This is a genomic window from Achromobacter sp. HZ34, assembly GCF_002209485.1.
Lineage (GTDB): Bacteria > Pseudomonadota > Gammaproteobacteria > Burkholderiales > Burkholderiaceae_B > Bordetella_C.
The window spans coordinates 688,229-803,571 of the sequence record NZ_NJIX01000001.1; the positions used below are offsets into that span (position 1 = coordinate 688,229).

Consider the following 115,343-nt stretch of genomic DNA (forward strand, 5'->3'; position numbering starts at 1 on the left):
GTGTGTCGCTACGCGATGCCGCGGCAGGCAAAAAAAACACGCGCGACGGCTGCTACGTGCTCAGACGCCGCGGTAGACGGTTTTGACCTGCGTGAAGAAATCCAACCCCGCACGTCCCGATTCGCGGAAGGTCGAGGTGCTGGAATTCTTCAGGCCGCCGAATGGCGCATTGACCAGATTCCCTGTGGTGGTGCGGTTGATCTTGACCGTACCGGCCTCGATGTCCTGGGTGAACTGGTGCATGGTGCGCGGGTTCGTCGTGGCGATAGCCGCTGACAGTCCGTACTCGGAGTCGTTGGCAATCGCCATTGCTTCCTTGAAGTCGGCCGCCTCGATGATGGCTAGCACCGGGCCGAAAATTTCTTCCTGCGCGATGCGCATGTCTGGCCTGACGTCGGTGAACACTGCGGGAGCCACGTAGTAGCCAGCGTCGTAGACGCCACCACGAAGGCGCTCGCCACCCACCAGGTGGGTGGCCTCTTCCTTGCCAATGGCAATGTACTTGAGCACGGTCTCCAGCTGCTTGGCGGTAGCCAGCGGACCCAGGTCCATGCCGGCTTCCAAGCCGGGGCCAATCTTGAGTGTCTTGACGCGCTCGAGCAGCTTCTGGGTGAAGGCCTGCTTGACCTGTGGCACGACGATGAGGCGGCTGGTGCCTGTGCAGGCTTGTCCAGTGAGCGAGAAACCGCCCTTGACGGCCAGATCCACGGCAGCGTCGAGGTCAGCGTCCTCCATCACAATGAGCGGGTTCTTGCCGCCCAGTTCCATCTGCAGGCGAGTGGTCAGATGCACGCTACGGTGGATGTCCTCGCCTGCCTTGGTCGAGCCGGTGAACGAGATCGCGCGAACAGCCCGGGATGCCGTCATTGCCAAGCCCACATCGCCGGCCCGGCCGATCACGCAGTTGAGCACACCAGCGGGGATGCCCGCGTGCACGAGGGCCTCCACCAGGTGCACGCCGGTGAGTGGCGCGTCGGACGAGGGTTTGAACACCACGGTGTTGCCCGTGATCAGGGCTGGCGCGATCTTGCGCGCGGGGATGGAGGCGGGAAAGTTCCAGGGCGAGATGACGGTCACCACACCCAGCGGTTCGCGATGGCTGTAGACGTACTGCAAGGGATCGTCCTGCGGATACGTCTCGCCAGTAAAGGTCTGACCTTCCACGGCATAGAAACGGAAGGTCTGGGCGGTGCGCGAAATTTCGTCGCGCGCAAGGGCTAGCGACTTGCCCTCTTCCTGCGTGAGGTCGCGCGCGAACGCTTCGGCGCGGTCCTCGAGGTAATCGGCCGCGCCATTCAGGATCTTGGCGCGTTTGCTGATGGGGGTGGCGCGCCAGGCGGCGAAGGCGCGGGTGGCCGCAAGCACTGCGGCTTCGGCCTCGGCCGGGCCGGAGGCGGGGAAGCGCCCCACGACGACCGTGGTGTCGGCGGGGTTGATGTTGTCGAACAGGCGCCCGGACTGGCTGGGCTGCCACTGGCCGTCGATGTAGTTCTGGTACTGCTTGATGGAATCCGTCATGGCTATTGGCACGCTTCAGGAAGGTCGGAGAAAGGCACCGGCCGGGGCGAGGTTGTGGACGCCTGGATGCCCCGGCCTGGGTGGGTGGGTTCCGATCAGGCGGCCAGCAATTCCTCCTCAGGGATGTCGTTGGCGACATAGTCGCGATACAGGGCGGTGGTATAGAGCAGCCGCATCTGAGCGCCGACTTCGCAGATCTTCAAGCAGCGGGCCTGCAGTTCGGGCGTATTGGCATGCTCCAGCACAATCTGGTAGCCACGCTCGCCATGGATTTCATCCGAAACGATATGCAGGTCGAAGAATTCGACCTCTTCGTCCGTGAAGCCGTATTTCTCGCGCAACGTGGGTGTCTGCTTCCGGTAAATCGAGGGCACCTGCGATTCCAGGCCCACGACCAAAGCGGCGACGGCCACGACAGGGTCTTCGCGCATGGCCACGCTGTAGCACCACCCCTGCAGCCCGCGAGTTGTAGGTGACATGTTGCCGGGATCGGTCACGCGCGCACGGGTGGTGCCGCAGGCTTCGGCGAAGCGAATCAACAGGTCGGTATGACGGTCACCGCCGATTTCCTCTTCGTACATATTGGCCAGCAGGAAGTCCTTGGCCTCTGTCATGTGATCGGGAGTACGGGCATACAGGTAGCCCAGGTAATCGGCGAATGGGCCCACGTAGTGGTAGTGGTTCTCGGCCCAATGGGCCAGGTGGCTGCGGCTCAGCTTTCCTTCTGCCCAGGCAATGCTGAAGGGAGACTTGTTCGCGCTTTTACCTTTGATGGCATCTTCGAGCGCAGTGCGGAATTCGTCGCGGCTCATGAGGGAAGACATGGCATTTCCTTTGTGCGGTGAGACTGCTGTGACGGGGAAGCCGTGCGGCTTGACGAGGCTGGAGGACACGGCCAGGAAGGGATACTGTATACAAGATAAACTGCGAGCTTGTTTTTGCGCACTCCGTGAAAACCCGGATGCAGAGCAATTCAAAGCTATTTCTTAGCGCAAAAGGTGACAAATTCAGCATTGATACGGGTTAGCCCGGGATGACACGACATACGCCTATCAATCAGACTTCGGTATACAGTATCCTACTGATTATGAATTGTATGCCTACATTGATTTTTCATAAGAACGGCAAGACCTACACCGGAGAGGTCAAGCAAGGCGCCAATCCGGTCGTCTGCGCCGGCATCAAGCAGTTCCCCTTCCCCCACCTGGCCTACCAATGCGGCATGGGCAAATGCGCCACTTGTGCGTGCCAGGTGCTGGCCGGCGGCGAGCACCTGCCACCGCCCAACTGGAAGGAAAAGAAGCAACTGGCTGAGCGTCTGGATCAGGGCTGGCGGCTGACGTGCCAACTTTGGCTGGAGCACGACATCGAACTGTCGCAAGACATCGCGGACGCCGACCAAGGCGCAAGAGCCTGATAGCTCGATTGGAGCCACATAGCATGTACGTCATCTTGACCAGCAAGCCCGACCTCTACCGCACGGAAGCCAACGCCGACATCCGTCTGATCGAGGCCTGGGACTACGTGTTGGAAGGCCGCGTGCGTGCGCGCTTCCAGCTGGGTGAACTGCTGCGCGAGACCCGCGTCAACGTAATCGAGACTGGCGACACACCGACGATCAATTCGGTGCCATCCAAATTCCTCGAGCGCTTCGACACGCTGGAGGAAGGCCGCGGCGAAATCCGGCAACTCTGCAGTTTTGGCAAGCTCGACGCGAGGTTGGTTGCGGTGCCCCTTGGCGAAGTAGCCGATACCGCGTAACCGCGAGCCAAAACAGGAACCGGACATGATCCACATTACCTTCATCAGCAACGGCAACAAGCAAGTCGAAGCCCCCGACAACAGCAATCTGCTGCGCACTTCCCTGCGTGAAAAGGGGGGCATCCCCTTCAAGTGCGGGGGCGGCCTGTGCGGTACTTGCAAGTGCACCATAGAGAGCGGGTACGAATCCCTTGCGCCGCTGACGCCCAAGGAGCGCAAGATCCTGACCCAGGAACAGATCGACAATCATATGCGCCTGGCCTGCCAGGCCTTTGTCAATGGCGATATTGCGGTGTCGTGGCAACCTTTATCCGGTGGCAAGTGAGGCTGGTATGCTCCGAATGACCGATTCGCCAGTTGATGAGTTGGTCGACGTTCCAAGCACCCCGCAGGCGGCGCGAAGCGTTTCTCCATTCGAAACCTTCGACGTCCAACTGACCGAGAATCTCCCATGTTTTTCACCAAGAAATCGAACACGCCCGCGGCAAGGCATCTTCAGAAGCACGAATACCTGGACCTGCTACAGGGTGGGACGCACGACCATGCGGTCAGTGACGAAATCAAGCGCGCCGCGCTGCGGCTTGCGCAGGCACACGCTGATTCGCTTGGATTGGAAGGCACGCCCGAGCCTCCGTTGGAATCCATCTTCGCGCGCCGCAGCACGTCTGAAGACGCTCTGTTGGTTCACGTCCCGGTGAAGATGGAGGACTGCTTCATCATCACCGTTTTCGCCAGCGGCGCATCGGACGCGCATGCGTTCATTCTGTTTGACATTGGCGCGGAGTATTTGCAGCCAATGCTGGACTGTCCCGCGTTCGGACCCAGCGCACCAGCGACCGAAGAAAACATCCGCGGCTGGGTGCCTTTGCTACCAGGCCAGCAATCCCCTTTCGCCACGATCGAGCTGCGCGAAGGAACGTATATGCAGGTGTACGCGGACCATGACCGCTTCCATCTCGAACATCAGATGGTGAGCACCGGGGCGCACTACCGCTACTCCAAACCGGTCGAAGCAGCCGAAGCAACCGAGATTCTCCTGTCATACGCCCTGGGGAAATACGAGTGGGCCTACAGGGGATGGGAGAAGATGGACATCTAGCCCCGGGGAGCCGCCATAAAAGGCATCGGCCGAGAGCACGCCACTTCTGCCAATCCGACCGATCGACCTGCTTGACCCGCACTACAAACTGCTCAAAGTGCGCCGTATTCAATGCCCTGGATCGCGGCAAAAATATTCCCTCTATCGATGGCTACTTGCCACCAACGCACAGGGGAGAATTCCGTGACCTGCTTCATCGACGTACCCACCATGACCCAACTGATTCAAACAGTGGGCATCGAAACCTTCATCGGCGACCTGTCCAGCGCGATACGCGATGACTTCATACGCTGGCCGGAGTTCGACAAATCGGCCCGCGTCGCGAACCATACCGATATCGGTGTGATTGAACTCATGCCCGTTTCGAATTCCAGCCGCTACGCCTTCAAATACGTCAACGGCCACCCCCGCAACACCGCGCATGGTCTGTACACGGTCATGGCATTCGGCGTGCTGGCCGATACGGAAACGGGATATCCCGTTTTGCTGTCCGAGCTGACGCTGGCGACGGCGCTGCGCACCGCGGCCACCTCGCTGATGGCAGCGAAGGCGTTGGCGCGACCGGACTCCCGGCGCATGGCATTGATCGGCAACGGCGCCCAAAGCGAATTCCAGGCCGTGGCCTTTCATGCGCACCTGGGCATCGAAGAAATCGCCGTCTATGACACGGACCCGCTCGCGACCGACAAACTGGTGCGCAATCTGGGGCACTACCCTGACCTCAAGATCATCCGAGCGGATAGCGCGGCACAGGCGGTACGACAAGCGGACATCGTCACCACAGTGACCGCGGACAAGGCCTTGGCGACGATCATCACGCCCGACATGCTGGAGCCAGGTATGCATCTGAATGCCGTGGGAGGCGATTGCCCCGGTAAAACGGAACTGCACGCGGATGTCCTGAAACAGGCGCGCGTATTCGTCGAATACGAGCCGCAAAGCCGTATCGAGGGCGACATCCAGCAGCTGCCTGCGGACTTTCCTGTCGTGGACTTGTGGCGCGTACTGGCCGGCCAGGTCGCAGGCCGCCAATCGGCCCGCCAGGTAACCGTGTTCGATTCCGTCGGCTTTGCCCTCGAAGACTATTCGGCCCTGCGCTACGCTTACGATCTGGCGCTCCAACACGGCCTGGGCGAACGCATCGAACTGGTGCCTGCCGCGGAAGACCCCAAGGACCTGTTTTCCAAGACACGCGGCGGCCGGTCACGCCAAGCCTTGCGCAAGGCAGCTTGAGCCCCTGGTTCAGGCGTCGCCCAGAACCAGCTGCACCATCAGCTCGGCCGCGCGGTCGAGATCCGAGGCCTGTCCCAAGCGCTGGTTGATCGAGAATCCGTCGAACGCCATCCAGAGGATGCGCGAGAACGTGCGGTCGGCGACCACGTGGGCGCGCGCCTCGGGAACGATGCGCAGCAAGAGGTCCGTCACGAGCACATCGATGCGATCCAGCAGATCGCGCGGCTTGCGCGTCTCCGCCTGGGTCCCGGCCAGCGCTTCAATCAGGACGTTGCCAAAACTCCTGTCGGCTGACGGGATATCGCTCCAGATCCCCATGACCAGCCGACGCAAGCGGCTGCGGGGATCGCGCAGCTTCATGACGGCTTGCGCGAGTTCGTCGAGTTGCCGCAACAGCCAGGGTTCGTAGATCTCGTACACGATGTGCAGCTTCGAGTCGAAATAGACGTAGAGATTGGGAGCCGTCGTCCCCGCGTTGCGTGCGATCTCGGCCAAGGTCGTCGCGGCATAGCCGCGACGACTGAAAAGCTCGAACGCCGCGGCGAGCATGGCGTCCTTCATATCCGTTTTCTTGACCTGCGGCACCCTCTCTCTCCTTTGTCCGGCTTCGCCCGGGCCAGCGGTCGACCGCCCATCTGGGGCGGCGCCGACGCGACTCCTGGCTTCATCGAATATTTAATAGCCATAAATATTAGCAAACCACGCTCAGGATCGCTTGAGTACGCACACCCATCGTGCGAATCGTTCTATCCCGCGGTCCGCCCCTGTGGTTGCAGCCGATTCCTCATAGGGACATTCCCTGACATGCAGCTGCCCTTTCCTCTGCACCCCCCGCTGTTCGGAGCGTTGCGTTCGAAAACCGCTTGACGTTAGTTTTTCAATGAATAAATAATAACGTTCATTTTTAAAACCACGTTCCCCGACCGCACTACCCATCCCGTCATGGACGACATAGACAAGCGACTGATCGCCCTGCTCCGCGCCGACTCGCGGCTGAGTGTCGCCAGCCTGGCCGCCAAACTGGGCCTGGCCCGGGGCACCGTCGCGCAACGCATTCGGCGCCTGGAGGAGCGGCACGTGATCGTCGGCTACACCGTGCAGTTGCGTCCGGAGTGCGACACGCCCCACATGCGCGCCTGGATGGCGATCCAGGTGGATGGGAACCGCACGCACGAGGTCGTGGCCAGCCTGCTGGGCGAGCCCAACGCCATTGCCTTGCACGATACGAACGGGCGTTGGGATCTCATGGCCGAACTGCGCGCCGATTCCCCTGGCGACCTGTCCCAGGTGCTGGAGCGCGTCCGCCTGATCAAGGGCATCCGGCACACCGAGACAAGCATCCTGCTCAAGACCTATCGGTGAGGCCGTTCAGCAACCGCAAGCAACCGTATACCCGCACACAACCAGGGACTCCCACAATGACCACTGTCGACCCGATTACCCAATCGGTCATCCAGCACCGTCTCAGTGCCATCGCCGAAGAGATGGGCGAAGCGATGCTGCGCACCACTTACTCGCAGATACTCAATGCCAGCCGCGATTTCTCCATCGGCATTCTCGATTGCCGCAGCAGGCTCATCGCGCAGGCGGACCACATACCGGTCCACGTGGGCGCGCTGACCTGGGCAGTCAAGGCAGTGGAGAGCCGTTTCGGCGACGACATCCACCCCGGCGACGTGATTCTGCTGAACGATCCGTACAACGGTGGTAGCCACCTGCCGGACCTGACGGCGTTCGTGCCCATCTTCGCCGGCAGCGAGCGCTGCTATTGGGCGGTCGTACGTGCCCACATGGGAGATATCGGCGGAGCCACCCATGGCGCCTACAACCCGAAGGCGACCGAGATCTGGCATGAAGGACTACGCATACCGCCGCTCAAGCTGGTCGAACAAGGCAAGGTCCGGGATGACCTGCTGGATATGCTGTTGCTGAACGTCCGGCTTCCCCGCGACTTCCGCGGCGACCTCGACGCAATGGTGGGCGCCGCGCACCTGGGTGAGCGCAGTGTCGCGGCGCTACTGGCGCGCTACGGCAAGGATGTCGTGACCGTGGCCGTCGACGGCATCCTGGACAGTGCCGAGCGGCGCGCCCGCGAAGTCGTCTCGGGCTGGACCGATGGCGTCTACGAGGGCGTGGCCTATCTTGACGACGACGGCCACGGCCGCGAGGACATCGCCATCCGGGCGCGCGTGACCAAGCAGGGCAGCAACCTGGATATCGATCTCACGGGATCCGATCCGCAATCGCGCGGATTCGCGAATTCTTCCTACGCCAACACCGAAGCGGCGATCGCCATGGCGTTTGCCTACCTGATCGACGCCAACATACCCAAGAACGACGGCACGTTTCGCTTGCTCACCACGCACCTGAAGCCGGGCACCGTGGTGTGCGCGGACAAGAATGCCGCGGTCACGCTCTCCACCACCCACCCTGCCAACGAGATCGTCGAGGCCATCGTCCGCGCGCTGGCGCCGGCCTGCCCCAAGCATGCGATGGGGGGATGGAGCCGCCGCTTCCGCATTTCGGTGGCCGGTGCCAATCCCCGCACGGGCCGCCCTTTCATCTGGCACATGTTCCACGCTCGGCCCGGCGGCGGCGCCAGTCCCGCGGGCGATGGCTGGTCGGGTGCGGGCGAATGGCATTCGGTGGGCGGCATCAAGTTCGGCAGCATCGAAGTCACCGAGGCGCGCTTCCCGCTACTGTTCGAGACGCATGAATTCCGCCCCGGCTCCGGTGGCGCGGGCCAGTTTCGCGGAGGCATGGGCACGCGCATGGTGCTGCGCGTCGAGGTTCCCGCGCTTGCGCATACCGCCGGAGAAGGCGCGCGCCACGGCGCCGCCGGCATCCTCGGCGGCCAGGACGGCCTTCCCCACGACTATCGCCTTGCCGGCGCGACCGGCGAGCGCACCCTCAAGACCAAGGAGTTCGGCATCCGTATCGAGGCCGGCGATCGCCTGCACGTGTCATCGGGTGGGGGTGGCGGCTGGGGCGATGCTGCCCGACGCACGCCCGCCGCGCAAGCCCGTGACGCCGCCGACGAGCTTATCTAGGTCCGGTGCCCTGCACCGTTCATACAACAGGATTATGAAAGCATGAATGCGAAGTACATCATCGGCATCGACGTCGGCGGGACGTTCACGGACCTGGTTGCCACGGACAGCAAAGGCCAGGTCACGTTCACCAAATCGCCGTCTACGCCCCAAGACCAGTCGATCGGCGTGCTGGAAGGATTGGCCCAGCTCGCCGATCTGCTGGGTACGGATTTGCGTGGACTGCTACGCGCGACGGAACGCATCGTACATGGCATGACGGTCGCCACCAATGCGCTGCTCGAGCGCAAGGGGGCACGCACCGCGCTACTCACGACGGCCGGCCATCGCGACGTCTTGGAGATGCGCGAAGGGCTGAAGCCGGAACGCTACAACCTGGCGATGATTCCCCCCGAGCCCCTGGTTCCCCGCCAACTTCGCCGGGGTATCGCGGAACGCATGGGATGGGATGGCGAGGTCATTGCGCCGCTGGATGAAGATTCGGTGCGCCAACAGATCGAACTGCTCAAGCAGCATGGCGTGGAATCGGTCGCGGTCTGCTATCTGCACTCCTATCGCAATCCCGCGCACGAACGGCGCACCGGCGAACTGCTCGCGCAATTGATGCCCGCGGCCTATGTCTCGCTGTCATGCGAAGTATTGCCGCAGATCAAGGAATACGAGCGCGTATCCACCACGGTCGTCAATGCCTATGTCGGTCCCGCCATAAAGCGCTACCTCGACAACCTGCGCAGCAAACTGGTCGACGCCGGCCTTTCGGACAAGCTCTACATCATTCTGTCCCACGGTGGCATCACTTCGGTTGGGGAAGCGACCCGACTGGCGGCAGGCACGGCATTGTCCGGTCCCGCGGGCGGCATCGCGGGCACACTGGCGTGCGCCGAAATCACGGCCCAGCCGAACCTGATTCCCTTCGACATGGGGGGAACCAGCACGGATATCTCGCTGGTCAATGATGGACAGGCTGTGCTGTCGGCCGAGCGCGGACTGGCGGGCGAGCGGATCGCGATGCGCAGCTTCGACATCCTGTCGATCGCTTCGGGAGGCGGGTCGATTGCTCACGTCGACGACGGCGGCATTTTCGACGTGGGGCCGCAAAGTGCGGGGTCCTGGCCGGGGCCTGTCTGCTACGGGCGTGGCGGCCAGCAGCCGACGGTCACGGACGCGAATCTCCTGCTTGGCTACCTGGACGCCGACCATTTCCTCGGCGGGCGCAACGCCCTGGACGTGGCTGCAACCGAACAAGCCATGCGCACACTTGGCCAGCGTCTGGGACTGGACGCTATCGAAGCGGCGGCCGGGATACTGCGGCTGATCAATATCAAGATGGCCGACGGGGTACGCCTGATGACATTGCGCCGAGGCGTCGACCCGCGCGACTTCGCGCTACTCAGCTTTGGCGGCGCCGCCGGCCTGCATGCCACGGAGGTGGCGCGCGAACTGGGGGTGCGCCGTGTCCTGGTCCCCACCGTCGCGTCCGTGCTCTCGGCATGGGGCATGTTGGCCAGCGACCTGAAGTATGAGTTGTCGCGCAGTTTCCTGGCCGATGTGGGCCGCCTGCGCAGCAGCGAGCTCAAGCAGATGTATGCCCAACTGGAGGACGAAGCATTCTCCCGCTGCGGCTTCTCCGCATTGCAGGACGGCGCGGGCCTGCGTGTGGAGCGTAGTGCCCAGATGCGCTATGGCGAACAGATCTATGAAGTGGAGGTAAGCCTGGCCGGCCTGGATCTTGACGATCCGGCCGCCTGCGAGGCGCTGGCAGAGCGCTTCCATCGCCGCCATGAAGAGCTCTACACGTATAGCTCGCCCGGCCAGGAAGTGGTGCTGGTCAATCTTCACGTCGCGGTGATCGGGCCCGTGCCGAAGCAGTTCGGCAACACAGAGGCCTATGGCGGAAACGAGGCCCCGATCAAACGGCACAAAGAGATTTTTACCGGCGGCTGCTGGCGTTCGGTCCCGGTGTATGCGATGGAGCGCCTGTCCGCCGGACACACTTTCCACGGGCCGGCGGTCATCGAGGCGGAGACGACGACAGTCATCCTGCATGAAGGCGACACCACCTCCATCACCGCCCACGGCTGGCTGGATGTCACCGTGGCAAGCCGCTGAACAACAGTGCACCAACAAACCAAGGGGAAATCATGAACAGTAACTACGAGAATGTCGCGGTACCCACCGGAGCAAGTTCCAGCCGCGGCGCTTGCGGCGCGGAAAAGCAGGAGATGAATCGGGTGGTGATGGCTGCCATGGCGGGCAGCGTCATCGAATGGTTCGAGTTCTCGGTGTACGGCTACCTGGCCGCGGTCATGGGAAAAGTATTCTTCTCATCCAGCACGCCGACCGTACAGGTCATCGCCTCGTTTGCCGCATTCGCGATCGCCTTCCTTGCCCGTCCCTTCGGCGGCATCGTCTGCGGCGCGCTGGGGGATCGCTTCGGCCGCAAGAATGTCCTCAACATGACGCTTTTTGTCATGGCGGCCGCGACCTTCTGCATAGGCTTGATCCCCAGCCACGACATGATCGGCGCCGGCGCACCGGTGTTACTGGTCGTGCTCCGTCTCCTTCAGGGCCTGTCGGCTGGCGGCGAAGTCAGCGCGGCGGCCATCTTCGTGGCCGAGCGTTGCGAAGACAGGCACCGTACCCTGATGACTGCGTGGGTTGAAGTAGGATGCATGGCCGGTTTCCTGCTTGGCGCGATTGTCAGCTATGTGCTGCACCAAACTTTCTCTGGCGACGAGATGGTGGCATGGGCCTGGCGTATTCCCTTTTTCTTCGCAGCGCCGATGGCACTGATCGGCCTTTACATCCGCCATCGCCTGGAAGAGTCGCCGCTGTTCGTCTCCGCTCAACGCGCCGGCCAGGTGCAGCAGATCGGCGTCCTGGCACAGTTGCAGCGCCTGGGGGCTTACAAAGGCGCGATGCTGCAGGCCGCGGGAATGGTCATCGTGACCAATATCACACTGTTCACGGTGTTGACGTACCTGCCGACTTACCTGAGCAAGGGGGGACTGACTAGTGGCCAGGCGCTGGCGATGAACCTCGCGCCCATGACGCTACTGGTTGTACTGATCCCCATCTTTGCCGTGCTTGCCGATCGTATCGGGCGCAAGAAGGTCATGATCGCCGGCAGCCTGGCGGTGCTGGTCTGCGCGATTCCCGCATTCAGGCTGTTGGCGGGTGGCGACCTGGCATTGCAACTGACGGCGCTTGCGATATTGAACATCTGCCTGGCGATGTTGACGTCTTCGATCTTTGCCCAGGTGCCATCTCTGTTCCCCCTGAAGGTGCGCTTCATGGCGATGGCCGTCAGCTACAACGTGACCATCGCCCTGTTCGCGGGTACCGCCCCCATGATCAACGCGTGGCTCATCGATGTCACGGGCAATCGGATCTTCCCCGCTTACTATCTGATGTTCGGCGCGGTGATCGGACTTGTCGCGTTGGCCTCGTCGCGAGACCTCACTGGACAGCCCATGCGAGGGGACTAGGTCGGCAGGCACGACCCACGGTTCAGGGCGGGGCTGAGTCATCCCGTCTTACAGGAAAGCGCAACGGAACCTGATAAAGTCGCGTCGATTGACGTCAAACCAGAACAGGCAAACGATGCTCGAACGATTCAAGAAGCTGTTTGGCGGTAGCCAGCCCTCCTCCACTGACGCCGCCGGGACTGCCGCGCATGGCGGCACGCAATCCGCCGTGGGCGAACCGCTACTTATCAACGCTTACGCCACCGTGGCGACGCTGCCGCCGCTGGACTTCCCCCATGAATTGCTAGGCAGGAGAGACCTCAGCGATCCGGAACTTGCCGGACACCTGCAGGGATTCGTGGGTTACGTGCTGAAGCGCGGCGATGGCCAGATGACGCGCTCGCGGTATCACCTGATGCGGCATTTACAAAGGGTGCGGCAGCATGTGAGCGTGTCGATTCCCGCCGAAAATCAGGCAGCGTTCTGGCGCTGGGCCGAACAGGCCAATGCGGTGATGTTCATGGTGGACGGCAGCGTGCGCGATCCGCAGGGCCGTGTCGTCATAGACGCGGCTGGCAACCAGGACGAGCAGGCCCAGGTCCCCTATCCGCCGGCCGCTTGGCAGCGCAAGGACCGCAGCGAGTCGCTGCTGGAGCAGCACGGCATCCGCGTGTCCCCGACGCTGCCGCCGCTGATCAGCGAGACTGAAGTGAATTTGCGTCCCGCGGCCGAGGTTGCCGGCCGCGCCATGGCCTTGCTGACGGTAGCCGTACGTGCCGAAAGCCTGAAAAGCGACGAGGGCCCGCTGACGATAGAACGCCTGAAAGAACGCCTGGCGCCCGCTTTTGCCTATCTGACACCGCAGGAGCAGGCCTTCCTGGATGAAGACACGCCAGCCGAGAACGCCATCGTCCAGATGACCTGGCGCTACGAGAGCCTGGCGCTGCTTGGGTGGGCGCTGGGCCTGCTGCCCACGCTGTCGCTGCCTCCCGGAATATGCGATGTGCCCGGACTGGTCAGGATTTTCCTGGAAACGGCCTCGGAGCAATGGCCCACGCAAGCGCAATTGCGTCCAGCCACCGAGATACTCGATGCGCTGGACCTGTACTACCGGCTGCACTGGGTCACGCGTGAGGCCTCGCTGGGCAGGGGCAATCCGCCCGCCGAATTCATGCCTGGCGTGATCCAGGAACGCCACTATGCGCTGAATTGGCTCGTGCGATTCGAGAACGCGGATTGGGACGACGTCGATACCCCGACTTGAGCAGTCTGAGCGACAAGCCCCGCGGCATAAGGGCCGTCGGGGCTGAATCAAGGCTGAATGCAGGGGCTGAATGCGCGGCGTAGTCAGTCCCGCGTTGGCTCAATCACTTCTTATACGCACACACGCGCGCCGTGGCGTTGACCCAGCAGGCGCCATCGCGCTTCAGGTCACCCAGGTCGGAATGCGCGTGGGACGAGTCAGGCGTCTCATTCCAGTACCCATGCGCCCCATCCTCGTCGATGTTGACATAGGCGAAGTACTTGGATCGATGCTTGTCGCCCGCCCCTATCGAGAACGATCCCTGCTTGTCATTGATCTTGATTTCGCAGGTGCCGTCGAGATAAGTCTTCTTGTTCACCTCAAGTACGCACTTGCCCGTCTCGGCATGTGCCAGGGGAGACAAAACCGCCCCTGCGATGCCAACCACCAAACTCAACACCGGGATAATTTTCATGCTGCCTTGATCTCCTGGGACGTGAAGCGGTGGGGAGTATGCCCCAAACGGCAGAGCTTCAAACGTCAAAAAGGCATCGTTTTGTAAAGTTCATGACGGCCGGAGTCGAACTGGGAAAGGTAAAAAAGAGGTTTGACCTCTACGAAGCCCAGGTATTAAGATCGCCAAAATCAATTCACGTTCACGAGACAAGACCCATGACCGCTGCAACCGCCGCCCAGGCAACAGACGCTCAACGCCAATCCGCTTCCTCCGCGTACACCCTCATCGTGTTGCCCGGCGACGGCATCGGCAAGGAGGTCACCGCGGAAGCAGTGCGGGTATTGGAATGGTTCGCCACGCGGCGTGGCATCAATGTGAACCTGCGCCACGAACTGTTCGGCGCCGAGGCTTATCACGCCACCGGCCACTTCATCAAGGAAGAAGTGTTCGCGGACCTGCTCAATGTCGACGCCGTCCTGTTCGGTGCCTTCGGCGGCACCCTGGAGGCGAATCCCATCCCCGCGGACGTGCGGCGCAAATTCGGCTTGCTGCGTATCCGCCAGGCCATGGGCCTTTTCGCCAACGTCAGGCCGGTCAAGGCGCTGGAGACACTCTCCAGGGTTTCGCCCTTGCAACCCCACGTCAGCGCCGATGTGGACCTGGTGGTCATCCGGGAATTGATCGGCGGCATCTATTTCGGTGAGCCGCGTGGCATTACCTCGCTCGAAAACGGCGAACGGCGCGGCGTCAATACGCAGGTCTACACGACGCACGAGATCGTGCGCATCACCGACTTCGCCTTCGCGCTGGCCGCCACCCGGCGCCGCCACGTCACGTCGGTGGACAAGAGCAACGTCATGGAAAGCAGCGTGCTGTGGCGCGAAGAGGTCAAGGCGCGCCATGCCCGTTACCCCGACATCGCCCTCGACCACCTGTATGTGGACGCCTGCGCCGCCGAACTGATCACCCGGCCCAAGAAGTTCGACGTCATCCTGACCGACAATCTTTTCGGTGACATCCTGTCCGATGCGGCCTCGGCCATCACGGGTTCCCTGGGCATGCTGCCTTCGGCGTCCTTCGGCGCGGAACTGCGGCCCGGCGTCCGCCGCGCTTTTTACGAACCCGTCCATGGCAGCGCCCCGGATATCGCAGGCAAAGGTGTGGCCAATCCCTGCGGCGCCATCCTCAGCCTGGCGATGGCCCTGGAGGGCACGTTCAATCGCCCCCAGGATGCACGCCTGCTGGAAAAGGCCGTCGACGTCGCCCTGCAGCGGGCACGCACGCGCGATCTGGCCGACCCGGCCCTGCCGGTCGTCTCCACGCAGGCATTCGCGGACCAGGTCATCCAGGCATTGGAGGCCCTCGATGGCACGGTCGACTAAACCACGTCCGGCGCCCGAACTCCGCGCGGCGCCGGCAGCGGCAGCAGCGCCCGCGCCGCGCGCCAAGCCTGGCAGCGGCCGCGTCGGCGAAGCCTATGACAAGATCCTGCAGATCATCCGCGACACCGGGATGTTCGAAGGCGCGCGCCTGCCCAGCGAGCTGGAAATGGCCACGCTGTTCGGCATCTCGCGGCCGGTCATCCGGCAGGCGCTTTCGCGCCTGGAACAGGCGGGCGTCGTCGATATCCGTTGGGGCGCCGGCACCTATGTGCGGCGCAGCGCGGGCGCCGAGCCGGCTTGCGCCCTCTTTTCCGAGGTGCGCAGCCTGGAGGATGTGCGATATACCTTCGAGATCCGGCGCGGCATCGAATCGGAAATCGCGTATCTCGCCGCGGAGCGCGCGGACGACCGCGACAGGGAACTGATATTGCGCGCCCACGAGGAATTGACCGCCGCATTGAGCAGCCTGTCTTCGTCACAGGAATTGGACGTGGCCTTCCACTTCACCATCGCCACGGCCTGCCACAACCCGTTCTACGAGAAGCTGATGCTGGCCACTCGTACGCCCATCCTGCGCTGTGCTGCCATCTCCAAGATGCTGCTCGCGGAAAGCGATCTGCCACGGCGTTCCAAGACGATCATGGCCGAACACCAGCGCATCGTCGATGCCATCATGGCACGCGATGCCGCGGCCGCCCGGGACGCCACGCGTACCCACATCGACAACGCGTTCCTGCGCGTTTCCCAAGGCACGAACTGACGTCACGCAGGCAAATCCCAGGCTTGCCTGCGCAGAAAGAGGTCAGACCTGTTTGTACAAGACAAACGTCTGACTAAAAAAGCAAGTTCCTGCCGCCCTCGGCGGCGCAACAACCGGCGCATCCCGCTGAAACAGCGACGATCACGCCAGATGGAGAGAGACAGATGCGTAAATTGGTATCGGCCATGGTGGCCGCGGGTGCGTTGACCTATGCCATGACCTGGCCCGCGACCGCGGCGGCCGAGTCTTCCTGGCCCGACCACCCCGTCACGGTGGTGGTGACGTTTGCACCGGGCGGCAACAATGATCTCACCGCGCGCATCCTGGCGCCCGCCCTCGGCAAGGCGCTGGGCCAGTCCGTCGTGGTGGAAAACCGGGCCGGCGCCGGTGGCATCATCGGCACCCAGTATGTGCAGCGCGCACGGCTGGATGGCTATACCTTGCTGCTAGGCACCGCCAACTTGAGCATCGCGCCCTTCGTCTACAAGGACGTGCCCTACGATCCCTTGCGCGACTTCGTGCCGATTGGCGGCATCCAGTCCGTTCCCCTGGTGCTGACGGCATCCAAGGCATCGCACATCACCAGCTGGGCCGAGTTCGCCAAGGCGGCAGCCAGCGGCAAGGGCGTCGGTGTGGCGACCCCGGGCAGCGGCACTTCCAACCACCTGGCTTTGGAGCGCATCAAGCTCCAGACCAAGCTGAACCTGACGCACGTACCCTACAAGGGTTCCGGACCGGCGATTTCCGACGTCATGGCGGGACAGGTGGAATCGATGGTGGATCAGTTGAACTCCTCCCTGCCGCAGATCCAGGCCGGCAAGATACAGGCCATCGCGCAACTGGGCCCCACGCGCAGCAAGATGCTGCCGGACGTCCCGACCCTCAAGGAACAGGGCGTGGCGGGTATCGAGGCGACGACGTGGATCGGCCTGTTCGCGGCAACGGGCACGCCACCTGACGTCGTGGCCAAGCTGGACAAGGCCTTGCAGACGGCAATGGCAGACCCCGAGGTGCAAAAGCGGCTCGATGAAATGGGCGTCAGCCGTTTCGACATGACGCGTGATGCGTTCGCCGCGTTCGTCAAGAAGGACCTGATGAACAACAAGGAAATCGTCGAGAAAGCCCAGATCCGCTCGGAGTAACGACATCATGGATACCGCCCGCCCTACCCCATCCGCGCGAGACGCTATCGTTGCGGGGGCCACGGACTGCCATTTCCACATTTACGACGAAAGCTATCCTGCCCTGCCCAACGCGGTGCTGCGGCCACCGCCCGCGCCGATCAGCGACTACCGTGCGTTGCAGCGCAGGCTGGGTCTTACGCGGGCGGTGATCGTGCAGCCCTCCACCTACGGGACGGACAACCGCCTCATCCTGGATGTGGTGCAGGCCTTGGGGCCGGCCAACACGCGCGCGGTGGCGGTCGTCGCGGAGGACATCCACGACGACGAACTGGCGCGGCTGCATGCGGGTGGTGTACGCGGTATCCGCTTCAATCTGTCGCGGCCCGGCGGGCCGGGCCAGGACGCCATCGAGCGCATGGGCCAGCGCGTGGCGCAATGGGGCTGGCATGTGCAATTGAACACTTCCGCGCAAGTGCTGCGGGAGCTGGGGCCTGCGCTGCTGCGTCAGCGGGATTACCCCGTCGTGGTCGATCATATGGGGCACGTCCCGGCCACGGCCCTGGATGGCGCGGAATACCAGACCCTGGCCGACCTGCTGCGCGCCGGCGCGACCTATGTGAAGCTGTCCGGTTTCTACAAGGTCAGCGCGCAAGGCGCACCGCACTATGCGGACGCGGTGGAACTGGCGCGGCGCCTGGTCGAGATCGCCCCCGACCGGATGCTATGGGGCAGCGATTGGCCGCATCCCACCGAGTCGGCCAAGGGCAATGCGCCTGACGACGCGATCCTCTTCGGACTGCTGGCCGAAATCGCGCCGGACAAGCCCACCCGAACCAAAATACTGGCCGAGAATCCGGCGCGGCTGTACGGCTTCTGATGACGGCCGGTCGCCGTGTGCCCCGTCCATAGGACAACGCCTCAGGCCACCCTCTTCTGCCCGGCCCCAGGCGTCCAGAGACGGCCCGGTACCGCCGCCAGCAAGGCCTGGGTGTAAGGATGGGCCGGCGCGTTGAAGATCCTGGCGCTGTCGCCCTGTTCGACGATCTTGCCCGCCTTCATCACCGCGATCTGATCGCACACCTGGGCGGCCACCCTCAGGTCGTGCGTGATGAACAAAATGGAGAGATGCAATTGTTCCTGCAGGCGGGCCAGCAGATCCAGCACCTGCGCCTGTACTGAAACGTCGAGCGCGGATACGGGCTCGTCGGCCACCAGTATTTTCGGCTCCATTGCCAGTGCCCGCGCCAAGCCCACACGCTGGCGCTGGCCGCCGGAGAATTCATGGGGATACCGGTTCAAGGCGTCCGCGCCCAGCCCCACGAGTTCGAAGAGTTCGAGCGCTCTCTCCCATGCCTGCCGACGTGGCACCCCATGCGTGACAGGCCCCTGCGTCACGATGTCGCCCACTCGATGCCGCGGATTGAGCGATCCATAGGGATCCTGAAACACCATCTGCACCTGCGCGGCATGGCGCCGACGCTCCGCCGCATGCTTGAATCTGACGGCTTCGCCATACACAAGCATCTCGCCCGCCTCCGGACAAACCAGGCCAAGCACGGTGCGGGCGAGCGTCGACTTGCCGGACCCGCTCTCGCCCACGATGCCCACGGTACTTCCCGCCGGCACGACCAGCGACACGTCATCCACTGCGTGCGTGACGCGCGCGTTACGCTTGAGCCAATGACGCTTGCCATATGTCTTGGAAAGACCGGTGAGGGTCAGTGCGGCCTGCCCATTGCCTCGGCGCTCGCGCGCCGCGGGGTGCAGCGGGGGCACGGCCGCGATCAGCGACCGCGTGTAGCTGTCGCGGGGATCATTCAATACGACCTCGGCCGGGCCGGTCTCCACCAGCCGGCCGTGCTGCATGACGGCCACCCGATCCGCGATTTCCGCGACGACGCCAAAGTCATGCGTGATGAAGAGCACCGCCGTGCCCTTGCGCCGTTGCAGGTCGTGGATCAGGTGCAGGATCTGCGCCTGCGTCGTCACGTCCAGTGCCGTGGTCGGCTCGTCGGCGATCAGCAGTTTCGGTTCGAGCGCCAACGCCATGGCAATCATGGCGCGCTGGCGCTGCCCACCCGACAGCTCATGCGGATACGCGCGCAGGGCCGACGGCGGGTCTGGGATACGCACCGACTCCAGCAACGCCAGCGTGCGCGCCCTGATTTCATTGCGGCGCAAGCCGGTGTGGGCGCGGAATACCTCGGCGATCTGGTCACCGATGGTGCGCAAGGGATTCAGCGCGGTCATCGGTTCCTGGAAGATCATGCCGATTTCCTTACCGCGCAGGCGGCGCAGCCGCTCCGGGCTCGCGGCCAGTAGATCCTCGCCGTCCCACAGGATACGCCCGCCGCTGGCACGCACGCCATCCGGCAACAAGCCAAGCACCGCACCGGCGGTCATGGACTTGCCGGATCCGCTCTCTCCCACCACACAAAGGATTTCGCCGGCGCGCACTTCCAGATCGACGTCTGCCAGGGCGTGCGGACGGTCACCGCCGGAGGGCAGTGCCACGGTAAGACTCTGGATGGAAAGCAAGGCAGTCATTACACAGGTCCGCCAGGGCGGAAAGCAAAGTTAAGGGAAAGCGTAGTCAAATGCGTTGGCCACCAGTGGCATCTATGCTTTGACCGGTGATCCAGCGACCGCCATCGCTGGCGAGAAATGCAACGATATCGGCAATGTCGTCGGGCTGCCCCACACGCCCCAGCGCAACCGTCTGGGCGATGACCTTGGCTTTTTCGGGATCACGTGCCCGCTCGTTCAGATCCGTCGCCGTCGCGCCCGGCAATACGGCATTGACCGTGATGCCACGCGCGCCCAGCTCCGCGGCGAGCAACAGCGTCAAGGCTTCCAGGCCAGCTTTGGCGGGCGCGTATACGCTCATTTCCGGATATGCGGCCCTGGTGCCCATTGACGATACGTTGATGATGCGTCCGCCGTCGCGCAGCACCGGCAATAGTTTCTGGATGAGGAAAAAAGGGGTTTTCAGGTTGACCTGCAAGACCCGGTCGAAATCTTCCGGACGCACATCGGCAATACGAGCCCGCAACCCCACGCCGGCATTGTTCACGAGGATATCCAACGCATCCGCGCGCGCCTCGCGCAGGATGGCCTGCAGACCCGTCGCCAGCACGATATGGCCGTCCGGCGCGGCGAGGTCGGCCGCCACTGTCCATGCCTGCCCTCCCTGTGCGCGGATCTGCGCGGCCAATGACGCCGCCGCATCGTCGGCCTGCTTGTAGTGGATGACGACACTGGCGCCCTGTTGCGCCAGCGCCGATGCGATCGCGCGGCCAATGCCGCGGCTGGCGCCCGTTACCAGGGCGATCTTTCCATTCAGATCGAAACGGCTCATGCAGCTATTTCCTTTTTATCAAGACGGTTCCAAGCCTGGCCGGCTTCCAGTTCCCGGGCCAGGCGAATCAGGACGTTGCGGTCGACTTTATTGGTACCCGCCCACGGCAGCTCGGGCAGAAAGCGCACGCGGCGGGGGTGTTGATAGGCCGGGCCATGCGCAAGGGCGAAGCGCTTGAGCGTATCGGCATCCAGGGCGCTGCCCGCTCGCCGTACGACGAAGGCGACCGGGACGTGCGCACGTTCCTCGTCCGGCAAGGGCACAACGCTGGCCTGGCTGACGTCCGGATGACGCTCCAGCAGCTTCTCGACTTCTACCGGGTAGATGTTCTCCCCCGCGCAGACGAACATATCGTCCGCCCGCCCGACGAAGTAGAAGAATCCCTGCTCGTCACGGCGCATCACGTCGCCGCTGTGGTACCAGCCATCCTTCAGAACCTGCGCGCTTTTTTCCGGCAGGTTGTGATATCCCGCCAATACCGCGGGATTGCGCATCAGGAGCACCCCTTGGTTCTCGTCGGCGCCGTCGACCAGGCGCACCTGCTCAGGCTCCAGGGGGTAGCCCAACGCCAGCCCCGGCGTGGGAATGCCGTCCGGATGCGGGCCGAAGACAGCCGGACCGGCTTCGGTCGTTCCGTAGCCGTGGCTGAATTCCGTACCAGGGAAGGCGGCACGGATGCGGCCCAGCAGGTCTTGCGTCATCGGTGCCGACCCCAGCATCACGCGCCGCAGCGACGAGAAATCCCGGCCACGCAGTCGCTCCGTATCCTTGACGATGCGCGCGAACATGGTGGGTACCGCGGTCAGGGTGCTGATGCGGTACCGTTCCAACGCGTCCACATAGGTGTCCACATCGAAGCCCGGCAGGATCACGATTTGCGCGTGGATCGCGAATGCACGCTTGGCCATGAAAAGGCCGTTCATATGAAACAGCGGCTGCGCCAACAGATAGCGTTGCTGTTCCGGCTGGCGCGGCAAGGACGTCACCGCCAATGCCCACAGCTGTCCCGCGTGGGTCAGCGGCACACCTTTGGGCTTGCCGGTCGATCCAGAGGTATACAGCATCTGGCCGACCTCGTCGGCCGCCGGACGCACGCTGTCGAAGTCCGCCGGCCCGATCAGCGCGGCGAATCCGTCCGGACCGGCATCGTCGAAGTCGACCACCGGCACGCGGCCCGCGAAGGCGCCGCGCCGTGGCCCATCCGTGAACGCCAGGGCGATGCCGGCGTCGGCCAACACATAGTCCAGCGTTTCCTGCGGCTGCTTGATGTTGATGGGCACGGCGACATAGCCGGCCCGCATGATGCCGAAGTAGGCAAACAGGTATTCCGCACGGTTCAACGATGCGATGGCGATGCGGGAGCCACGCGGCAGGCCCTGAGCCTGCAGCCAGCGCGCCACCCCGCCCGCGAGGCCGCGCGCATCGGCATGGGTGTACTGGCGCGGCGCGGCTGCATCGCGCAGGTCGACGATCGCCGCAACGTCCAGGGACAGCGTGGCGTCGTTGAGATCGCCAAGGTTGTAGAGGGATTCAGTCATTGGAATGCGTGGAAAAAGAGGATGCGAAGCGTGAAATCACCCCGGGCCCTCAGCGCTTGCGCAGCTTGGGGTTCAAGGCATCGTTCAGGCCGTCGCCGACCAGGTTCAACGCCAGCACGATGAGCATGATGGCGACACCTGGCACCGCGCACAGGTACCAGGAGGACCTGATCAGGCTGCGTCCTTCGCCCACCATGCGGCCCCAACTGGCCACGTTGGGATCGCCCAGGCCGAGAAAGGACACCACGGATTCGTAGAGAATGGCGCCCGCCACCACCAGCGAACCCATCACGACGACCGGCGGCAAGGCATTCGGCAGGATCTCGCCGAACACGATGCGCCAGGGACTCAAGGCCACTGCCCGGCAAGCCTGCACGAACTCGCGGTCCTTGAACGACAGGAATTCGGCGCGCGTCAGCCTGGCGATGGGCGGCCACGAGACCAGCCCTACCGCCAAGGTGATGTTGCCGATATGCGGGCCCAGCACGGATACGATGGTCAGCACGAACACGACGTTGGGGATGATCTGGAACAGCTCCGTCAGGCGCATCAGGACCTCTTCCGTCCAGCCACCCACCCACGCCGCGGCCGCCCCCACCGTCACACCGATCACGGTGGCGGTGCAGGCAGCCACCAGCCCGATCAGGAGCGTGGCGCGTGCGCCGTGCACGATCATGGCCGCGATGTCGCGCCCCAGGGAGTCCGTGCCCAGCGGATAGCGCCACGACGAGAACGGCCAGATTTCCGGCGCCGCCACGATGCGCAGGGGCTTGCCCGGGTACAGCAGGTCGGCGGCCAGCGCCAGCACGATGATCGCGAGCAGCACCACGGCGCCTGCCAGCGCCCCGCGATTGCGGGCAAAGCGGGCTGCAAAATGATCCTTGCGCCGTTGGCTCGCGGCAGGTGCCGACGGCAAGGTTGCGGAACGGGCCATGTCAATTCGCCTTGATGCGCGGATCGAGCCGCACGTACAGAATGTCCACCAGGACGTTCGCCAGGATTACCACCGCTGAGCTCAGGACCAGAATGCCCAGCACCACCGGGTAGTTGCGGCTCATCACGCTGTCGAACAACACGCCGCCTATGCCGGGCCAGCTGAAAACCGCCTCCACCACGATGCTGCCGCCCAGCACGGCGCCCAGTTGCAGCCCGAACAGGGTAACGACGGGAAGCAAGGCGTTGCGGGCCACGTGGCGCACGATCACCTTGCCTCGTGTCAGCCCTTTGGCGTACGCGGTACGCACGTGGTCCATGCGGCTGACCTCCAGCATCGAGGCGCGCATGACGCGCGCATAGTTGGCGCTATAGAACAGCCCCAGGGTCAGCGCGGGCAAGGTCAGGTGGTGCAGGATATCCAGTGCCTGGGTCCAGAAGCCCTCGTCCAGGCCGATGGTGAGCATGCCGCCGACCGGGAACCAGCCCAGTTTCACCGAGAACAGGATGATCAGCATGATGCCCAGCCAGAAACTGGGCGCGGCGAAGCACAGCACCGCAAAGATCGAAACCGCGGTGTCCCACCAGGTATTCACCTTCATCGCTGAAACGATGCCCGCGACGGTGCCCACCACCACGGCCACCGCCAATGCGGCCAGCATCAGCAGCAAGGTGGCGGGCAGATGGGCCATGATGACGTCGAGTACAGGCAGATTGTGGCGATACGAATAGCCAAGATCCAGCCGCGCCACCGATCCGACGTACTTCAGCAACTGCATGGCCGGCGGCTGATCGAGCCCGTAGGTCACCCGCAGGCGGTCGATCAGGGCCGGATCGGTCACCTGCTGCTCGGCGGTCATCACGTCGAGGAACGTGCCAGGCACCATCTGGATCAGGGTGAAGTTCAGCACCACCACGCCAAGCAACAATGGTATGGCCTGGACGAGACGGCGCAGGATCAGACCGACGATCATGGCGCGGACCTCAGGCGTCCAGCCAGACGTCGTCCAGGGATTCACCCTGCACATTGGCGCCCGTGGTGAAATTGCGGACCTTCTTTCCGGCCAGCGTGAAGGATTGCATTTCCACCAGGGGAACGATGGGCACGTCCGTCGACGCCAGCCTGGCAAAATCGGCCGCCAGTTTCTTGCGCGCGGCGGGATCGGTTTCGATAGTGAGACGGCGGACCAGATCGTCCATTTCCTTGCTCGAATACCCCGTCGCATTGCGGAAAGCCGCAGCCTTGACGATGCCGTCGGTGGTGAAAAACTGCGTCACCGTAGGTACCAGTTCCAGCGGCGCGGTGAAGTTGGAGATCGCAATGTCGTAGTCGTAATCGCCGTAGATGCGCTTGAGCGACGTGGCGCGGTCGGCGGTATCCAGCTTGACCGCGATACCGACGTCTTCCAGCGCCTGCTTCAGGTACTGGCCCAACTTGGCGTTCTCTTCGAACCAGGCGGCTGCCAGCAGGTTCACCGTGAAACGCTTGCCGTCCTTCACCGGCAGCCCGGCGGCGTCCAACAGCGCAGCCGCCTTCTTCGGATCGAAGGCGTAGCGTGGGACGTCGTCGGTATAGAACAGCGTATTGTTGCTGAACACCGGGGAGATAGCGGGTTTGCCGCGACCGAAGTAGATGGTATCGACGATGAACTGGCGGTCGATGGCATGCAGGATGGCCTGGCGTACCTCCTTGCGCTTGACGATGTCGCGGCGCTGGTTGAACTCCACCGTGACAGTCCAGGCCGAATTCTCGTAGCCACGTGTATCCACCGTCACCTTGCCGGTCTTCACCAGGCGGTCGATGTCGCGCGCCGGGACAGGATTCGAGTAAGCCAACCCCAGTTCGCCAGTCTCCAGCGCGGCGCCCCGCGAAGCAGGGTCGGCCCACCAGCGGATGATCAGCTTGTCGACATACGGCCGCCCCGGGCGCCAATAGGCCTCGTTGCGTGCATACTGCACATGGCTGCCGCGCACCCACTGGCCATATTTCCAGGGCCCGGTACCGACCGGCGTATTGTTCAGCGTATTGGTGATGAGGTCCTTGCCTTCGTAAAGATGGCGCGGCACGACGAGCTGGTATTGCCCCGCCAGCGTGGACTTCAGGAAGAACTCCGGCGTCGGTTGTTCGAACGTCAGCAGCACGGTATGGCTGTCCGTCGCCTCGACCTTGCGCAACGCCTTGAGTGCGATGCCCGCGGAGATCGGCTTCCAGTGCTGCTCGAAGTTGAACACGACATCGCGCGCGTCGAAATCCGCGCCGTCGTGCCACTTCACGCCCTTGCGCAGAACGATGGTGTATTGCTTGAAGTCAGCCGATGGCGTAACGGTCTCGGCCAGCACGGGTTGGAACGCCAGTTTTTCGTCCAGCTTCAACAGCCGTTCCAGGATCTTCGTGGAGGTCTGGAAGGGGCTGGAACCGCCGCCGCCGGGGACGAACAGCGCCTGCGGCTCCAAGCCGCCCCAGGAGGCGACCAACGTGCCCCCGCGGCGCGGCTCGGCCGTCTGCGCGAACGCCGCGCTCGCCCAGGTATAACTGGCAGCCAGTGCGGCGCCAGCGCCGCTACGGATCAGGAAGTCGCGGCGCGACAAACCTTTATTGCTCATGATGCTTCCTTGTCTTGTGAGGCCGTGCCGCCTGCCTCAGCCCAGTCACCCACCAGCACCTTGCCGAACACCTTGCGGTCCTCCAGCGATGCCAATGCCTGCGCGCCTTGTTCAAGTGGCCACTGCCTGTCGATCAGGACCTTGAGTTGTCTGGTGCGCACCAGTTCGATGAGGCGATAAAGATCTTCGCGATCCCAGCCGTTCGAGCCGAATATCTTCAACTCGAAGGTCCAGATGAAGCGCAGATCCTCCTTGGGATCGAAGCCCGCGGTCGCGCCGCAAGTGAGAAGGCGGCCGCCCAGACGCAGGCAGCGCAGCGACTTCACCCAGGTTTCGCCGCCAGTAAAGTTCACGACCACATCGACGCCACCCCCATCGGGGGCGTTGCGGCGGCGCGCCGGCTTGCCGTAGCGCGTGTGAACCGCCTTGACGAAATCTTCCTCGGTGTAGAGGATGATGTCGTCAGCACCCAGCTCGCGCAGCCGATCGCCTTTCTCCTTCGAGCCGGCGGCGGCGATGACTGTCGCGCCGGCCAGCTTTGCCAGTTGGACGGCGCATACGCCCACCCCGCCGCTGGCGCCCAGGATCAGCACCTTTTCGCCAGGCTGGATCTGGCCCACGTTCTCCATCATGCGCAGCGCGGTGCCATAGGCCACAGGCAGCGCGGCCGCCTCGGCGAAGCTCACCTCATCGGGCAGCTTGATCAACTGATGCGCGCCGACCCGGCACAACTCCGCCAGGCCACCATGCGTGGTCTCGCCGACCAGACCGCCATTTACACGATCGATAGGATCGACCAGTACGCGGTCACCGGGCTTCCAGTCCTTGACGGCGGTACCGACTTCGGCCACTTCGCCCGCGACATCGAGGCCGATGATGATGGGGAAGTTCAGGCGTATGCCTGGCATGCCGCGCCGGGTGAAAACATCGTGATAGTTCAAGGACGAAGCGCGCACCCGGACGACGACGTCCTCGGGGCCCGGCTTCGGATCGGGAAAATGGGCATCCAGCGTCAACTTCTCGTTGTCGCCATGTTCGTGCAATACGATGGCTTTCATGATTCAGATTTCTTGATGGTTTCCAGCGTCGCGCGCCGCTTCCGGCTCACGACCACGCCTCCTGGACAAACACCTGCAAGGTGCCTGCCGCATGGGCCGGGTCGACAATGATGGCGCCGTTGGCGCCGTCGTGCGTGGCGACGCCGTTACGGGCGAGCACCTTGCGCGTGACGTCGATGTCGCGCACGCCGATGACGGATCCGGCCAGCCATCCCTCGCTCTGCGTAGCCGGCGGCTGGATGCCGGCATAGCGTTTCGAGAAGGCGCTGGGCGTGAGGAACTGCAGCCGTAATGATCCACGCTGCAGCAACCAACCGTCGGCGCCGGCGCGCCCGATGGAGATGGCGCCGAACGCATCCTGATAGCGTTCGCGCAGGCTGGCGGGATCCGGATGCACGGCGACCAGGAACTCGATGCGGCGCGCCGTATTCTCATGTACCTGCCACTCGGGGCGAAAGACGAGATGGCGCGTCAAGTGGCCGCAAGTGAAATAATCGGGCAGGCCGAATACCCCTTCGGGAAAATTCAGATTGAGCCAGGCGGCGTCTTCCGAACCTTGAGGCAGATGGACAGGACGTCCGCCGCTTACGGGCGCTTCGGCCCGAATGCCGACGGTGGCGAGTTCACGCTGCACCGCCGCGCTATCCGTGGTTTGCAAAGCGACGGCAACCGGTCCTTCGTATTCATCGGGAAAGTGCTTGAAACGGGACGTCGCGCGCTGCTCCGGAGGGAAATACAGCAACTCCAGATAGTTGGAATCCAATATCAAGGTCTGGTTGCGCGTACCACTGTGATGGCGTCCCTGGGGTGCCAGGGAGAAGCCAAGCTTCTTATATTGCTCGGTAGTGGAGGCCAGGTCGTTGACGCGGATGATGTAGTGATCCAGTCCGGTCACGGAAGGCAGTGACATCAGGTACTCCTTGCTCGCTGAAGAGCTGCAAGGATCGCACGTGATCTTGGCTCGGGTGAACGACTGCTTTCTTATGAGAATATGCAATCAAGTGGGAAAGCGATCGGCAAGCCGAGCCATAAATACTCCCCCCTATTTGCTTATTCACGGCCTTGCCAAGTTTTCTGGCTGCTTCATGAACACAGCGCCGCCACGCGGGCATCGCGCCTACAAATAGAACTCCCGCGCCAGATGCTCGTGGTCGTGTTCCAGTTCATGGGCCAGGCCTTGCGCAACCACTTGCCCGGCACGCAGCATGTAGAAGCGGTCGACCACGCGCGCGGCCAGCCGCATGTTCTGCTCCACCAGCACCAAGGCCACTTCGCCCTCGCGCTTGAGCGCCTGCATCATCGCCCCGATCTCCTGGACGAACAACGGCGACAATCCCGCCGACGGCTCGTCCAGCAGGATGATGCGTGGCTCCGCCATCAAGGCACGGCCTATGGCCAGCATCTGCTGTTCGCCGCCAGACATGGTGTTGGCGCGCTGGTCCAGGCGTTCCTTCAGGCGGGGGAAATAGCCGAACACCCGCTCCAGGTTACGCGCATGACGCGCCTTCGCGCGCGCCAGGCAACCCAGGCGCAGATTGTCGCGCACGCTCAGCTCGGGAAACAGGTCGCGGTCCTGCGAGACCTGCAGCAAACCCGCGCGGGCAACCCGATGCGGCGCGCCGGACTTCATCGTGGCGCCGAACAGGGTGACCTTGCCGCTGTCGTGCGGCAGGAAACCCGACAAGGCATTCAGCAGGGTCGTCTTGCCCGCGCCGTTGGCCCCCAGCAAGCCCACTGCCTCGCCCTGGCGCAGTTCGATGTCGATACCCGCCAGCGCGGGCACACGGCCATGCCGTACCGCCAGGCCGGCGACTTCGAGAAGCACGTCACTCTTGACCAAGATAAGCCTCCAGCACCGCTTTGTTGTTGCGCACGGCCTGGGGCTCGCCCTCGGCCAGGCACTTGCCATAGTTCAGCACCAGGATGCGATCCGAAACCGCCATGACCAGATCCTGCACGTGCTCCACCAGCACGATGGCGATACCCTCCCCGGCCAGCGTGCGCAGGACCGTGCCCAGATGATGGCGGTCGCTTGGCGACAGACCCACTGCCGGCTCGTCCAGCATGATGAGCTGGGCATCGACCACCAGCGCGCGGGCGATCTCGACCAGGCGCTGCTGGCCGAAAGACAGGTCGCCAGCGACACGGTCCGCCAACTCCCCTATGCCCAGGCGCGCCAGGATGGCGCGGGATCTGGCCACCGCTTCGCGCTCTGCCCGCCGCGCCGACGGCGCGCCTATCACCGTGCGCCAGAATGCGTGGGGTATGGCCAGTTCCAGCCCGGTCAGCACATTCTCCAGCACGGTCATCTCGCGCAGGATGCCGTTGTTCTGGAAGGTGCGCCGGATGCCCAACGCGGCGATGCCATCCGGCGTGCGCGCCAGCAGCGACTCGCCCTTGTAGGAAATCTGTCCGGCCGCGGGCCGCACGAAGCCAGTGATGGCATTGAAGGCGGTGGTCTTGCCCGCGCCATTGGGCCCCATCATGGTGAAGATCTCGCCCGGCTGCACCTGGAACGACAGGTCGTTGACGGCGGTCAGTCCAGCGAAGCGCACGGTCATGTTCTCGACACGCAGCATGGCCTACTCCTGGTACAGGCGTTCACGGGCGCCCGGGATACGGTCGGCGATCAGGCCGCCGATGCCGCGCGGCATGAGGAACAGCACCGCCATCAGCAGCAGGCTGAAGACGATTTCCTCCAGCCCCGGAAAATTGCGCAGCAGCTCCGGTGCGCCGGTCAGCAGCACCGCGCCGATGATGGCGCCGGCCAGGCTGCCCAGCCCGCCGATCATGACGATGGCGAAGTGCATCAGCATCTGCGACAGGCCGAAGGTGTCCGGCGACACCCGTCCATTGAGCAAGGCATACAGGCCGCCCGCCAGGCCGACGATCAAGCCGCTCCAGGCGAAGGCAACCACCTTGGTGCGCGATACGGCCACTCCGGTCGACGCGGCTGCCGCTTCGTTGTTGCGCACCGCCACGAAGGCCCGGCCGATGCGGGACTTCACCAGGAAACGGGTGGCGCCCAGGCCCAGCAAGGCGACCAGCAGAAAGACGTAGTACTTGCCCGTCTCGTTCAGGCCGCGGCCGAACAGCACCACCTGGGGCACGTTGAAGCCGCTGGCGCCATAGGTGACGCTGTCCGCGTGCACATAGATCCAGCGCATCAGTTCGCCGAACGCCAGCGTCACGATGGCCAGGTAGTAGCCGCGCACCCGCAGCGCGGGCAGGCCCACCAGCGCGCCCGCCAGGCCACCCACCACCGCCGACGCCACCAGCGCCAGCGGATACGGCAGTCCCAGGTGCGCCATCGACAGGCCTGCCGCATAGGCGCCGATGCCGAAGAACGCCGCATTGGCGAAGGCCAGCTGGCCCAGGTAGCCGATCACCACGTTGAAGCCTATGGCCGCAAGGCTGTAGACCAGCATGGTGTTGACGACGAACTGCACGTAATTGTTCACCGCCAATGGCAGCACCAGCAGCAGCGCCAACGCGAGCAGCCAGGGCAGCAGGCGTTTCTTATGGGGTTCAGACACGGGCACGCCTCCAGTTTCCAAGCAATCCCTGCGGGCGTATCAGCAGCACGATGATGATGACCACATACGCGGTGATCTCCACCAGCGCGCTGGATACATAGCCGCCCGCCAGGTTTTCCACGACGCCCAGCGCGATGCCGCCCACCACGGCGCCGGGCAGTGAACCGAAGCCCCCCAGCGTCATGGCCGCGAAACCGCGCACCAGCATATGCCCGCCCATGTCCGGGTACACGAGGGTATTAGGCGCGATGAGGATGCCCGCCAGGGCGCCCATGGTGGCACCCGCGCCCCACATCAGGTTGCGCAGCAGCGGCACGTTGATGCCGGAAAGCGAGGCGCCGCGCGGAGTTTCCGACGCCGCCTCCACCACCTTGCCGATCTCCGTCTTCTGGAAGAACAGCCAGGACGCCACCACGACCACCAGCACCACACCCATGATCAGCATGTCCTGCGGCGTCAGCACCACCTCGCCGAAGAACACCGGATCGCCCGTCAGCAACGGCGGCAGCGCCACCACTTCCCTGCCGTAGAAGAAGCGCGCCACGCCCTTGAACAGATAGGACAGCGCCACCGTCATCATGGCCAGGCTGATATGCGGCGCATGCTGCAGCGGCCGCATCAGGCCGCGCTCCACCGCCATGCCCACGATGAACAGCAGGCACAGGGAAAAGAGGATGCTCCAGCCATAGCCCCACCCCAGGGTCTGCAGGGGCACGAGCACCGCGAATGCCCCCAGCATGAAGAATTCGCCATGGCAGAAATTGACGACGGTGGTGGAGCGAAAGAGGATGGTCATCCCCAGGGCGATGAGCGCGTAGACGCACCCCACCGCAACCCCGCTGACGATCAGTTGCGCAAGCATGATGGCTGCCGTCCCGTCGCGGTCAGAGGGCCGCGGGATAGTTGGAGACGATGGTCGGCTTGCCGTCCTTCATGTAGATCATCTTGCCCTGCTTGATGCCCGCGTGGTCCTGTGCCGTGAAGGTCAAGGGCCCGGACTGGATGCCCGGATCGAAGTTGTTCAACTTGTCCAGCTCGGCCATGAACTTCTCGCGGGTCAGGTCGGGGCCGGCATTCTTCAGGGCCTGGACCACGGCCAGCGCGCCTGTCATGCCCATGAAGCTCAGGGTCTCGACCGGATCCTTGGGATGGGCCGAGGTATAGATGTCCTGCCACTTCTTGAAGCCCGCCGCATCCAGCGTGGCCGACAAGGGATAGAAGACATACAACTCCTTGGTGGCCGCGGGATTGCCGACCCGCTTGACCATGTCTTCCAGCGATACGCCCTGCGTGGCGATGGTGGGCGCCTTGATGCCGTACTTGTTGGCGTCACGCAGATAGATCGTCAGCTCGGGCGGATACAGGATGGCCAGCACCGCGTCCGGCTTGGCGGCACGCAGGCGCAGCAGTTGCGACGTGGCATCGGTGCTGCCTCGCTCCAGGTACACCGTCTCGACCGGCTCCAGGCCCTTGGCCTTCAAGGCCGCGATGGCCGGTTCGATATGCGACTTACCCCACTCATCCGAATGGCTGATGATGGCGATGCGCTTGGCGCCGGGTTTGCTCAGCGCGAAGTCCACCATCGAGTTGGCCACCGTGGCCGTGGTGGCGATGGGGTGGAAGATATTGGCCTGGAACGGGGAAGAGATGGCCGTACTGGCCGCGCCCAGCACCATGAACGGCAAGTCGGGATGGCTCTTCAGCTCGGGCTTGATCGCCATCACGGTGCCGCTGCACCAGCCCCCGTGGATCATGAAGACCTGGTCCTGCGACATCAGCTTCTTGGTCGCGGCGATGGTCTTGTTGGGATCGCAGGCGTCGTCCTCGACCAGCACCTCGATCTTGCGGCCGTTGATGCCGCCATTGTCGTTGACGTTCTTGTAGATGGCGGTCGCGCCCAACAAGGGCAGCGAGCCGACGGCGGTCGGTCCGGTCAGGGGACCGAACATGCCGATCTTGATGGTGTCCTTGGTGACACCGGTGGTGTCGGCGGCGTGGCCGGCCAGCGGCAACAGGGCGAACGCTGCCACCGCCAGACGATGGCGCAGGGATATGCCAGGCATGATTGTCTCCTTGTCGATATCTCGTATCGTTTTTTCTGAATCGGCCCGCCTTGGGACGAGCCGCCCTACTCACCGCCTCGCAGCCCGCACACGCCGCTGCACGGCAGCTTCAGCGCTGTTGCGCCAACCTGGCGGCGTTCTCGCCGGACAGGCGTCCGAACACCGCGCCACGCAGGACGGAGGTGGCGCCCGTGTAGGTTCCGTAGTACAGGCCCACGGTCTCGCCCGCTGCGTACAGGCCGGGAATCGGGTCCCCATCGGTATTCAGCACCTGGCTGCGTGTATTCACCTTCAAGCCGCCGAAGGTGAAGCAGTTGCCGCAGATGATGGGATACGCCATGAAAGGTGCACGATCGATGGGCCGCGCCCAGTTGGATTTGCGCGGCCGGTAGTCGTCGCGCGTCGCCAGGCCATCGGTCTTGAGCGGATCGAATGCCCCGTCGCCGCAGGCGGCGTTGTACGCATCCAGCGAGGCCTGCAAGCCGCCCGCATCGACCTCGATGGCAGCGGCCAGTTCCGCCACGCTGTTGGCGCGGATCGGCGGCTGGTCCGAACGCACGCTGCTGCGCCAGTTGGGAACGTCGTCGATGCGCGAATCCAGTATGGCCCAGGCGATGCCGTCCGGCTGCTCGTGGATCACCCGGGTGATCGATTCGTAGGTGGCGTCCACCGTGGCCGGCGCCTCATCGATGAACCGCTGGCCGCGCTTGTTCACCAGCACGCCGTAGTTGAACACCAGCACGATGGGCTCCGGCGCCCCGGAGCGGGGATCGAGCGGTTCGGCATGGAATTGGCCGAAATCGCCGGACGGCGCCGCGCCCGCGGCCAAGGCCATGCGCAAGCCCTCGCCCTTGTTGTAGTACCCGCCCCGCGCCACCGGCCGGATGTAGCGGGCGCGCGGCCCCAGGTACTGGGCCAGCATTTCGGGATTGCCCTCGAAGCCGCCGCAGGCCAGGACGGTGGCCGGGGCGCGCAGCGCAAAGGGACGCGCGTCCGGGCCCGTGGCGACTATGCCGCCTATGGTGCCGTCGTCGCCGCGCAGGAATTCACGGGCCGTCGTGCGGTAGAAGAAGTCCGCGCCGTTCTTTTCCGCCCAGGCAGCCAGCGCCTCGACCAAGGCCAGGCCACCGCCCACCGGTCCCATGCGGCTGGTGCAGGTGGTGATGAAATAGCCCGGCAGGAAATCGAAACGCACGCCGAAGGTCTTCAACCAGGCAATGGCCTTGCCGGCGTTTTCGGCAAAGGTGGAGATCAGTTCTGGGTCGGCGAAGCCCAGCACCTTGACGATGGTCGACCAGTTTTCATAAGCCCCGGCCGCCTCGGACACCAGCTCGGGGTCCAGGTAATGCCCCGCGTTCTCGGCGAAATGCGCTTCGAAGTCGTCGGCGACCTCGGCCTCGCTCTTCATGCGCATCATGGCTTCGGTCCAGCGCGTATTGCCGCCCCTGTCCTCCAGCGGCGCGCGTTCCAGGATGGCCACGCGCGCGCCGGCCTGCATGGCAGTGACCGCGGCGCTCAGTCCCGCTATGCCGCAACCCACGACCACAACGTCATATTCCCGGCTTGTATTTTTGCCAGTTGTCTCGCTCATATCCACTCCTGGTAGCAGGTGCTCAGTATTTGCGCACGAATGGATTCGGCATGTCCAGGTCGGAAGACATCCAGACGCTCTTCATCTCCATATACTCCTTCACCGACTCGAAGCCACCCTCGCGTCCCAGGCCGCTATCCTTGTATCCACCGAATGGCGTCATATAACTGGTGGAGCGGTAGTTGTTGATCCAGACCGTGCCGGCCCGCAGCTTCTCCGACATCAGCATGGCGCGATGCAGGCTCTTGGTCCAGACACCGGCGGCCAGGCCGAAACGGATGTCGTTGCCGATACGCACGGCGTCCGCCTCGTCCTTGAACTTCAGCACCGCCAGCACCGGTCCGAACACTTCTTCCTGGGCGATCCGCATATCGTTCGTCACATCGGCGAAGATGGTGGGCTCCACGAATTGCCCCGCACCATAGGCCTCGCCAGACAGGGCTCGGCCACCGGTCACGCAACGGGCGCCCTCCTTCTTGGCGATATCGATGTATTGAAGGACTTTCTCGTACTGCGGACGCGTGGCAACCGGCCCGATCTGCGTATCCGCCTTCTTGGGGTCGCCGATCTTGGCCGAACGGGTGATCTTCTCGATCTTCGCCAGGAACGCGTCGTGTATCGATTCCTGCAACAGCAGGCGCGAACCCGCCATGCAGGTCTGGCCACCGGCCGAGAAAATACCGGTGATGACACCGTTTGCCGCGCGATCCAGGTCGGCGTCGTCGAACACGATATTCGGCGACTTGCCGCCCAGTTCCAGCGACACCCGCTTCAAGCCTTCCGCCGCCGTGGCATACACCCGCCGTCCCGCGGCGTCGCCGCCAGTGAAAGCCACGCGGCCCACGTCCGCATGGCGGATCAGCGGTTCGCCCACTTCCGCGCCATAGCCCGTCAGGACATTGATGACACCCGCGGGAAAGCCGACTTCCTTGGCCATTTCGGCCAGCACCAGCAGCGAAGTCGGCGTGAATTCCGAGGGCTTGCAGACGATGGTGTTACCCGCGCAAAGGGCCGGCCCCAGCTTCCATGCCGTCAATAGCAGCGAAGAATTCCACGGCGTGATGCTGGCCACCACACCGATGGGCTCATAGCGCACCGTGTTGAACACGCCCGGCTTGTCCATCGGCACGACATGGCCCTGGATCTTGTCCGCCAGGCCGCCGTAGTAGTAGAAGTACTTGGCACAATACTTCACCTGGCCCAGCACCTCGCTCATCAGCTTGCCGTTGTCCCGGCTTTCCACTTCGGCCAGGCGCTGCGCGTCGCGCTCCACCAATTCACCCAGCTTGTAGATCAGGCGTCCGCGATCGCTGGCCGACATGCGCGACCAGGGGCCGTCCTCGAAGGCGGCCTTGGCGGCGGCCACGGCGCGATTCACGTCCGCCGCACGGCCGCGAGGTACCAGGGCCCAGGGTTTTCCCGTGAAAGGATCGTCGGTCTCGAAAGACTCGCCTGCCTCCGCGTCCACCCACTCGTTATTGATGAAAAGCTTGTAGCGCTCCATTTGTCTCGACCCTCTTCAATTGCGGTTATCGAATCAGTTCGTCGATTATGATCAGGTCAAACAAGGGACGTAACTGATGATTCATCAGCAATTGATGCAGTTTCGTCATCGATCTGGCTCAGGAGGAGGAGACCCCATGAGACGCAAGATCCCCAGCACCACGGCGCTGTCCATCTTCGAGGCGGCGGCGCGCCACGAGAATTTCGCGCGTGCGGCGGACGAGTTGTGCCTGTCAGAAAGCGCGGTCAGCCGCCAGATCGCGGCACTGGAAAGCTATCTGGATGCCAAGCTGTTCACCCGGGTCGGGCGGCAGGTGGTGTTGAACGACGCCGGCCGTTACTACTCCACCCGCATCGCGCCCCACCTGGAAGAGATCGAGTTGCACACGCAGGCCCTGATGGCCAACCGCGGCGCGGGCGGCATCCTGGAACTGGCGGTGATTCCGACTTTCTCCAGCCGCTGGCTGCTGCCGCGCCTGCATGAGTTCCGCGCGCTGCATCCGGACATCACCATCAACTTCAGCGAGAAGCCCGAACCGTTTCTGTTTCGCGGCACGCATTTCGATGCCGCGCTGCATTTCGACCATCCCGCCTGGACGGGCGTGGTCAAGCTGGAACTTTTCGACGAGGAAGTGGTTCCCGTGTTGAGTCCGCATCATCATGACCTGGGATTGCTGAAGGACCCGACCGACCTTGGCCGTCTGACGCTGCTGCACAAGGCCGGCAAGAACGATGTGTGGCGCCGCTGGTTCGACACCTGCGGGGTGCGTAACGACCGCCCCCTGCGCGGCATGCGCTTCGAACTGTATTCGATGGTCATCGAGGCCGCCTGCTCCGGCCTGGGCGTGGGCCTGGTGCCGCGCTTTTATATCGAACGTGAACTGCAGCGCGGCGACCTCGTCATACCCTTCGACGTCGCGGTGAAGCACGCCAAGCGCTATTGCCTGGTGTATCCCGAATACAAGAAGGACTCACCTGTCGTGATCGCGTTTCGTGAATGGGTGCAGGACCTTGCCCAGCGCTTCCTGCGGGAGCACGCTGCGCCGGTCCCGGCGACAGCGGCAAGGGAGGCAAGGGACGACATGCGAGTCACGCTGTGACCGAGCCTGGACCGCGCAGGCGAAACGGCGGCCAAGCCTAATCCCTGGCTGGATGATGCCGCTGCCAATGCTCGACGATTTGCGCGCGCCGGCAGACCCAGACGCCTTGTTTCGTCGCCACGTAGTCAAGAAACCGGGCCAGGCCCACCGCTCGTCCGGGATGGCCGACCAGGCGCAGGTGCAGGCCTACCGACATCATCTTCGGCGCCACCTCACCCTCTTCGTACAGCATGTCGAAGCTGTCTTTCAGATACTCGAAGAAGTCGTTCGCCGTGGCCATGGCGCCCCGGCTGAATTTGCCGTCGTTATTCGCCAGGCTGTAGGGAACGACCAAATGAGGCTTGCCCTGTACCTTCGACCAATACGGCAGTTCGTCGCTGTAAGAGTCGGAGTCGTAGGCGAAGCCGCCATGTTCCACCAGCAGACGCCGCGTGTTGATGGTTGGCGCATAGCGGCAATACCACCCGGTCGGCGGCGTGCCGATGCTGCGCGTAATCGATTCGTAAGCGGCTCGGATTTCCGCGCGCTCCTGGTCTTCCGTAAATCCCTGCGCACGCACCCAGCGGCGGCCGTGGCTGCATACGTCATAGCCCGCTTCGCGTATCGCCTGGGCCACGGCGGGATTGCGTTCCAGCGCCAATGCCGTGGCGAAAACGGTCGCAGTCATTTGCCGCTCGCGCAGGATGCGGAACACGCGCCAGATACCTACCCGGCTGCCGTATTCGTACATCGACTCGGAAGCCAGGTCGCGGCCCTGGAATCCTCCCGCGCCGCCTTCCGTCAGACCGGTCTCGGTCTGGCCGTCGCCATCTTCGAAGGAAAGCTCGGAGCCTTCCTCGTAATTGACCACGATGTTCAGCGCTATCCGCGCCTTGCCCGGCCAGCACGCATTGGGTGGTTCGGCGCCATAGCCGACGAAATCGCGGCGCAGGTGGGCATACGCAGGGCTATTGAAATCCGTCATGCTTCTACTCGCATCGGCCAGGTTATTTCGATCCGCTCGTCCAGGGACGTCAGTACCGTATCGTCGCCGCGGCCCGAATAACCCATGATGACGGCAACCTCGTTGGAACCGTCGATGGCGGTGAAAGCGAAGTGCCAGACGTCTGGCCGATAGCTCACGCCCTGCGATCCGTCCGTGACGAAGGCGCGAATCGTGGCCGGATCGAGCGCGCCATCGGCGGCCGACAGTCCCACCACCACCAGGCAGCGGCCTCCGCGCATGGGAATGAAGCTCTGGGCCGAATGGGGATGGCGTTCCATCTCGCGCACGATGATCGGCGCTCGCGCGCAGGGCTCGATCCGGTTGACCCACAAGCGCGGGCCATTCTCCTGGGCAAATTGCAGGGAAAAGTCACGCCGGCGGGTATCGCCCCTGTTCTCCAGCACCTCACCAAACTGTGCGAAGCCGCGACCATCGAGCGCTTCGGCGACCAACTGCCTGTCCATCGAGCCTTCCGTCCATTGAACGACAGGTAGAAATTCTAGAGACCCCCCTACAATAGTCAATCGTCGAAATCCCGACGACGCCAAACAGTTGCACGACCGGCCCAGCCGCTACGTCAATAACGGAGACAAGCATGTTCCTCACCCGTCACGCGCTCTGCTGCGCGCGCGCCTTCCTTTGCGCCGCGCTCGCCTTGCCGGTCCTGGCCGCGCCCGCGGCCCAGGCCGCCGATGCCTACCCCTCCAAACCCTTGCACTGGATCGTCCCCTACGCCGCCGGCGGTGGCCTGGACTATCTGGCGCGCACGGTGGGCCAGGGCCTGTCGCAGCGTATGGGGCAGTCGGTGATCGTGGATAACAAGCCGGGCGGCAATACCGCAATCGGCGCTTCCGAGACCGCGCGCGCGCAAGCGGACGGCTACACCATGCTGTCGGCCGACAACGGCACCCTGGTCTTCAATCCGGCCCTTTACCAGAAGCTGTCCTACGATCCGGTCAAGGACCTGGCACCCGTCACGCTGATGGGCCGCTTTCCCATGATCCTGGTGGCGGGCCCGGGCCTGCAAGCCAGGGACGTCAAGGGTTTCCTGGCCGAGGCCAAGGCGCAGAAGGATGGCCTGAACTACGCCTCCGCCGGCGCGGGCAGCCCGCATCACCTGGCCATGGAGTTGCTGCGCGTGGAGACCGGCGCGAACCTGGTGCACGTACCGTATCGGGGCGCCGCGCCGGCGCTGTCCGATGTGGCGGCCGGACAGGTGGCGGCGATGATGGTCGACCTGGCCGCGGGCGCCGGTTTCATCAAGGGCGGCAAGGTGCGCGCATTGGCGGTCGCCAACCCCACCCGCCTGCCGCAGTTGCCGGACGTGCCGACTTTCGCCGAACTTGGCTACAAGAACATCGACGCCTCTGCCCAGGCGGGCATCGTGGTGCCGGCGGGCACGCCCAAGGCGGTCATCGATACCTTGAACCGGCAGGTGGTGGCAACCATCAACGACCCGGTCGTGCGCCAGAAGCTGCTGGATTTCGGCATCGAGCCGGTGGGCAGCAGCCCCGAGCAGTACCAGGCGCTGCTCCAGGAGGAGCGCGCGCGCTGGCAGAAGCTGATCCACGACTCGAACATCAAATTGGACTGAAGGTTTTTTTGCGGGAGGCGTCCTCTCGCCTCCCCGCCACCGGCGCCTATCGCGAGCCTTGGGTTGCCACTTCGGCACCCGCAGGCGTCGTCGGCACCTGCGCACCTGCGGTGGCCGAGCTTGCGGCGCCCACGGAACCCTTCTCCGGCGCCCCGCCCTGCGCCTGGATCTTGAACCAGATCGCGTACAGCGCCGGGAGGAACACCAGCGTCAACACCGTACCGCCTATCGTCCCGCCGATCAGCGTGTAGGCCAGCGAACCCCAGAACACCGAGAACGTCAGCGGAATGAAGGCCAGCACTGCCGCCAGCGCCGTCAGCACGACCGGCCTGGCCCGCTGCACGGTAGCCTCCACCACCGCGTCGAAAGGCGACAGGCCTTCCTTCTCGTTGATATGGATCTGTCCCACCAGGATCAGCGTGTTGCGCATGATGATGCCGGCCAGGCCTATCATGCCCAGGATGGCGTTGAAGCCGAAAGGCTGCTGGAAGATCAGCAAGGTCGGCACCACCCCCACCAGGGCCAGCGGCGCGGTCAGCACTACCATGGCCATGGCCGCCATCGAACGCACCTGGAAGATGATCACCACCAGCATCAGGATGAACATCAGGGGGAACACCGCTGCCAAGGCTTTGTTGGCCTTGCCCGCCTCTTCCAGGTCCGCCGCCGTCTCGATGCGATAGCCAGCCGGCAGCTTGGCGATGATGGGCTGCAGCTTGGGCAGGATCTGCATGGATATGTCGGGCGGCTGCATCCCTTCGGCGACATCGCCGCGCACGGTAATGCTGACTTCCCGATCGCGCCGGCGCTGGATGGGATTTTCCATGCGCACTTCGATATGACCGATCTGGTCCAGCGGCACGCGTTGGCCCGCCGCGCCAGCCAGGGTGAAGGCGCCCAGGCGAGCCGGATCCAGACGTTCGGTACCGGCGCTGCGTGCCACCACATCGACGGAACGGATGTCCTCGCGCACCTGCGTCACGGTAACGCCGGTCAACAGGAACTGCAGCTGCTGCGCGGCATCCTGTGAACTCAGCCCGATGGCACGCAAGCGGTCCTGGTCCAGCACGAAGTGCAGCGTCGGCGCCCGCTCGCCCCAATCGGTATTCACCTGCCGCATGGCCGGGTTGGCCTGCATCACCTGGCGCACCTGCCGGGCGACGTCGCGCACGATGTCCTCGTCCGGCCCCATGACGCGGAAGGCCACCGGAAACGGCGAGTAGGGTCCGAACACCAGCTGCGACACCCGTACGCGTGCCTCCGGTGCCAGCTGATCCGCCACGGCCTGGCGGGCGCGCAGCTTGAGCGCGTCGCGATCCTTTTCGCTGCCGGTCAACACGACGATCTTGGCGAAGGAGGGATCCGGCAGCTCGGGCGCCATCGCCAGATAAAAGCGCGGCGCGCCCTGGCCGATGTAGCTGGTCACCAGCTTGGGCTCGGGTTGCTGCTTGAGCCACTGCTCCACCTTGGCCACGGCGGCGCCGGTGGCCTCGATGCTGGTGCCTTCCGGCATCTGCACTTCGAACAGCACTTCCGGGCGATCTGAGATGGGGAAGAACTGCTGCTTGACCTGGCCCAGGCCCATGAAGGCCACGACAAAGATCGCTACCACGCCCAGCACCACTTTCTTCTTGTGCGCCACGGCCCAGGTGATCAGGCCGCGCAAGCGCCGATAGCCGGGCGTGCCGTAGATGGCGGCGTGGCCGCCCGGCACGCGTTCGATGGTGGGCAGCAGCTTGACGCCGATATAAGGCGTGAAGGCCACGGCCACCACCCACGACGTCAGCAAGGCGAAGGCCACCACCCAGAAGATATTGCCGGCGTATTCGCCCGCGCTGGACTTGGCGAATCCGACCGGCATCAAGCCGATGGCCGTGACCAGGGTGCCCGCCAGCATGGGCGCGGCGGTATGGCCCCAGGCATAGGTCGCGGCCGAGACGCGGTCCAGGCCCTCTTCCATCTTGACCACCATGGTCTCGATGACGATGATGGCGTCGTCGACCAGCAAGCCCAGCGCCAGGATCAGCGCGCCCAGGGTGATGCGGTCGAAGTCGCGTCCCGTCGCCAGCATGATGATGAACACGCCGGCCAGCGTCAGCGGCACGGCGGCGGCTACCACCACGCCCACGCGCCAGCCCAGGCTGACCAGGCTGACGACGATGACCACTACCAAGGCGACGAAGAACTTGAGCATGAATTCGTCGTAGGCCTCGGCGATGTTCACCGCCTGGTCGGTGATCTTGGTGAAGCTCATCCCCAGCGGCAGCTCGCGCGAAATGGTGGCGGCCTCGGCCTCCAGGGCCTTGCCCAGATCCAGGCCGTTGTAGCGGTCGCGCATGACCACGCCCAGCAGCAAGGCGGGCTCGCCCTGGCTGCGGATGAGGAAGGTGGCGGGATCCTCGTAGCCGCGTTTCACATCGGCCACGTCACCGATGCGCAGGCTGCGGCCATTGGCCACGATGGGCGTGGCGCGGATCTGTTCAAGGTCTTCCAGGGCGCCATCCAGCCGTACCTGCACCTGCTGGCCGTGGGTTTCCACCGAGCCGGCCGGCGTGACGGCGTTGCGTGTATTGAGCGCGGCAAAGATGTCGCGCGCGGAGATGCCCAGGTTCGCCAGGCGCTCGTAGGAGAACTCCACGAAGATGCGTTCCGGCCGCTCGCCCAGGATGTTGACCTTCTTCACCCCATCCACCTTGAGCAGGCGTTGGCGCAGGGTCTCCGCCTCGCGCACGAGCGCGCGTTGCGGTTCGCCTTGGGCCTTCAGGGCATATAAGGCGAACGTGACGTCGGCATATTCGTCGTTGACGACGGGGGCCAGCACACCCTGCGGCAACTTGCCCGCCTCGTCGCCAAGCTTCTTGCGTGCCTGGTAGAACTCTTCGGGCACTTCCGCCGGGGGCGTGCTGTCTTTCAACGTGACGGTCATGAAGGCCAGGCCGGGCCGCGTGAAGGTCTCCGCGCGGTCGTACCACTTCAGTTCCTGCATGCGCTTTTCCAGCGGCTCGGCGACCTGGTCCTGCATTTCCTGGGCGGTCGCGCCGGGCCATGCTGTCACCACGGTCAGGGTCTTGATGGTGAAGCTGGGGTCTTCGGCGCGCCCCAGCTTGAAGAAAGCGAAGGCGCCCGCCACGGATATCGCGATGATCAGGAACAGCGTGACCGCCCGTTCCCGCACGGCGATGGCGGAGATGTTGAAGCCGCTCATTGGGTCACCTCTTTGGTGGCGCCAACAGATGTCTCCGCAGAGGCGGCCGCCGCGACGCGCGCCGAGGTGCCGCGCGCGGCCTGGTCGCTTGCCGGCGCGGCCGGGCGCACCTGCTCGCCCTCGTGCAAGAGATGCGCGCCCAAGGCCACGAAGCGGTCGCCTGGGGCCAGGCCGGCGCTGACGGCGGCGGTTTCTTCACCCAGCGCCACCACCTTCACCGCACGCCATGTCACCTTGGCCGGATCGCCTGACAACACCCATACCCCGGCGCCCTGCCCCTCGTCGTGCAGCGCTGCCAGCGGCACATCGACCACCGGCGCGCCTTGGGCTTGGGCGATGGTCACGCTGATGGTGGCGCCCAGCGGTGCCTGGGCGGCGGACTGCTCCAAAACATAACGGGCCGCGAAGGTGCGGGTGCGCGGATCGGCGTAATCCGACAGCTCGCGCAAGCGCACCGTGACCGCGGGGCCCTGGCCGCCGTACAAACGCGCCGTACCGGTCGACCCCAGGGCCGGCCGCAGCGTTTCCGGCAGGTCGACCACGGCTTCGCGGGGACCGGCCCGCGCCACGCGCACCACGGTCTGGCCCGCCGTCACCACCTGCCCCGGTTCGACCAGCGTGGTCATCACCACGCCATCGGCGTCCGCATACAAGGTGGCGTAGCCCGCTTCGTTGCGCGCGACGTCCGCCTGGGCCTGCGCCGCGCTGAGATCGGCGCGGGCGGTTTCTGCGGCGGCGTGAATCTGGTCGTAAGCCGACGCCGACACCGCGCCGGCCCCGACCAATTCCCGATAGCGTTTCTCGTCGGCCGCCGTCTGCAGGGCCCGCGCCCGCGCGGCGCTGACCGCCTGCTCCCGTGCCCGCGTGGCCAGCGCCAGATCTGTGGGGTCGATGCGCATCAAGGGTTGCCCGCGCTTGACCTGCTGCCCGGTGTCCACCAGGCGCTCGACCACCTTGCCGGCGACGCGAAAGCCCAGATCGCTCTGCACTCGCGCCACCACCACACCGGTGTAAGTGCGGGCGGCCGGCGCGGGGGCCTGGACGGTGGCGACTCGCACCTGCGGGATGCCGGCGCGCGGGTCGTCGGCGGGAGCGGGACTGCATGCAGCCAGCAAGGCGATGAGGAAAGTGGCCGTAGCGACGGAAGCGGCGGTGGCGGCCGGAGTGGCCAAGGCGGCCGGACGACGGTAAGACATGGTGGTCCCCAGGGACGACTGAATGACCGGCAGTCTGATTCTAATGACCAATATTGTCAATAGTCACTAAACAGGTAAGTCGTCATCCTGGAGGTCACTCGCCTCCTTTCCCGCATTTCCAACAGTCAAAGGTCAGGGCGCCAGGCTGCGCAACACCAGGCTGGCCACTTCGCGCGGCGCGTCGGGCAGCCGGTCGAGGTTGTATTGCAGCATCAGTGGATTGATGAAGGGGTACATCACCAGGTAGATGGAGCGGGCGGCCTCGTCCAGCGGCGTCTTGCGCTCGAATTCGCCGGCCTCGCGGCCCTCGCGCAGGATGCCGGTCAACAGGGCCTGGATCTGCGCCTCGTAGCCGCGCGAACTTTCCCAGTCCTCCGACACGGAATGGGCGGCGATCTCGTACAGCTTGCGGTCTTCGAAAAACAATTGGGCCGACAGCTCCACCAGCGTCAGGAACAAGCGGCGGAAGCGCTCCGTGGCGCTGCCTGCCTCGCCCGTGGCCTTGAGCACGCCCTCCATCACCTGGCTCAGGCAGGTGGCACAAATGGCCTCGCCTATGGCCTGCTTGGAGTCGAAGAATTTGTAGATGTAGGCCTTGGAAAAACCGATCTCCCTGGCCAGGTCCGACACCGTGGTCTTGGCATAGCCATAGCGGCTGAAGTGTTCCTTGGCGGCCAGGACGATCTGGTCCCGCACGTTGTGGTCGGCCGGCCCGCGCTGGCCTTGGGGAACTTGCAACGTATCGGTCATGGTGTGGACTGCTCCCTATGTCCCGGGGACGGGAATTCATGCGCCGGTTCAGGGCGGCTTTTGCTGCGTAGGGGCGAAGGGTGACGCAAAACGACGACATACGCCAGCCGCGCATGGAAACCATTGACCCTATCGTACATTAGTCACTACATTATGCCTACTTTGTCCGGCCACTGGATATGCCATGCTCTTCCTTAGAACTCCCCTTTCGACGATGTTCGCTGCCCTGATCCTTACCGGATGCGCGGTCGGCCCCGACTACGAAGCGCCCGAGGCCAAGGCCGGCGACCATTTTATGGGCCAGGCCGACGTGCAGGCTCGGCAAGCGCCGCCTGGCGCCGACCTGAACGTCTGGTGGGAAGGTTTCCACGATCCGGTACTGGCGGCTTTGGTGACGCGGGCGCTGGACCGGAACCTGGATATTGCCCAGGCGGTGGCGCGCATCAGCCAGTCGCGCGCTGCCTTGCGCCAGGCCGACGCCGCCCTGCTGCCCTCGGGGAACATCGCCGGCCGGGCGGCGCGTGCGCGCCAGTCGCTGGAGACACCGCAGGGCCGGCTGCTCAATGCCACGCCCGACTTCAACCGCAATGGCAATTACTACGAGCTGGACCTGAGCGCGGGGTGGGAGATCGATCTTTTCGGTGGACTGCGGCGGCAACGAGAGGCTGCCATCGCCAGCTACCAGGCCGCGCAGGCCGCGGCGGATGCCACGCGTCTGGCGGTGGCGGCGCAGACGGCGGACGTCTATGTGACCTTGCGCGGGCTGCAGACGCGCCTGGCCATCGCGCAGGATCAGGTGCAGACGCGCGGCCGCCTGCTGTCCACCGTGCAGCTGCAATTCGACAAGGGACTGGCGGCCGAGCTGCAGGTGCGGCAATCGGAAGGCGCCTTGGCGGAGGTCCGCGCCACGGTGCCGGTGCTGCAGGACGGCCTGCAGGCGGCCGTCAATGCGCTGGGCGTATTGCTGGCGCAAACGCCCGGCACCAGCCGCGGCCTGCTCGCCACGGCGGCGCCCGTGCCGCAGGCGCCCGCCATCGGCGCGACCGGCACACCGGCCGACATGATACGGCGGCGCCCTGACCTGATCGCGGCCGAGCGCCAATTGGCGGCCAGCAATGCGCGCATTGGCGCCGCCATTGCCGAGTACTACCCGACGTTTTCGCTGGGCGCGCTGCTGGGTACCGCCACAACCGCTTCCGGGCACTTGTTCAACGACAGCGCGAATCAGGTCCAGGGCGTTCTGGGATTGCGCTGGCGCTTGTTCGACTTCGGCCGTATCGAGGCTGACATTGCCGATGCCCGCGGCCGCAATGCCGAGGCGCTGGCGGCCTATCGCCTGGCTGTCCTGCGCGCGTCGGAGGACGTCGAAAATGCGTTCTCCGCCCTGGTCAAGCGGGAAGAACAGGCGCGCTACCTGGACGAAGGCGTGGCGGCGCTGACACGCGCCCGCGTCACGTCGTTCACCGCTTACCAGAGCGGCGTCGTCAGCCTCATCGAAGTGCTGGATGCGGACAGCGCACTGCTGCGTACGCGCGATGCCAGCGTGCTGGCGCGCACCGAAGTCGCCCGCGCGGCCATCGCGTCCTACCGTGCCTTGGGCGGCGGCTGGGCCAGCTAGCCGTGAATCAGCGACTCGTCGACCTTGCGCTGGTCGGGCGTCGCCTTGGCTTGTTCCAGGGAATCATTCATGGCTTGCGTGGCATCGCTTATTGCGCTGCTCAGGGCACCGATCTCTCCCCGCAACATGGTCCTCTTCTGCTCTCTCTCTCTCCGAGAGTGATTTGTCGGACTCAAGGTGGCTTGCACCTCGGTCGGCGCCGAACCGTGTCGCACTGCGTCCGGATCGCCGGGATACAGAGCGATGCGCAGCTCGCCGGCGATTGCTTCCATCATGCGGGTTTCGACCAGTTGACACTCTTTCGCCTCAGTGTTTACCATCTGGTAAATTTACCGTTTGGTAAGTAAACCGGTAGCGAAAATTGTCGATACGGAAGCCAGTGAGCGAATCGAAAAAGCCTCCCCGCGCACGTGGACGCGCCCATACCCTTGCCGCGATCATCGATGCCGCGCGCAAGGAATTCGCGCTAAAAGGCTATGCCGGTGCCCGCATGGAATCCATCGCCCAGATCGCGGGCATCAATAAGGAACTGATCTACCACTACTTTCGCAGCAAGGAACACATCTTCCAGGAAGTGCGTGGCCATCACCGCACGGACGTCCTTACTGACGACGCCCGGCTCGACCTGCCGGAATATCCCCCCGGCGCGCCGGGCGATTTGTTCGCCTGGCGCTTCGACACGGCCACCCGCCACCGGGAATGGGTGAAGCTGCTTACCTGGGAAGCGGCGCAAGGCGAAGATAAGGCGGTGCCTTGCGAGGAGACGCGGCGCGAAGGCTTGCAACGTACCATCAACAAGCTGCGTGAGGCGCAGAAAAGTGGGCGCATCAACGCATCCTTCGATCCGAGCCTGCTGCAGTTGGCCGTCTTTGCATTGGCCACGTATCCGCTGGCCTACGGGCAGATCACCAGGATGGTCACGGGCAGGTCGGCATCCGATGCTTCTTTCCAAAAAGAATGGCGCGAATTCCTTCATCAATTGGGGCAGCTGGTGCTACCGCCAGTGCCGGGCGAGTCCGGGACGGTGAAGACAAGCAGGGCAAAGGCGACGAAGGCACAGTCAGCCAAGACAGAGGCGACAAAGGCGAAGGCAATGGCTACAGAGCCCAAGCCAGCCAGGAAAGCCGGACCATCCGAATCCAGAGTTCGTAAACCAGCCGTGACCACCAGATAGAACGAGGCGCAAAGCGCCCAGACAACGGCAAACAACGTGGCAGGAGACAACCATGACCGCGAAGATCCCGACCGGGAAGATCGATCCGTCGCGCATCCGCATGACGGAAGTACCCCACCTTTCAAATGAAATCATCGAAGGGTTCCGAGCCCTGGGCGATGCCAGCAGCGCCGTTTCCGATGCGCTGGACTACATCGGCGTGACCGGCGCCATTGCCGCGTCCACGCTTGTGCCCGTCATATCCGGTGCCACGTTGGTGGGCTACGCGCTGACGCTGCGCAACATGAAACGCAACGGCAATATCCACCAGGCAGCGCTCGACAAAAACGCGCAGACGGCCGAAGCGGAGGCGCACAACCTTGCCACAAAGGATGACGTGCTTGTTATCCAGGGGGTTCCGGGCATTTCAAACATGGGGGGCGTGGGCGCGCTGATCGCCAAGCGCAATGGCGAGGTGGGCGCGATCATCGACGGTGGTTTCCGCGATGTCGCCGACATGCGCAACCTGAATTTCCCAGTCTGGTCTACCGAGCGCACGCCACTGACCGGAAAATGGCGCATCGAGGCAGTTGAAATCAACGGCCCGGTGGTCATATGCGGTATTCGCGTCTACCCGGGCGACCTGGTGGTGGCGGACGATACGGGCGTCTGTTTCGTGCCGCGCGACCGCGCGGCGGAAGTGTTGGAGTACGCACAGAAAAAGACGGCCGCGGAGCAGGCGAAATCCAGGAAGATCGCCGACGGCGTCAGCTTTACCGAGTTGTCCACCGTAAAGGCCTGACCATGGCCGCTCGCACAATTCGCGTCACCGGCGAGGGCATCATCTGGGCAGGGGTCGCGATAACAGTGCTCTGTATCGTCGTGTGGCCCCTGGCGATCAGTATCGATACGGCCTTCCATGCCGAGGGCCGGTTCGGCCTGCTGCCTGCGCACAGCCTTGCGGCGCTTACGGCGGTGTACCTGGGCGATGAATATCTGGGGCTGCTGGCCAACTCGGTGCGGCTGGCGGTGTGGGTGACCCTGCTTTGCTCGCTGGCGGGTGTGATCATCGCAGTATTGATGGCGCGCACGGACCTGCCCGGCAAGAGTGTGCTCGAACTGCTGGTTGTCATGCCACTGTTCATCAGCCCATTCACAGGCCTGATTGCATGGGTGGCACTGGGATCGGCCAAGACCGGTTTTATCAATACTCTCGCGGCCGAGGTCTTCAGGGCAACCGGCATCGACATGGCGCCCCTCGTCAATATCTGGACGTACGGCGGGACGGTTTGGGTGATGTTCCTGTTCTTCACGCCTTTCGTATACCTGTTTACCGTCGGCAGCCTGCGCACCATGGACGGCACGCTCGAAGAGGCTGCACGTGTCAACGGCGCATCGCCTTTGCACACCATCCTGCGAGTGACGCTGCCGTTGTCCATGCCGTCGATACTTATCGCAGCGCTCACGGTGTTCATCCTGACGACTGAGACATACACGATTCCCGGCATCGTAGGCAGTGTCGCGGGCTTCGACGTGCTGGCCTACCGCATCTTCGAGGACGCCACCGGTTCGCCGCTCAAGCTGGCGCATGCCGCGGCTGCGTCGACGATGCTGTTGCTGATCGCTTTCCTGGGCATGCTGCTGCAGCGGCACATCACGCGCAGCGCCTCGCGTTTCGTCACCGTGACAGGCAAGGGGCTGCGCGCCGAACCGATGAAACTGGGCAAGTGGAAGGTGCCCGCCGTGCTGGCCGCCTGGACGTACGTGACGCTGACCACCCTGCTGCCGCTCGCTGCGCTCGTCCTGTCTTCATTCATGCGTTACAGCTCGGGCGACATATTCGGCCAGCCGCTTTCCTGGGCGAACTATCTGCAATTCATCAACGGCGACGACATGCGCAGGGCCTTGCTGAACACGATCCTGCTGGCATTTGGCGCGGCGGCCATCTGTGTGCTCGCGGGCGCCATCATCAGTTTCATGGATGTCCGAAGACCGGGCTTGGCCACGCGTGCTGTGGCCGTGCTGGCGTCGGTTCCCGTAGCTGTCCCCGGTCTGGTCTTTGGCCTGGGACTGTTGACCATAGTGCTGAAATCCCCGTTCTACGGAACGGTCTGGGTACTGCTGGTCGCGTATGTGGCCAAGTACGTCCCCTTCGGCGTCATGATGAGCCGCAGCGGTTTCCAGCAGCTTCATCCCGACCTGGAGAACGCCGCGCGGATGTCCGGCGCGAATTCCTTGCAGACCCTATGGCACATCACCCTGCCGCTCATGCGTTTCACCTTGCTGTCGGCCTTGTTCTGCATCGTCGTGCTGTGCTTCAAGGAGTTGTCTGCGTCGGTCATCCTGTACACCAAGAACAGCGAGGTCTTGTCGGTGCTGGCCTGGAACTACATGGGCTCGGGCAACTACCAGTTCGCCGCCACGCTAGGGGTCGTCCAATGCCTGATCATCGTTGTCCTCATGGTGGCGATACGTGCGTTGTTCGGAATCCGGCTGGAACGCACGATGGGAAAGTCGTAATTGGAACGTCCTGATCACTCAGCGGAAACAGCGGATTCGAGCATGAGCGCCATAAACATAAGCGGATTGGTCAAACGGCACGGCGACGTGGTCGCAGTGAGAGGCATAGACCTGGATGTCGAGGCAGGTGAACTGGTAGTGCTGTTAGGCCCCAGCGGATGCGGCAAGACGACCACGCTGCGCTGCTTGGCAGGCCTCGAGGATGCCACGGAGGGTGAAATCCGCATCGGCGGCGTGGTCGTTTCAAGGCCGGGCTTCAAGTTGCCGCCGGAGAAACGTTCGATCGGCATGGTGTTCCAGTCATACGCCTTGTGGCCGCACATGACGGTGGCGGGCAACCTGGCCTTCGGCCTGCGCCTGCACGGCCTGCCCAAGGCCGAGATCGCGGAGCGCCTGCAGGCGGCGTTGCAGTTGGTCGGACTGGGTAATTATGCGTCGCGCAATGCCGGCGAACTGTCGGGCGGTCAGCAGCAGCGCGTGGCGCTGGCGCGAGCGATCGTCCTGCAGCCGCAAATCCTGTTGTTCGACGAACCATTGTCGAATCTGGACGCGAAGATGCGCGAACGCATGCGGCTGGAGATACGCGAGCTGCAGAAGCGCCTTGGCATTACCACCGTCTACGTCACCCACGACCAGCAGGAAGCGATGGTCATTGCCGATCGCATCGTGTTGATGAATGCAGGCCGCATCGAGCAGATTGGACCGCCGCGCCAGTTGTATGACCGGCCGGCCTCGTTGTTCGCTGCGGATTTCGTCGGCGTGACCAATCCGCTTGACGGCCGCATAACGGCCGTCGAAGGCGGTCATGCCATCGTCAAGGTGCGCGACGCCATGCTCGAATGTCCAGCGCAGCACGACTGCAAGGCAGGCGACGAGGTCGATGTCGTCATACGTCCGGAGCACATTCGGGTAGGCGCGAAGCAGACGGGAGAACGCAATGGGTTCCAGGGACAGGTGACCGACACCGTATTCCTGGGCAGTTGTACCGACATCGGTGTCGCATCGGATATCGGCCAGATACGTGCCCAGTGCAGCCCGCCGGGCAATCAAACACCGGGTCAGACCGTCTGGCTGACGGTCGATCCGGCGGCCATAGTGCTGCTGCGCCGCGCTGCGGCCGCCGGCAATAACTGAAGAGGAGTCACGTTATGGGTATGACCATTTCAGAAAAGCTGCTGGCGCAAGCTAGCGGCAGGGAGCGCGTTCAGCCCGGGGAAATCGTCTCGCCGAATCCGGAGCTGGTCATCGTGCATGATGGTTACCTGGAGACCGCCTACGAGCAGTTGAAGGAAATCGGCTATCGCAGCATCGCGAATCCAGAGCGCGTCATGGTGGTGACGGACCACAACGTCATCCAGGTAACGCCCAAGGCCATCGAGCGCAGCCGCGCCAACCGGCGCATTGCGGCGGAATGGAAGGTCGGGCAGTTCTTCGACGTTGGACGAGGCGGACACGGGCACATCTATCCCATGGAAGCGGGTTTCGTAAAACCCGGAATGTTTCTGTTTGCCTACGACATGCACTGCACGAATTTCGGGTCCATCGGCGCGTTCGCGTTGCGTGCGGGGCCGGACATTCCGGTGGTGCTGGCGACGGGCACGATCTGGACCATCGTGCCGGAAACGCTGCGCGTCGACCTTGTGGGTAAATACCGCCCCGGCGTGCATCCTCGCGACCTGGGGTTTCGCCTGTCGGCCGACCTGACATCGGGCAAGCACGGTGTGGAATTCGACCACCGCGTGGTCGAATTCGGCGGCGAGGTGGTCGATGCGATGCCTGTGCCTGAACGCATCGCGCTGTGTAACACCTTGACCGAGATCGGTGTAAACAACGTCATGTTCCCACCCATGCGCATGGACGGCAGCACCGATATTCCAGATGCCGTCAGGAGCGACCCGGACGCTCGCTACGAAAGCAGGTTGACGCTCGACTTGACAGATCTCGAACCGCAGGTGGCGTTGCCCGGAGGTCCGGACCGCGCCGTCGGCGTGGGCGAAGCGGCCGGCCGTTCGGTGGACCAGGCATTCCTGGGATCTTGCGGCTCTGGCATGTACGAAGACTTCAAGCTCGCTGCCGGCCTGCTGCGCGGCCGCAAGATTGCACCGAACGTACGTTTCTACGTAGTGCCTGGCACGGTAGCCGTCGCTAAACGCCTGGCTGACGAAGGCATTGCGCAACAGTTCATGGAAGCGGGCGCCATGTTCCTGCCGGCTGGTTGTGGCCCATGTACGGGAGGCGTCGGTGCCCCGCTGGGACCGGGTGAAGTTTCCATCTCGACCGCCGCCACGAACAGCACAGGGCGCATGGGGTCGAAAGAGGCCGACTGCTACCTGGCCAGTCCGATCACCGTCACCGAATCGGCCGTCGCCGGCTGCATCGTCGACCCGCGCCATGCCGATCAGGCTGTGACCACGCATTAAGGGAGTCCGATCATGGATACATTTGCAGGCTGGAAAACGCGCGGTCGCTGCCATGTGCTGGGCAACGATATCCCGCACGACGGCGTCGTCATGCCATACGACCTGATCACCACGAAGGTGCGTGATCCCGAATTGCTGGTTCCCCATCTGTTCGAGGCCATCGACTCCACATTGCTTGAGCGATTAAAACCGGGTGACTTTATCGTAGCCGGCCGAAACTTCCTGTGCGGCAAGGCCCATAACCAGGGTCTTATCGCCATGAAGGCGCTGCAGCTGCGGATAATTTGCGAGTCAATGCCGTTCAGGTCGTTTCGCGGCGCGATCGGCCTGGCGGTGCCCAGCCTGGTTGGCTGCGTGGGCATCACCGATTTCCTGAGCAGTGGCGACGATATCGAGGCCGATTTCGAGAGCGGCCGGATCGTGAAACTGGCGACGGGAGAGAGTAAGGATTTTCCACCGATATCGCCAGAGATCAAGACCATCGTTGCGCAGGGCGGCATGCGCGGAATGCTGACACGTTGGCTGGAAGACCATCCTGAGCGCCGCATTCCTGCCTGAGCACCATGATCGGGAGACAAACATGCTTATCCGAAGTTTGCTTGCAAGCGCCATGCTGGTGCTCGGGCCGGTTGGCCTGGCCGCCGCGCAGACCTATCCCAACGACGACGCGCAACTGTTCGCCAGCGCCAAGGCCAAGGAGGAAGGCAAGGTTGTGTGGTACCTGAACCAGCCGCTGGAGCCTTTGCGGCTGGTGGCTAACGAGTTCGAAAAGCAGTATCCCGGCATGAAGGTCGAGCTGCAGCGAGCGGTGGGCGGGCAATTGATGCAGAAGTTCGTGCGCGAGTCCGATGCCAGGCAGAACATTGCCGACGTCATCCAGGTAAGCGATCCGGTCATGATGCGCGATCTCGCACAGGGCAACTACCTGGCGCACTGGAAGATACCCACGCACGACCGCATCCCGGCGGGCTACCGCATCGGCGACCAGGCTTATTCGGCCATCATCACGGACATGGCCATCCTGTACAACTCCGATAAGCTCAAGCCGGAGGAAGTGGCGATACTGCAGAAAAGCTGGGAAGGCGTGCTGGACCCGCGCTTCAAGGGGCGCTTTGCCATCTCCAGTTCGCGCAGCGGCATCGCTTATGCTGGCCTGAGCATGTTCCTAGATCCGGCCCTGAAGAGCCAATACGGCGAGAAGTTCCTGGCCAAGGTCGTGCAGCAAAAGCCTGCCGTGTATTCCGACGGCGCGGTAGCACTGGACCGCGTTGTGGCGGGCGAGCAGGATTTCTATTTCTGGTTCACCGAAGGTCCCGCGGTCACGAAGTGGATGCAGGGTGCGCCGTTGCGCTGGATCGAACCAAGCCCGCGGCCGGCCTATCCGAATGCGTTGCAAGGTGTGTCCTCGTCCGCCCCGCACCCGAATGGGGCGCGGCTGTTGCAGAACTGGCTGAATAGCGAAGCAGGCGCGCGCGCGCTGCAGGACAGGTACGGCGTGCGCACCTCTTTGGAAGGCGTACCGGACACGCGCAAGGCGGCCCAGGAACTTGGAGCGCCGCAACCGAAGGACTACCCAGTCGACCTGGAACGATGGGCAAACGACTACGACGCCACGCAGGACCTGTGGGCGAAGATCGTGAAGCAGAATCGTTGATCGTTGCAGACCGCCACGGTTTGCCGCCGTCCCGCCCGATTGTTACGGCATTGCCTACTTCAGGGCGAATCCCAAGGTCGCCAGATGCGCGCGGAGCTTGTCGCGGCCATGCAGCGCCGCGCCGTTGCGGACCCGGCCCATGATGTTTTCGGTCCAGATTTCATCCGTCTGGCCCTGCTCGCGGCGGAATTCGCGCGCGCGCTCTTCGTAGCGTTGCACCACCTCGACCACCTTGCTGCCGTCGTAATGCTCGCGATGAAGCACGGCAGCCTGAGGCAGGCGTGGCTTGATCGCGGTGGGCACGTGTTCGTCGGCGTAGCCCACGCACATGCCGAAAATGGCGAAGCAGCGCGGCGGCAGTTTCAGCAACTCCGCCACTTCCAGCGGGCTGTTGCGCATCGAGCCCAGGTAGACCACCGACATGCCCATCGATTCGGCCGCCACGGCAGCGTTCTGCGCAGCCAGCGTGGCGTCCATGCATGCCACCAGGAAGCTCTCGGTGTAGTCCAGACCCTCCAGCTGCTCGCCACGGGCCTCGGCCACTGCGGCAATACGCGACAGGTCGGCCAGCCACATCAGCAGCAACGGCGATTCCGCCACGTGCTTCTGGTTGAAGCACAGGCGGGACAGCGTGGCGCGCGTTTCCGGGTTTTCAACCGTCAATACGCTCCAGAACTGCTTGTTGGACGACGTGGAGGCAGACGATGCCGCCGTGATCAGCGTTTCCAGCGTGCCCTCGGGCAGCGGCCGGTTGCTGTACTTGCGCACCGAGCGATGGTTCGTCAGCAGCTCCAGCGTTGCGTTCCAGGCCACGGACGGTGCGTCGGTGGTTTCGCGGTAGCGCTGTGCGTATGCCTCGTTAAGTTCGTTCACTGTTTTGATCCCACATGTACGTTGCCTGGTCCTGCTTTCCATTCCGCGATGCCGGCGTAGCGCCGTCAGGCACATTTCAGTTCGTCGTGATGTGACGCTCTTTGATGAGCTTGCTCCAGCGTTGCCGTTCCTGCACTTCGAAGGCGGCCAGGTCGGCGCCCGTCAGGGTGCCTACGGTGGCGCCGACGGACGCGAATTGCGCTTTCACCTCCGGAGTCGCGAGGGCTTTCTTCGCGGCATCGATCAAGGTGGCTTGCACCTCGGGCGGCGTGCCGGCGGGGGCGTACAGCGCGAACCACGCCGTGACGTCGAAGTCCTTCAAGCCCGCTTCCGCCACGGTGGGCACATCGGGCAAGGACGGCGAACGCTGGGCCGACGTGACTGCCAATGCGCGGACGCGGCTGCCGTCCTTCAACTGGCTGAGGGTACTGGGCAGGTTGTCCATCAGGATGTCGATCTGCCCGCCGATCAGCGCGGGCATGGAACCGGAGACCCCCTTGAACGGGACGTGCAGCATCTGGATGCCGGCCGCCTGCTCCAGGAAGGCGCCGGTCAGATGCACCGAGGAACCGATGCCGGGCGAGCCATAGGACAGCGGCTTGTTCTTGTTGGCCTTGGCCTTGGCGAAGAGATCCTGCATGGTCTTCATGTCCGACGTCGCGGCAACGGCGATGACGTTGGGCGTGGTGAAGACCATGGCCAGCGGCGCGAAGTCCTTGGCCGGGTCGAAGGGCATGTCGCTGTACAGATACTGGTTGATGGTCTGCGAGCCGATGGTGCCCATGCCTATCGTGTAGCCATCGGGGGCAGCGCGCTTGACGATCCCCATGCCGATATTGCCACCCGCGCCGGCGCGGTTGTCGACGACGATGGATTGCTTGAGAAACGGCCCCATGGCCTGGGCGATGGTCCGCGCCGCGATATCGGTGGTCCCGCCGGGGGGATAAGGCACGACCAGCGTGATCGGATGGGACGGATAATTCTCCGCATGCGCGGACAGCGCGACGCCCGCGAGAACAGTCATGGCCAAGGCCTTGATAAGCGCAACCGATTTCATCGGCATAGTCTCCGTAGGATGTGATCTTGTATTTGTCATTCGGGCCACGCCAGAGGCGAGGCCGAGTTGCCTACTGTATCAGCTTGTTGAGCTGAATATCGATTATGGAATGTCCGGAATATCGGACAAATCGACTGGTTTGGCCCCAAATGTCTGAAATACTGGACATCACTGCCACAGGCCTGCTTCAGATCTGGATACGAAGTGTTCAAACCGCCATGCGGCGGACGCTTCTGGGGGGGTGGCCGAGCAGGCGGACGAAGGCGCGGCGCATGCGTTCGGGGTCGATGAAACCGACGGATTGCGCGATCATTTCTATGGGTTCGCCGCCCCGCTCCACGCGCGGACGGGCGACTTCCACCCGCAGGCGTTCCACCGCCTTGGCCGGTGTCTCGCCGGTCTCCGCCAGGAACGCACGGCCGAACTGGCGTGGGCTCAGGCATGCGACCGCCGCCAGTTTTTCGGTCGACAGCGTTTCGCCCAGATGATCGCGCATATAGGCCAGGACCGTGCGGATGCGGTCCGACTCGGGCTCCAGGTCGGCCATCGCTGAAAATTGCGACTGACCGCCCGGGCGGCGGTAATAGACCACCAGCGTCCTGGCGGTTTGCTGCGCCACCTCGGCACCGACGTCATCTTCGATCATGGCCAGCGCCAGATCGATGCCGGCGGTAATGCCGGCCGATGTCCAGATGTGGCCATCGCGCGTGTAGATGCGGTCGCCATCCACCTTGACCTGCGGAAACATGCGCTGCAAACGTATCGCATGCTGCCAGTGCGTCGTCGCCGGCCGGCCATCCAGCAGGCCGGCAGCCGCCAGGATGAAGGCGCCGGTGCACACGCTGGCGATGCGGCGGGTGCCCTTGGCCATGGACCGGGTCAGGTAGGCGGCCATCGCCGGCAGTTGCGACGGGTCGTGCGAGACCTGGCCACCCATGACGATCAGCGTGTCGTAGGACGCCGCGCGGATCTTGCGCGTCACGACTTCCATGCCGGACGTGCTGACGACATTGCCGCCATCCATGGAGACGACGTGGCAGCGATAGGTGGCGCCACCGGCCCTGCGGCTGGCGATGTCGAAGGCGGACAAGGGCCCGCTCAGATCCTGGATCTGGAATTCCGGATAGACCAGGAAGCCAATGTCGCGGACGCGCTGCGCCGGCTCCAGCGATTGCCTCGATTCCCGTTGTGTCCTGTGCGTGCCCATACGCCATGATGCCGCAAAATCCGCATGACGAAAAGGACGGCCATCCCTCAAAAACCGCCATTACGGACACATGTCGAAAAACGAGGGATCTTCGTCCTTTCCCGGTTCGGGCAGCTTGCCGAGAATGCCTCACTACGCAATTACCCACACGGATGCAGGCCAATGCATCCGCCAGGAGAGCCGTCGATGCATCCCTCATTTCCCGCCAACCGGCGCAACGCCAATGTCCTGGCGGTCGCCCAAGGCCTGTTCACCGCGTCCATCGCGGTCGACCTGACGCTGACCGGACTGACCGGCTACCAGCTGGCCCCCGACAAATCCCTGGCGACACTGCCGTTCGCCTTGATTACCGTGGCGGCGGCGGTGGTCACCTTGTTCGCGTCCCTGCTGATGCAGCGCGTGGGGCGGCGCTGGGGTTTTGTCATCGGTGCGCTGACTTGCGGCGTGGGCGGACTGGTGTCCGTCTGGGCGGTCGTCCATGAACACTTCTGGATGTTCTGCCTGGGCACCGCCGCCGTCGGCGTGTTCCAGGCTTTCGCCCAGTACTACCGCCTGGCAGCCGCCGACGCCGTGGAGGAAGCCCAGAAGGCGCGGGTAATCTCCGTCGTCATGACCGGCGGCGTGATCGCGGCCGTGCTGGGACCCGCGCTGGCCGCCTGGAGCCGTGACCTGATGTCCACGGTCTTCGCCGGCTCCTACCTGATGGTGGCCCTGCTCGGCTTCCTGTCGGCGCTGCTGCTTGCCATCGGCTACCGCGACATCGAACCGGTGGGTACCCTGGTCCGTGACGCCGACCTGCCGCAGCGCCCGGTCGGCACCGTCCTGCGCCAGCCGATATCGCTGGCCGCGCTGGCCAACAATGCCGTGGGCGGGGTCGTCATGATGTTCACCATGACCGCGGCACCGCTGGCAGCGGTCGCCGCCCACCATTCCATCGACGACGGCGCCAACATCATTCAGTGGCATCTGGTCGGCATGTATGCGCCCTCCTTCTTCGCCGGCCGCCTGATCAAGCGCTTCGGCATGCCGGCGGTGCTATTCGCCGGCATGGTGCTAAGCGCGCTGTGCGGCATCGTCGCCGTGGCGTCCACCTCGTTGGGGGCCTTCTACGTGGCCTTGCTATGCCTGGGCATAGGCTGGAATTTCATGTACGTCGGTGGCACCACCCTGCTCGCCTCTTCGCATCGGCCATCCGAACGCGCCCGCGTCCAGGGCACGGCGGAATTGATCCGCTACATCCTGACCGCCCTGGCGACGCTGGGCGCCGGCCCGATCCTTGAACGATTCGGCTGGACCAATCTGAACCTGGTCACTTTCCCCATGCTGGCCCTGGCCGCCGCCATGACGCTGTATTGGGTGCGGGCAGACAAGCGCGGCAAGGGCCTGCCTGCAAACGTGGTAAGTTCCTCGCAATGAAAGACACGCCGGCCCGATCTACGCCGGCTCGTGACACGCCCTCCAACATGCCTGCCGACGAAACGCCTTCCGACCGCGCGCCTTCCGACCGCGCGCCCTCCCTCCGGCCGCCCGCCCTCGCCGACCGCCTGGCCTTGCCTGGCGAGCCGCTGGAAAGCCTGGGCGCCAGCGATGCGTCCATCCTGGCGCTGCTGCGCGAGGGTAGCGCGGAGAACACGGTGGCGTCGTACCGGTCGGCCATCCAGTACTGGGCCGCCTGGCACCAACTGCGCCTGGCGCGGCCGTTGATGCTGCCCGTCGCCGTCGGCACCGTACTGCAATTCATCGCCGACCATGTCGAACACGTGGAAGGCCCGGCCCTGGTGCATGATCTGCCCGCCGAGATCGATGCCGCCCTGGTCGCGGCCAAGGTCAAGCGCCGCACCGGCCCGTTCAAGCTGGCTACGGTGCGGCATCGGCTGGCCGTGTTGTCCGAGGCGCATGAAACCCGCGCCCTGCCCAATCCTTGCCGCAGCCGCGCCGTGCAGACGGTGCTGGAACGCACGCGCATCGCCTACGCCAAGCGCGGCGTGCGCGCCGGCCGCAAGGACGCCCTGACCCGTGAGCCGCTGGAACAGCTGCTGGCCACCTGCGACGACTCCCTGGCCGGCCTGCGCGATCGCGCCCTGCTGCTGTTCGCCTGGGCCAGCGGCGGCCGCCGCCGTTCGGAAGTGGTGCGCGCCACGGTGGAAAACACGCGGCGCGTGGCGGAGGGATATCTGTACACCCTTACCCATTCCAAGACCAACCAGGAAGGCGCGGCACGCGCCGACAGCCATAAACCGGTGGTGGGCCGCGCCGCCGCGGCGCTGGACGCCTGGCTCAGCGCCGCCGCCATCACGAGCGGACCGCTGTTTCGCCGGGTCAGGCGCGGCGGCATCATCGGCGAGGGACTGAGCGCGGAGGCCGTGCGCAAGATCGTGCAGGCCCGCGCGGCCCAGGCCGGCCTGGAAGGCGACTATGCCGCCCACAGCCTGCGTTCCGGTTTCATCACCGAAGCGGGGCGCCAGGGCCTGCCCTTGGGCGAGACCATGGCCATGAGCAATCACGCCAGCGTGGCCAGCGTCATCGGCTACCACCGCGCCGGCGAAGCGCTGTCCTCGCGCGGTGGGCGTCTGCTGGACGACTAGCCCACGCGTACCGCGCGGCGCAGGCAACACCCTGCCTGGGTATTTTTGCCGGTGCGCCTGGCCAACGCAGCCCTCCCCCCTGGTCGCAGCGACATCAGGACGAGACGCCGTGCCCGCCACCGCCCGCGCTTTCCATTACCACCCGATCGCCCGGCTTGAGTATGCGCTGTTCCGTCGGATCGATCTCCTGGCCGTTGACCGTCAGGCGCCCACGCTGCCCCGCCTCGCCGCCATTCAAGCCGGGTGGCGGGAACTTCAGGCGGGTCATCAGGAAAGACGTGGCGACGCTGGAGGCCTCCGGCGTGATCTCGAACTCGAAGCTCAGCCCGTCGCCGCCGTGCTGTTGTCCGGCACCGCCGCTCCCACGCCGAATCTCCCGCTTATGCACGACGATAGGCGCCAGCGCCTCCATCATTTCCACCGGCGTGTTGCCCAGGTTGCCCGGAAAGGAAATCGCCGAGAAGCCCGCCCGCGCCGCCGTCGCCCCCTGCCCGCCATTGATGAAATTCACCACGTTGAAGGGCCGGCCCCGATACTGGCCGAACATGGTCACGGAGCAATTGGCCGAGCCCGAGGCCCACACGCGCTCCGGCAGTATCTTCGCCAGGGCCAGGAAGATGGCGGGCGATAACATATGCCCGATGGCGCCGCGCCCGCCCGATGCCGCCGGATAGGTCGGGTTCAGGATGGACCCCAGCGGCGCCTGCGTGGTGATGGGCAGGAAGCCGCCCTCGTTGTTCGGCACCTCCGGGCACAGCAATGCCTTGATCGGATAGGCCGAGTACGCGAACGCATAGATAGGCACCACATTCACCGCGCGCGGCTGCTGCGGGCTGGAGCCGGCGTAGTCGATGGCGATGCTGTCGCCGGCGATGGTCAGCTTGCAGCGGATGAGGATGGGTTCCTCGAAGCCGTCATGCAGTACTTCCGATTCGTACACCCCGTCGGGCAAGGCGGCGATGGCCGCGCGCATGGCCGTCTCCGAACGCTCGCGGATCGCCGCGCCCAGCGCTTCCAGATCGACTTTCTCCAGCAGGGGCAGCAGCCGTTCTTCCATCATGCGGCAACCGCTGACCTGGGCCCAGATATCGCCCATGCCCTGCTCGGGCACGCGGATGTTCTGGCGGATCATGTCCACCAGCGTCTCGTTGACCTTGCCTTGCTCGATCAACTTGAGCATGGGAATCTGCAGGCCTTCTTCATAGATATCGCGATTGGCATTGCTGCGCAGCCGTCCGCCGATATCCGGCAGATGCGATACCAGGGCGGCGAACGCCACCAGCCTGCCCCGAAAGAAGATCGGCATGACGGTGCTGACGTCGTGGATGTGGCCCGTGCCCATCCAGGGATCGTTGGTCACCAGCACGTCGCCAGGGCGCAACGTCTCGGCCGGATACTTTTTCAGGAAATGCTTGACCGTGGCCGGCAGGCTGCCGATGAAGGATGGGATGCTCATGGTCGATTGCGCCAGCGAACGGCCTTGCGCATCGGTCAGCACCACCGCGAAGTCGTTGGCATCGCGCACCAGCGTGGAAAAGCAGGTGCGCACGAAAGCGGTGGAGGCTTCATCGACGATGCTGATAAGCCGGCGCCAGAGTATTTCCAGCTCGATAGGGTCAAAACGGGACGCGACAGGGGCGCCGGATTCCGCAACGGTCTGCATTATTCGAACTCCTTGAGGGTCACGGAAACAGTCAGGTCGGCCAGGATGTCCACGTCGGCCGCGAACGGCACCACCAGCGTCGATTCACGTTCTTCGAGCACCAGCGGCCCTTGCAAATGTGTACCTGGCGGCAGCGCATAGCGTTCGTACACGTTGACGGCGGCGAAACCGCGCCGCAGCGGCAGATAGATTTCGCGCTGCACCGGCGCGACGTTGCCGCCTTCGCGCGCACCGCCCCAGGTGAAGCTGCGCGCATCGACGACGGAACGGCCGGTCAGGCGCCAGGTCAGGACCTGCGGCAAGGCACCGGGCACCAGGTGCCCATAGAGTTCGCGGTAGCGCTGCTCGAAGACCGCGCGCATGACATCGCTGCCCGCGTCCGGTCCGGCGCCCTCGAACACGCGCCAGTCGAGCGCCACCGGCACGTTATCGCCCTGGCCGTAATAACGCATCTCCGCGCCTATGGTCCACGACAATCCGGCCACTTCCGCGCCCGATGCGCTCAGTTCCGCCGCGGCATCCGCACGCAGCGCCGCCAGGCGGGTATTGACGTCGTCCCAATCGATCTCGCCCAGCAGCGCGGGCTGCGACCAGCTGCGATCGGCCCGCGCCGGTGCGGCCAGCATGCCCAGGCAGGATCCCGCCCCCGCCGCGATCGACGCCAGCAGGCGGGGAATGCGCAGCTTGCGCGCCACTTCGGCGGCATGCACGGGGCCGGCGCCACCGGTGGCCACGAAAGTGAAGTCGCGCGGGTCATGGCCTTTCTCCGCGATGTGGATGCGGGCAGCGCTGGCCATGTTCTCGTTGACCATGTCGTGGATGCCCCAGGCCACTTCCAGCGCCGCCATGCCCAGCTGGTCGGCCAGGCGCTGCATGCCTGCCAACGCAAGGTCCTTGCGCAGACGCATCTCGCCGCCGAGGAAGTTGTCGGGGTTCAGATAACCCAGCACCAAGTCCGCGTCGGTGACCGTCACCTCGGTGCCGCCATTGCCATAGCACGCGGGCCCGGGCACGGAGCCGGAAGATTCCGGTCCGATATTGAGCAGGCCCAGGCGATTGACGTGCGCGATGGAGCCGCCGCCTGCGCCGATCTCGATCAGGTCGATGCTGGGAATCAGGATGGGCAGACCGGACCCGCGCTTGAAGCGATGCACGCGCGCGCATTCGAAGCTGTAGGCGATCGGCGGCTCGCCTCCGGTGACGGCGCAGGCCTTGGCCGTGGTGCCACCCATGTCGAAGGCCAGCACCTGTTGCAGTCCTTGCGCGCGCGCCGTGTTCAAGGCCGACAACACGCCGGCGGCCGGCCCCGACTCCAGCAGGAAAATCGGTGTATGGGCAGCCGACTGGGCCGAGGTGAAGCCGCCGCTGGACACCATGATGCGCAAGGCGATGCCCGGATGCACGGCATCGATGCGCGCGCCCAGCTGCCGCAAGTAGTCCGCCACGATGGGCTTGACGTAGGCATTGGCGGCAACCGTGGACGTGCGTTCGAACTCCTTCAGTTCCCGCGCCATGTCGGACGACAGCGACACTTCGACATCGGGCAGTCCTTCCTGCAGGAAGGCTCCGATGGCGCGCTCGTGTTCGTCGTTGATGTAGGAATGCAGCAGCGACACCGCCACCGAGGGTACGTTTAGCGCGCGCACAGCCTGGGCGACACGGTCCAGTTCCTCGCGTGTCAACGGCGTCAACACCTGGCCTGCCGCGCCCAGGCGTTCGTCCACCTGTACGCGCTTGTCCACGGCGATGAGCGGCTCGGGCAAGGCCAGCTCCAGGTCGTACAGGTCGTAGCGCCATTCGCGGCCGATATCGAGCGCGTCGCGCATGCCCTGCGTGGTCACCAACGCGGTCTGCACGCCTTTGCGTTCGATGAGCGTGTTGGTGACCAGCGTGGTGCCGTGCACCACCTCTTCCAGCACATCACCCTTGACGGCAGCCTGTGACAACAGGCTCTCGATGACGGTGGACACCGCCACGCCCGGGTCATCAGGCGTGGTCAGGGTCTTGCCTACCCAGATGCGGCCATCGGCCTCGCGTATGGCCACGCCGTCGGTGAACGTGCCGCCGATATCGACGGCGACACGCAGCCCGGTTGCCGCCTTGCCGTCGGACTGCTTGGTAGAAGACTTCACGCTGCGCTCCCTCATGACTGAATGGAAAAAATGATAGGGGTCAGGATTTACACCTACAAATGAAAAATTCGGATTGATTCAACGATGCGGCCTATATATGCTGAAGACCATGTCCACGCTCATCACGCTGCGCCACCTGCGTAGCTTCGTCGCGGTCGCCGACACGGGATCCTTCACCCGCGCCGCCGAACGCCTGTTCCTGACGCAGTCCTCGCTCAGCTCCACCATTCACCAGCTGGAGGAAGACGTCGGGGTAAAGCTGTTCGAACGCACCACGCGCAGCGTCACGCTGACACCTGCCGCGCGCCATCTGCACCAGCAGGCCAAGACCTTGCTGCAGCAGTTCGACACCATGATCAGCGACCTGCGCGCGGTGGCCCTGCACCAGCACGGCCATCTGCGCATCGCCGCCGCGCCGTCCATCGTGGCGTGGCTGCTGATCCCTGCCCTGCCGCGCTTCCAGGCCGACTATCCCGGTGTCACCTTGTCCGTGCGCGAAGCCGGGTCCGCGGAAATCGAACGCCGTGTGCGCGACGGCGATGTAGACTTCGGCATCACCAGTCGTCTGTTGGACTATGACGATCTGGACTACGTACCGCTGCTGCGCGACCGCTACGGCATCGTCTGCAGCGAAGACCACCCACTGGCGACACCGGCCGCGGAAGTGCACTGGTCGCAGGTTTCCGCGCACCAGGACGACCTGGTCGGACTGGCCACCGACACCCAGGTCGGCATCGTGCACCGCCAGACCCTGCAGGACTTCAACCTGGCCGAGCCGCGCGAGGAAGTGTCCAGTTCGACGTCGCTCTATCCCATGCTGCAACTGGGCGGCCGGCTTTGCATCCTGCCGCGCCTGACGGCGATCACCCATCAGTTGGAGAAGCTGCCGTTTCGCACGCTGCGCGATCCCGAGCTGTATCGGGAACTGTTCCTGGTGTCGCGCAGCCTGCGGTCGCTGTCTTCAACCGCCCAGGCCCTGCAGCAAGCCCTGATCGATACCCTGGGCGAACGCGATCTTCCCGAAGGCATCGCGCTGTCGCCCGCCTAGGCACCGCTGCCCAGGGCACGAATGTCTTCCCGCCGCCGCAGCCACCACGCGTAATCCTGCGGCAGCAGCCCCAGGTAGTCCGGCACGCCCAGGGCCTGCGCGGCGCGCACCGGCCAGTTGGGGTCTGCCATCAACTCGCGCGCCAGGGCAATCAGGTCTGCCTGGCCCTGCCGCAGAATGCGTTCGGCATGCGCAGGCTCCGTGATCAGGCCGACCGCGCATGACGCGATGCCCGCTTCATTGCGCACGCGTTCCGCATAAGGCACCTGATAGCCCGGCACGCGCGGCACCACCGCCATGTTCAAGGGACCGTTGATGCCTCCCGACGAGCAGGTCACCAAGTCGATGCCGCGCTCGCGCAAGGCGCGCGACAAGACCACCGTATCGTCCATATCCCATGCACCGCCATCGCCATCCACCGCGGAAACACGGAAAAATACGGGCCTTTCCTTCGGCCACACCTGGCGTACCGCCTCGGAGATTTCCAGGGCCAGGCGCATGCGGCCGGCCAGGTCGCCGCCCCAGCCATCGGTGCGCAGATTGGCCAGCGGCGACAGGAATTGATGTATCAGATAGCCATGCGCGCCGTGCACCTCGCACACGTCGTAGCCCGCATCCACGCTGCGCTGTGCCGCCGTGCGCCAGGTCTGGACCATGGCGCGTATCTGGCTTTCATCCAGGGCTTGCGGCACCAGCGCACCGGGCTTGGCCGGCAGTTCGCTGGACGACACGCCCCGCCACGGCGGCATGCCCTGCTGCGCGTCTTCCTCCGTCAAGGGCCGGAAATTGGTCCAGGGCGGCCCGCAGGATGCCTTGCGGCCGGCATGCCCAAGCTGGATGCCGGCGGCCGCACCCGCCGCATGGATGAAGTCATTCACACGCCGGGCGGCAGTGACGTGGCGATGGTCGTACATGCCCGCGCAGCCATAGGTCTTGCGGCCACGCTCCTCGACGGCGGTTTCCTCGCAGAACACCAGCGCGGCGCCGCCCATGGCAAACTTGCCCAGGTGCACCAGATGCCAGTCCGTCGCGGCGCCGTCCTGCGACACGTACTGGCACATCGGCGACACCACGACGCGATTGCGCAGCGTCAGGCCACGGAGGGTGTACGGCTGGAACAGTCGAGGCAAGGGAGACGCGGCGGTGTCGGGTACGGCAGCCATGGCAATGTTTGCTTCCAGGAAATGAAATGTGCGGTCCTGCAGGGGCCCATGCGCAGCGCAGCCCGGGCGCTGCGCGCTGTATTACGGCAGCGTGATGTGCCGTTGCTCGATCAAGGTGCCCCACTTGCGGCTTTCCTCGGCGGCGTACGCGACGTAGGCCTGCGGCGGGCCGGCGGTCAACTCATAGCCCTGCGCGGCCAGCTGCCTGGCCAGCTTGGGATCCGCCAGGCTCTGATTGAGCGCGGTATTCAGTTTCTGCACGACGGCATCCGGCGTGCTCGCCGGCACGAACAGCCCGAAGGTGGTGAGCGACTCGAAACCCGGCACGCCCGATTCGGCCAGCGTGGGCACGTCCGGCAGCAAGGGCGCGCGATTGGCGCCGCTGGTCCCCAGCGCGCGCAGCTTGCCGGCATGGATCAAAGGCTCGGCCACGCTGATGTCGACGAAACCCACTTCGGTCTGTCCGCCCAGCAGCGCCTGCACGGCCGGCGCACCGCCCCGGTAGGGAACGTGCATCATGTTGATGCCGGTGGTGGACATCAAGAGTTCGGTGGCCAGATGGCTGGACCCGCCCACGCCGGACGACGCATAGTTGATCACGCCGGGCTTGGCCTTGGCCGCTTTGACCAGATCCGCCACTGTCTTGTACGGCGCGCCCGGCTGCACGCACAGCACCTGCTGGTTCGCCCCTATCATGCCGATGGGGCGGAAGTCCTTCTTCAGGTCGTACGGCAGGTCATGGTAGAAATGCGGCGCGATGGCGAAGGTGCTGTTGGTGCCCAGCAGCAAGGTGTAGCCATCGCCCGGAGCACGCGCCACCTGGGCGTAGCCTATGGTACCCGTGGCGCCCGGCTTGTTTTCCACCACGATGGCCCCGTCCAGGCGCTTGCCCATGCCCTCCGCCAGCAGACGGCCCAACATGTCGGTGGATCCGCCCACCGACCAGGGGACGATCATGCGTATCGGGCGCGCGGGATAGTCCTCGGCGCGGGCCTGGTCGGCGCCGGCCAGGCCGACCAGACAGACTGCGGCGGCAAGCAGCGCGCTTGCGGTTCGGCGTAGCGTACGCATTGGATGAAGCCCCTTGTTTCTGGTTTGGGACCGCCGGCGGCGCGCGCCGGGGTGTTCCTTGCCTCAACTATCGCCGCGGGGCGAAAGGCCGCACAAATGAAAAAATCCAATGCTTTTATCGATCCGCCTGAACAATCCCGCGATGCACCGTCCCTTATGGCGATGCACCATGAAATGCGCCGCCTTGGCGCGCGGCGGCACAGCGGCGGGGCACGGCGCGGGGTAGCGCCGCCGCGGCAACGGCAGGCTGGGGCCCGCTCCGGGGTGACGAAGGATGGCGCCTCTAACCCGCCGCCAGGAAGCGGTTCAGCACATTGCGCGTGATGCCCTGGGTGTAGGCGCAATTGCGGGTCAGGCCCATGATCCATTCGCAGCTGCCCGCGGTGAACACTTCGCCCTTGCCGCGGGTGAACGACACGATGACGCCGCAACCGTATTTGTAGCGCTCGATCGCTTCCGGACTGTCGTCGCCGCACAGGGCCATGGTACGGCGCGCCGCGCCGTCGGCCTTGATGTAATAGCGGAAGCCCTCGCCATCGTGCATTTCCTCGTCGTGCACGGCCGGCGACAGCGCCAGGATCTCCGTGCCTTGCGGCACGCCGTCCTCGTAGGTCGGGTAAGGCAGGCCATGGCGGAAGGTGTATTCCACCCCGTCCACCTCATAGGCGAAGATGCCCGCTTCCGCTCCGAGCACGTCGCCGTAATGCATGTCCAGGCCGGCGAAGGCCCAATGGCGCGGGCGATACACCGTGAAGCCCTTGCTGGCGCGCGGCGCGAAACCGCCCCAGGACGAATAGGTGCCGCGCCAGCCATTGACACCGAAAGTCGTGGCGCCCGGCCAGTTCACGGACTGCTGCTCCCAGGCGCCCGTCAGGTAGGTGTTGTCCGGCCCGCCCGCCACCGGATCCTCTGTGTCGGCGCGCGCCTTGTAGCAGACCTGGCGCCCGCCCTCGTCTTCCAGGCGGATCTGCCACATGAAGTTACCCGCGAAGCGCGCCACCCGGCCGCCTCCGTCCACGTGGCGATCGATGGCTTCGCGCATCTGGCGCGTCCAGTACTCGTCATGGCCGGCGATCACCACGGTGCCGTAGGCGTCGAGCAACTCGGGGCGGTAATGCAGGTCGGTCTGCGTAATCAGATCGAAAGCATAGCCCTCGCGCTCGGCCCAGATGGCGAAATGGCGCTCGAACTGGGCCCAGCCGGACGACGCGTAATACTGGGCGTAGCCATTGGTGTAAGCCCATTCCTTGGTGGGATAACGGGGCGCGTCGCCGGCCGCGCGCGGTACCTCGTCGCACAGGCGTGGCGCGCCTGGCGGCAGCCACACCAGTCCACGGGTCCAGGGCCGTAGCGTGCTCAGCACGGGCGAGAACTGCTTGCCGTTCGGCCCATCGATGCCGTCGTAGGAATTGGCGCCGCCCCAGTCGTTATAGGCCGTCCAGGTCGAGGTGGACAGCAGGAACAGGAAGCGCCCTTTCTGCCGGGGCTGGGCCGCGGCGGGACGCACGACGAAGAAATGGTGCTGCAGGAAGCGCGATCCATCGGCCCGCGCGCACCAGGCGGCCACCCGATAGAAACCGCTGGCCGCATCCCCCGGCACCGTCCAGCGATGCACTTCGGGCCAGCCACAGCCGTTGCGATACGCCTGCGGCGGCATGGGCGCGAACTCACCCGCCAGCTCGTCGCGCGCATGCACGCAGTCCGGTGTCACGCCGTCGCGCCAGATCTCCAGGCTGAAGCGGGGCGCCGTGCTCGATCCGTGGAAGACCACCGTATCGCCCGGCGCGTACGACATCGCGTCCGTATAGACATACACCTCGGGCAAGGCGGGATCCTCGCGCGGCGCCTCGTACCAGTGCGACACATGCCATCCCTGGTCCGGATGCATGACACTGGTGGGACGAGGACGCTGGTTGAAGGCACCGAACTCCGGACGGGCGCGAGACATGACTCGGATTCCTTACAGTGAGGAGGATCCCGGCACGGCCGGGGTGATGGTTTCATGGAAATGGCAGGCAACCTGCCACCCCGCTTCGACTTCGCGCAGGCGCGGCTTTTCCACGCGGCAACGTTCGGCGGCATGCGGACAGCGTGGGGCCAGGCTGCAACCCGCGGGCTTGTTCAGCACGCTCAGCAATTCGCCCTTGATGGGCGGCTGGCGCGGCCGGCCCACCTCGGGCCTGGGCACGGCCTGCAGCAGGGCCTGGGTGTACGGGTGGCGGGGCCGGGCGTAAAGCGCGCGCTTCTCGCCTATCTCCACCACCTCGCCGGCGTACAGCACGGCCACCCGCTGCGAGATGGCCCGCACCAGCGCCAGATCGTGGGCGATGAACAGGTAGCTGAGGCCCAGCTTGTCCTGCAGATCCATCAGCAGGTTGACGATCTGCGCCTGCATGGACACATCCAGCGACGCCACCGCCTCGTCGCACACGACGAAGTCAGGATTCAGCGCCAGCGCGCGGGCGATGACGATACGCTGGCGCTGCCCCCCTGAGAACTCGTGCGGGAAACGGCTGGCGAAGGACGGCGGCAAACCCACCATGTCGAACAGTTCGGCGATGCGTTCCGCCCGGGCCTTGCTATCCAGCTTGCCGGCGATGTCGATCGGTTCGGCCACGGCATCGCCTACCCGCATGCGGGGGTTCAGCGATGAGTATGGATCCTGGAAGACGAATTGCAGGCGGTGCCGTACCGCCTTCAGATTGCCGGGGCCTGCCTTGCCCGCGATGGAATTGCCGAACAGGCGGATGTCGCCCGCCGACGGCGGCAGCAGGCCTATCATCATGCGGCCTATGGTCGACTTGCCGGAGCCGGATTCGCCCACCAGGCCCAGCGTCTCGCCCAGGCCGATGTCGAAACTGACGTTATCGACGGCGCGCAGCACGGCGTGGCCGGCGCTGCGTCCGAGCTTGAAATCGCGCGTCAGGCCGTCGACCTGGACAATGGGTGCGTGAACCGCCGGTGCTTGAACCGCCGGTGCTTGAACCGCGGTGGCTTGAACCGCGGTGGCTTGAACGACGTGGGCTTGAACTGCGGGGGCTTGAACTTCCGGTGCCTGGCTCATGCGGTGGCCTCCTGCGCGTCCGCCTGCAGCATGGCGCGCCGTGGTGGACAGCGCAGCAGCCGGCGGTCTGGCGTACCCGCCGGATCCACCGTGCGTCCAGCGCCATCCAGGCTTTCCAGCGGCACCGGCGCCGTCCGACAGGCCGGCTCGGCCAGGCCGCAGCGGGGGCTGAACCGGCAGCCCTGCGGCCAGTTGCCCGCCGCGGGGATATTGCCCGGGATGGCAGGCAGGCGCCGCGCCTCATGATCCAGCTTGGGAATCGCGCGCATCAGGCCTTCGGTATAGGGATGCAGTGGACGGCTGAAGATGTCGGCCGCGGCCGCCTCCTCCACCACGTGCCCCGCATACATCACCACGACGCGCTGCACGAACTCGGCGACCAGCCCCAGATCGTGCGAGATCAGGATCACGGACATGCCGATCTCCGCCTGCAGTTCGCGCAACAACTGCATGATCTGCGCCTGGATGGTGACATCCAGTGCGGTGGTGGGCTCATCGGCAATCAGCAGGCGCGGCCGGCAGGCGATGGCCATGGCGATCATCACGCGCTGGCGCATGCCGCCCGACAGGCGATGCGGGTATTCATCGACGCGCCGCGCCGCGTCCGGGATACGCACCATGTCCAGCAGTTCCACCGCGCGCCGGCGCGCCGCCGTCCGGTCCATGCCCTGGTGGATGCGCAGCGTCTCGCCGATCTGGTCGGCGATGGTCAGCACCGGATTCAGCGACGTCATGGGGTCCTGGAAGATCATGGCGATTTCCGCTCCCCGCACCTGGCGCAATTCCCGATTGGACAGCGTCAGCAGGTCGCGGCCGGCATAGCGGATATGCGAGTCGGGCATGCGCGACATGCGCCGATGATGCAGGCGCAGGATGGACAGCGCACATACACTCTTGCCGCTGCCCGATTCACCGACGATGCCCAGCGACGCATTCTCCCCCACGGCAAAACTGACGTCGCTGACCGCGCGCGTCCAGCCGCCGTCCCCGCGAAAATCCACGTTCAGGTTCTCGACTTCCAGCAGCGCCATCAGTTGCCCTCCACTTTCAGGCGCGGGTCCAGGACATCGCGCAGCCCGTCGCCCAGCAGATTGATGGCCAGCGCCGACAGGCTGATGGCCAGCCCGGGAAACAGCATGATCCACCACGACTCCACGGCGTAGTCGCGCCCTTCCGCGATGATGTTGCCCCAGCTGGGCGTGGGCGGCGGTGGCCCGATGCCCAGGTAGCTGAGCGTCGCTTCGGCCAGGATGGCATACGCGAACACGAAGGTCAGCGACACCAGCAAGGGCGCGAGCGTGTTGGGCAGGATGTGCCGCGTAAGGATGCGCCAGGCCCCGGCGCCGCTGATGCGCGCGGCGTCGACATAGTCAAGCCGCCGGATCACCAGCACCGACGCGCGCACGATACGGGCGGTGCGCGGCACGTACGCACAGGACAGGGCGATGATGACGCTATGCACCTGCGGCCCCAGCACGGCATTGATGCCGATGGCCAGCAGGATGGCGGGAAAGGCCAGCAGCGCATCCATGAAACGCATCAGGATGGAATCCAGCCGGGAGAAATAGCCCGCCATCATGCCCACCACCGCGCCGCCGATGGCCGACAGGATGGCCACGCTGAAGCCTATCCACAGCGACAGCCGCGCGCCATACAGCACCCGGGTGTAGACGTCGCGGCCGTATTGGTCGGCCCCGAAGGGCAATTCAGCCGACGGCGCATGGAAGCGATTGACGATCTGCATGGACAGCGGATCGCCCGAGCTGATGAAGGGTGCCAACAGCGCGGCGGCGACGATCAGCAGCAGCACCACGGCACCGATGCGGAAGGAGCGATGCCGCCACAGGCGCTTGAGCACGCGGGTACGCGGTTGCGCGGGCGTGAGTTCAAGCTGGCCATGGGTTTGGCTCTGTGCCAGGGCCTGGGCCAGGTCGTGCTCCTGGGTCTGGCTGCGTTTCGCCTTGTCGATGACGGCATCAGTCATAGCGCACCCGCGGATCCAGATAGGTGTAGAGCACATCGATCAGCACATTGATCAACACGAAGGCGAAGCCCAGCAGCAGCATGGTGCCCTGCACCGTGGGGTAATCGCGCGACATGATGGCCTGCACCAGCAGGCGCCCCACGCCCGGCAAAGCGAACACCTGCTCCACCACGACCGATCCGCCGATCAGCAAGCTGAGGATGTAGCCCCCCACCGTCACCACCGACACCAGCGTATTGCGGAAGGCATGCTTGCCCACCGTGGCGAACTCCGACACCCCCTTGGCGCGCGCGGTCCGGACGAAATCCTGGTCGAGGATTTCCAACATTTCGGAACGCGTCATGCGCGCCAGGAAACCGATCTGGAACAAGGCCAGCACAATAGCCGGCTGTACCAGCGCGGCGAACCATTCACCGAAGCCCCCTTCGGCGATCGGCACATAACCGGCCGTCGGCAGCCAACCCAGATTGACGCTGAAAAGAATCACCGAGATGGTGCCCACCCAGAAACTGGGCACCGAGACTCCCAGCAGCGCGAAGCCCATGACGGCGGAATCCAGCCAGGAATTGCGCCAGTACGCGGCCACCATGCCCAGGCCCACGCCCACCGGCACCGTGATGATGAAGGCCACCAGCGCCAGCGAAAGCGTCACCGGCAGACGCTCGGTCACCGCCTGCAGCACCGGCTGGTTCAACACCAGCGAATCACCGAAGTTGCCATGCGCCAGGTGCGTGAGCCATAGCCACAGCTGCTCCGGCAGCGGCCGGTCCAGCCCCAGGCCGTGGCGGATCGCGGCCACGGCATCCGGCCCGGCCTGGTCGCCGGCGATGATGACGGCCGGGTCGCCGGGCAGCATATGCATCAGGAAGAAGGTCAGGATCGCCACGATCAACATTACAGGCACTGCCTGGGCAATCCGCGCGGACACGTTGCGGTACATGGCCGTTGGTCCTTACTTGAGCCAGACGTTCCAGAAGTGATTCAAGTAATACGGCTCGAAGCCGCCCGCCTTGCGCGTGTTGATGACCTGGACGTTGCCGCGGTCGGCCACCTTGATCATGTAAGCCTGGTCCAGCACGCGCTGCTCGATGGTCAGCCAGGCTGCCTTGCGGCCGGCCAGGTCAGACGTCTTGTAGAACGTGTCGTAGGCGTCGTCCAGCACCTTGTCGTTCTTGACGTGCGGGAAGTTGTAGATCATTGCTTGCCACTGCTGCGGCCCCAGCAAGGGGTTGGCGCAGAAGGTGGTGGTCGACAGGTTCCAGTTGCCCTTGCCCGACTGCATATTGGACGCATTGGTGGTCCAGTCGGTGATGTCCATCTTGGCGTTCATGCCGGCCTTCTTCAACTGCTCCGACAGCACCAGCAAGGCATCGCGCATGTAGTCGTAGTTGTTATTGGTCTGCAGCACGATGGCTTCGTTCTGATAGCCGGCCTGCTTGAGCAGCTCGCCGGCTTTCTTCGGATCATTCTGGTTGTAGCGCCCGTCGGTGACCTCGCCCCCGTAATAGGGCCCGTCCGGATAGACCATCGAATGATTCTTGCGCGACGCGCCTATCACTTTCATGATGTCGTCGACATGCACCGCCGTGCGTATCGCCTGGCGTACCTCCACCTTGTCGGTGGGCGGCTGCTGCGTATTGACGATGAAATACTGCTGGCAGGCCGGATACGTCGTGAACGACTCCAGGTATTTCATCGGCTTCAGGCGCGCCAGCAATTCCGGCGCGATGGCGGCGGTGAACACGGCCTCGCCCGTCTGCATGGCCGCGACGCGGGCATTGGCTTCAGGCACGAAGTTGAAACGCACCGTGTCCACGTAAGCCGTGCGCTTGCCGGCCAGACCATCGGGCCCGCTGGCGCTGTCGTCGGCGCTGTACTTGTCGAAGCGCTGCAGCGTCAGGTAGCTGTCCTTGACCCACTGCCCCAGCTTGAACGGCCCGGTGCCGATGACATCCACGCCGCGCGCCGGCTTGTCTTTTTCTTCGGCCGGCAGGATCACGAAGGGATAGACGGGCGTCTTCAGCACATCCAGGAAGACGGCATTGGGATGCTTGAGATGAATGATGAAGGTATCGGCGTCCGGCGTCTCGTAGTCCGCCACATCGTCGAGCACGGACTTGTTGGGGCTGACGCGGGCATAACGTTCGAAGGTGGCCTTGACGTCGGCCGACGTCATGACCTTGCCGTTATGGAAGTTGACGCCCTTGCGCAGGATGAAGGTGTAGGTCTTGTTGTCGTCGCTGGCCTTGGCCTCGCGCGCCAGCATGGGCTTGGCGTTGTACTTGCCGTCCATGGCCACCAGCCCTTCGTACAGATGGTGGACCACTTCCAGGTCGACCATGCTGGCCGCCACCTGGGGGTCCAGCGTGTTGGGACCGGACAGGTCGGCGTAGACCAGCGTGCCGCCCTTCTTCGGCACGTCGTCCGCCGCCTGGGCCACTTTGGCCGTCGGTACCGCCGCGACCAGGGATAGCGCGCCGGAGAGCGCCGCGATAGTCAGTGTGCGTTGCAGAACCATGCTTGAACCCCTTGCGGTTTAGAACGACCTAGCGAACACGATATATAATATATGGTGTTTTTACAACCTGGGTCGATATCAGTAGTTCTACTAGGTCTGGTGCTTCGCCAACAGCAGAATCGGGGGTGTGTCCGGGGCTGCGCTCGGACACACTTCCTTGAGGCGATGGAGCCGGCGGCAAGCTTGCGGGCGCCCGGCGTGACCGGTCTGTCTTACTGCAAGCTGTCGCAGTCTGCCCACCTCCCTACAATAGCGCTACGTTTCACAAGCACACACCATGGCAATCGAGCAAACGTCCGTCACCCGTACCAGCCTTACCGGCCAGGTGTACCGCACCCTGCGCGACCGCCTGATGTCCGGCCGTTTCCAGCCTGGCGAGCGCCTGAAGATCAAGGAAATCGCCGCCGACCTGGAAGTCAGCGAAACGCCCGTGCGCGAAGCCATCCTGCTGCTGGCCAACGACGGCGCCATCGAGATGAAGGCGGGCTACTATTTCCTGACCCGGCGCCTGTCGCTGGCCGAGTACATGGAGATCCGCCGCCTGCGCCTGCTGCTCGAACCCATGGCCGCGGTCGAAGCCCTGCCCCACGTCGACGCCGCCTTCCTCGCCGACCTCGAACGCACGCACGCCACGCTGGTCCAGGCCGAACTGGACAAGGACTATCCGCAGGCGGTGCAGTCGAATTTCGATTTTCACTTCCTGCTCTATCGCCGCTCCGGCATGGGGCAATTGACGGACATCCTCGAACGCCTGTGGGTGCAGGCCGGGCCGCTGCTGAATTACCTGTATCCGCATGGCCACCCCACCTACCACGGCGACCACCAGCACCAGCAGATCATCGCGGCCATCAGGGCTCGCAATCCGCAGGCGCTCAAGACAGCGGTCGAACAGGACCTGATCGAGGGCGGCGAGCAGTTCATCAACTACCTTGCCAGCATCGACGGCAAGGACATCGAACCGGTCAAGAAATCCTCCACCAAATCGGTGCGGCGCGCGCCACGCAAGGTCGCCCCGTCAGCCAGGGACTGACGCGCCAGCAAATAATCCCAGACCGGCGGCGGCGCGACGGTTTTCGCGCCTTCCGGACTGACGTTTCCAAGGCAGTGCAGACGCGGATCATCCTGTGCTTTACCGTTTACGAACACATCATATATCATGTATCGTGTTCGCACCCAGCAGCTGAAACGCTCAGACAGGAAACGAGATGACCGCCCTTACACAGGAAGTGGATCCTGGAAGTAGCCGTGTGGTTGATGAAGCCGATCGGGATCTGCGCCAGCGCGCGGCACGCGTGATTCCCGGCGGGATGTACGGCCACCTGAATGCCAAAATCCTGCCGCCCGGCTATCCGCAGTTCTATGCGCGCGCCGACGGCTGCCGATTGTGGGACGTCGATGGCCGTGAATACCTGGACTTCATGTGCAGTTGGGGCCCCATCATCGTCGGGCACCAGCATCCGGCCGTCGAAGAAGCCGCCAGGCGCCAGGGCGCCCTGGGCGATTGCATGAACGGGCCCTCGGCCCGCCTGGTCGAACTGTCCGAGCGCCTGGTCGGCCTGCTGCCCCACGCGGACTGGGCCGTCTTCCAGAAAAACGGCACCGATGCCACTACCACCGCCGTGACGGTAGCGCGTGCCGGTACACGCAAGCGCAAGATCGTGCTGGCCAAGGGCGCCTATCACGGCGCGGTACCCTGGTGTTCGCCGTCGCTGGCCGGCGTCACCGCCGAAGACCGCGCCCACCTGATCTACTTCCGCTACAACGACGTGGAGAGCCTGGAAGCGGCCGTGCGTGAAGCGGGCGACGACCTGGCCGCCATCCTGGTGTCCGCCTTCCGCCACGACATGGGACAGCCGCAGGAGTTGCCCACCGTCGCCTTCGCGCGGGCCGCCCGCAACTTATGCGACCGTAAGGGCGCCGCCCTGATCGTCGACGAAGTGCGCGCCGGCTTGCGCCTGTCCATGCAAGGCAGCTGGGAAGCGCTGGGCGTGCGTCCCGATTTGTCGGCCTGGAGCAAGGCCATCGCCAACGGCTACGCCCTGGCGGCGGTGACCGGCAGCGATGCCTGGCGCCCGGCCGCGCAGGAGATCTACGTCACGGGCTCGTTCTGGATGGGCGGCGTGGCCATGGCCGCTGCATTGGCCACGCTGGACGTACTGCAAAGCAGCGATGCCGTCCGCCATTTCGAGGAAGTGGGACAGCGCCTGCGCGATGGGCTGGCGCGGCAGGCGGCCCGCCACGGCCTGGCCATCAGACAGACCGGCCCCGTGCAACTGCCCTCGGTCTTGTTCGAGGACGACACCGACTACGCCAAAAGCAGTTTTTTCTGCGCCGAGGCGATCAAGCAAGGCGTCTACCTGCACCCCCGCCATAATATGTTCCTGAGCCTGGCGCACAGCACCCAGGACATCGATCTGGCCTTGCAAGTCACCGACCACGCCTGCGCCCGCCTTGCGGCGCACCTGTGAGGAAGCCTTCCCATGGATACGCCTTTCCATTTTGAACCGACCCAGTCCGCCGCCGAACTGCGCAGGATCGCGTTGGCCTTGCGCAAACAAGTGGTGCGCATGGTCGCGCGTACCGGCCAGGGCTATGTGCAGCAGGGCCTGGGCGCGGCGGACCTGTTCACCGCCCTCTACTTCGGTGAAATGCGCCAGCGGCCCCAGACACCCGACTGGCCGGATCGCGACCGCTTCATCCTGTCCACCGCGCACAACACCGCCATCTTCTATGCCACGCTGGCGGCGCGCGGTTATTTCGAGCCGGCCTTGCTCGATAGCTATTGCGACGACGGCTCGCCGCTGGAGATCAATGCCTCTGAACGCCTTGGCACCATGATCGAGGCCACTTGCGGCTCGCTGGGCCAGGGCTTGTCGGTGGGCACCGGCATGGCCGCCGTGCTCAAGCGGGAAAGCAGTGCCAGCCGCGTGTTCGTCATGCTGGGCGATGGCGAGTTGCAGGAAGGCCAGGTGTGGGAAGCGGCCATGGCCGCGGGCAATTGGCGGCTGGACAACCTGTGCCTGATCATCGATGCCAACGACATGCAGGTCGAAGGCCATATCGATCAGGTGCAGCCGCATGAGCCGCTGGCCGACAAGTGGCGCGCCTTCGGCTGGCGCGTGGAAACGATAGACGGCAACGACATGGACGCCATCCTGGCGATGCTGGGACGCCTGCGCACAGAGCGGGGCCAACCGCATTGCATCATCGCCCGTACCCTGGTCGGCAAGGGAGCGGCCTCGTTGGAAGGAATACTCGGCCACAACCTGCGCCTGCCGCCCGACGCGGCGCAGCGGGCCTTGCAAGAACTGGACGCCCAGGAGGTCCGCGCATGAACCCAGCCACGCTGACCGTCAATGATTTCACCGACCGTTCCGGCCTTGAAGGCAAAGGCGGCCCGAGCGCCGCGCCCGCCAAGCCCTATGGCTCCGCCCTGCTGGCCGCGGCGCGGCGCGATCCGCGTATCGTCGCCCTGACGGCCGACCTCAGCGGCCCGACGGAAACCGATCTGCTGCGCGATGCGCTGCCGGAGCAGTTCTTCCAGGTGGGCATCGCCGAAGCCAATATGATGGGCATGGCCGGCGGCATGGCCCGCTGCGGCCGCATTCCCTTCGTGCATACCTTCAGCGTGTTCGCCACGCGGCGAGCCTATGACCAGCTGGCGATGCAGATTGCCTATCCCCGCCTGAACGCCAAGGTGGTGGGCTTCATCCCGGGGCTGGACACCTTGCTGGGCGTCAGCCATCAGGCCATCGACGATATCGCGATGATGCGGGCCTTGCCCAATATGCACATACTGGAGCCGGCGCCGGGACAGATCGCGGCCGCCGTCGACGAGGCCCTGGCGCACGATGGGCCGGTCTACCTGCGGCTGGCACGAGCCAGGGAGAATGCGGCGGCCACGCCGGTCGCGCCCGCCGCGGGCCAGGGTTATGCGCGGCTGCGTGACGGTGGCGATGGCTTGATATTGGCCTGCGGCCTGAGCGTGCCCGAGGCGCAAGGCGCGGCCGAGTTGCTGGCCGCGCGTGGCATCGACGTCGGCGTGGTGGCCGTGACGACGCTCAAGCCGCTGAGCCCGGACCTGCTGGCCCTGGCGCGCGACGCCGGTACCGTGCTGACCGTGGAGAATCATTCCATCATCGGCGGGCTGGGTTCGGCGTTGGCCGAACAGATCGCCGAGAACGGCTGCGCGCTGCGCTTCGCGCGCGTGGGGGTGCCGGATGTTTTCGCGTATGGCGCCACGACGCCCTATCTGATGCGTGAGTTCGGCATGGATGAGCAAGGCATCGCGCGGCGCTTCGAAGCAGTGCGGGGATGACCCGTGCTGCCTCGAATAGCGGCGGGCCCGGGCTGCGCGGCCGAAGCCGCAACGCCCAGTCGCGCGGCCTTATGAGCCGCTGCCCGGCAGCACGCTGCCTAGTACCTGCCGCGCAGTGTCGATCACTACATTGCCCTGCTCCGGGTCGCCTTGCAGCAGCGCCTTGCCGAAGGCGCGCGCCTGCGTCATGGTGATGTGCGGCGGCAGCGGCGGCACGCTGGGATCGGCCTTGACCTCGATGACCACGGGACGGTCCGCGTGCAAGGCCTCGTCCCATGCGGCGCCCAGCATATCGTCCTGGTCGACGTAGATGCCCTTCAGGCCGATCATCTCGGCGAAGGCGTGATAGGCAATCGACGGAATGTCCTGCGAGGCCGCGAATTTCGGATCACCGTTGATCACCCGCTGTTCCCACGTGACCTGGTTGAGGTCGCCATTGTTCAGCACCATGCAGATCCAGCGCGGATCGGCCCATTGCTCCCAATATTTGGCCACCGTGATCAGTTCGGCCATATTGCTCATCTGCATGGCGCCATCACCCACCAACGCGATGACCGGCCTGTCCTGATACGCAAACTTGGCGGCGATGGCATAGGGAACCGCCGCGCCCATCGATGCCAGGCCGCCGGACAGCGAGCACATCATCCCGCGCTGCACCTTCAGGTCGCGGGCATACCAGTTCGCCACCGACCCTGAATCGCTGGTGACGATGGCGTTGGCTGGTGTGCGGGGCGACAGTTCCCAGACCGAACGTTGCGGGTTGACGCCGGCACGGCCGGGTTCCAGCGCGCGCCTCTCCAGGGTCTTCCACCAGCGGCCGGTCCAATGGGCGATGTCATCGCGCCAACGGGTCTCCGTCTTCTGCTCCAGCAGCGGCAGCAGTTCGCGCAGCGTTTCGGCGCTGTCGCCCACCAGGCTGACCTCCATCGGATAGCGCAGGCTCAGCATGTCGGCCTTGATGTCGATCTGCACCCCGCGCGCGGCGCCTTCCTTGGGCAGGAATTCCGCATAGGGAAAACCGGACCCTATCATCAGCAGCGTGTCGCAGTTCTCCATCATTTCGTAGCTGGGCTTGGTGCCCAGCAGGCCGATGGAGCCCGTGACCCAGGGCTGGTCGTCCGGCAACACCGCCTTGCCCAGCAAGGCCTTGGCGACACCGGCGCCCAGCCGGTCGGCCACCGCGATCACTTCGTCGGTGGCGCCCAAGGCGCCGGCACCGACCAGGATGGCCACCTTCTTACCGGCGTTCAGTACCTCCGCCGCCCGTTCCAGGTCTTCCTTGTAGGGCACCAGGCGTGGTGCCTTGTAGCCCACGCCCGAGTGCACGGTGCCGTGCTTGCGGCCGGGCGGCTCGTATTCCAGTTCCTGCAGATCGTTGGGCAGGATCAGGGCCGTGACCTTGCGTTCCGCCAGCGCCGTGCGGACCGCGCGATCCACCAGGTGGCGCACCTGTCCCGGGACCACCGCCTGCTGGACGAAGGCACCGGCGACGTCCTTGAACATCGAGACCAGATCCAGTTCCTGCTGGTAGTGGCCCCCCAGCGCGGCGCGGGCCTGCTGGCCGGCAATGGCCAGGACCGGCACATGGTCCATGCGAGCGTCATACAGGCCGGTCAGCAGATGGGACGCGCCGGGGCCCGACGTGGCGATACACACGCCCAGCTCACCCGTAAATTTTGCATGGGCGCTGGCCATGAACGCCGCCATTTCCTCATGGCGCGCCTGCACGAATTCGATCTTTCCCTGTGCCCGCCGCAGCGCCCCGAACACCCCGTTGATCCCATCGCCCGGATAGCCAAAGATGCGGCGCACGCCCCAGGCGTGCAAGCGTTCAACCAGAAAATCGCCGACAGTGGTAGCCATATGGAACTCCCGATGGATAAGGTGGATGGCATGGGCTGGCGCCCGCCGGAAAGCAGCCCGTCCGCAATTCACGTTCCCCTTGTGTTCCGCCCCCCCTGGGACTCGCAAGAACCAAGGTACGGCGGCGCGCAGGAACCGCGGCCTCCCGTGCTACCATCCGCTTCAAATTCCAAGGCGATCTTTCCTGTTGTCCTCGATCGCCCCAGACCAAGGTCCAGATACCCGCCAACGCTGAAAAAAAGCCATGCGCTCCGGCTCACGCAACAGACCCGCTTCCTGGTTCGCGCTCGTCGCGGCCTTTCTGTTGGCGTTCTATTCCGTCATGTCCGCGTCCGCCTTGGCCGGCACCACCGTTGCCTCGGCCGACGGCAGCATCAGCACCATTATCTGCACGGCCAGCGGCCCCCGCGTCATCACCTTGTCCACGGGTGACGGTACACAGGCTGCCAAATCGACTGCGCAGGCGACCGCGCAGGCCGGCAACGCCGTCGCGCAACACGGCAGCACGCTGCCGCACTGCTGCAGCGGTGGCTGCGCCATGGCAGGTGCCGCCATCCTTCCCACGCTGTACCTGCTGGCGTGGTCCCTACCCTCCCGTCCGGCAACCCTGCCGGACTACACGCCGACTACGCCACCTTCGGCGTCGGGGCTGCTGGCCAGCTCGCCCAGCCGCCCCCGCGGGCCGCCTGCCGCCTGAACATCCCGCCCCTTGATGGCTCGATGCCGTCGACCGGATAGCGCTCCGACGCCATGCGTCCTTGCGCCCTTGCGTCCATCCGCCCGTCGACCGCATCCAGCCGCGGCCGCTCGCCCTGCGCGCGCGGCCTCCCCTCGGCACGTTCAATCGGCTCTCTCACTCATGAACCGTCTATTCACGCGTCCGGCGCCTTCGCTGCTGGCGTTATCGATCCTGTCCGCCCTCGGCGTCCCCACCCAAAACGCAATGGCAACGGAAACGGCAGCCGCCGCCGGAGTTGCCGCCAATGCCACGGCCAACGGCGCGCCACCTGCGCAGGCCACGGCCACCCTGGCCCCCATCACGGTCAACGCCCAGTCCAGCTCACCACTGAACACCCCCACGGCGACAGGTTCCAACCTCGGCCTGACGCCGCGCCAAACGCCCGCCAGCGTGGACACCATAGACCGCGCCCAGCTGGAGGAACGCGGAGACACCAGCGTGACCAATGCCATCGCCCGCGCACCCGGCTTCAGCAGCATCGCCCACCCCGGCAACGGCGGCTCCGCGTTATCCGTGCGCGGTTTTACGGACTCCACATCTGTGATGCGCCTGTACGACGGCTTGCGCCAATATGGCGGCATCGGCGTCACCTTCCCCTTCGATACCTGGTCGATAGACCGCATCGAGGTGCTGCGCGGCCCTGCATCCGTCATCTACGGCGAGGGCGCCATCGGCGGCGTGGTCAACGTCATTCCAAAGAAACCCACCGATGGCCCCATCGAAAACGAGATCCAGGCCACCGTGGGCACGGAAGACACCCAGCGCCTCGGTTTCGGCAGCGGCGGCGCCATCAACGACAAGCTTTCCTACCGCTTCGACATCAGCGGCGACCACTCGGGCAACTGGATCGACATGGGCGATTCGAAAAACATGAGTGTCTCCGGCGCGCTGCAGTTGACCGTATCGCCCGAGTTCAGCATGAAGCTGAGCTACGCCCAGGGCTGGCAACAACCCATGCGCTACTTCGGTACGCCCCTGATCGACGGCAAGCTCGACGATTCGATACGCAAGAAGAACTACAACGTCGGCGACGCCATGATCAAGTACGACGACCGCTGGACCGAGTTATCGGCGCAGTGGACTCCCAACGCTGACACCACGCTGCGGACCCGGCTTTACCAGGTGGACAGCCACCGCCATTGGCGCGACGCGGAGTACTACACGTGGCAGCCGTCCAGTGGCCAGATCCAGCGTTCTTCCTATACCGAGATCCTGCACGACCAGGCAGAGCTGGGCGCCACGTCCGACGCCACGTTCAAAGGCCATGTGCTGGGCCTGGCCAACCAGGTATCGCTGGGTTTCGACGTCAGCCACAGCAGCTTCAAGCACACCAACAACTCGCCCTATTCCGGCACGTCCGCCGTCGACCCCTACGACTTCAGCCATGGGGATTTCATCAACGTTGCCGGCACCGCGCCGAAGTACCGCAACAAGGCGTCGCAATACGCTTTCTACGGAGAGGACCGCCTGGCCCTGACCGATAAATGGTCGGTGGTGGGCGGCCTGCGCTACGACCATGCGGACATCTCACGGCGCAATCTGGTGCTGGATCAGCGGGCCTTCGACCGGGATTACGCGCATACAAGCTGGCGCCTGGGCACGGTATATGACCTGACGCCAGACCTTTCGGTCTACGGCCAGTACGCCGAAGCAGCGGATCCCGTCAGCGGCCTGCTGATGCTGTCGCCCGCCAACAGCGATTTCAGCATGTCGACCGGCCGCCAAGTGGAAATCGGCCTGAAGCAGTCCTTCCTCGACGGCAACGGCGACTTCACCCTTGCGGGCTATCGCATCGTGAAGAAGAACCTGGTCACCGCCGACGTGCTGGACCCATCCACCAGCGTCCAGGTGGGCAAGCAGTCCTCGCGCGGCATCGAAGCCACGCTGGGACTGACCCTGGCCGAGGACTGGCGCCTGGATGCGAATGCGACCGTCCTGCGCGCGCGCTACGACGATTTCACCGAATCCGTGGGCGGCGCGGCCGTGTCGCGGGCGGGCAATGTCCCGGTCAACGTGCCCGAGCGGCTGGGCAATGTTTGGCTGAGCTGGCGCTTCCTGCCGCAATGGACGGCCAGCGCCGGCCTGCGCTATGTCGGCCGGCGCTATGCCGACCGCGCCAACACGCTGGAGATGGCGGCCTACACCACCACGGACCTGGCGCTGAAGTGGCAGCCGCGGCGCGACCTGGCGTTTACGCTGCGCGGCTTCAATGTGTTCGACCGCCACTACACCACCACGGCGTACTACAACGCCACGCAGTGGCTGTACGACGACGGCCGGCGCGTGGAGCTGACCATGAACTACAAGTTCTAGGACCCGCGCCATGAAGACTGCCTGGCCGTCCTTCAAGCGCGCAGTGTATCTGGTGCACCGCTGGATGGGCATCGCCGCCTGCCTGTTGATGGTGCTGTGGTTCGTCAGCGGCGTGGTGATGCTGTTCGTCGGCTACCCCAAGCTGACGCCGTGGGAGCGCATGGCGCATCTGCCTGCATTGGACGCCGCGTCATTGCGCGTGTCGGCGGCGGATGCCATGGCACAAGCCAGTGTGGCGCGGGCTGGCTCGGCGCAGGCCGGGTCGGGTAGCGCCGGCGCGCCACCGGCCCGCGCGGCGCCGGTCACCGAGATCGTCCTGACCTCGGTGGCGGGACGGCCGGTTTATCGGCTGCGCGACGGCAGCGGACGGCTGACCGTGGTGGACGCAAACACCGGGTTGCCGCTGCCCCGTGCCGGGCCGGCGCAAGCCGAAGCGGCGGGCCGGTCGTGGGCCGTGGCCGCAGGCCCGGCGAGCGCTGAGGCATCAGGCCCGGCCATGGCCGGATCGCCGGGCATCACGGCTCACTACCTGGACACCGTGACCGAGGACCGCTGGACCCATTCCGGCGCCTTGAATCCACACCGGCCGCTGCTGCGCGTACAACTGGACGACGCTGCACGGACGCTGCTGTATGTCTCCTCGGCCACCGGAGAAGTGGTCCTGGATGCGCCGCTGGCACAGCGCGCCTGGAACTACGTCGGCGCCTGGCTCCATTGGCTGTATTTCCTGCGTGACCGTCCTGTCGATGCCGGCTGGAGCTGGATCGTCATCGTGCTGTCGGCGGGCGGCACCATCGTTGCCGTGACCGGCACCTTGGCCGGCATCTGGCGCTGGCGCTTCCGCGGCCGCTACAAGTCGGGGGCACGCACGCCCTATCGGGACTTTTATCTGCGCTGGCATCACATCACGGGGCTGGTCTTCGCCGCAATCACCTGCACCTGGATATTCAGCGGACTGATGTCGATGAATCCGCTGGCGGTGTTCGCCCCGGCGGGACCGCGGCCCGATGTCGCGGCCTATCGTGGCGGGTTACCGAGTAGTGGCGCGCCAGGCGATGGATCGTCAAGCGGCGGAGCGCCAAGTGGCGCATTACCGGAAGGCGGACCACGGGACGGCGCTGTGCGGCCCGCCATCGAGGCGGCCGACGCCTTGCACCTGCTGCACGCCGCATCGTTCGTCCCGCGCGAGATCGCTTGGCGGGCCCTGAACGGGCAAGGCTATCTGCTGGCCCGCGATGGCGCCGACCGCACGCGGCTGGTGCTGGACGGGGGCACGCCCCGCGTCCAGGCGCAATGGTCCCAGGCCGCACTGCGCAGCGCCGCTGCCCGCTTGAAACCGGCGCCGGTGGCGGACATGCAATTACTGGATCGCTACGATGATTACTACTACGAGCGCGCGCCAGAGGCCATGAATGGCGGCCTGGAACGGCGCCTGCCCGTGTGGCGCCTGAAATACGCGGACCAGGCCGACACCTGGATCTACCTCGACCCGCACACAGGCGACATGGCCCTGAGCGTGGACCGTGCGCAACGCCGCGGCCGCTGGCTGTTCAACTTCCTGCACAGCTGGGACCTGCCCGCCTTGTTGCGCGACGGCAGTCGGCAGCAATGGTGGCGTCTGCTGGCGCTGATCGTCCTCAGCGCCGGTGGCTTGGCACTGAGCCTGACCGGGGTGGTGATCGGCACGGCGCGGCTGCGCCGCAAAGTCCGCTTCCACGGCAGCCCGGCTGCCGCGGCGAAGTCCTCGCAACAGGGGTAAATCCGGACAAAGGAAAATCCTATGCACGCATAGCAAAGCTATATTTGCCCCGCGGCCGCCGTCTCCCTACGATGGACCCCGCTCGCGCGACGCATTGCCATAAGAATCGCGTATGCCAGGGGCCGCACAGGCCGTCATCTCAAGGGAAATCGATGTTCAGTATCTGCTCCACGCTTCAATCGGCCGCGGCTCGGCGCGCCGTCTTCGCCAATTCCGTCCTGCTCGCATCCCTGTTCGCGCTGCCCGGCGCCCAGGCCGCGGACTTCCCCGACCACCCCATCCGCCTGATCGTGCCCCAGTCCGCCGGTTCCGGCGGCGACGTCGTGGCGCGCCTGCTGGGCGACAAGATGGGCAGCGCCCTGGGCGCCTCCGTGGTGGTGGAAAACAAGCCCGGCGCCAATGGCATCGTGGCCATGTCCTACGTGGCGAAGTCGCCCGCCGATGGCTACACCCTGCTGTTGGCCGGGGTGTCGCAGATGAGTTTCAACCCCAAGCTGTACAAGAACCTGCCCTATGACGCCGCCAAGGATTACACCTATGTCGCGCCGGTCGTCGACACGCCTTTCGTGCTGGTCGCGGGCAAGAACAGTCCCTACAAGACGCTGCCGCAGATGATCGCCGCCGCCAAGGCCGCGCCCAATGCCATCACCTTCGCCAGCGCCGGCGCCGGCAACTCCACCCACCTGTCCACTGAACTGATCGCCAGCGGCGCCGGCATCAAGCTCAAGCACATCCCCTACAAGGGTTCGGGCCCCGCCTTGAACGCGGTGATCGGCGGCCAGGTCGACCTGATGACCAGCGTGCTGGGCTCGGCCCTGCCGCAGATACAGGGCGGCAACGTGGTGCCGCTGGCGGTCCTGGCCGACAAGCGCGCCAGCGACCTGCCGGATGTGCCCACGCTGAAGGAGGCCGGCTTGAACGTGCCGCCCATGCCGGGCTGGTTTGCCATCGTCGGCCCCGCCAATATGGACAAGGCCGTGGTGCAGAAGCTGAACGCAGCCGTGCAAGCGGCCATCACCGATGCCGCCATCAACAAGAAGCTGAAGGATCTGTACTTCGTGCCCTTGCAGGGCAGCGCCGAGCAGATGCGCACCCGCGCGGACGAGGATGCGCGCTTCTGGGGCGAGTTCATCGCCAAGAACGGCATCCAGGTCGACTGAGGCACAGTCCAAGGTGAAGGCCGCGCCTGCGGCGGCGCCACACCCGTCGCCGCCCAGGCAACTTCGGCCCCGCGGGCACCGCCCAGGCAAGCTACGGCACCGCGCGCAGGGGGTGCTCCCCCTGCCATTGCACGCCGGTCCAGCGGCCGTCCGCCACCAATGCGCCAGCGACCTCGATCAGCGCCTGGTGGATATGCGTGCACGCCACGCTCTTCTCCGTCGACACGGACATGCACACCGACACCCGGCGGCGGAAGTCCGCGCTGTCGATGCGCGTGGCGACGATTTTTTCTGAACGTGCTTCCGGTCCCACCAGCGCCGACGACGGCAATACCGTCCAGCCTTTGCCGGCGCGCACCAGCGTCAACAGGATGGACACCGCGCTGGTCTCCGCCACCAGGCGCGGCTGCAGGTCTTCTTCGGCGAAGGTCCGCGCCACCAGTACGCGGATGGAGTTCGGAAAGCTGGGCAGTACGAGCGGCATTTCTGCCATCTGCCGCAGCGTCACGGCTTCCAGGCCCAGGGGCGGCCCGACCAGGAACAATTCTTCCGTCAGCAAAGGCGTGACCGTCATGCGGGCCGGCTGCGGGCGCGCGTCCATCGCCACGGACAGGTCCAGCCTGTGCATGGATACCGCGGTCGCCAGGTCACTGCTGCTGCCCTCCACCACTTCCAGCACCACCTCTGGATAGCGTTGCGCCACGGCTTCGATCAAAGGCAGCGCCAGGATGCGCGACGTGCTGGTGGGCAGCCCTACGGTCACATGGCCCGACGGTGTGTCACGCCCGTGCTTGAGCGCGGACTTGGCTTCGTCGGCCTGGCGCAGCATGATCTTGGCGTGGCGATACAGCAGCTTGCCCGCCTCGGTGGCGCGCACGCCGCCCGGGCCGCGCAGCAGCAAGGGCGTCTCCAGTTCCTTTTCAAGATTGGCCACGTGCTGGCTGAGCGAAGGCTGGGCGATGTGCAGGGTCTCGGCGGCAGCGGTAATGCTTTCGAGCTCGACGATGCGAACGAAGTACTTGAGTTGACGCAGGTCCATCGGAAAATCCTATTCGGCGGCTGCGATCTTAGCCAAGAAAAGGGCTCCCCTGCACCAGACTTGGTGTAATCCCCTATAGCGGATGCCGTGCCAGCCATTGCGCAAGGCCGAACGCAATGGCATCGCATTTTCCTATGGTGATATCCATATCGGATATTGGCAGGAAGCGGCGCCCCTCTCTAAGATAGCCGACGATATTCGCAGCTCATCCCAAGGATTCGCTAATGCCCTCGTACGTCAAGAATGAAGACCAGGCGTGGTCCGTGCCGCCGCAAGCCTATGCGGAGCGCCGGCCCGTCGATTACGTCGTTCCGGAACCGACCTCGCGCTACCTGACCATGCGCGACGGCTGTCGCCTGGCGATCGACGTCTACATTCCCGAGGCGGCGAACGGCAAGACGGCGGCGGCGCGCTTTCCCACGATCACGCTGTTCACGCCTTACTACCGCCGTTTCAACCTGAAGCCGGGCGGCAGCGGCGAACGCGCGCCCAACACCGCCAAGCTGCGCGACTACTTCGTGCCGCGCGGCTATGCCGTGGTGGTGATCGACGTGCGCGGTACCGGCGCCAGCTTCGGCACGCGCGACAGCTTCCGTTCGCCGCGCGAACGCGACGACAGCCATGAGGTGGTGGACTGGATCGTCGCCCAGCCCTGGTCGACGGGCGTGGTGGGTGCCACCGGCATCTCCTATCTGGGCGCTGCCTCGGACTTCCTGGCGGCGACGAAGCATCCCGCGCTGAAGGCCATCGCGCCGCTGTTCTCGGTGTGGGACACCTATACGGACAATTACTATCCCGGCGGCATCCAGCTGAAGGCGTTGACGCAGAGCTACGACGACCTGATGGTGGCGCTGGACCATGACCAGCGGGACATGCTGCATCGCTTCGTTTACTACGCCAACCCGGATCTGGCCGGTCCCCAGCCCGTCGATGAAGATGCCGATGGCGTATTGCTGAAGCAGGCCGTGCACGAACACCTGGGCAACTTCCGCCAGACCGAGTTCATGCCGGAGTTCCGATTTCGCGAAGAGGCCCTGCCCTACGATCCTGCGTTCAGTTCGGCCACCTTCAGCCCCTACAGCCTGGCGGCACAGATCCCGGACGATGTGGCGGTGCTGTCGATTTCCGGCTGGATGGACGGCGCCGGGTATATGAACAGCGCCATCTCTCGCTACCTGACGCTGGACAAGAATCCTCGGTATCTGATGCTGGGGCCTTGGGACCATGGCGCGCGCATCGACGTGTCGCCGTGGCGCACCACGCAGATGGCCGACGCACCCTGGCTGGCTGAAGCCTTGCGCTTCTTCGACCAGTATCTGCTGGGGCTGGATACGGGGCTGCTGGATGAAGCGCCTATCCACTACTACGCCTTGCACGCAGAACAGTGGCGCAGCGCCACGCAATGGCCGCCGTACCAGGAAGACGCGCCGACGCGCCTGCATCTGGCACCGCAAGGCAAGCTGGGCGATGCCGCGCCTGCCGATACCACGCAGCAGGAGTATCAGGTCGATTTTTCGCTGGGCACGGGTGCGGGAACGCGCTATGAGCGCATCGCCGCGATCAATAGCACCGAGTACTACCCTGACTGGCAGGGCCGGACGGATCGCATGGCCAGCTTCACTTCCGCGCCGCTGGAGAGCGCCGTTGAACTGGCGGGCCATGCGGTGATCGATCTATGGGTCAGCAGCAGTGAACCCGATGCGGCGGTGTATGTGTACCTGTCGGAGATCGAAGCCGATGGGCGCGAGCGGTATGTCACCGAAGGGATCTTGCGTTTGCTGCATCGCAAGGTCAGCCCTTGCCCGGCGGGTTATCGCACCACCTGGCCTTTCCGCAGCTTCCGGCGAGAGGATGCGGCGCCGCTGGTGCCTGGGAAGTTCGAGCGGGTGGAGATGGCGCTATTGCCGACGGCATGGCGGTTTCCGGCGGGTAGCCGGATACGGGTTTCGGTGGCGGGGCATGATGCGGATCATTGCGGCCAGGTCCCGCACGGCCGGCCGCCTTTGTTGGCGCTGGGGACCGGGGGAAGCCATGCATCGTCGATCAGCTTGCCGTTGCGTGAGGTATGAGACATAGAGGGTTTTTTTGATTGGGGGGGTCCCCCCACAAGGCCCCCCTTTCTGGGCTACCGCCCCAGTGGCCGACGCTGGGGCATTGCGCACGCCATGGGGCGCTGCCGTGAGGTTTTTGATTTCTGGGAGAGGCCCCCAAAGCCCCCCTTTTTTGGGCTGACGCCCCAGTGGCCGACGCTGGGGCATGGCGCACGCCATGGGGGCGCTGCAGCGAGGTTTTTGATTCTGGGGGAGGCCCCAAAGCCCCCTTTTTGGGCTGACGCCCCAGTGGCTGGCGCCATGGCATTGCGGACGCCGTGGGCATTGGGGCGCTAGCCCAAAAAGGGGGCTTGGGGGCCTCCCCCAAAAAAGAATAAACAGTCTCTGCACCGAGATGCCGTCGGCTGGAACAGGGATTCAGCCGGGAGAAAGCGGCGGGTGGCCGGGCTTGGATAGAATGGCTTCTTTTCGGGTCACCTGGACCCACCCTTCCACCCACTGCCGCCCGCCCGCGGGCCATGACGAGAACAGCCATGAGACTCCGCTTTTCCCCCGTTTACTTCTGTGTTGCCATGGCCTGCGCCCCCATCCTGTCCAGTGCGCAGATCAAGCCGGTGGATCCGCCGCCACGACCGATTATCAAGAACCCCAACGTCGGGACCGACAAAGCCGCCAGTGAACCTGCTGCAACGTCGACCGAAAAGTCCACCGAGAAATCCTCGGAAAAGCCTGCCGACAAGTCTGCCACGACTTCGTCGACTCCCTCCGCGGAGAAGCCGGCTGAAAAGCCCGCCCCCAAGGCGGCCGCCAAACCGGTGCGTGACGAATTCTTCTGGCTCGGCGAGATCAACAAGGCCACCGCCGTCATCAACACCGATGAAGGCCTGCTGGACAAGTCCATGGCGCCGCGCCTGGCCGCCGCCGTGCAGAAAGTCATCGACGACGGCAATCAACCTGGCGGCAAGCGCCCGTCCACGGTGATCACCTTCGAACCCCTGCTGATCAAGGCGGGGGGCCTGGACGTCACGCTGCTGCACGCCGGCCGCTCCAGCCAGGACATGCACGCGACCTACCGTTCCGCCATCCTGCGCGACAAGCTGCTCGAACTGGCAGATCAGTTGCACACCACGTCCAAGACCCTGGTCGACCTGGCCGCCAAACACGTCGGCACCATCGTTCCCAACTACACCAACGGCGTCGCCGCCCAGCCCAACAGCTACGGCCACTACCTGCTCGGTTTCGCCGCCGCACTGGAACGCGACGCCGAACGCATCCGCGAAACCTATGCCCGCGTCGACCGCTCGCCCATGGGCACCACGGTGCTCAACGGCACCAGCTGGCCGCTGGACCGCAAGCGCATGGCCGACTACCTGGGCTACGCCAAGCTGGTCGACAACGCCTACGACGCCGCGCAGATCTCCTCCATGGACGAACCGGTGGAGGTGTCGTCCATCGTCACCGCGATCGGGCTGCACACCGGCAACTTCATCGAAGACATCATGACGCAGTACGCGCAGTCGCGGCCGTGGATCCTGCTGCAGGAAGGCGGCGGCAACACCTACGTGTCCAGCGCCATGCCGCAGAAGCGCAATCCCGGGCTGCTGAACTCCACCCGTAGCGATGCCTCCACCGCGCTGACCCTGGCCATGGGTCCCATCATCCAGACCCATAACATCACCCCGGGCATGCCCGATCCCAAGGAAGTGGACCAGAACTCCGCCATGGTGGACGCCGCCATCAAGGCGCTGAAGAAATGGGACCGCGTCATGAAGGCCCTGGTCATCAATCCCGACCGCGCCCTGGAAGAGCTGAACAGCGATTGGACGGCCTCCCAGGAATTGGCCGATCTGCTGATGCGCAAGTACAAGCTGCCCTTCCGCGAAGGCCATCACTTCGCGTCCGAAGTGGTGGAGTACGCGCGCCAGCACGACATCAAGCCGCTGGACTTCCCCTATGCCGACGCGAAACGCATTTACACCGAGGTGGTCAAGGGCAGCAAGTATCCGCAGGAACTGCCCATGTCCGAGGCCGAGTTCCGCGCGTCGCTGGACCCGGTGGCCATCGTCAAGGCCCGCGCCACCTCCGGCGGCCCGCAGCCCGCGGAAATGGAACGCATGTTGAAGGAAGCGCGCGAGAACCTGGCGCTGCAGGAGAACTGGATCAAGACCCGCCGCGCGCACATCGATGAATCGCTGGCGGGCTTGAACAAGGACTTCAACGCGCTGGTAGCGCAGGACAAGCCGGCGACCGCTCCCGCGGAAAAGTCCGCCAATTAGGGCTTGCTTGGCCCCGCTACTGGACAAGGCTTACCGGGTAAGCCTCGCCGGATAGCGAGAGTCCGCGGCGTTACGCTTCGGCATCCCGGTAATAGGGCAGCTTGGACATGTGCCCGATGCCTGGATTCAGGCAATTGCACGGATCCAGTCCCTGGTAGAACGCGCGCAGGGCCGGCTTGGCGTCGTACAGATGGCCGACGTTGTGCTCGGCCGGATACTCGGCGCCGCGTTCGTCCAGCACGCGCCACATCGCGTGTTCCAGCGCCAGGCAATCCTCGCCCTTGCGGACGATGTAGTCCTGGTGGAAGACGTAGCAGAAGAAGTGGCCGTAATAGAGCTTGATCGCGATGCCACGTTCCATCTCGGCGGGCAGGCGTTCCACCCAATCCTGGTCGTTGCGGCGCAAAGCGATGTCCAGCGCCACGATGTCCTCGACCTCATCCGGATGCATGGCCCGGTAACGCACAGCGGCCCCGGCCGCGGCGAAACGATGCAGGAAGGCCTTGCGCCCTTCCTCGGCGTCGCACAGGAAGAAGTCGCCACGGCCTGCGTCGCTGCCGCGCGCGGCGAAGTACGCGCTCAGGTAGTCGCGCGTCTCTTCCACGCTGTCGGCGGATACCTTCAGCATCAGGTGGTGCTCGTAGCGCTGCCGGAAATCCTTCATGCGGGCAGGCAGATGGCTGGGAAACCAGCGGCTTGCCGCCTGCATCAGGCGATCGGTGAAATTGCGTGGCAGCCAGCTGAAGCGTTCGAAGAACGCGTCGCAGCGGCTTTTCATGCCGAACAGGGCCGGCAGGCGCTGCGTGCCCAGATGCTCGATCAGCAGGAACATATCCTTGCCGTAGCGCTCGGCGATGTCATAGGCGTCGCGGTGCAGATACTCCCCGGCGATGGGCAACTGGGAGAAATTCTTCAGCATATGGCGCCGGATCCCGGTCAGATCCTCGGCGCGATTGGTACCGATGTAGAACACCCGCGCGCCGGCCTCGATCGGGAAGGTATCCAGCCGCACCGCGAAAACCATCAGCTTGCCGGCCGAGCCCGATGCCTCGCGCAGCCGCAGGGGATCGGCGTTGTAGCGGGCCGGTGTGGCTGCGTCGATATCCCGTACGTGGGCGCCGTAGCCCTGGTCGGAAGCCGCCCCCTCGCCGTGCTGGATGGCCTCAGGCGGCAATTCGCCCCTGTCCAGTTGCGCCAGCATGGATAGCGCCTCCGTCTCCAGTCCAATTCCCAGGTGGTTGACCAGCGCCAGCCGGCCCTGCGCGTCGACCTGTGCGTAGAGCGCCAGTTCCGTATACGCGGGGCCGCGCCGTACCAGCGAACCGCCGGAGTTGTTGCAGACGCCGCCGATCACGGAAGCACCGATGCATGAGGAACCGATCACCGAGTGCGGCTCGCGGCCCAGGGGCTTGAGCGTCTTCTCCAACTGGTCCAGCGTGGCGCCTGGCAGGCACACCACCTGGCGGCCCTCGTCGATGACATACACCTTGCGCAGGCGCGCCGTGCTGATGATGACGACCGGCCGGCCATAGTCCGTGCCGTCAGGGGTGGAACCGCCCGTCAAACCCGTGTTGGACGCCTGGGCGATCACGGCCACGCCGGCCTTCACGCAGGCTTGCAGCACCTGCCACATTTCCACCAGGGTGCCTGGCCGCAGCACCGCCAGCGCGGCGCCCTCGCCGAAGCGAAAGCCGCGCCGATAGCGGCGCGTCGCGGCCGCATTCGTCAGTACGTGGGACGCACCCAATATGCCCCGGCAAGTCTCGATCAACGCCGCCGTATCGCCCATCGGCGCGTGCACTGTGTCCTTCACTTCGTGTCCCTCTGCATATTGTTTTGCATATTCTGCTGCATTCCCCCTACGTGTTCCTCTGCCTGTCGCTTTGCATGTTCTTCTTCATTTACCTCCGCGACTCCTGCATATTCACTTGCCACTGCTCACCCCGCCCTCACCACCATCGGCTGGAAATGCCGGGACGTTTCGCGCGTGGGCGTGGGCACGGGCGCGTCCAGGCGCTCCCTACCTGCTTCCCGCTGCGCGCCCTGCGACAGGTAGCGCAGGCAGCACACCCGCAGGAAGGACGCGAAGCTCATGGTCATCTCGCCATGGCGGGCCAGCAGTTCGTCATGCAGCTTGATGGCGAACTGGTTGGTGGTCAGTCCTTCCCGCTCGGCAATCTCCTGCAGCACGTCCCAGAACAGGTTTTCCAGCCTTACCGTCGTCACCACCCCATGGATACGCAGGGAGCGGGTACGCGATTCATAAAGTATGGGATCCGTATTGACGTAGATCTTGCACATGTCTCACTCCTTGGAAGTGGATGCGGCGACTGCAATCATAAGCCACGGCGCCAGCCCCCGGGGAGGGAACGACCGGCGGCCGTGGCGGCGCCTTTCAAATGGCGCGCTGCTTCATCTGCCCGGCGATGAAGTCCGCCTGCCGGATCGCCAGCGTGACGATGGTCAGCGTGGGATTCTCCGCCGCCCCCGTCGTGAACTGGCTGCCGTCCGACACGAACAGGTTGGGAATGTCATGCGTCTGCCCGTACTTGTTCACCACGCCATCCTCCGGCCGCGTACTCATGCGCGCGGTACCCAGATTATGGGTCGAAGGATACGGCGGCACGCGGTACACGTCCACGGCATCCACCGCCTTGTACAGCGCCTCGGACTGCCTGAAGGCATGTTCGCGCATGGCATTGTCGTTGGCGTGGTCGTCGAAATGGACATTGGCCACCGGCAGCCCGTATTGATCCTTGAGTTCGCTGTCCAGGGTCACCCGGTTATCCGCGCGCGGCATGTCCTCGCCGACGATCCACAGCCCGGCCGTGTAGGCATACTGGTCCATCGCATGGGTGAAGTCCGCCCCCCAGGCGCCCGGCTTGAGGAAGGCCGCATAGAACGGCAAGCCCAGGGATATGGTCTCCAGATGGTAGCCACCGGCGAAGCCACGCTTGGGATCGTGGCGCGCTTCGTCCTCGACGATGCCCGCCATGACCGTCCCTTTATACATATCGACCTTGTCCTTGAAGGTCGCGTACACGGAACCGGTGGTGTGCCGCATATAGTTGCGCCCCACCTGATCCGACGAGTTCGCCAAGCCATGCGCGAACTTGCCCGACTGCGAATTCAGCAGCAGGCGCGGCGTTTCTATCGAGTTGCCGGCGATGGCCACCACGCGCGCTTTCTGTTTCTGCAGCTTGCCCTGGCTATCGTAATAGACCACGGCGTTGGCGCGGCCGCGCTCGTCGTGCTCGATGCGCGCCACATGCGCTTCGGTCCGCAGTTCCGCATGCCCGGTGACGATGGCGCGAGGCAGTTCCGTGTAGAGCGTGGACCACTTCGCGCCGAATCTACAGCCCTGGAAACAGAAGCCGCGCTGGTAGCAATGCGGCCTGTCGTCCTGCGGCACGCTGTTGATGGCCATATGGCCGGTATTCACATGCTTGTAGCCGATCTTCTCCGCCCCCGCATGGAAGATCTTGAAGTTGTTGTTGCCCGGCAGGCCCGGCGCGCCATTGGTGCGCGTCACGCCCAATTTCTTTTCGGCCCGCGCGTAATAGGGATCCAGTTCCTCGCGCGTCAGCGGCCAGTCCAGCAAGGTCGCGCCCGGGATGTCGCCATACGTGCTGCGCGCCTTGAATTCGTAAGGCTGGATGCGCAGACTGGCGCCAGCCCAGTGCACCGACGTTCCGCCCACGGTCTTGCAGATCCAGGCCGGCAGATTGGGAAAGTCCTTGGCCAGTTGGTACGAACCCGAAGAACGGCGCTTGTCCAGCCACGCGAGTTGCATGAAGGAGCCCCATTCATCGGTCAGGAAATCGGCCCGCGTATGCAGCTTGCCGGCCTCCAGGATCACTACGTTGACGCCCTGTTGCGCCAATTCATTGGCCAGGGTGCCGCCGCCCGCGCCCGACCCGATGATGACCACCACCTGGTCGTCGTCCAGGGCGAACGTCTTGCCTTGCTGGCCTTGCAGATCGGCTTCTGACATGTCTGTTCTCCTGGAGGTCAATTCGCCGGAACCGGGCCGCCGTCCTGCGCGGGCGGATCGGGCAGCCAGGCCAGGGCGTTGAAGCCCGTGAGCAGATAGCCGCCATCGCCCGCGTTGGCGCCGTAGCCGAAATGCGCATAGGCCAGCGGGTTCGAGTACAAGGACACCACGGCGGTCGAACGCACCGTCTCGAAGAATGGCGTGCCGGCCAATGCGGCCACGTCACGGTCCTGGTCCGCGGTGGACCGCTTCGCCCAGTCACCCTGCCCCATGCCGTCGAGCTTCTGCACGCCGGCGGCAAACTGCGCCTGCAGTACGGCGTCGGCCGCGGCTTTGCCGTCGAGGTCCTTCACCACCAGCGCATACACCGCGTCGTCCAGCGTGGCGTGCGGGAAGATGCGTTTTGCCAGGGCCAGCAGGACGTCGCCCTGATGCGAGTCCAGGCGCTTGAGTTCCAGCGCCCACGCTTGGCTGGGTGCCAGGGCGGCCAGCGTGGAAGACAGCGCCAGGGTGCCGAACAGCAGCCCCGTGCCTTTCAGCCATTCACGCCGCGTCAGCCGCACGCCTGCGACGGCGAGCGGAATCGTCGTTGATTTCATTTTTGTCTCCTTCCCTCTATCGGGTACCGGGTGATGCCCCGGATTTGTGGATTCGTTCTCTGTCGCGGTAACCGGCGTTACCGGCGGCGCCCCCTACCGGTGATGCCCATGCCGTTCCAGCCCCTCCAGGTCGCGCACGCGGATCATCGTGTGGATGAGCTTCGCCATGCTCGCTGCCCCCTCAATGGGTGATGCGCGTGCCCAGCAGCGCCAGGAACTGGGCGATCCAGTTGCTGTGGGCCGTCCACGCCGGCGCCGTGACGAACTGTCCGTCGGTCACGGCATCGGGCCAGGCCAGGTCGACGAACTCGGCGTGGGCCAGGCGCACCTCGGGCGCACATGCGGGGTAGGCCGATATCTTTTTGCCTTCGATGACACCCGCCGCGGCCAGTATCTGCGCGCCATGGCAGACCGCGGCGATGGGCTTGCCGGCGCCGGCGAATTCACGCACCAGGTCCAGCACCCGGGCGTTCAGGCGCAGATATTCCGGCGCCCGCCCGCCGGGAATCAGCAAGGCGTCATAGCTGGCGCTGTCGACGGTGGCGAAATCGGCGTTCAGGGTGAAGTTGTGGCCGCGCTTCTCGCTATAAGTCTGGTCACCTTCGAAATCGTGGATGGCGGTGCGAATCTGGTCGCCGGACTTCTTGTCAGGCGTGACGACGTCCACGGCATGGCCGACCGCCCCCAAGGCCTGCACCGGCACCATCAGCTCGTAGTCCTCGACGTAGTCGCCCGCCAATACCAATATCTTCTTGGCCATCGCTGTCTCCTGTTCTTCATGAATGAACCGGTGGGTACGACCACCGTGGAGAAAGTCTAGTCAGGCTGCGTGGGGAACGGGTAATAGCAGGTTAAATTGCCATCAAGGTTTTCACTAGGACGGATGATCTACGGGTCTACCCCTATAAACCAGGGTTATCCCTCATAAGTCAAACAAATGGCGAAAATAAGAAATCAGAATTTTTCTTATACGAATCGCAGGCGTATAACGAAGCCCTTCAACGCCTAAACACGACTTCCGAGAGATAAACATGCGGGGAAACTCCACCAGCACCGCGACCACGCACCAGCCCGTGCGCGCGTCGGCCGCCGCCTTCGTCGGCACCATGATCGAGTGGTACGACTTCTACATCTACGCCACCGCGGCTGCCCTGGTTTTCGGCAAGCTGTTCTTCCCGTCGGCTGACGGCTTCTACGGCACCCTGGCCTCGCTCGGCACCTTCGCCGTGGGCTTCTTCGCCCGTCCGCTGGGCGGCGCGCTGTTCGGACATATCGGCGACCGCATCGGCCGCAAGAAATCCCTGGTCATCACCATGTTGATGATGGGCCTGGTGACCATCTTCATCGGGCTGCTGCCCACCTATTCCAGCATCGGCATCTGGGCGCCGGTGCTGCTGGTGCTGCTGCGCGTGATCCAGGGTATCGCCGTGGGCGGTGAATGGGGCGGCGCGGTGCTGATGGCGGGCGAGCATTCCCCCGACAAGAACAAGCGCGCCTTCTTCGCATCGTTCGCCCAACTGGGCAGCCCCGCGGGCCTGATCCTGTCGACCATCATGTTCAAGGTCATGACGGGCATGGGCGACGAGGTTTTCCTCAGCTGGGGCTGGCGCGTGCCTTTCCTGTTCTCGGCCGTGCTGCTGGTGGTCGGCTTCATCATCCGCCTGAGCGTGAATGAGTCGCCCGACTTCCTGAAGGAACAGGAGGTCCAGGCCAAGCGCCAGCGCGCCGAACAGACGCCGCTGCTGGAAGTGCTGACCGGCGCGCCCGGCCTGCTGGCCCTGGCCGTCGGCGCCAACGTACTGGGTATCGCCGGCTTCTACTTCACCAACACCTTCATGATCGCGTACACCACGCAGTACCTGCACATGAGCCGCGCGGTGATCCTGGACTGCCTGCTGGTCGTGTCCGTCATGCAGTTCTGCATCACGCCGCTGTCGGCCTGGATCGCCTACCGCATCGGCAATCTGCGTTTCCTCGCCGTCACCGCCTTTCTGTCCATGTTCACGCCTTACGCCATGTTCACGCTGGTGGACAAGGGCTCGCTGCTTGCCATCACGACCGGCGTGGGCATCGCCGTGCTGTTCATGAGCGCGTTCTATGCCGTGATCGCCGGTTATGTCAGCGACTGCTTCCCTACCCGCATCCGCTACACCGGCATCTCCATGGCGTATCAGTTGTCGGGCGCCATCTTCGGCGGCCTGACGCCGCTGCTGGGCACCATCCTGGCGGAAAAATTCAAGGGCGACTGGATGCCGCTCGCCCTGCTGTTCACGATCATCTCGTTGCTGTCGCTGGTTTCCGTGCTGGGCCTGAATGCCCGGCGCCAGCAAGGCAGCACCGCATTGCAATATGGGAGCAACCAGGCATGAAGGCCTATTTCCACGAAGACCAGAAACTGCATCATCCGCAGACCTATTTCTCGCGCGGCAAGATGCGTACGCCGCAGGAGATCCCCGCGCGCCTGGACGGCCTGGTGGGCGCCGCCCGCAAGCTGGGTTTCGACGTGCAGGCGCCGGCCGACCACGGCGCCGGCCCGATCGCGGCGGTGCACTCCCTGGACTATCTGCGCTTCCTGCAAGACGCCCACGCCATGTGGAAGCAGTTGCCCGGCGACTGGGGCGACGAGGTGGTCTCCAATGTGTTCGTGCGCGAACGCAATGCCCTGCGCGGCGTGCTGGCCCAGGCGGCGCGCTATCTGGCCGATGGCAGTTGCCCGGTCGGTCCCAATACCTGGCAATCGGCCTACTGGGCAGCGCAGTGCGCCATCGCCAGCGCCGAGGACCTGCTCGCAGGCCAGCGCCAGTCCTACGCCCTGTGCCGTCCGCCCGGCCACCACGCGCGCCGCGATGCAGCCGGCGGCTTCTGCTATCTGAACAACGCCGCCATCGCCGCGCAGCATCTGCGCCAGAAGTACGGCAAGGTGGCCATCCTGGATACTGACATGCACCACGGCCAGGGCATCCAGGAGATCTTCTACGAACGCAGCGACGTGCTGTATGTGTCGATCCACGGCGACCCGGAGAATTTCTATCCGGTGGTCGCCGGCTACGAGGACGAACGCGGCGCCGGCGCCGGCTACGGGTACAACATCAACCTGCCGATGCCGCACGGGTCGCCGGAGTCGGTGTTCTTCGACAAGCTGACGCAGGCGCGCAAGGCCATCGAGCTGTTCCAGCCTGATGCCCTGGTGCTGTCGCTGGGCTTCGATATCTTCGAGAAGGATCCGCAGGCGATGGTCGCCGTCACCGAGGACGGTTTCGAAAGACTGGGACGCGTCGTCGGCGACTTCAAGCTGCCGACCGCCATCATCCAGGAAGGCGGCTACTATATCGAAGGGCTGGAATCCAACGCCAGGCGCTTCTTTACCGGCCTGGCTGCTGCTTGACGGGAATCGACCCGGCGCGCGGGATGGATGACGGCCTGGATGGCGCCCTGGGCACGACTGCCCAGGCGCTGACGACCGACCTCCCGCGCGACCCCATGGCATCTTCTTCGAACCGTCCCGCTTCTTCGTTGCCGCTGGTGCACGAGCGCATGGACTGGAACCTGCTGCGTACGTTCATGTTCGTGGTACAGGAACGCGGCATCGGACGCGCGGCCAGCGTGTTGCACCTGAGCCAGCCGGCGGTGAGCCAAGCGCTCAAGCGCCTGGAAGATGCAGTGGGCGGCATGCTGCTGCACCGCCGCAACGGTGAGTTCCGTTTGACGGGGCTGGGTGAAGAGGTCAATGCCATCGCCCGTGACATGTACGGGACCATGGCGCGCATCGAATCCGCCGCGCTGCAGGACCAGGACACCGCCGAAGTGGCCGGCACGCTGCGCCTGCTGGTCATGAGCCGCGTGCAGAGTTCGGCCTATGACGATTTTCTGGCGCACTTTCATCGGCGCTATCCCAAGATCGAATTCCAGATCGACGTGCAGCAGAGCGCGGCCATCCTGGATGCCTTGACCAAGCGCGTGCCGGCGCTGGGCATCTGCCTTTGTCGCAAGCCGGTGGAATCGCTGTACCGGCGCCTGTTCCTGCGCCATCGCTACGCGGTGGTGTGCGGCCGCCATCATCCGCTGTTTTCCAAGCGGCGCGTGGTGATCGACGATTTACTGGACCAGAACTTCGTCGTGTTCGCCAGCGACCAGATCGGCGATACGCTGTCACCCTTGACCATCTTCCGCGACCAGCGGGGCTTTACCGGCCGCGTGGTCGGCACGTCGCCGCATATCGAGGAGTTGCGACGGCTGGTGGTAGCCGGCGTGGGATTGAGCTTTTTTCCCGAGCATCTGATTCGGCAAGACGTTCTTAGCGGCGAGTTGCGCCGTTTGCCGCCGGAGGAGAGCGTAGCGGAGATCGACGTGTTCCTGGCCTGGCACAAGCAACGCAAGCTGAGCGCGCCGGAGCAGGCCTTCCTGGCGGCCTTCGAGAATTTCCTGAATCGGACGCCGCTGGAGTCGCGGGCGAATTGAGGCGCGGGTTGCCCTTTGCTGGCGTTACGCGCCTGCGCCCTCGCGCCGAATCGAGAGAAGGCGTGAATCTCAGGACATGGCGCCCGGCGCCATGAGGCCCAGGCCACCTACCACCGCCAGCACCATCGCGCCGAGCACCAGTTCCGCCAAGGTATTGCGGCGGATGCTGGCCAGGGCCTGGTCGCGCGCCGAACGCAGGCGCCTTATCCAGCGGTAGCGATTGACGATGGCCAGCAAGGTCATGGCCAGGGCGACCAGTATCTTCAGCAACAGCAGTTGCTGGTAAGCCGCGCCGGTGTCCACGCCGGCGGGCGCGACGATCATCCAGGCATTGAGGGCGCCGCTGGCAATCAGCAGCGCCACGGCGGCATGGCCGGCCGTCGAAAAGCGCATCAACGCCCGCCCCGCCTGCGGTCGCGATGCCGGCTGCTCCCAGGCACGCAGGCAATACAGGAACACCGGCAGCGATCCCAACCAGAAGCCCGCCGCCAGGCAATGGATGAAGTCCGACAAGGCGTGGACAATACCCGCCCCACCCTCCTGCATGGCGGCATGGCCGCTGAGGCACAAGGGCGCCAGCGCCAGGGCGGCCACCACGGCCGGCCACAGGCTGGGCATGGAGGCGCCCGCATCGGCAGCGCCAGGCGTAGCAGCGCCAGAGGCGGCAGCGCCGAGGGCAACGGCGCGAGCGCCAACAGGACCGCGACCAGCAGCCCCATGCTGTCGCGTGGCGCCTGTCCATACGACCGCCAGCAGGACGGTCACACCGAGAAGACGCAGCAGCCACGCCTGCCCATAGCGGGTCTGCCAGATGACGGTGCCCAGCATCGAGGGATCCAGCATGGCATGGGGATCATCGGCAATGGAGGCGGTCTGCAAGGGCAGGAGCAGCAGCACGGACGCCACGCCGGCGATGGCCGCAACAAGCAGCACCCGCCGCATGCGCGCCTGTGCGCCGCGCGCCAATTCGTTGCGGCCGGCCAGCGCCAGCATGGCGCTGGCGCCGAACAGCAGCAAGCCGCTGACGTAGGCGATGAAGCGAACCAGGGCGAAGATGGCGAAGAGCGAGGTCACTGCGTAAAGGGCGCGGGGAAAGAAATTAGCGGGAAGGCGTTGCCACAGGGTAATCGGCGCGAATGAGGGGCGGCGAAAGAAAACGCCGCGCCAACGATTACGGCTTCACCGTGAACGACCATCCGCCCTGCGTCTTATGGCCATCTTTCGACAGCACGTGCCACTTGGCGGTGTAGGCCCCTGCCGCCAGCGGTTTGGCGATGGGCAGGACCAAGGTCTTGTCATCGCCCGGCGCCGGCGCGGCCTTGCTGCCGTCCACCGGCTTGCCCGCTGCGTCGAACAGCGCCAGCGACGAGAAGGCCGGCTCCAGGCCTTCGGTAAAACTGGCGGTGACTTGCGTCAGCGCGACCTGCACCTCCGCCCCCTTGGCGGGATTCGATTGCTTCAGGTGAGCGTGCGCCCATGCCATGTGCGGCAGGACGGCGATCAGGGCAGCGGCCAAGGCGACTCTACGGGACATCGAAAACTCCTGGGAAGGGGACAATGCATGGTGGGACACGGCTGATGCCCGTGGGTTCCAGACTATACAAAAACGACGCGTAAGCCTTCGTCGGGATCATTGCTTGCTGAACAGTGGCCATGCCGTCTCGCTGCGAAGCGCGCGACTGGGCGACGCTTCCCCCCGAGCATCGCCACCCATTCTTACAACGATCTGACTTGAAAGAGCATCCTCATGAAACGCATCCTGATTGCAACCCTGCTTCTGCCCGTTTTCCTGCTGACCGGCTGCCTGGTCGTCCCCGACCACCACGACGACCATGATCATCATGACCATGACTGGCACCATGATCATGACCATGACGGCTACCACTGATCCGACTCACGGCCGCAACCGGGGTGCTGCCTGCGTAAGCAAACCATCCCGCAGGCTTTGCGCCGCCGCGCTCATCGCGCGGTCGCGCGGCCAGACCAGGGCCAGCGATGGGCCCTCCACTTCCAGCAGATGCCGCACTGCCAGGCCTTGCCGCTGCGCGTAATGCGCGCCCAGGCTCTCGACGATGGCCACGCCCAGGCCCTCCGCCGCCAACGCACAGGCCGCTGAGGACTGCCCCACTTCGATGATGGGCCGATACGGCAAGCCCCGCGCTTCCAGCGCCTGCCGCGTCGCGCGTCCCGCCGGCAATGCCGTCGCCAGCACGATGGGGCCCGCTTCGGCCACCGTTTCCAGTGACAGGGTCTTGCGCCGCAACCACGGATGATCACGCCGCAGCACGGCGTACAGGCTCAACGGGCCCAAGGCCTGGCTGGCAACGCGGTCGTCGGTCTCCGGCGTGCCGATCAACAGGCCCAGGTCGATACGATGGTCGACCGCCATTTCGATGATCTCCAGTCCGGTGCCGGCACGCACGGTGACCGCCACGGCGGGATGCGCGCGCCGCATCTCCGCCAGAGCCGGCGGCAGCAGGCTGGATGCCGCGATGGCGACCGCGCCCACGGCCAGCCGCGCCTGCGCCCCATGGCGGATGTCGCCCGCCATCCGGTCGACCGCTTCGATGCCCGCCAGGGCATTGAGCACTTCGGGGATCAGGGCGCGCCCCTGGCTGGTCAGATGCAGGCGGCGGTGTTCACGGCTGAACAAGGAGAACCCCAGCCGCACTTCCATGTCGCGCAGCAAGGCACTGGCGGCCGGCTGCGTCATCCCCGCCTTGCCCGCGGCGGCCGTCACCGTGCCGTGCTGGTACATGGCACGCAGCAAGGTCAGTTCGCGGCGGCTGATCATACGAAAACCATATGGAAATAGTCAGACTATCTATTTGACCATATGGCCGGACACCGCAAGAATGCCTGGCATTCGATCAGGACTCGCCACATGCCCGCCAATACCATCGTTTCAGTCACCTGCATTCCCATGCGCCTGCCCTTCCACCATTGGAGCCCGCCGCCGCTGTTCGCGGGCCGGCCGCGCGACAAGTTGGATAGTGCGCTGGTACGGGTGCAGACCGAGGACGGGACCGTGGCCTGGGGGGAGTCGTATTGCGTGGAACCGCGCGCGCTGAAAGCCATCTTCGAGACGCTGATCGAACCCCTGGCGCGCGGCAAGGACGGTGAAGACGCGATGCTGCTGCCCACCATGCAGCGCGTATTGCATAACCTGGGCCGGTCCGGCCCCGTGGTCCATGCGCTGGCCGGCCTCGATATCGCCATCTGGGACCTGCGTGCCAAGCGCGCCGGCGTGCCGCTGTACCAATTGCTGGGCGGCAAGCAGCGCGACCGCGTGCGGGTCTATGCCTCCCTGCTGCAGTACTACGGCGACGCCGGCAAGCTGGACGCCGTGACTACCCAGGCGCTGAACGAGGGCTACACCGAAATCAAACTGCATGAACGCACCGCCGACGCGCTGGCCGCGGTGCGCCGCGCCACCGGTCCCGGCATCCCCATCATGGTCGACACCAACTGCGCCTGGCTGCCGGACGAAGCGCCCGCCGCCATCGCCGCCATGGCGCCGCACGATCCCTTCTGGATCGAAGAACCCATCTGGACGCCCGAAGACGATCGTGCCCTGGCCACGCTGAAAGACTCCTGCGGCATTCCACTGGCCGTGGGCGAGAACGCCGCCAACGCACTGGCCCTGGAGCGCATGGCGGAAGATGCCGTCGTGCAATATGTTCAGCCCAGCGTGATCAAGCTGGGACTGAGCGCCGCGTGGCGCATCGCCCAGCGCTGCAAGGAAGGCACGGTGACCTGCGCGCCGCAAGTCGCCTTCTTCGGCCCCGGCTATCTGGCCAGCCTGCACCTGATCGCAGCGCAGCAGAAGGAAGTTTCGCTGGAGCGCCTCCATGTCGAGCTGGCCCACGTACCGTATGGCCGCAGCGTGCCTATTGAACAGGGATGGGTGCGCGTGCCGGACGGGCCGGGCCTGGGCGCGGATCCCGAAGCGGAACTGGCAGCGGGGCAATTCAGCGATTGAACTATCTGCAATCCAAGCATCGGCCATTGAAGCATCGACAGATCAAGAATCGCGCACACGCAGCCCCCTATAAGAAATAAGCACAGCGCCATAGTTCGCCCGGTCATCGCACCCGGCGAGCGGCGCTCAAGACTTCGGAGACACCATGAATACACAACGCCGACATTTCTTCGCCAGCAGCGCTGGCCTTGCCATGGCCGCAGCCCTGCCCTGGACATCCACCGCGCGGGCCGCCGCCTGGCCCGACAAGCCCGTGCGCTTCTACGTACCCTATCCCCCTGGCGCCGCTACCGATACCTTGGGCCGCATGGCCGCGCAGGTCTACGGGCAGCAGTTCAACCAGACTTTCGTCGTCGAGAACCGGGGCGGCGGCGGCACCACCATCGGCACGCGCGCCGTTGCCACCGCAGCGCCGGACGGCTACTCCATCGGCATCGTCGACTCCACCTTCACCATCAACCCCGGCTTGCTGGGATCGCGGCTGCCCTATGACACCTTGAAGGATTTCGCGCCCATCTCGCTGATGGCGACCGCGCCCTTCGTCATGGTGGTCAACCCATCCGTCCCGGCCAAGGACCTGGCCGCCTTCCTGGCGCTGGCCAAGGCGCAGCCCGGTTCGCTGTCCTTCGGATCGGCCGGCGTCGGCAGCGCCCCGCACCTGGCGGGAGAACAGCTGAAGCAGGAAGCGGGCGTGCAGCTGCTGCACGTGCCCTATCGCGGCGGCGGCACGGTGTTCACCGACCTGCTGGGCGGCCAGGTGCAGTTCGCCTTCGCCACCGTGCCCACGCTGCTGGAACACATCAAGGCCGGCCGGCTGCGCGCGCTGGCGGTGACCACGCAGCAACGCCTGCCCCAATTGCCTGATGTCCCCACTTTCAAGGAATCCGGCCTGCCGGGGGTGGACACGACGCCGCTGTTCGGCGTGCTGGCGCCCGCGGGCACGCCGCGCGATATCATCGAGCGCCTGTCCTCGACGCTGGCGCAGTCGGTCCGGCAAGGGGAGTTGCACGGCAAGCTGACGGGCCTGGGCTTCGATCCGGTGGGCAGCACGCCGGCCGAATTCGACCAGCGGATCCGGGCGGAAGTGGCCAAATGGACGGCGGTGATCCAGAAGGGTGGGATCAAGGCGGAGTAATTTCCCATTAACATGCGTCAAACGCATGCACGCCTTCACTGATCGGCGTGCTGACCGGAGACGCAAGTTTTGGCAGCCCTTCCCCAGGCGGAACCCTTCCCCACCTTCGAGACGTCCGATTTCTCGGGCGCCGGCACGTTCTATTTCGACCTGGTCCGCCTGCAGGACCGCAACGACATCCCGCGCGGCTTCCTGCATCGCCACAACTACTATCACATGTTGTGGATGACCCGCGCGCAGGGCAGCCATTTGCTGGACTTCGAGCAGTTCGAGGTGCGCGACCACGCGGTGTTCTTCCTGACGCCCGGACAGGTGCACGCATGGACCTCCAAGGTGGCCCCGCGCGGTTACGTCCTGAACATCAGCACCGAATTCTTCGCCCGCATGTTCCCCCGCGCGGACGACGTCGCCAAATTTCCCTTCTTCCACCTGACGCACGGCAGCCCCGCGCTGTATCTGACGCGCGAACAACATGACGACATGCTGCCGCTGCTGCACCAGATCGAGCGGGAAACCCTGGAACGCGACACCGGCTGCTTCGACATCGTCCGCTCCTATCTGCTGATCCTGCTGACCCGGCTGCGCCGTCTCTATCCGGTGAGCGAACCGGAAACCGGCGCCGGGCCTTCCCACACCCTGACCCGCAGGCTCAGCTTGTTGATCGAGGAACGCTATCTGGAATTCAGCAGCATGGGCCAATACGCCGACGCCCTGTGCGTCAGCGAACGGCAGCTCAACGATGCGGTCAAGCGCACCGTGGGCCAGACCGCCGGCCAACTGGTGCAGGCGCGCATCGCCTTGGAAGCCAAGCGCCTGCTGACCAACACTGCCAAGGGCATCTCCGAGATCGCCTTCCAGCTGAATTTCGAAGACCCGGCCTACTTCGCCCGCTTCTTCAAGAAGCACAGCGGCAGCACACCCGGCGACTTCCGGCGCAAGTACAGCGATCCGATCGAGTAGTTCACCTACGTAGCTCCTCTACGAAGTTCGCCCGAGTCGCTCGCCCACGTGGTTTATCCGCGCGGTCCTTCCTGGTCTGCCATTCCAGCCCTTCCGCCCAAAAAGTCCTGGACAAGCTCGGATCTGTCCTAACGCCCCGCGTCTGCCCCTGCGTACAGTCCAGCCTGGATCTCGCCACGACACGGCGGGACAAGACGCGCCTGGGGACCAAGCGCGCGGAACTGGATGAGACGAGATGAACAAGATGCTGAAGACCTTGGCGCGGGTATGCGTCAGCCTGACCCTTGCCAGCGGCGCCACCGCTGCCCACGCCGACTTCCCTGATCACCCGCTGCGGGTCATCGTGCCCTTCGCGCCGGGCGGCGCCACCGACGTCATCGCGCGCACCGTCGCGCAAGCCATGTCGGTGCGCCTGGGCCAGGCCGTGGTGGTGGAAAACAAGGCGGGCGCCAACGGCAATATCGGCGCCGTCATGGCCGCGCGCGCCGAGCCGGACGGCTACACGCTGCTGATGGCCACGTCCAGCCATGCCATCAATGCGACGCTGTACCAGAAGCTGGACTACAGCCTGACCAAGGACTTCACCGCCCTGTCCAATCTTGCCTCCGTGCCGCTGCTGCTGGTCGTGCACCCGTCCGTGCCCGCCAACAACGTGGCCGAGCTGGCCGCTTATGCCAAAGCCGGCGGCAGCCGCCTCAACTATGCGTCCGGAGGTACCGGCACCGCCGCCCACCTGGCCGGCGCGCAGTTCAATACGGTGGTGGGCGCCAGCATGACGCACGTGCCTTACAAGGGCGGCGCGCAGGCGCTGAACGACCTGATGGGCGGACAGGTGCAGCTCATGTTCGCCAACCTGCCGGAAGTGCTGTCCCAGGTGCAGGCCGGCCGCATCAAGCCACTGGCCGTGACCGGCGACCACCGCCACGCCGCCTTGCCCAATGTGCCGGCTTTCTCCGAGACCGCCTATCCCGCCTTGACGGCCCGTTCCTGGTTCGGCCTGTTCGCGCCGGCCGCCACGCCCGCGGCCATCGTCGACAAGCTGTCGACCGTCATCACGCAAAGCGTGGCCGACCCCGCCGTGCAGGAGAAGCTGCGCGGGCTGGGCGCCGATCCCGTCGGCGACGGCCATGCCGCATTCCAGAAATACGTCGAACAGGACGTGGTGGGCTGGCGCGACCTCGTCAAGCAGTCAGGCGCCACCGCGGAGTGATTCCCTCCGCGAACTGATCCCGACGCGGACCGGCCGCTTGCGCCAGTGCCGCAGCGCTACACCACCACACGATTACCCCACCAGATCGCTACACAGCTACACCGCTACACACAGAAAGGAGCCTCCATGCTTTACGACGTCCGCACTTACACCTGCCGTCCCGGCACCACCAAGAAGCACCTGGCCCTCTATGCCGAACACGGCTATGCGATCCAGAGCCGCCACCTGGGCAAGCCGCTGGCCTATATGCAGGCAGACACCGGCAATGTGAACAGCTACACGCACATCTGGGTCTATCGCGACGCCGCCGATCGCGAAGCGCGCCGCCAGGCCCTGCAGAAGGATCCCGAGTGGGCCGCCTACCTCGTCAAGAGCGCCGAGGCAGCCTATGTGGTCAGCCAGGAAAACCGCCTGATGACGCCCGTGCCCTTTTTTCAACCCTGACAGGGGCCGTGCACGGATCGCGGCCTGACCCAGCGCCAGTCGAATAAGAAAGACCCGCCCGACGGGAAAAAAACCTCCGGGTCCGACCCGGAGGGACAGAGGAGACAACCATGTTCCAACAGATCTACGACCCCGTCGGCGGGTCGCTATTCCTATCGTCGCTGTGCGCCGCCCTGCCCCTGCTGGCCATGTTCATCATGCTCGGCTGGCTGCGCGTCGCGCCCCACCTGGCCGCCCTGGTGTCCCTGGTGGTGTGCATCCTGGTCGCCGTCCTGGCCTATCGCATGCCCGTGGGCGCGACCTTGAACTCGGGCGTCTACGGCGCCGCCTTCAGCGTGCTGACGGTGTTGTGGATCATCGTCAACGCCATCTGGCTCTATAACCTGACCGTGAAGTCCGGCCACTTCGCCATCCTGAAGGACAGCTTCGCGATGATCAGCCCGGATCCCCGCATCCAGGCCATCCTCATCGCCTATAACTTCGGCGCCCTGATGGAAGCGCTGGCCGGCGCCGGCACGCCCATCGCGATCTCCGGCGCCATGCTGCTGGCGATCGGCATCCGCCCGATCAAGGCGGCCGTGCTGGCCCTGGTGGCCAATACCGCGCCCGTGGCTTTCGGCGCCCTGGCCGTGCCCATCACCACGCTGGCGCAAGTCACCAACATCCCCTTCGACCATCTGGGCGCCATCGTCGGCCATCAGACGCCCTTGATCGCCGCCTTCGTGCCGCTGATCCTGGTCGGCCTGATGGACGGCAAGCGCGGACTGGCGCAAGTGTGGCCCGCCGCCATCGTCTCCGGCGTCGGCTTTGGCCTGAGCCAATGGGCCAGCGCCACTTTCATCTCCGTGGCCCTGGCCGACGTCATCGGCGCGCTGGGATCGGCCGCCGCCCTGATCGTGTTCCTCAAGGTCTGGCGTTGCCCGCGTCCCGATTCCATCGACGGCATGGAGCCCACGGCTTACGGCAGCGGCGCGCAAGGCAACTTGTCCATGGCCCAGCCCCATAGCGTCGGCGCCTGGCTGCCGCCCGGCACGCCGCTGCGCCCCACCACCGGCGCGATGCTGCAAGCGTATCTGCCCTATATGCTGATCATCGCCATCTTCGCGCTGGCGCAGATGCAGGTGGTCAAGCAGTGGCTGGCCGTGGGCACCGTCAGCTTCCCCTGGCCCGGCCTGAGCATCACCAATGCGGCCGGCGCCAAGGTGGGCACGTCCTTTACCCTGAACAGTCTGTCGGCCACGGGTTCGCTGCTGCTGCTTTCCGGCATCCTGTCCGCCCTGCTGCTGCGCGTGAGCGCCAAGACTGCCATCGTTACCTATGGCGAGACCATTCGGCAGTTGCGCTGGGCCATTCCCACCGTGCTGTGCGTGCTGGCCATCGCCTTCATCATGAACTACTCGGGCCAGACAGTGACCCTGGGCGTGTGGCTGGCGCAGACCGGGCCCGCCTTCGCGTTCCTGTCGCCGGTGATAGGCTGGATAGGCGTGGCCGTGACCGGCTCGGACAACTCGGCCAATGCCCTGTTCGGCGCGCTGCAGGTAGCGGCAGCAAACGCTACGGGCCTGAATCCCGCCCTGCTCGCGGCGGCCAATGCGTCGGGTGGCGTGCTGGGCAAGATGATCTCCCCGCAAAGCCTCGCGGTCGGCGCGGCGGCGGTCGGTATCATAGGGCAGGAAGGCCTGATCTTCCGCAAGGTGATTGGCTGGAGCGTGCTGCTGCTGGCCGTGTTGTCCTTGCTCGTCTATCTGCAGACCGGCCCGCTGGCATGGATGCTGCCGCATTGAAGTGCGCTACATGACGCACCACCTACTGCCCTTTGTATTTGTCATACCAAGTTGATGGAGTCCCTGATGACCAACTACCCCCAGCTATTCAGCCTGCAAGGCAAGATCGCCGTCGTCCTGGGCGCGGCCTCGGGCATCGGCCAGGCCTCGGCCCATGCGCTGGGCGCCCTGGGTGCGCACGTGCTGTGCGCCGATCGCGACGGTGCCGGCGCACGCGCCACGGCGCAACAGATCCAGGAGAACAGCGAGGGCGGCGCGGCCAGCTGGCTGGAAACCGATGCGGCCAGCGGCGCCGCCATCGCGGCCCTGGCCGACAAGGCCCTGGCCGACCATGGCCGGGTCGACATCGCGGTAGCCACGCCCGCGCTGAACATCCGCAAGCTCATCGTCGACTACACCGAGGACGAGTTCGACCAGGTGGTCAACCTGAACCTCAAGGGCGCTTTCCATTTCATGCGCAGCTTCGGCCGGCCCATGATGAAACAAGGCTCGGGCAGCCTGATCCTGTGTTCCTCCATGCGTGCCGTCACCATCGAGCCGGGACTGGGCATCTATGCCGCCACCAAGGCCGGCATCGCGCAGATGGTCAAGGCCTTCGCGGCCGAGGTGGGCGGCTACGGCGTGCGCGTCAATGCGGTGATGCCCAGCATCATCGAAACGCGCCTGACCGCGCCCTTGAAGGAAAAGCAGGACATCTACAAAACCTATGCCGGCCATACGGTGCTGAACCGTTGGGGCCAGCCGTCGGAAGTGGGCTCCGCGGTGGCCTTCCTGGCGTCGGACGCCGCCAGCTACATCTCCGGCAGCAGCCTGGCCGTGGACGCCGGCTGGACCGCCATCGACGGCCCGCCCACCGGGCTGACGCAGACGCGGCCGTCGGAGTAAAGGCGGTTCAAGGCACGTCCGGCCGTGGGTCGGCCACGAAGCCGTCGACGTTGGGCATGCGGACCTTCAGCAAGGTCCGCGCGTCGGCGGCTTGGCCCTCCGGCCACAGGCCATTGAGCGACAGTACATAGGCCGTGACGGCGTAGACCTCGTCGTCGCTCAGTGTTTGCGGCGCGGTCAGCGGCATGGCGCGGCGGATGTAGTCGAACAGCGTCGTCGCATAAGGCCAGTAGCTGCCTACCGTGCGTATCGGTTTCTTGTCCTTGAGCGTGCCGAAGCCGCCAGCCAGGCGATCACCGATGCCGCCTTCGCCCTTGGCGCCATGGCAGGCCACGCATTGCGCCGCATAGAGCTGCTGGCCCTGCGCAAGGGTGCCGCTGCCGGGCGGCAGGTTCTTGCCATCCGGCGCCACATCGATATTCCAACCGGATATCTGCGCGGGCGTGACTGGCGTGCCCAGGCCATAGGGGGCGGCCTGCGCCTGCGCGCAGACCGCTGCTGCAAGCAACATGAAGGCACTCTTAGAGGCGCGCATTGGTCACCTCGCCGCTGGCCGCCACGCGCCACGGGGTGATGGCGTTGTTGTGATAGCCGGAATTCAGGCCCCGCACGTCCACCAGTGCCTCCAGCGTCGGTTGCACATAGCCCGTCTCGTCGATGGCGCGGCTCTGGATGACCACCGGCGCGCCCTCCCAGCGCCAGGCGAAATTGAAGCGCGTGACGGCCTTGCTCAAGACGGGTTCCTGCAGCCGGGCTGCCTGCCACGTCTTGCCTTCGTCGACGGATACCTCCACCCGCTGGATCCTGCCCCGCCCGCTCCACGCGATGCCACGGATCTCATGGAAACCGGGACCCGGCAGACGCTGGCCACCCGAAGGCGCGGTGATGATGGACTTGGCTTCCATGTGGAAGGTGAACTTGCGCGCGGTTCCGTCGGGCATCAGGTCCGTGTATTTCGCCGTTTCCTCGCGGGAGTAGACGGGCTCCGCGACGACATGCAGCCGGCGTAGCCACTTCACGCTCATATTGCCTTCGAAGCCCGGCAGCAGCAGGCGCAAGGGATAGCCTTGCTCCGGCCGCAACCGTTCGCCGTTCTGGCTGTACACCAGCAAGGCGTCGTCCAGGCATTTTTCGATGGGTATGCTGCGTGTCATCCCCGCCGCGTCCGCGCCTTCCGCGATCACCCAGTGGGCGTCAGGCCGCAAACCGACCTCTTCCAGCACCGTGCGCAACGGCACGCCCGTCCATTCCGCACAGCTGATCAAGCCATTGGCGTCCGCCGCCGTCTTCCCGTAGACGTCGAAACCAGGATTGCCGGAACATTCCAGGAAGTGGATGCGCGACACCGAGGGGAAGCGGCGCAGATCTTCAACGGAGAACAACAGTTCCTTCTGCACCAGGCCGTGCACCAGCAAGCGGTGCTGCGCGGGATCGATGTCCGGGACACCGCCATGGTGCCGTTCGTAGAACAGGCCGTTGGGCGTGATGATGCCGTCCAATTCGGCGATGGGTGTGCGCGAGGACGAAGAGATGTATTGCTTGTCGGTCGCACGGACACCGCGCACCACGTTCTTCTCGAAGGCCGATGGCTTGCCGTAGCGTTGGCCGCCGACCGGCGCGCCCGGCGTCTTGCTCCAGGGCGGCACGGGGAGTGGCGTGTCCGCCAGCGCGGTGGCTTGCGCGGACGCGGAGGCCGGCACCGCGGCGGCGGACGCTGCCAGCGCGGCGGCCTTCTCCAGGAATTTTCTGCGTGAGCTCAAGGTTCATGATCCGAATGGGAAACCCGTGGATGCTATCGATACCGCCAGCGGGCCGGAACGATGGTCTGGCGATATGGATATGACGGCACGCCCGGTTGCGGCTTTGAGCAGGGTTCTTCAGAAAAAAAGAAAAGGGGGTTTTTTAAAAAAACCCTTTTAAAAATCTTTGTCCGATTCCTTGGCAGGGTTCTTTAGAACAAAGGAAAGGGGTTTTTTAGAGAACCCTTTGAGAATCTTTGTCCGATCCATTTCTTGGGAAAGGCCGCGCGCCGCAGGCGCGGTATGCCATATCGATATGAAAAATCGGCTGTTAAGAACGGGGGGCAATGGGCTGACAATCGTCGTTCGAACGGCGACGTCCACGCCGTGCATCCCTGGAACAAGAAAGAAATGCACCTGCCCGACTCACCGATCCGCCTGGCCTCGCGCTACGCGCGGCGCCTGCTGCTGCCCTTGCTGTCTTTGCTGTTCACCGCCACCGCCGCCCAGGCCGCGCAAAACACCACGCCCCTTCCCGACACGGTGCCGCCGGGCACCGTGTTGCGCATCGGCGATCCCAAGACCCAGCGTGCGCTGGAGCTGTCCGGCGAGTTGCAGAAGCTGCCCTTCAAGATCGAATGGGCCAATATCAGCGGCGGCCCGCGCACGATAGAAGCGTTCCGCGCCAATGCACTGGACCTGGGTTCGGTGGCCGACATTCCGCCCATCCATGCGACGTGGACGGGCCTGCCGGTGAGCATCGTGGCGGCGTCATTTCGCAAGGATCCCATCGACCATCCCATCTACAAACTGGGTATCGCACCCGGCGCGAAGATAGACAGCATCAACGATCTGAAGGGTAAGAAGATCGCCTACAGTCCGGGCCAGGCGCAAGGCGCACTGGTGCTGCGCATCCTGCAGAAAGCCGGCCTGACGCAGAAGGACGTGACGCTGGTGGAGATGCCCAGCACCGGTGATGTCTACGTCAGCGCCCTGGCCAGCAAGCTGGTCGACGCCGCCCCCATCGCCGAAGCCAACCAGCCGCGCTATATCGCCAACTACGGTCATAACGGCGCCAAGGTGATTTCGCATGGGCTGCGTGACGACCCCTGGTACATCTATGGACTGCAGTCGGTGCTGGAGAATCCGGCCAAGGCCGCGGCGGTGCGCGAGTACGTCAAGGCCTGGGCGCGTGCCACGCAGTGGATCTACGATCATCCGGATCAGTGGGTGCAAGGTTTCTACGTCGAGCACGAAGGGTTGAAGGCCGATGCCGGCCGCTACCTGATCCAATCCGCCGGCGAGCCGGATATTCCCGCGGACTGGAATGCCGTGATCGAGCGGCAGCAGGCCACCATCGATCTGCTGGCCAAGGAAACCAGCAAGCCGCGCCTGAATGCCGCCGATCTTTTCGACCGACGCTATGAGTTCGTTGCCGCCAAGGCGCTGGAGAAACCTTGATGAGCCAGAACGCATCTACCCTGGGCGCACTGCGGCGTTTGTCGGGACGTGGCCCCGCTGGCAGCGCTTCCGGCCGGCCTCGGCCCCTGCAGCCGGTTGAGGCCGCGCCGGTATCGGCGACCGCTTCGGCAGCCACCATCACCGCCGCGGCGCCGGTTGCGGCAAGCGCGCGCAGCGCTGCGATACGCCGCCGTCCACGGCTGGGACCGGGCCGTCCGATCCGCTACGGCGCCGCGTTGGGCCCCATCGTGCTGCTGTTGATCTGGACGATAGGATCCTGGACCGGCTTCATCGACAGCCGCACGCTGTCGCCCCCGTGGGTGGCCGTCAGCACGGCCGCCGACCTGATCGGCTCCGGCCGCCTGTGGACCAACTTCGAGACTTCCCTGTGGCGCGCGCTGCAAGGCTTGTTCTGGGGCGTGGTCGCAGGCGGCGTCCTGGGCGTGGTGTCCGGCCTGAGCCGCATCGGCGAGTACCTGCTGGATGGCCCCGTGCAGATCAAGCGGTCCATCCCCAGCCTGGCGCTGGTGCCCCTGCTGATGCTGTGGCTGGGCATAGGCGAAGGCATGAAAGTCACCGCCATCGCCCTGATCGTCTTCGTCCCCATCTACATCCAGACCCACGACAGCCTGCGCGCCATCGACAGCCGCTATCTGGAACTGTCGGAAACCCTGGGCGTGGGCCGTTGGGAATTCATCCGCCATGTCGTGCTGCCCGGCGCCCTGCCCGGCTTCCTGCTGGGCCTGCGTTTCGCCGTCACGTACTCGTGGCTGGCGCTGGTGGTGGTCGAACAGGTGAACTCCACCAGCGGCATCGGCTACATGATCGAGCTGGCGCGGACCTATGGACAGACGGAAGTGATCATCGTCGGCCTGGCGCTTTATGCGCTGCTGGGCCTGAGCTCCGACGCCCTGGTGCGTCTACTGCAACGCAAGGTACTCAAATGGCGCAAAACCCTGGCGGATTGAACGGAAAGGACAGTGTGGTGCGCGTGAGTGCGCTGCATCGGGCCTTCGGCTCGCGCACGATATTGGATGGTATCGACCTGGACATCCGGCGTGGTGAATTCGTGGCGCTGCTGGGCCGTAGCGGTTCGGGTAAAAGCACGTTCCTGCGCGCATTGGCGAACCTGGACCACGAGGTCCGGGGCGACGGTGAACTGAGCGTGCCGGAGCGCCTGTCGGTGGTCTTCCAGGATGCACGGCTGCTGCCGTGGAAACGCCTGCTGGATAACGTCGCGTATGGCCTGCGCGGTTCGGATCCGCGTGGACGGGCCTGCGCGGCGCTGGCCGAGGTAGGACTGGCCGGACGCGAAGGCGCATGGCCGGCGGAATTG

General features: G+C 64.9%; 101 protein-coding genes (1 of these 101 cut by a window edge). 51 read left to right on the plus strand and 50 right to left on the minus strand.

From position 1 onward, the window contains the following. Window positions 1–60: 60 nt before the first annotated feature. Together CEY05_RS02885 and CEY05_RS02890 are read right to left on the minus strand one after the other, a co-directional pair. The gene (locus tag CEY05_RS02885) at window positions 61–1,518 is read right to left on the minus strand and encodes an aldehyde dehydrogenase family protein (protein ID WP_088595871.1); all 1,458 of its coding nucleotides are present in this window, start codon (window positions 1,516–1,518) and stop codon (window positions 61–63) included. Between the two features lie 95 nt (window positions 1,519–1,613). Further along, window positions 1,614–2,342: a TenA family transcriptional regulator gene (locus CEY05_RS02890; RefSeq protein WP_088595872.1), complete on the minus strand. Its 729-nt coding sequence runs from the start codon at window positions 2,340–2,342 to the stop codon at window positions 1,614–1,616. A 272-nt stretch (window positions 2,343–2,614) separates the two neighbouring features. On the opposite strand from CEY05_RS02890, the gene CEY05_RS02895 reads away from it, so the two are divergent. The 5 genes from CEY05_RS02895 (at window position 2,615) to CEY05_RS02915 (ending at window position 5,611) form a co-directional block, all read left to right on the plus strand. Continuing rightward, window positions 2,615–2,935 (plus strand): 2Fe-2S iron-sulfur cluster-binding protein, encoded by a 321-nt coding sequence (locus CEY05_RS02895; protein ID WP_088595873.1) that lies wholly within the window; start codon window positions 2,615–2,617, stop codon window positions 2,933–2,935. A gap of 23 nt (window positions 2,936–2,958) precedes the next feature. Next, window positions 2,959–3,279 carry a ferredoxin gene (locus tag CEY05_RS02900; protein WP_088595874.1) on the plus strand — a complete coding sequence of 107 codons (321 nt, stop codon included), beginning with the start codon at window positions 2,959–2,961 and terminating at the stop codon, window positions 3,277–3,279. A gap of 25 nt (window positions 3,280–3,304) precedes the next feature. Continuing rightward, entirely contained in the window at window positions 3,305–3,604 is a 300-nt protein-coding gene (locus tag CEY05_RS02905) for a 2Fe-2S iron-sulfur cluster-binding protein (protein ID WP_088595875.1), read from the plus strand. A gap of 126 nt (window positions 3,605–3,730) precedes the next feature. Beyond that, entirely contained in the window at window positions 3,731–4,378 is a 648-nt protein-coding gene (locus CEY05_RS02910) for a hypothetical protein (protein WP_088595876.1), read from the plus strand. Window positions 4,379–4,561: 183 nt separating this feature from the next. Then, on the plus strand, window positions 4,562–5,611 hold the full coding sequence (locus CEY05_RS02915; RefSeq protein ID WP_088595877.1) for an ornithine cyclodeaminase: 1,050 nt from the start codon (window positions 4,562–4,564) through the stop codon (window positions 5,609–5,611). A gap of 9 nt (window positions 5,612–5,620) precedes the next feature. Here the strand turns inward: CEY05_RS02915 and CEY05_RS02920 are convergent, their stop codons facing one another. After that, window positions 5,621–6,196 carry a TetR/AcrR family transcriptional regulator gene (locus CEY05_RS02920; protein WP_088595878.1) on the minus strand — a complete coding sequence of 192 codons (576 nt, stop codon included), beginning with the start codon at window positions 6,194–6,196 and terminating at the stop codon, window positions 5,621–5,623. A gap of 357 nt (window positions 6,197–6,553) precedes the next feature. Between CEY05_RS02920 and CEY05_RS02925 the strand changes: the two genes are divergently transcribed. The 5 genes from CEY05_RS02925 to CEY05_RS02945 all read left to right on the plus strand — a co-directional run bounded on the left by CEY05_RS02925 (window position 6,554) and on the right by CEY05_RS02945 (window position 13,392). Then, window positions 6,554–6,973 (plus strand): Lrp/AsnC family transcriptional regulator, encoded by a 420-nt coding sequence (locus CEY05_RS02925; protein WP_088595879.1) that lies wholly within the window; start codon window positions 6,554–6,556, stop codon window positions 6,971–6,973. Window positions 6,974–7,029: 56 nt separating this feature from the next. After that, the gene (locus CEY05_RS02930; protein ID WP_088595880.1) at window positions 7,030–8,661 is read left to right on the plus strand and encodes a hydantoinase B/oxoprolinase family protein; all 1,632 of its coding nucleotides are present in this window, start codon (window positions 7,030–7,032) and stop codon (window positions 8,659–8,661) included. A gap of 42 nt (window positions 8,662–8,703) precedes the next feature. Then, the gene (locus tag CEY05_RS02935; RefSeq protein ID WP_088595881.1) at window positions 8,704–10,770 is read left to right on the plus strand and encodes a hydantoinase/oxoprolinase family protein; all 2,067 of its coding nucleotides are present in this window, start codon (window positions 8,704–8,706) and stop codon (window positions 10,768–10,770) included. 32 nt (window positions 10,771–10,802) lie between these two features. Then, a complete protein-coding gene (locus tag CEY05_RS02940) occupies window positions 10,803–12,149 on the plus strand; it encodes an MFS transporter (RefSeq protein WP_088595882.1) in 1,347 nt (448 codons plus the stop codon). A gap of 115 nt (window positions 12,150–12,264) precedes the next feature. Then, window positions 12,265–13,392, plus strand: a complete 1,128-nt coding sequence (locus CEY05_RS02945) for a DUF4272 domain-containing protein (RefSeq protein ID WP_088595883.1) — start codon at window positions 12,265–12,267, stop codon at window positions 13,390–13,392. 103 nt (window positions 13,393–13,495) lie between these two features. Here the strand turns inward: CEY05_RS02945 and CEY05_RS02950 are convergent, their stop codons facing one another. Further along, the gene (locus CEY05_RS02950; RefSeq protein WP_088595884.1) at window positions 13,496–13,846 is read right to left on the minus strand and encodes a hypothetical protein; all 351 of its coding nucleotides are present in this window, start codon (window positions 13,844–13,846) and stop codon (window positions 13,496–13,498) included. Window positions 13,847–14,043: 197 nt separating this feature from the next. Between CEY05_RS02950 and leuB the strand changes: the two genes are divergently transcribed. From leuB to CEY05_RS02970, 4 genes are all read left to right on the plus strand, one after another. Further along, window positions 14,044–15,210 carry a 3-isopropylmalate dehydrogenase gene (gene leuB / locus CEY05_RS02955; protein ID WP_088595885.1) on the plus strand — a complete coding sequence of 389 codons (1,167 nt, stop codon included), beginning with the start codon at window positions 14,044–14,046 and terminating at the stop codon, window positions 15,208–15,210. Continuing rightward, complete coding sequence (locus tag CEY05_RS02960) at window positions 15,194–15,970, plus strand: FadR/GntR family transcriptional regulator (protein WP_088595886.1); 777 nt, start codon at window positions 15,194–15,196, stop codon at window positions 15,968–15,970. Before leuB ends, CEY05_RS02960 begins: the two co-directional genes overlap by 17 nt. Window positions 15,971–16,134: 164 nt before the next feature. Next, window positions 16,135–17,112 carry a tripartite tricarboxylate transporter substrate binding protein gene (locus tag CEY05_RS02965; protein WP_088595887.1) on the plus strand — a complete coding sequence of 326 codons (978 nt, stop codon included), beginning with the start codon at window positions 16,135–16,137 and terminating at the stop codon, window positions 17,110–17,112. 7 nt (window positions 17,113–17,119) lie between these two features. Next, window positions 17,120–17,971: an amidohydrolase family protein gene (locus CEY05_RS02970; RefSeq protein ID WP_198952655.1), complete on the plus strand. Its 852-nt coding sequence runs from the start codon at window positions 17,120–17,122 to the stop codon at window positions 17,969–17,971. Between the two features lie 41 nt (window positions 17,972–18,012). Here the strand turns inward: CEY05_RS02970 and CEY05_RS02975 are convergent, their stop codons facing one another. The 15 genes from CEY05_RS02975 to CEY05_RS03045 form a co-directional block, all read right to left on the minus strand. Next, window positions 18,013–19,641, minus strand: a complete 1,629-nt coding sequence (locus CEY05_RS02975) for an ABC transporter ATP-binding protein (protein WP_088595888.1) — start codon at window positions 19,639–19,641, stop codon at window positions 18,013–18,015. A 46-nt stretch (window positions 19,642–19,687) separates the two neighbouring features. Next, window positions 19,688–20,452: an SDR family oxidoreductase gene (locus CEY05_RS02980; protein WP_088595889.1), complete on the minus strand. Its 765-nt coding sequence runs from the start codon at window positions 20,450–20,452 to the stop codon at window positions 19,688–19,690. Then, window positions 20,449–21,990, minus strand: coding sequence for a class I adenylate-forming enzyme family protein (locus CEY05_RS02985; RefSeq protein ID WP_088595890.1), 1,542 nt, complete (start codon window positions 21,988–21,990; stop codon window positions 20,449–20,451). Before CEY05_RS02985 ends, CEY05_RS02980 begins: the two co-directional genes overlap by 4 nt. 49 nt (window positions 21,991–22,039) lie before the next feature. Then, window positions 22,040–22,924, minus strand: a complete 885-nt coding sequence (locus CEY05_RS02990) for an ABC transporter permease (protein WP_088595891.1) — start codon at window positions 22,922–22,924, stop codon at window positions 22,040–22,042. Between the two features lies 1 nt (window position 22,925). Then, window positions 22,926–23,897 (minus strand): ABC transporter permease, encoded by a 972-nt coding sequence (locus tag CEY05_RS02995; protein ID WP_088595892.1) that lies wholly within the window; start codon window positions 23,895–23,897, stop codon window positions 22,926–22,928. Window positions 23,898–23,907: 10 nt separating this feature from the next. Beyond that, window positions 23,908–25,527 (minus strand): ABC transporter substrate-binding protein, encoded by a 1,620-nt coding sequence (locus CEY05_RS03000; RefSeq protein WP_088595893.1) that lies wholly within the window; start codon window positions 25,525–25,527, stop codon window positions 23,908–23,910. Beyond that, the gene (locus tag CEY05_RS03005; protein WP_088595894.1) at window positions 25,524–26,585 is read right to left on the minus strand and encodes a zinc-binding dehydrogenase; all 1,062 of its coding nucleotides are present in this window, start codon (window positions 26,583–26,585) and stop codon (window positions 25,524–25,526) included. The genes CEY05_RS03000 and CEY05_RS03005 overlap by 4 nt, the downstream gene beginning before the upstream one ends. A gap of 46 nt (window positions 26,586–26,631) precedes the next feature. After that, the gene (locus CEY05_RS03010) at window positions 26,632–27,495 is read right to left on the minus strand and encodes a VOC family protein (RefSeq protein WP_088595895.1); all 864 of its coding nucleotides are present in this window, start codon (window positions 27,493–27,495) and stop codon (window positions 26,632–26,634) included. A gap of 207 nt (window positions 27,496–27,702) precedes the next feature. Next, on the minus strand, window positions 27,703–28,425 hold the full coding sequence (locus CEY05_RS03015; RefSeq protein ID WP_198952656.1) for an ABC transporter ATP-binding protein: 723 nt from the start codon (window positions 28,423–28,425) through the stop codon (window positions 27,703–27,705). Continuing rightward, window positions 28,412–29,164 carry an ABC transporter ATP-binding protein gene (locus CEY05_RS03020; RefSeq protein WP_088596208.1) on the minus strand — a complete coding sequence of 251 codons (753 nt, stop codon included), beginning with the start codon at window positions 29,162–29,164 and terminating at the stop codon, window positions 28,412–28,414. The genes CEY05_RS03015 and CEY05_RS03020 overlap by 14 nt, the downstream gene beginning before the upstream one ends. Before the next feature lie 3 nt (window positions 29,165–29,167). After that, window positions 29,168–30,121 carry a branched-chain amino acid ABC transporter permease gene (locus CEY05_RS03025; protein WP_143220263.1) on the minus strand — a complete coding sequence of 318 codons (954 nt, stop codon included), beginning with the start codon at window positions 30,119–30,121 and terminating at the stop codon, window positions 29,168–29,170. Beyond that, window positions 30,114–30,983, minus strand: a complete 870-nt coding sequence (locus CEY05_RS03030; RefSeq protein ID WP_088595898.1) for a branched-chain amino acid ABC transporter permease — start codon at window positions 30,981–30,983, stop codon at window positions 30,114–30,116. Before CEY05_RS03030 ends, CEY05_RS03025 begins: the two co-directional genes overlap by 8 nt. Before the next feature lie 22 nt (window positions 30,984–31,005). Beyond that, window positions 31,006–32,184, minus strand: a complete 1,179-nt coding sequence (locus CEY05_RS03035; RefSeq protein WP_088595899.1) for an ABC transporter substrate-binding protein — start codon at window positions 32,182–32,184, stop codon at window positions 31,006–31,008. Window positions 32,185–32,293: 109 nt separating this feature from the next. Continuing rightward, complete coding sequence (locus tag CEY05_RS03040) at window positions 32,294–33,775, minus strand: FAD-dependent oxidoreductase (protein WP_088595900.1); 1,482 nt, start codon at window positions 33,773–33,775, stop codon at window positions 32,294–32,296. 22 nt (window positions 33,776–33,797) lie between these two features. Further along, window positions 33,798–35,279 carry an aldehyde dehydrogenase gene (locus CEY05_RS03045; RefSeq protein ID WP_088595901.1) on the minus strand — a complete coding sequence of 494 codons (1,482 nt, stop codon included), beginning with the start codon at window positions 35,277–35,279 and terminating at the stop codon, window positions 33,798–33,800. 136 nt (window positions 35,280–35,415) lie between these two features. Between CEY05_RS03045 and CEY05_RS03050 the strand changes: the two genes are divergently transcribed. Beyond that, on the plus strand, window positions 35,416–36,378 hold the full coding sequence (locus tag CEY05_RS03050) for a LysR substrate-binding domain-containing protein (RefSeq protein WP_088595902.1): 963 nt from the start codon (window positions 35,416–35,418) through the stop codon (window positions 36,376–36,378). Window positions 36,379–36,415: 37 nt separating this feature from the next. Here the strand turns inward: CEY05_RS03050 and CEY05_RS03055 are convergent, their stop codons facing one another. Both CEY05_RS03055 and CEY05_RS03060 read right to left on the minus strand, forming a co-directional pair. Continuing rightward, window positions 36,416–37,342: an allantoinase PuuE gene (locus CEY05_RS03055; RefSeq protein WP_088595903.1), complete on the minus strand. Its 927-nt coding sequence runs from the start codon at window positions 37,340–37,342 to the stop codon at window positions 36,416–36,418. Next, window positions 37,339–37,815, minus strand: coding sequence for an ureidoglycolate lyase (locus CEY05_RS03060; RefSeq protein WP_233161324.1), 477 nt, complete (start codon window positions 37,813–37,815; stop codon window positions 37,339–37,341). The genes CEY05_RS03055 and CEY05_RS03060 overlap by 4 nt, the downstream gene beginning before the upstream one ends. A gap of 143 nt (window positions 37,816–37,958) precedes the next feature. Here CEY05_RS03060 and CEY05_RS03065 point away from each other — a divergent pair, with 143 nt between their 5' ends. Continuing rightward, entirely contained in the window at window positions 37,959–38,957 is a 999-nt protein-coding gene (locus CEY05_RS03065) for a tripartite tricarboxylate transporter substrate binding protein (RefSeq protein ID WP_088595905.1), read from the plus strand. 46 nt (window positions 38,958–39,003) lie between these two features. On the opposite strand, the gene CEY05_RS03070 is transcribed toward CEY05_RS03065, so the two are convergent. The 3 genes from CEY05_RS03070 to CEY05_RS03080 form a co-directional block, all read right to left on the minus strand. Beyond that, window positions 39,004–42,162, minus strand: coding sequence for an efflux RND transporter permease subunit (locus CEY05_RS03070; protein ID WP_088595906.1), 3,159 nt, complete (start codon window positions 42,160–42,162; stop codon window positions 39,004–39,006). Beyond that, window positions 42,159–43,358, minus strand: a complete 1,200-nt coding sequence (locus CEY05_RS03075; protein WP_088595907.1) for an efflux RND transporter periplasmic adaptor subunit — start codon at window positions 43,356–43,358, stop codon at window positions 42,159–42,161. The genes CEY05_RS03070 and CEY05_RS03075 overlap by 4 nt, the downstream gene beginning before the upstream one ends. 132 nt (window positions 43,359–43,490) lie before the next feature. Continuing rightward, window positions 43,491–44,108, minus strand: coding sequence for a TetR/AcrR family transcriptional regulator (locus tag CEY05_RS03080; RefSeq protein WP_088595908.1), 618 nt, complete (start codon window positions 44,106–44,108; stop codon window positions 43,491–43,493). Between the two features lie 184 nt (window positions 44,109–44,292). Between CEY05_RS03080 and CEY05_RS03085 the strand changes: the two genes are divergently transcribed. Beyond that, window positions 44,293–45,726, plus strand: a complete 1,434-nt coding sequence (locus CEY05_RS03085) for an efflux transporter outer membrane subunit (protein WP_088607514.1) — start codon at window positions 44,293–44,295, stop codon at window positions 45,724–45,726. Here CEY05_RS03085 and CEY05_RS03090 read toward each other — a convergent pair. After that, window positions 45,723–46,001, minus strand: coding sequence for a hypothetical protein (locus CEY05_RS03090; protein ID WP_088595910.1), 279 nt, complete (start codon window positions 45,999–46,001; stop codon window positions 45,723–45,725). The genes CEY05_RS03085 and CEY05_RS03090 overlap by 4 nt on opposite strands. Window positions 46,002–46,105: 104 nt before the next feature. Here CEY05_RS03090 and CEY05_RS03095 point away from each other — a divergent pair, with 104 nt between their 5' ends. From CEY05_RS03095 to CEY05_RS03125, 7 genes are read left to right on the plus strand one after another with little or no spacing between them, the layout of a single operon-like run. Further along, window positions 46,106–46,900 carry a TetR/AcrR family transcriptional regulator gene (locus CEY05_RS03095; RefSeq protein WP_158219242.1) on the plus strand — a complete coding sequence of 265 codons (795 nt, stop codon included), beginning with the start codon at window positions 46,106–46,108 and terminating at the stop codon, window positions 46,898–46,900. Between the two features lie 52 nt (window positions 46,901–46,952). Continuing rightward, on the plus strand, window positions 46,953–47,681 hold the full coding sequence (locus CEY05_RS03100; RefSeq protein WP_088595912.1) for an RraA family protein: 729 nt from the start codon (window positions 46,953–46,955) through the stop codon (window positions 47,679–47,681). Window positions 47,682–47,683: 2 nt separating this feature from the next. Beyond that, a complete protein-coding gene (locus CEY05_RS03105) occupies window positions 47,684–49,399 on the plus strand; it encodes an iron ABC transporter permease (RefSeq protein ID WP_088595913.1) in 1,716 nt (571 codons plus the stop codon). A gap of 42 nt (window positions 49,400–49,441) precedes the next feature. Continuing rightward, entirely contained in the window at window positions 49,442–50,533 is a 1,092-nt protein-coding gene (locus tag CEY05_RS03110) for an ABC transporter ATP-binding protein (protein WP_088595914.1), read from the plus strand. A gap of 20 nt (window positions 50,534–50,553) precedes the next feature. Next, on the plus strand, window positions 50,554–51,819 hold the full coding sequence (locus CEY05_RS03115) for an aconitase family protein (protein ID WP_158219243.1): 1,266 nt from the start codon (window positions 50,554–50,556) through the stop codon (window positions 51,817–51,819). Between the two features lie 12 nt (window positions 51,820–51,831). Then, a complete protein-coding gene (locus tag CEY05_RS03120; protein ID WP_143220264.1) occupies window positions 51,832–52,377 on the plus strand; it encodes a hypothetical protein in 546 nt (181 codons plus the stop codon). Window positions 52,378–52,399: 22 nt separating this feature from the next. Then, on the plus strand, window positions 52,400–53,473 hold the full coding sequence (locus CEY05_RS03125; RefSeq protein WP_088595917.1) for an ABC transporter substrate-binding protein: 1,074 nt from the start codon (window positions 52,400–52,402) through the stop codon (window positions 53,471–53,473). A gap of 54 nt (window positions 53,474–53,527) precedes the next feature. On the opposite strand, the gene CEY05_RS03130 is transcribed toward CEY05_RS03125, so the two are convergent. The 3 genes from CEY05_RS03130 to CEY05_RS03140 all read right to left on the minus strand — a co-directional run bounded on the left by CEY05_RS03130 (window position 53,528) and on the right by CEY05_RS03140 (window position 56,610). Next, complete coding sequence (locus CEY05_RS03130) at window positions 53,528–54,346, minus strand: nitroreductase family protein (protein ID WP_233161325.1); 819 nt, start codon at window positions 54,344–54,346, stop codon at window positions 53,528–53,530. A 76-nt stretch (window positions 54,347–54,422) separates the two neighbouring features. Beyond that, window positions 54,423–55,403 carry a tripartite tricarboxylate transporter substrate binding protein gene (locus CEY05_RS03135; protein WP_233161326.1) on the minus strand — a complete coding sequence of 327 codons (981 nt, stop codon included), beginning with the start codon at window positions 55,401–55,403 and terminating at the stop codon, window positions 54,423–54,425. A 208-nt stretch (window positions 55,404–55,611) separates the two neighbouring features. Next, window positions 55,612–56,610: a GlxA family transcriptional regulator gene (locus tag CEY05_RS03140; protein WP_088595920.1), complete on the minus strand. Its 999-nt coding sequence runs from the start codon at window positions 56,608–56,610 to the stop codon at window positions 55,612–55,614. 186 nt (window positions 56,611–56,796) lie between these two features. On the opposite strand from CEY05_RS03140, the gene CEY05_RS03145 reads away from it, so the two are divergent. Next, the gene (locus CEY05_RS03145; RefSeq protein ID WP_198952657.1) at window positions 56,797–58,026 is read left to right on the plus strand and encodes an MFS transporter; all 1,230 of its coding nucleotides are present in this window, start codon (window positions 56,797–56,799) and stop codon (window positions 58,024–58,026) included. 188 nt (window positions 58,027–58,214) lie between these two features. Continuing rightward, on the plus strand, window positions 58,215–59,195 hold the full coding sequence (locus tag CEY05_RS03150) for a site-specific integrase (protein WP_088596209.1): 981 nt from the start codon (window positions 58,215–58,217) through the stop codon (window positions 59,193–59,195). A 94-nt stretch (window positions 59,196–59,289) separates the two neighbouring features. Here CEY05_RS03150 and CEY05_RS03155 read toward each other — a convergent pair whose 3' ends face one another. Both CEY05_RS03155 and CEY05_RS03160 read right to left on the minus strand, forming a co-directional pair. Beyond that, complete coding sequence (locus CEY05_RS03155) at window positions 59,290–60,858, minus strand: hydantoinase B/oxoprolinase family protein (RefSeq protein WP_088595922.1); 1,569 nt, start codon at window positions 60,856–60,858, stop codon at window positions 59,290–59,292. Further along, window positions 60,858–62,990, minus strand: a complete 2,133-nt coding sequence (locus tag CEY05_RS03160) for a hydantoinase/oxoprolinase family protein (RefSeq protein WP_233161327.1) — start codon at window positions 62,988–62,990, stop codon at window positions 60,858–60,860. Before CEY05_RS03160 ends, CEY05_RS03155 begins: the two co-directional genes overlap by 1 nt. A gap of 109 nt (window positions 62,991–63,099) precedes the next feature. Here CEY05_RS03160 and CEY05_RS03165 point away from each other — a divergent pair, with 109 nt between their 5' ends. After that, window positions 63,100–64,038 (plus strand): LysR family transcriptional regulator, encoded by a 939-nt coding sequence (locus CEY05_RS03165; protein WP_158219244.1) that lies wholly within the window; start codon window positions 63,100–63,102, stop codon window positions 64,036–64,038. Here CEY05_RS03165 and CEY05_RS03170 read toward each other — a convergent pair. The 8 genes from CEY05_RS03170 to CEY05_RS03205 form a co-directional block, all read right to left on the minus strand. Further along, window positions 64,035–65,201: an NADH:flavin oxidoreductase/NADH oxidase gene (locus CEY05_RS03170; protein WP_088595925.1), complete on the minus strand. Its 1,167-nt coding sequence runs from the start codon at window positions 65,199–65,201 to the stop codon at window positions 64,035–64,037. The two genes, CEY05_RS03165 and CEY05_RS03170, sit on opposite strands and share 4 nt — an antisense overlap. A gap of 81 nt (window positions 65,202–65,282) precedes the next feature. Further along, window positions 65,283–66,272 (minus strand): tripartite tricarboxylate transporter substrate binding protein, encoded by a 990-nt coding sequence (locus CEY05_RS03175; protein ID WP_088595926.1) that lies wholly within the window; start codon window positions 66,270–66,272, stop codon window positions 65,283–65,285. A 283-nt stretch (window positions 66,273–66,555) separates the two neighbouring features. Continuing rightward, window positions 66,556–68,220 (minus strand): N,N-dimethylformamidase beta subunit family domain-containing protein, encoded by a 1,665-nt coding sequence (locus CEY05_RS03180; protein WP_088595927.1) that lies wholly within the window; start codon window positions 68,218–68,220, stop codon window positions 66,556–66,558. A gap of 12 nt (window positions 68,221–68,232) precedes the next feature. Beyond that, on the minus strand, window positions 68,233–69,336 hold the full coding sequence (locus CEY05_RS03185; protein ID WP_088595928.1) for an ABC transporter ATP-binding protein: 1,104 nt from the start codon (window positions 69,334–69,336) through the stop codon (window positions 68,233–68,235). Continuing rightward, the gene (locus CEY05_RS03190) at window positions 69,333–70,367 is read right to left on the minus strand and encodes an ABC transporter ATP-binding protein (RefSeq protein ID WP_088595929.1); all 1,035 of its coding nucleotides are present in this window, start codon (window positions 70,365–70,367) and stop codon (window positions 69,333–69,335) included. The genes CEY05_RS03185 and CEY05_RS03190 overlap by 4 nt, the downstream gene beginning before the upstream one ends. Further along, window positions 70,367–71,320: an ABC transporter permease gene (locus CEY05_RS03195; RefSeq protein ID WP_088595930.1), complete on the minus strand. Its 954-nt coding sequence runs from the start codon at window positions 71,318–71,320 to the stop codon at window positions 70,367–70,369. Before CEY05_RS03195 ends, CEY05_RS03190 begins: the two co-directional genes overlap by 1 nt. Beyond that, window positions 71,313–72,260 (minus strand): ABC transporter permease, encoded by a 948-nt coding sequence (locus tag CEY05_RS03200; RefSeq protein WP_198952659.1) that lies wholly within the window; start codon window positions 72,258–72,260, stop codon window positions 71,313–71,315. Before CEY05_RS03200 ends, CEY05_RS03195 begins: the two co-directional genes overlap by 8 nt. A 12-nt stretch (window positions 72,261–72,272) precedes the next feature. Next, the gene (locus CEY05_RS03205) at window positions 72,273–73,838 is read right to left on the minus strand and encodes an ABC transporter substrate-binding protein (RefSeq protein ID WP_088595931.1); all 1,566 of its coding nucleotides are present in this window, start codon (window positions 73,836–73,838) and stop codon (window positions 72,273–72,275) included. Between the two features lie 277 nt (window positions 73,839–74,115). Between CEY05_RS03205 and CEY05_RS03210 the strand changes: the two genes are divergently transcribed. The 4 genes from CEY05_RS03210 (at window position 74,116) to CEY05_RS03225 (ending at window position 78,156) form a co-directional block, all read left to right on the plus strand. Continuing rightward, complete coding sequence (locus CEY05_RS03210; RefSeq protein ID WP_088595932.1) at window positions 74,116–74,868, plus strand: GntR family transcriptional regulator; 753 nt, start codon at window positions 74,116–74,118, stop codon at window positions 74,866–74,868. Between the two features lie 175 nt (window positions 74,869–75,043). Beyond that, window positions 75,044–76,306 (plus strand): aminotransferase class III-fold pyridoxal phosphate-dependent enzyme, encoded by a 1,263-nt coding sequence (locus CEY05_RS03215; RefSeq protein WP_088595933.1) that lies wholly within the window; start codon window positions 75,044–75,046, stop codon window positions 76,304–76,306. A 12-nt stretch (window positions 76,307–76,318) separates the two neighbouring features. Further along, window positions 76,319–77,173 (plus strand): transketolase, encoded by an 855-nt coding sequence (locus CEY05_RS03220; RefSeq protein WP_088595934.1) that lies wholly within the window; start codon window positions 76,319–76,321, stop codon window positions 77,171–77,173. Next, the gene (locus tag CEY05_RS03225; RefSeq protein ID WP_088595935.1) at window positions 77,170–78,156 is read left to right on the plus strand and encodes a transketolase family protein; all 987 of its coding nucleotides are present in this window, start codon (window positions 77,170–77,172) and stop codon (window positions 78,154–78,156) included. Before CEY05_RS03220 ends, CEY05_RS03225 begins: the two co-directional genes overlap by 4 nt. A gap of 69 nt (window positions 78,157–78,225) precedes the next feature. Here CEY05_RS03225 and CEY05_RS03230 read toward each other — a convergent pair whose 3' ends face one another. Then, window positions 78,226–80,019 (minus strand): thiamine pyrophosphate-requiring protein, encoded by a 1,794-nt coding sequence (locus tag CEY05_RS03230; RefSeq protein ID WP_088595936.1) that lies wholly within the window; start codon window positions 80,017–80,019, stop codon window positions 78,226–78,228. A 244-nt stretch (window positions 80,020–80,263) separates the two neighbouring features. Here CEY05_RS03230 and CEY05_RS03235 point away from each other — a divergent pair, with 244 nt between their 5' ends. The 4 genes from CEY05_RS03235 (at window position 80,264) to CEY05_RS03250 (ending at window position 85,990) form a co-directional block, all read left to right on the plus strand. Next, entirely contained in the window at window positions 80,264–80,716 is a 453-nt protein-coding gene (locus CEY05_RS03235; protein WP_088595937.1) for a DUF2946 family protein, read from the plus strand. Between the two features lie 246 nt (window positions 80,717–80,962). Next, window positions 80,963–83,071 carry a TonB-dependent receptor gene (locus tag CEY05_RS03240; protein WP_198952697.1) on the plus strand — a complete coding sequence of 703 codons (2,109 nt, stop codon included), beginning with the start codon at window positions 80,963–80,965 and terminating at the stop codon, window positions 83,069–83,071. A 10-nt stretch (window positions 83,072–83,081) separates the two neighbouring features. Next, on the plus strand, window positions 83,082–84,830 hold the full coding sequence (locus CEY05_RS03245) for a PepSY domain-containing protein (protein WP_088595939.1): 1,749 nt from the start codon (window positions 83,082–83,084) through the stop codon (window positions 84,828–84,830). Window positions 84,831–84,982: 152 nt separating this feature from the next. Next, a complete protein-coding gene (locus tag CEY05_RS03250; RefSeq protein ID WP_088595940.1) occupies window positions 84,983–85,990 on the plus strand; it encodes a tripartite tricarboxylate transporter substrate binding protein in 1,008 nt (335 codons plus the stop codon). 91 nt (window positions 85,991–86,081) lie between these two features. On the opposite strand, the gene CEY05_RS03255 is transcribed toward CEY05_RS03250, so the two are convergent. Continuing rightward, on the minus strand, window positions 86,082–87,029 hold the full coding sequence (locus tag CEY05_RS03255; RefSeq protein ID WP_088595941.1) for a LysR substrate-binding domain-containing protein: 948 nt from the start codon (window positions 87,027–87,029) through the stop codon (window positions 86,082–86,084). A gap of 224 nt (window positions 87,030–87,253) precedes the next feature. Between CEY05_RS03255 and CEY05_RS03260 the strand changes: the two genes are divergently transcribed. Both CEY05_RS03260 and CEY05_RS03265 read left to right on the plus strand, forming a co-directional pair. Further along, on the plus strand, window positions 87,254–89,098 hold the full coding sequence (locus tag CEY05_RS03260; protein ID WP_088595942.1) for a CocE/NonD family hydrolase: 1,845 nt from the start codon (window positions 87,254–87,256) through the stop codon (window positions 89,096–89,098). A 515-nt stretch (window positions 89,099–89,613) separates the two neighbouring features. Next, window positions 89,614–91,356, plus strand: a complete 1,743-nt coding sequence (locus CEY05_RS03265) for an argininosuccinate lyase (RefSeq protein ID WP_233161328.1) — start codon at window positions 89,614–89,616, stop codon at window positions 91,354–91,356. Window positions 91,357–91,426: 70 nt separating this feature from the next. Here CEY05_RS03265 and dld read toward each other — a convergent pair whose 3' ends face one another. The 5 genes from dld to CEY05_RS03290 form a co-directional block, all read right to left on the minus strand. Further along, window positions 91,427–93,145, minus strand: coding sequence for a D-lactate dehydrogenase (gene dld, locus CEY05_RS03270; protein ID WP_088595944.1), 1,719 nt, complete (start codon window positions 93,143–93,145; stop codon window positions 91,427–91,429). A 149-nt stretch (window positions 93,146–93,294) separates the two neighbouring features. Next, the gene (locus CEY05_RS03275; protein WP_088595945.1) at window positions 93,295–93,657 is read right to left on the minus strand and encodes a ribbon-helix-helix domain-containing protein; all 363 of its coding nucleotides are present in this window, start codon (window positions 93,655–93,657) and stop codon (window positions 93,295–93,297) included. Window positions 93,658–93,751: 94 nt separating this feature from the next. Further along, entirely contained in the window at window positions 93,752–95,350 is a 1,599-nt protein-coding gene (locus CEY05_RS03280) for a GMC family oxidoreductase (RefSeq protein WP_088595946.1), read from the minus strand. Window positions 95,351–95,367: 17 nt separating this feature from the next. Further along, window positions 95,368–95,949 (minus strand): tat (twin-arginine translocation) pathway signal sequence, encoded by a 582-nt coding sequence (locus tag CEY05_RS03285; RefSeq protein ID WP_088595947.1) that lies wholly within the window; start codon window positions 95,947–95,949, stop codon window positions 95,368–95,370. Between the two features lie 181 nt (window positions 95,950–96,130). Next, window positions 96,131–96,709 carry a DJ-1/PfpI family protein gene (locus CEY05_RS03290; protein WP_088595948.1) on the minus strand — a complete coding sequence of 193 codons (579 nt, stop codon included), beginning with the start codon at window positions 96,707–96,709 and terminating at the stop codon, window positions 96,131–96,133. Window positions 96,710–96,980: 271 nt separating this feature from the next. Between CEY05_RS03290 and CEY05_RS03295 the strand changes: the two genes are divergently transcribed. The 3 genes from CEY05_RS03295 (at window position 96,981) to CEY05_RS03305 (ending at window position 100,407) form a co-directional block, all read left to right on the plus strand. Further along, window positions 96,981–98,318, plus strand: a complete 1,338-nt coding sequence (locus CEY05_RS03295; RefSeq protein WP_088595949.1) for an MFS transporter — start codon at window positions 96,981–96,983, stop codon at window positions 98,316–98,318. After that, complete coding sequence (locus tag CEY05_RS03300) at window positions 98,315–99,334, plus strand: histone deacetylase family protein (protein WP_088595950.1); 1,020 nt, start codon at window positions 98,315–98,317, stop codon at window positions 99,332–99,334. Before CEY05_RS03295 ends, CEY05_RS03300 begins: the two co-directional genes overlap by 4 nt. Before the next feature lie 95 nt (window positions 99,335–99,429). Next, a complete protein-coding gene (locus CEY05_RS03305) occupies window positions 99,430–100,407 on the plus strand; it encodes a LysR family transcriptional regulator (protein WP_088596211.1) in 978 nt (325 codons plus the stop codon). Between the two features lie 69 nt (window positions 100,408–100,476). On the opposite strand, the gene CEY05_RS03310 is transcribed toward CEY05_RS03305, so the two are convergent. After that, window positions 100,477–101,481, minus strand: coding sequence for a CopD family protein (locus CEY05_RS03310; protein ID WP_143220265.1), 1,005 nt, complete (start codon window positions 101,479–101,481; stop codon window positions 100,477–100,479). Window positions 101,482–101,578: 97 nt separating this feature from the next. After that, entirely contained in the window at window positions 101,579–101,941 is a 363-nt protein-coding gene (gene copC / locus CEY05_RS03315; protein WP_088595951.1) for a copper homeostasis periplasmic binding protein CopC, read from the minus strand. Between the two features lie 213 nt (window positions 101,942–102,154). Between copC and CEY05_RS31395 the strand changes: the two genes are divergently transcribed. Next, the gene (locus CEY05_RS31395) at window positions 102,155–102,295 is read left to right on the plus strand and encodes a hypothetical protein (RefSeq protein ID WP_198952660.1); all 141 of its coding nucleotides are present in this window, start codon (window positions 102,155–102,157) and stop codon (window positions 102,293–102,295) included. 6 nt (window positions 102,296–102,301) lie between these two features. Here the strand turns inward: CEY05_RS31395 and CEY05_RS03325 are convergent, their stop codons facing one another. After that, entirely contained in the window at window positions 102,302–103,201 is a 900-nt protein-coding gene (locus tag CEY05_RS03325) for a LysR family transcriptional regulator (protein WP_088595952.1), read from the minus strand. A 90-nt stretch (window positions 103,202–103,291) separates the two neighbouring features. On the opposite strand from CEY05_RS03325, the gene CEY05_RS03330 reads away from it, so the two are divergent. From CEY05_RS03330 to CEY05_RS03360, 7 genes are all read left to right on the plus strand, one after another. Then, complete coding sequence (locus CEY05_RS03330) at window positions 103,292–104,389, plus strand: mandelate racemase/muconate lactonizing enzyme family protein (RefSeq protein WP_088596213.1); 1,098 nt, start codon at window positions 103,292–103,294, stop codon at window positions 104,387–104,389. A 145-nt stretch (window positions 104,390–104,534) separates the two neighbouring features. Further along, window positions 104,535–105,524 (plus strand): tripartite tricarboxylate transporter substrate binding protein, encoded by a 990-nt coding sequence (locus tag CEY05_RS03335; RefSeq protein ID WP_088595953.1) that lies wholly within the window; start codon window positions 104,535–104,537, stop codon window positions 105,522–105,524. 69 nt (window positions 105,525–105,593) lie between these two features. Beyond that, a complete protein-coding gene (locus tag CEY05_RS03340) occupies window positions 105,594–106,484 on the plus strand; it encodes a helix-turn-helix domain-containing protein (RefSeq protein WP_088595954.1) in 891 nt (296 codons plus the stop codon). Between the two features lie 235 nt (window positions 106,485–106,719). Then, a complete protein-coding gene (locus tag CEY05_RS03345; protein WP_088595955.1) occupies window positions 106,720–107,694 on the plus strand; it encodes a tripartite tricarboxylate transporter substrate binding protein in 975 nt (324 codons plus the stop codon). A 126-nt stretch (window positions 107,695–107,820) separates the two neighbouring features. Further along, window positions 107,821–108,138: an NIPSNAP family protein gene (locus CEY05_RS03350; protein WP_088595956.1), complete on the plus strand. Its 318-nt coding sequence runs from the start codon at window positions 107,821–107,823 to the stop codon at window positions 108,136–108,138. Window positions 108,139–108,248: 110 nt separating this feature from the next. Next, window positions 108,249–109,922, plus strand: coding sequence for an L-lactate permease (locus CEY05_RS03355; RefSeq protein ID WP_088595957.1), 1,674 nt, complete (start codon window positions 108,249–108,251; stop codon window positions 109,920–109,922). A gap of 66 nt (window positions 109,923–109,988) precedes the next feature. Further along, complete coding sequence (locus CEY05_RS03360; RefSeq protein ID WP_088595958.1) at window positions 109,989–110,807, plus strand: SDR family NAD(P)-dependent oxidoreductase; 819 nt, start codon at window positions 109,989–109,991, stop codon at window positions 110,805–110,807. 7 nt (window positions 110,808–110,814) lie between these two features. Here the strand turns inward: CEY05_RS03360 and CEY05_RS03365 are convergent, their stop codons facing one another. Further along, complete coding sequence (locus CEY05_RS03365; protein WP_233161329.1) at window positions 110,815–111,318, minus strand: c-type cytochrome; 504 nt, start codon at window positions 111,316–111,318, stop codon at window positions 110,815–110,817. 10 nt (window positions 111,319–111,328) lie between these two features. Then, on the minus strand, window positions 111,329–112,567 hold the full coding sequence (soxC, locus tag CEY05_RS03370) for a sulfite dehydrogenase (RefSeq protein WP_088595960.1): 1,239 nt from the start codon (window positions 112,565–112,567) through the stop codon (window positions 111,329–111,331). A 390-nt stretch (window positions 112,568–112,957) separates the two neighbouring features. On the opposite strand from soxC, the gene CEY05_RS03375 reads away from it, so the two are divergent. The 3 genes in view from CEY05_RS03375 to CEY05_RS03385 are tightly spaced (each overlapping or abutting the next) and all read left to right on the plus strand, a layout consistent with a single transcriptional unit that may run on beyond the window. Further along, the gene (locus tag CEY05_RS03375) at window positions 112,958–114,007 is read left to right on the plus strand and encodes an ABC transporter substrate-binding protein (protein ID WP_088595961.1); all 1,050 of its coding nucleotides are present in this window, start codon (window positions 112,958–112,960) and stop codon (window positions 114,005–114,007) included. Beyond that, entirely contained in the window at window positions 114,007–114,975 is a 969-nt protein-coding gene (locus CEY05_RS03380) for an ABC transporter permease (RefSeq protein ID WP_233161330.1), read from the plus strand. Before CEY05_RS03375 ends, CEY05_RS03380 begins: the two co-directional genes overlap by 1 nt. Further along, window positions 114,951–115,343, plus strand: the 5' portion of a protein-coding gene (locus CEY05_RS03385; protein WP_088595962.1) for an ABC transporter ATP-binding protein. It continues 357 nt past the right edge of the window; only the first 393 of its 750 coding nucleotides appear in the window; its start codon is at window positions 114,951–114,953; its stop codon lies off the right edge, out of view. Before CEY05_RS03380 ends, CEY05_RS03385 begins: the two co-directional genes overlap by 25 nt.

Bases quoted from the DNA above. Each gene is read 5' to 3' on its own strand.
- CEY05_RS02885 (WP_088595871.1), bottom strand. From the start codon at position 1,518: ATGACGGATTCCATCAAGCAGTACCAGAACTACATCGACGGCCAGTGG.
- CEY05_RS02890 (WP_088595872.1), bottom strand. From the start codon at position 2,342: ATGTCTTCCCTCATGAGCCGCGACGAATTCCGCACTGCGCTCGAAGAT.
- CEY05_RS02895 (WP_088595873.1), top strand. From the start codon at position 2,615: ATGCCTACATTGATTTTTCATAAGAACGGCAAGACCTACACCGGAGAG.
- CEY05_RS02900 (WP_088595874.1), top strand. From the start codon at position 2,959: ATGTACGTCATCTTGACCAGCAAGCCCGACCTCTACCGCACGGAAGCC.
- CEY05_RS02905 (WP_088595875.1), top strand. From the start codon at position 3,305: ATGATCCACATTACCTTCATCAGCAACGGCAACAAGCAAGTCGAAGCC.
- CEY05_RS02910 (WP_088595876.1), top strand. From the start codon at position 3,731: ATGTTTTTCACCAAGAAATCGAACACGCCCGCGGCAAGGCATCTTCAG.
- CEY05_RS02925 (WP_088595879.1), top strand. From the start codon at position 6,554: ATGGACGACATAGACAAGCGACTGATCGCCCTGCTCCGCGCCGACTCG.
- CEY05_RS02930 (WP_088595880.1), top strand. From the start codon at position 7,030: ATGACCACTGTCGACCCGATTACCCAATCGGTCATCCAGCACCGTCTC.
- CEY05_RS02935 (WP_088595881.1), top strand. From the start codon at position 8,704: ATGAATGCGAAGTACATCATCGGCATCGACGTCGGCGGGACGTTCACG.
- CEY05_RS02940 (WP_088595882.1), top strand. From the start codon at position 10,803: ATGAACAGTAACTACGAGAATGTCGCGGTACCCACCGGAGCAAGTTCC.
- CEY05_RS02945 (WP_088595883.1), top strand. From the start codon at position 12,265: ATGCTCGAACGATTCAAGAAGCTGTTTGGCGGTAGCCAGCCCTCCTCC.
- CEY05_RS02950 (WP_088595884.1), bottom strand. From the start codon at position 13,846: ATGAAAATTATCCCGGTGTTGAGTTTGGTGGTTGGCATCGCAGGGGCG.
- leuB (WP_088595885.1), top strand. From the start codon at position 14,044: ATGACCGCTGCAACCGCCGCCCAGGCAACAGACGCTCAACGCCAATCC.
- CEY05_RS02960 (WP_088595886.1), top strand. From the start codon at position 15,194: ATGGCACGGTCGACTAAACCACGTCCGGCGCCCGAACTCCGCGCGGCG.
- CEY05_RS02965 (WP_088595887.1), top strand. From the start codon at position 16,135: ATGCGTAAATTGGTATCGGCCATGGTGGCCGCGGGTGCGTTGACCTAT.
- CEY05_RS02970 (WP_198952655.1), top strand. From the start codon at position 17,120: ATGGATACCGCCCGCCCTACCCCATCCGCGCGAGACGCTATCGTTGCG.
- CEY05_RS02975 (WP_088595888.1), bottom strand. From the start codon at position 19,641: ATGACTGCCTTGCTTTCCATCCAGAGTCTTACCGTGGCACTGCCCTCC.
- CEY05_RS02980 (WP_088595889.1), bottom strand. From the start codon at position 20,452: ATGAGCCGTTTCGATCTGAATGGAAAGATCGCCCTGGTAACGGGCGCC.
- CEY05_RS02985 (WP_088595890.1), bottom strand. From the start codon at position 21,990: ATGACTGAATCCCTCTACAACCTTGGCGATCTCAACGACGCCACGCTG.
- CEY05_RS02990 (WP_088595891.1), bottom strand. From the start codon at position 22,924: ATGGCCCGTTCCGCAACCTTGCCGTCGGCACCTGCCGCGAGCCAACGG.
- CEY05_RS02995 (WP_088595892.1), bottom strand. From the start codon at position 23,897: ATGATCGTCGGTCTGATCCTGCGCCGTCTCGTCCAGGCCATACCATTG.
- CEY05_RS03000 (WP_088595893.1), bottom strand. From the start codon at position 25,527: ATGAGCAATAAAGGTTTGTCGCGCCGCGACTTCCTGATCCGTAGCGGC.
- CEY05_RS03005 (WP_088595894.1), bottom strand. From the start codon at position 26,585: ATGAAAGCCATCGTATTGCACGAACATGGCGACAACGAGAAGTTGACG.
- CEY05_RS03010 (WP_088595895.1), bottom strand. From the start codon at position 27,495: ATGTCACTGCCTTCCGTGACCGGACTGGATCACTACATCATCCGCGTC.
- CEY05_RS03020 (WP_088596208.1), bottom strand. From the start codon at position 29,164: ATGCTGCGTGTCGAGAACATGACCGTGCGCTTCGCTGGACTGACCGCC.
- CEY05_RS03030 (WP_088595898.1), bottom strand. From the start codon at position 30,983: ATGCTTGCGCAACTGATCGTCAGCGGGGTTGCGGTGGGGTGCGTCTAC.
- CEY05_RS03035 (WP_088595899.1), bottom strand. From the start codon at position 32,184: ATGCCTGGCATATCCCTGCGCCATCGTCTGGCGGTGGCAGCGTTCGCC.
- CEY05_RS03040 (WP_088595900.1), bottom strand. From the start codon at position 33,775: ATGAGCGAGACAACTGGCAAAAATACAAGCCGGGAATATGACGTTGTG.
- CEY05_RS03045 (WP_088595901.1), bottom strand. From the start codon at position 35,279: ATGGAGCGCTACAAGCTTTTCATCAATAACGAGTGGGTGGACGCGGAG.
- CEY05_RS03050 (WP_088595902.1), top strand. From the start codon at position 35,416: ATGAGACGCAAGATCCCCAGCACCACGGCGCTGTCCATCTTCGAGGCG.
- CEY05_RS03055 (WP_088595903.1), bottom strand. From the start codon at position 37,342: ATGACGGATTTCAATAGCCCTGCGTATGCCCACCTGCGCCGCGATTTC.
- CEY05_RS03065 (WP_088595905.1), top strand. From the start codon at position 37,959: ATGTTCCTCACCCGTCACGCGCTCTGCTGCGCGCGCGCCTTCCTTTGC.
- CEY05_RS03070 (WP_088595906.1), bottom strand. From the start codon at position 42,162: ATGAGCGGCTTCAACATCTCCGCCATCGCCGTGCGGGAACGGGCGGTC.
- CEY05_RS03075 (WP_088595907.1), bottom strand. From the start codon at position 43,358: ATGTCTTACCGTCGTCCGGCCGCCTTGGCCACTCCGGCCGCCACCGCC.
- CEY05_RS03080 (WP_088595908.1), bottom strand. From the start codon at position 44,108: ATGACCGATACGTTGCAAGTTCCCCAAGGCCAGCGCGGGCCGGCCGAC.
- CEY05_RS03085 (WP_088607514.1), top strand. From the start codon at position 44,293: ATGCTCTTCCTTAGAACTCCCCTTTCGACGATGTTCGCTGCCCTGATC.
- CEY05_RS03090 (WP_088595910.1), bottom strand. From the start codon at position 46,001: ATGATGGAAGCAATCGCCGGCGAGCTGCGCATCGCTCTGTATCCCGGC.
- CEY05_RS03100 (WP_088595912.1), top strand. From the start codon at position 46,953: ATGACCGCGAAGATCCCGACCGGGAAGATCGATCCGTCGCGCATCCGC.
- CEY05_RS03105 (WP_088595913.1), top strand. From the start codon at position 47,684: ATGGCCGCTCGCACAATTCGCGTCACCGGCGAGGGCATCATCTGGGCA.
- CEY05_RS03110 (WP_088595914.1), top strand. From the start codon at position 49,442: ATGAGCGCCATAAACATAAGCGGATTGGTCAAACGGCACGGCGACGTG.
- CEY05_RS03115 (WP_158219243.1), top strand. From the start codon at position 50,554: ATGACCATTTCAGAAAAGCTGCTGGCGCAAGCTAGCGGCAGGGAGCGC.
- CEY05_RS03120 (WP_143220264.1), top strand. From the start codon at position 51,832: ATGGATACATTTGCAGGCTGGAAAACGCGCGGTCGCTGCCATGTGCTG.
- CEY05_RS03125 (WP_088595917.1), top strand. From the start codon at position 52,400: ATGCTTATCCGAAGTTTGCTTGCAAGCGCCATGCTGGTGCTCGGGCCG.
- CEY05_RS03135 (WP_233161326.1), bottom strand. From the start codon at position 55,403: ATGAAATCGGTTGCGCTTATCAAGGCCTTGGCCATGACTGTTCTCGCG.
- CEY05_RS03140 (WP_088595920.1), bottom strand. From the start codon at position 56,610: ATGGGCACGCACAGGACACAACGGGAATCGAGGCAATCGCTGGAGCCG.
- CEY05_RS03145 (WP_198952657.1), top strand. From the start codon at position 56,797: ATGCATCCCTCATTTCCCGCCAACCGGCGCAACGCCAATGTCCTGGCG.
- CEY05_RS03155 (WP_088595922.1), bottom strand. From the start codon at position 60,858: ATGCAGACCGTTGCGGAATCCGGCGCCCCTGTCGCGTCCCGTTTTGAC.
- CEY05_RS03165 (WP_158219244.1), top strand. From the start codon at position 63,100: ATGTCCACGCTCATCACGCTGCGCCACCTGCGTAGCTTCGTCGCGGTC.
- CEY05_RS03170 (WP_088595925.1), bottom strand. From the start codon at position 65,201: ATGGCTGCCGTACCCGACACCGCCGCGTCTCCCTTGCCTCGACTGTTC.
- CEY05_RS03175 (WP_088595926.1), bottom strand. From the start codon at position 66,272: ATGCGTACGCTACGCCGAACCGCAAGCGCGCTGCTTGCCGCCGCAGTC.
- CEY05_RS03180 (WP_088595927.1), bottom strand. From the start codon at position 68,220: ATGTCTCGCGCCCGTCCGGAGTTCGGTGCCTTCAACCAGCGTCCTCGT.
- CEY05_RS03185 (WP_088595928.1), bottom strand. From the start codon at position 69,336: ATGAGCCAGGCACCGGAAGTTCAAGCCCCCGCAGTTCAAGCCCACGTC.
- CEY05_RS03190 (WP_088595929.1), bottom strand. From the start codon at position 70,367: ATGGCGCTGCTGGAAGTCGAGAACCTGAACGTGGATTTTCGCGGGGAC.
- CEY05_RS03195 (WP_088595930.1), bottom strand. From the start codon at position 71,320: ATGACTGATGCCGTCATCGACAAGGCGAAACGCAGCCAGACCCAGGAG.
- CEY05_RS03200 (WP_198952659.1), bottom strand. From the start codon at position 72,260: ATGTACCGCAACGTGTCCGCGCGGATTGCCCAGGCAGTGCCTGTAATG.
- CEY05_RS03205 (WP_088595931.1), bottom strand. From the start codon at position 73,838: ATGGTTCTGCAACGCACACTGACTATCGCGGCGCTCTCCGGCGCGCTA.
- CEY05_RS03210 (WP_088595932.1), top strand. From the start codon at position 74,116: ATGGCAATCGAGCAAACGTCCGTCACCCGTACCAGCCTTACCGGCCAG.
- CEY05_RS03215 (WP_088595933.1), top strand. From the start codon at position 75,044: ATGACCGCCCTTACACAGGAAGTGGATCCTGGAAGTAGCCGTGTGGTT.
- CEY05_RS03220 (WP_088595934.1), top strand. From the start codon at position 76,319: ATGGATACGCCTTTCCATTTTGAACCGACCCAGTCCGCCGCCGAACTG.
- CEY05_RS03225 (WP_088595935.1), top strand. From the start codon at position 77,170: ATGAACCCAGCCACGCTGACCGTCAATGATTTCACCGACCGTTCCGGC.
- CEY05_RS03230 (WP_088595936.1), bottom strand. From the start codon at position 80,019: ATGGCTACCACTGTCGGCGATTTTCTGGTTGAACGCTTGCACGCCTGG.
- CEY05_RS03235 (WP_088595937.1), top strand. From the start codon at position 80,264: ATGCGCTCCGGCTCACGCAACAGACCCGCTTCCTGGTTCGCGCTCGTC.
- CEY05_RS03240 (WP_198952697.1), top strand. From the start codon at position 80,963: ATGGCAACGGAAACGGCAGCCGCCGCCGGAGTTGCCGCCAATGCCACG.
- CEY05_RS03245 (WP_088595939.1), top strand. From the start codon at position 83,082: ATGAAGACTGCCTGGCCGTCCTTCAAGCGCGCAGTGTATCTGGTGCAC.
- CEY05_RS03250 (WP_088595940.1), top strand. From the start codon at position 84,983: ATGTTCAGTATCTGCTCCACGCTTCAATCGGCCGCGGCTCGGCGCGCC.
- CEY05_RS03255 (WP_088595941.1), bottom strand. From the start codon at position 87,029: ATGGACCTGCGTCAACTCAAGTACTTCGTTCGCATCGTCGAGCTCGAA.
- CEY05_RS03260 (WP_088595942.1), top strand. From the start codon at position 87,254: ATGCCCTCGTACGTCAAGAATGAAGACCAGGCGTGGTCCGTGCCGCCG.
- CEY05_RS03265 (WP_233161328.1), top strand. From the start codon at position 89,614: ATGAGACTCCGCTTTTCCCCCGTTTACTTCTGTGTTGCCATGGCCTGC.
- dld (WP_088595944.1), bottom strand. From the start codon at position 93,145: ATGGGCGATACGGCGGCGTTGATCGAGACTTGCCGGGGCATATTGGGT.
- CEY05_RS03275 (WP_088595945.1), bottom strand. From the start codon at position 93,657: ATGTGCAAGATCTACGTCAATACGGATCCCATACTTTATGAATCGCGT.
- CEY05_RS03280 (WP_088595946.1), bottom strand. From the start codon at position 95,350: ATGTCAGAAGCCGATCTGCAAGGCCAGCAAGGCAAGACGTTCGCCCTG.
- CEY05_RS03285 (WP_088595947.1), bottom strand. From the start codon at position 95,949: ATGAAATCAACGACGATTCCGCTCGCCGTCGCAGGCGTGCGGCTGACG.
- CEY05_RS03290 (WP_088595948.1), bottom strand. From the start codon at position 96,709: ATGGCCAAGAAGATATTGGTATTGGCGGGCGACTACGTCGAGGACTAC.
- CEY05_RS03295 (WP_088595949.1), top strand. From the start codon at position 96,981: ATGCGGGGAAACTCCACCAGCACCGCGACCACGCACCAGCCCGTGCGC.
- CEY05_RS03300 (WP_088595950.1), top strand. From the start codon at position 98,315: ATGAAGGCCTATTTCCACGAAGACCAGAAACTGCATCATCCGCAGACC.
- CEY05_RS03305 (WP_088596211.1), top strand. From the start codon at position 99,430: ATGGCATCTTCTTCGAACCGTCCCGCTTCTTCGTTGCCGCTGGTGCAC.
- copC (WP_088595951.1), bottom strand. From the start codon at position 101,941: ATGTCCCGTAGAGTCGCCTTGGCCGCTGCCCTGATCGCCGTCCTGCCG.
- CEY05_RS31395 (WP_198952660.1), top strand. From the start codon at position 102,155: ATGAAACGCATCCTGATTGCAACCCTGCTTCTGCCCGTTTTCCTGCTG.
- CEY05_RS03325 (WP_088595952.1), bottom strand. From the start codon at position 103,201: ATGATCAGCCGCCGCGAACTGACCTTGCTGCGTGCCATGTACCAGCAC.
- CEY05_RS03330 (WP_088596213.1), top strand. From the start codon at position 103,292: ATGCCCGCCAATACCATCGTTTCAGTCACCTGCATTCCCATGCGCCTG.
- CEY05_RS03335 (WP_088595953.1), top strand. From the start codon at position 104,535: ATGAATACACAACGCCGACATTTCTTCGCCAGCAGCGCTGGCCTTGCC.
- CEY05_RS03345 (WP_088595955.1), top strand. From the start codon at position 106,720: ATGAACAAGATGCTGAAGACCTTGGCGCGGGTATGCGTCAGCCTGACC.
- CEY05_RS03350 (WP_088595956.1), top strand. From the start codon at position 107,821: ATGCTTTACGACGTCCGCACTTACACCTGCCGTCCCGGCACCACCAAG.
- CEY05_RS03355 (WP_088595957.1), top strand. From the start codon at position 108,249: ATGTTCCAACAGATCTACGACCCCGTCGGCGGGTCGCTATTCCTATCG.
- CEY05_RS03360 (WP_088595958.1), top strand. From the start codon at position 109,989: ATGACCAACTACCCCCAGCTATTCAGCCTGCAAGGCAAGATCGCCGTC.
- CEY05_RS03365 (WP_233161329.1), bottom strand. From the start codon at position 111,318: ATGTTGCTTGCAGCAGCGGTCTGCGCGCAGGCGCAGGCCGCCCCCTAT.
- CEY05_RS03375 (WP_088595961.1), top strand. From the start codon at position 112,958: ATGCACCTGCCCGACTCACCGATCCGCCTGGCCTCGCGCTACGCGCGG.
- CEY05_RS03380 (WP_233161330.1), top strand. From the start codon at position 114,007: ATGAGCCAGAACGCATCTACCCTGGGCGCACTGCGGCGTTTGTCGGGA.